Genomic DNA, 115,343 nt, shown 5'->3' with positions numbered 1-115,343 from the left:
AGAGTCGTCACGCAATCGATTAGAATAATATCTTCCTTGTTAAAATAAGCTGCGCTCTCACCAATCGTTTGCGACTGTTCAATCGTTCGCCAACGAGACTTACCAGATTCCCGGTCATTCTGGTGTTTTACGATTCGTTCCCTCATTTCTGGGTCCGAAGCAACACCGGTCGCTAAATAGTTTAATTGCCCGCCATTTTCCTTTGCGTATTCTACAGCTATTTTTTCGGCAAAGCTGCTCTTCCCGCTCCTTACTCCGCCCGTTATAAAAATTAATGAAGCTGCCGCCATTCCCACAATACCTCCATTAATTTACTATTTTCTTCCTTACTTTTAATAGCAAAGCGTAACCAATTTCCTTCTAAACCAGGGAAGTTATAGGTATGGCGGGGAATGATTCCCTTCTGCAATAAGAATTCAAATAAGTTATTTTGTTCTTTTTGATTTGAATCGCGTAACAAATAGAAATTAACCTGTGAAGAAGTCATTTCATAATTATGCTTCTTAAAAAATGTAAACAATCTCTCCCGTTCTTCCGAAATATAGACTTGTGTCATTCTAATAAATTCTTCATTTTGTAAAAATAATTCCCCTGCCAATAACGCAATCGTATTGATACTCCAATGAGGCTGGTATTTGCTGATTTCTGCCAGTAAGGCTGGACCTGCAGCCAAATATCCTAAACGAATTCCCGGAATAGCAAACATTTTTGTCATCGACCGGATAATGATCAAATTTGAGAACTTATTAATATATGGTATAAAAGATTCATAGTTTACTAAAAAATCATAAAAAGCTTCATCCACAATCACAAAGCAATTTTGTCTTTCACATTCTTGTATGATTGAAAGAACCGTTGACACCGGATATTGAATGCCAGTAGGATTGTTTGGATTACATAAAAATAATGCGTCTGCACTGCTTAAACTTGGGAGTAACTCATCTATATGTAACTCAAAATGAGGTCCCCTTAATGGATGGTACTGTATTTCACAATTGTTGGCACGACATGCCTTTTCATATTCAGAAAAAGACGGCTCCGCCACTATAACCCTTTTTCCGGAAAGAAATCTTGCAACAAGAGTAATAAGTTCTGCCCCGCCGTTTCCAATTAGAATAGAATCAGCCGAAATTTGTTCCGTTTCCGCAATCCTATTCCTAAGCTTTTCAGCAAATGGATCTGGATACACGGTAATTTCCTGAAAGAAATCATTCCATTTCTCTTTAAGGGCAGGAGGAGGACCAAGTGGATTAATGTTTGCACTAAAATCAATATACTTCTCTGGGAGCGAAAGTCCCAGCGATTTAAAAAGGTGCTGCGGATTTGAACCATGTGAAGGCAAATTCAACCATCATCCCTCCGATCCATAACAATAGTAAAAACAAAAAGACTGTTTTATCCAAGATTTTATTGGCTGATAAAATATGATCAGCTTGTATGGGGACTAATGGATCTCCCATCTTTGCCCGGTTTGAAACGATTCCTTTGTAATAGTTGATGCCGCCAAGCTGAATCCCCAAAATAGCAGCCACCGCCGCTTCTCCCCAGCCGCTATTGGGACTCGGGTGTTTCTTGGCGTCACGGAATAATATTTTCCACGCCCTTTGATACTCCATTTTCATAGGCTTTGTTCCGATTAACATTAGGACTCCAGTTATCCTGCTAGGGATCCAGTTCATCACATCATCCCATTTAGCTGAAGCCCAGCCGAAGTCTTTAAATCTTTCATTCTTATAACCTGCCATGGAATCACAGGTATTCGTTGCCCGATAGACCATTGCAAGAGGCGCTCCCCCAAATAGTGCCCAAAACAAGGGTGCCGTTACCCCATCACTAGTGTTTTCTGCAACGGTTTCGATTGCACCACGTGCAATTTCACTTTCATTTAATGAATCTGTGTCTCTTCCAACAATGTAAGATAATTTGATTCTAGCTCCTGCCAAGTCCCCCTTCTCTAATGGGGCATGTACTTCGAGAGCAGCTTCTTTTAGACTTTTTTGTGCGATCGTTGATGCAATGATGATACTTTCAATGGCAATGCCAGCGATAGGATGAATTCGATAACTGAATGCAATTACTAAAAGTACAATTGAAAATACGATCAATAAAACAAAAAGGAGCATCAAGACTCCTTTTAATCTTTTATTTTTCCCATGATTTAAGTACTTCTCCAAGAATGAAATCAATGATCCTATCCATCTGACAGGATGCGGCCATTGAGGGGGATCTCCTACAAGCTTATCAATAAAATACGCAAAACTTATGGCAGTTAAATGATAGATCATCATATTACTTTCCTTTTTTGAGATTTCCGAATACCCTCTAACGTGCATTCATATACAGCTTTCCCAATCAATTTACCTAAATTTGTAATCGTCCCTGCATACTCCAGCCTGTCACCAGCCTGGGTAGCCGCAATTAAAATACTATCGGTAGAAGTACCGGTCGCAATGGTTCCTGTCACCGAATCCATTATGTTTAAATCATGGAGCGCTTTTGCTTTTGCTTCCGTAGCAGTCATAATACTTTGGATAAACGCTTCCTCGGTTAATTCACCATTAACGAAGATCCACGTATTGATGGTGCCTGGCACCTGTTCAAAGGTATGAAGTTCACTTTTGGAAGCATCGATCGCGTTTCCAACACCTGCAGTTACCACAACAAATAGAGAGAATCCATTCCCTTCAAGATGCTTACATGTAACATCCTTAAGGAAGACTGCGGTCATCATTCCTACTGTTTCAGAAGGTTCGAAGCCGTTTGCTTTTAAAAAGGTGGCCATTTCCTTTCGATGATCGCTGCAGTTATAGTCCTTTCCAACATGTCGATTAACAAACGTATGGTGCCATCCTGTTCCTGATCCAACAACTCCTGACGACATCGTCCTTAATGGGACAGGTGATTTTAACTCAATAAACTCATTTGTTACGCGTAACAAACTTTCATCAATTTGAATGATCTCCTTTTCTTGCCTCTCATTTGGTATTAACACCATTTGTGGTGCTGGTACTCTTGGATGTGGATGCTTCTGAATGTCGGTATGATAAACATCACGTATTCTTTCTTCTCTCAGCACTTCGTTCGGGATATGGTTGATATTAATCGTGCCGTTTTCGAGCAAAAGCAATCGATCACAATATAAGCCTGCAAGATTTAAATCATGAAATATAGATACGACAGTTAAACCTGTTTCTGCCGTCCAATTTTTTAATAAATCGAGTAATTCTTTTTGATAAGATAAATCCAAATGGTTCGTTGGTTCATCTAATAGGAGAATTTCGGGTTCTTGGGCGAGTGCCTGCGCTAAAAATACTCTTTGTTTTTCCCCGCCGGATAACTCTTGAATCGCTTTATTTTTTAAGGAAGTGATGCCTGTTTGCTTCATCACCCGTTGTACAATCTTTTCATCCTTTTCTTCCCAAGTCTGAAACCAGCCTGTTTGATGAGCATAGCGGCCAAGCGAGACCGTTTCTTTTACGGTATAGGAAAACGATTGCGAAGAATGCTGAGATAAAACCGCTACGATTTGAGCCAGCTGTTTTGAATTATATTCCTGCAGTCTTTTTCCTGATATGAAAATATCACCTTTTACAATTGGCAGGATTCCGCTTATCATTTTTAATAAGGTGGTCTTACCGCTTCCATTCGGTCCCAAGATCCCGAATAATTCACCTTTTTGCACTTCAAAAGAAATATCCTTCAATATATGTTCATTTGAATACCCGCCTGCAACATGTTGAACGTTAAGCATCCCTTTATCCACTTCTTTCCATTCTTCTTCTCTGTAATAGAATTAATGCAAATACCGGGGCACCGATTAATGCAGTTATGACTCCAATCGGTAACTCAGTTGGAGAAATAATCGTTCTTGAGATTAAATCTGCTAAAATTAAAAATCCACTTCCAGTAAGGATCGATAGTGGGAGCAGGTGCCTATGGTCTGGTCCCCATAATAATCTTGAAAGGTGCGGTATAACCAGCCCAACAAAACCAATCGTTCCTGAAACGGCAACGGCCGCACCAGTTAAAATTGATCCTGCAGTTAAGATGATTAGTTTTCTTTTTTGAACGTTTACCCCTAAATGGTGGGCACGTTCTTCGCCAAAGGACATGGCATTTAATTCTTTGGCATTCAAAATAAGTATGATGGAACCTAGTATAAAGAAAGGTAAAATAATTCTTATGTATTCCCAGCCTCTCATTGATACACTTCCCAACAGCCAGCCAATAATTTGTCTAAGCTCATCGCCAGTTAAAGCAATCATGAGTGAAATGAATGCACCGAGAAAAGAACTAAAAATGATTCCCGTTAAAATTATCGTCTCCACTCTCATGGAGCGTTCAATTTTTCGGGCGAATGCCAGCACGAAGAAAATCGTAGCCCAAGAAAACAAAATGCTAAGTAATGGAAGGGTAAAGCTGCCGATGACGGGGATTGATAATTGGAAAAATAAAGTGAGTACTGCCCCAACAGATGCACCGGATGATACGCCTAACGTATATGGATCTGATAAAGGATTCCTTAATAATCCTTGAAAGGCTGCACCTGCAATCGCAAGAGAAGCACCTACTATACCAGCCAATATAACCCGCGGAAGCCGGATATTTAAAACGATACTCGAAAACATGGGGTCAATTTGATCCATTGAAATAGATCCAAAGAGCTTCGAAATTATAATTTCAATAATGGTAAAGATAGGAACCGAAACGGTTCCTATCGAAATTCCTACTAACACTGAAAAGAGAAGGAAACTTCCCGCAAGTAAGTAGGCTGCTATTTTATTATTTAAAAACTTCTGGATAGACAGCCTTTGCAAGATCCTCTACTCCTTCAACAATCCTTGGGCCAGAGCGGGTCACACGATCAGAATCCACATCGATGACTTGCTTATTCTTAATGGCATTGACATTTTCCCAGCCTTGTCTTGATAACACTTGTTCAACAGCATTATCTGTATAAAAACCATATGTAGTAATGATTACATCGGGATTTCGTTTAATCATCTCTTCTTGATCGATCTTAATCCAGCCTTCTTGGTCACTTGCAATATTTTCAGCATTGATCACACTAATCATATCATCCATAAATGTGTTTTTTCCTGTTGTGAACACTTCAGGAGCAGGAGATACCTCTACAAATACTTTTTTCTTTTCTTTAATTTCTCCAGCCTTGGCTTTAATTTCTGCTAGTTTATCCTGCATACTCTTAATTAGTTCTTCAGCCTTCTTGTTTTCACCTGTGGCCTTTCCTATCATCGCAATCGAATCATAAACCTGCTCAAAATTTTGGGCATCATTTATAACTAAAACTGTCAGCCCAGCATCCCTTAATTGCTGCAGGCCTTCTGTCCCATTCATGGCAGAAGCATGTGCTAACACTAAATTTGGCTGCAATGATATGATTTTTTCGATATTAATTTCCATCCCGCCGATTTTCTCTTTTTCTGCTGCTTCATCAGGATAATTATCATAATCAGATACACCTACAATTTGTTCCCCTAGTCCGAGTGCAAAAGCAATCTCTGTATTACTAGGAATCAATGAAACGATTTTCTCTGGCTTTTCCTTAATCGTAACATCATTGTCTAATGCGTCTTTAATGGTTACAGGATATGCCGTTTCCTCGCCTTTTTGCTCTGTGCTGCTGTTTCCTTCATCCTTTACCGTTTCTTTTTGTTCCCCACATGCTGCAAGCGCACCTATTGTTAACAAAAGAATTAATAATAACGCTGATAATTTTTTCATTTTTCTTCCCCCTATGACTTGCGCCAAAATACATCACAAAAAACTGCACCCTCTAAAAAAATTCAAACAAAAAAACATCTCCACGTAATGTAGAGATGTTGGTTTGATTAAATGCCATTAATAAATGACTCTAGTCGTCCACACCTCCCTATCCTCGTAGGTTCTTTTGGGGCACTAGAATAAGGCAGGTTTCCTGGCTCATGGTCATCGCTTTCTGCGTCTTCCCATCGATTTGACAGTGACATTTTGCAGGTTGCTCCCATATACAGTGGCGGGACCGCGTTGGATTTTAACCAACTTCCCTTTTAAGCTAAAAACCATTAAGATCTTCAGCACCTTTTCTTCAATAATTTTTTTATGATAGATTTATTATATAGTAAATAAAAATGAAAGCTATATTTTTAAGCAAATTTCACCAAAAAACTTTATATTATTCGAAAGTTCGCAATAAGTTTGCCATCTCAATAGCACCCGTTGCAACATCCCAGCCTTTATTTCCAGCCTTTGTTCCTGCACGCTCAATTGCCTGCTCAATTGATTCTGTTGTTAATACTCCAAAAATAACCGGAATGCCGCTATCTAGATTAATTCTTGAAACACCCTTCGCCACTTCATTACATACATAGTCGAAATGTGGTGTAGACCCGCGAATTACGGTTCCAAGTGTAATAACAGCATCATATTTTTTACTAATTGCCATTTTTTGAGCCACTAACGGAATTTCAAATGCACCTGGGACCCAAGCAATATCAACATCTTCTTCGCTTACACCATGTCTTTTAAGGGCATCCTGTGCACCGCTCAATAATTTACTGGTAATAAACTCGTTAAAACGTCCTACCACGATTCCTATCTTTAAACCTGAGCCTACTAAATTACCTTCATAAATATGTCCCATTTTAATACCTCCAAATGATTGTGTAGTTTTTATTTTACCTTTTCTTCGTTGATCTCCATTTGCAAAGGAACGGTTTCAACGACCTCAAGATCAAATCCCTTAATTCCTTTTATTTTTCGCGGGTTATTGGTTAACAATTTCATTTTGCTAATCCCTAAATCCTTTAAAATCTGAGCACCAATACCAAATTCACGCAAATCAGATTCAATACTGTTGTGTCCATCCTCTTGCTGCTCGTGTGCCCGCAATTTATTGACTAAACCACTGCTCTGACGCATATAAAGGAGAACTCCGTTTCCTGCTCTTTCAATTTGACTTAATGCCGCATGGAGCTGAGACCTGCATTCACAGCGATAAGAACCGAAAACATCACCGGTTAAACATTCGGAATGAACACGAACAAGAATAGGATCCTCAGGATTAATTTCCCCTTTAATTAACGCTAAATGTTCTTTCCCATCGATGACGTTTGAGTATCCTGCAGCCTTAAATTCACCAAATTCCGTAGGCAAATTGATTTCAACTTCACGTTTGACCAGCTTGTCTTTTTTGTTGCGATACTCAATTAAATCTTTAATGGTAATCATCTTAACGTCAAGTTCATCAGCAATTTTTCGCAGCTGGGGAACACGTGCCATCGTTCCATCCTCATTCATAATTTCACAGATGACTCCAGCAGGTTTAGAGCCGCATAGTCTTGCTAAATCCACTGCCGCTTCGGTGTGTCCAGTTCTCCGTAGTACTCCTCCTTTTTTGGCAATCAAAGGGAAAATATGCCCTGGACGCTTAAAATCAGAAGGCTTTGATTCTGGATCGAGCATACTGAGTACCGTTGCAGAGCGCTCGAATGCAGATATCCCTGTCGTTGTAAATTTATGGTCAATACTGACGGTAAATGCCGTACCATGTGAATCCGTATTATTTACGACCATTGGAAAAAGTTCTAATTTCAGTGCTAATTCCTCGTCAATCGGAACACAGATTAAGCCTCTGCCATGTGTAGCCATTAAGTTGATAACCTCAGGCGTGGTTTTTTCTGCTAAGGAGACAAAGTCACCTTCGTTTTCTCGATCCTCGTCATCACAAACAATGATAACTTTTCCGTTTTGTAAATCAATCAGAGCTTCTTCAATTTTATCAAACACGTGTCATCTCTCCTTTCTATGTAATTAAGCAAATCCATGCTCTTCTAAAAAACTCGTACTAATACCGGATGAACTTTTTTTGTTACCAGTATTTTGTCCTCTCGTTAAAAAATGCCCCACATACTTACCAATCATGTCGCATTCTAGATTGACAATATCCCCGGACTCCTTAAGACCAATAATACTTTCAGATAATGTATGGGGAATGAGTGATAAAGTAAATGTTTCGTCAGTGACTCCAAATACTGTCAGGCTTGTCCCGTCTACGGCAATCGAACCTCTTTCAATGACATACCTTAATATTTCCGGCGAGGTCTCAATTTCGAAATAAACCGCGTTTTCTACCTGTTTTTTACTTTTAATTACCCCAGTACCATCAATATGCCCTGAAACGAAATGACCTCCAAATCGACCTCCTGCTGCCATGGCTCTTTCGAGATTCACTTTCACGCCACGTTTCAAAGATTGTAAACTTGATGCTTTCACGGTTTCAGGCATTACATCTACCGTAAACTGGCTGCTAGTAAAGCTAGTAACAGTAAGACAAACACCGTTTACCGAGATACTGTCGCCAAGATGGACATCCTTGAGAATTGTTTTTGCGTCAATTGTCAAAACAAAAGATTCTCCGCTTCGCTTGATATTCGCTACTACTCCTAATTCTTCAATAATGCCGGTAAACATAGCTTTTGTTCTCCCTCCCTATCTTTTGCAAGTTCATGCAATTTTTTTCCTCACTTACGATCATAAAAGAAGAAAAAAGGACCCTGAAGATATGAAACTCTTCAGGGTCCTTGGAAAAGGCAATTAGAAAATAGGGCTTAAAAAAGGGTAGACTGCTCCCTTGGTTAAACCGGATTTTTTTCCTTCTCCCATCCAGACTTTAACTGTCGGCTCTGGAGTTTCACCAGATCCACCGCTTAACGATTGTTAAACGGGTCACGGACTAAGAAGCTATGCTTCATCACCGCCGGTTAGGAATTTCACCTGACCCCGAAGGAATTATTCAACTATATGATTAGTACTAGTATACCTTATAGTTGTGAGAATTGCTAAAAAAAGAAAAAGAAGTCGAAATCTACTCCTTCACATCATACTAATATTCGCTTCCATACGTTTTTACAGGCAGATAAAGTTCAAATTGAATATTTCCATCGTTATCAAGATCTTTTTGTTTAAACACTTCTAAACTCAGGGCATTGTTATCCAAATCATAACCATACTCCTGCATCCAAACTAATGTCTGCCGATATGTATTTTCTACTTCTTCCAGACTCCCTTTATGCGAAGTACAAACATAATTTTTACGAGGAATTGTGAACCCTACCATACCCTCTGGGACATTTTCCAGCTTTTCCACAGGTGTTGTTACATAATAGGTCAATTCGGTTTCTCTGCTATGAAAGGGAGCAATTAAGATTGAAGTATTCGTTTGATTAGATACCTCATCAATCCGCTCTTTCATCACATCAAAAAATTCTGGAATGGTATTCAATTGTGAATAGGTGCCGCTCCAGGAAATTCCAACTACCTTCATTTCTTCTTTTTCAAGCACTTGGATGTCCAAACATATCCCTCCTCTAAGGTTGTTTATTTATCTATTATTCTCACTGTATCCTTGAAATTCCTTCCTAAAATCGACAACTTCATGAATACTTTACAAAGGACGCTGCTTTACTAATACTATTTTTTGAACAGTTTACTTATGATGATTTTTTCCCATATTCTCCATGGTAATAAATTCTTCACTAATATAGTAGCCTTAACTCCGCGACCAATTGGGTACCTAATGTCAGGTGTATCCATTGATGTAATCTGTGCTATTTTTTTTGCTACATCCAGCGGGTCTCCGAAGCTATTTTCTCCATTTGCAATATATCTTTCTATGCTTTCCATATATTCTTGATACGGAGAATCTGACTCCAAAGATTTAACTGCAACCTGTTTACCACTTGACCAAATATTCGTTTTGTAGGACCCAGGTTCAATTAAAATCACCTTTACCCCAAATGGCTGCATTTCTAAACGAAGGCTTTCACTCCAACCCTCAAGGGCATATTTTGACGCAATATACGGTGACAGTCCGGGGAATGCAACCTTACCGCTTATACTGCTAACATTTATAATACATCCATGCTATTTTTCCTCATCACAGGTAAAAAGGCCTTGGTGACGGCTATAACCCCAAAAACATTTGTTTCAAATTGTCTTCGGTATTCATCCATTGAAATTTCTTCAACGAAGCCAGCACCGGCATAACCAGCATTATTAATCAAAACATCCACTTTTCCAAACTCATCGAGTACTCGCGTTCGGAACGCGAGGACAGAGTTTTCATCCGTAACATCTAATTCAAAAACAATAATTCGGGATTGTACCCCATGCTTTCTTGCCTCTTCCAACAGGCCGCTACTTTTATGTCTGTTCCTCATAGCACCAATAACGGTAAAACCCTTTCGTGCTAATTCAATAGAGGTACTCAATCCAAATCCACTTGATGTACCGGTCACTATAGCTGTTTTGTGATTCATGTAATAATCTCCCTTTCACTTCTGCAAGAGTTAGTTTAATATGGGAATTCTACATGTGCAATTTTTAACCAATTTGTACTTTTCTTAAAAAGAATATTCTGTGAATTAAACCTCTAGTATCTATCCGGATTAGATTGTTAATTTAAGTGTAAATAGATTATACTGAGGATATGAAAGTACATTTTTTCAGGAGGATTTCCTAATGTCAGAAAACAATCAAACAAACCAAAATGAAGAACCAAAAAAGAAAATGAGTTTACAGGAAGCGATGAAGCAGCAGCTAGCAAATAAAAAGAACAAAGCTGCAGCAGCGAATAACACCCAGGGTGGTCTTCAAAATGGCCAAAAAATGAAAAGCCAGCAGACCAAAAAAGTGAGTAACACACGCAGGAAAATGGGTGTTTAATGAACGGTCAAAATAGAAAAGACATCACTGCCGGTACAGAGGTTAAAATTGTACTCAAGGCTGATCAAAGAACCGGAAAACTCACAAGTGGTGTCGTGAAGGATATATTAACAAACTCGAAGAACCATCCTCATGGGATAAAGGTAAGGTTAATGGATGGTCAAGTTGGCAGAGTGCAGGAAATAGTGAATTCAAAATCTACCTAACGGTAATATGAACTACCCTTAGGTATGAATTTCGTGAATTAACCCTATACTATAAATAACCATTTTACTTATCACATATTGAACCTCCACTTTTCGTGGAGGTTTTTTTATCTAGGGAGTTTACTGGCTACTAGATGAATGACCTTTCTGTCTTCTTTTTGCCGTTCACAGGCTCTCATTTCCTTTATGAGTGACCGTTCTGTCTTCTTTTTGCCGTCCTCGGGCTCTCATCGCCTTTATGAGTGACCTTTCTGTCTTCTTTTTGCCGTCCTCGGGCTCTCATCACCTTTATGAGTGACCGTTCTGTCTTCTTTTTGCCGTCCACGGGCTCTCATCGCCTTTATGAGTGACCGCTCTCTCTCCTTTTTACAGTTCTCGGGCTCTCATGGTTTTCATGAGTGACCTCTTTCTCTTCGTTTTAGGTTTTCCGGCTCTCATTACCGACTTTTACAGAAAAATAAAAAACAGACTCCCAATTGGAGTCTGTTTGATTTAGAAGGTTTATTACGCTTTACGAACGTTAACCGCTTGTGGACCACGTTGTCCATTTTCGATTTCAAACGTTACTTCTTGACCTTCATCTAGCGTTTTGTAGCCTTCGCCTTGGATTGCTGAGAAGTGTACGAATACGTCATCTCCACCGTCACGCTCGATAAATCCAAAGCCTTTTTCACCGTTAAACCATTTTACTTTACCATGTTCCATTTTTGTAGCTCCTCCTAGCATGTAACAATTACATGAAATTGCAATATAGTCTTGCCCGATTATTATACCCAAGAGAAAATCATTTTAAACAAAATCCTCTTGTATAGAAAGTATTTCCCATTCAAATGGAATTTATTTTTAAAAAAAGAAATATCTTTTCCGTATATTGTCACTGCTTTCGTAACAGATATCCCTAAAGTACCCATTTACGAATAGCCACAGCTACACCATCTTCATTATTGTTAGCCGTAATCCAGTCAGCAGCCTTTTTTACTGTTTCCTGAGCATTTCCCATAGCCACACCTAATCCGGCTGCATTAATCATCGCTAAATCGTTTAGGCTGTCACCTACTGCCATAACATTTTTCATATCAATTCCGAGGCGTTCACATACAAGTGAAAGACCCTTCGCTTTATTAATTCCTACTGGATTTACCTCAATATTGGTTGGAGTTGAGTTACTTAATTCAAATTCCCCTCTTGCCTCCAATTCTTTTTGAATCATATCTCTTGTTGGTACATCCTTTATATTAAAACCGAATTTCAACCATTCCTCAGCGTGAATATCGTCCGGCATTTCATCAAAATAGTTTCGATTGGTGCTGATGGCCCAATATCGAATTTTATGCTTTTGAGTTAACTCCAGCATCCACTGTATCGACTCCGAAGTTACAAGATTTCTTTCTACTAATCCTCTTTGATCATCATAAATTTCACTGCCATTCACCGTTACTAAATATGAAGTTAACGCTAGTGAATCAGCATGCTTTTGGCAGTTTCTTAGTGAACGCCCCGTGCTTAGGACTACAAATACGCCTTTTTCCTGTGCTTCTTTTATCGCTTTTCGATTTTCCTCCGAGACCTCATGCTCATCGTTTAGCAGAGTTCCATCCATATCAAGTGCAATCAGTTTAATTTCAACATCACTTTTGAAATTCTCCATATGTATTTCAACTCCTTTCAACAATTCTTCTTTAGAGTAACATCAATTGTAGTGATCTCAAAATCAGAGTATATAAAAATATCCCTGCGACTATAACAGGGATACTTCCTTTCTACTGCTGATATTGTACCCGGTGAAGGCTTGCAAAAATACCGCCATGTTCGATTAACTCGTCATGACCGCCTTCCTCAGCAATTCCATCTTCGGTTACGACAATGATCCGGTCAGCATTCCGAATGGTAGCAAGCCTATGTGCGATAATCAAGGTTGTTCGGTTTTTAGCCAACTCGTTCAAAGCTTCTTGAATGACCATTTCTGTTTCGGTATCAAGTGCAGATGTCGCTTCATCTAAAATTAATATCGGTGGATTTTTCAAAAACATCCTTGCAATCGCAAGTCTTTGTTTTTGACCGCCTGAAAGCTTTAATCCACGTTCTCCAATTTCAGTTTCGTAACCATCAGGCAATGATTGAATAAATTTCTCAAGATGAGCGCTCTTCGCTGCTTTTACAATTTCCTCATCGGTAGCATTTCGCTTTCCGTATGTAATATTCTCTCTAATGGTCCCAGTAAAAAGAAAGACATCTTGTTGAACAATACCTATTTGAGAGCGCAGTGATTTTTTAGTGATATTACGAATATCGAATCCATCAATTGTTATGCAGCCATTGCTGACATTATAAAACCTAGGAATTAAGGAACAAATGGTTGTTTTACCTGCCCCAGATGGTCCGACAAACGCGATCGTTTCGCCTGCACGAATGTCCAAGTTAATATCTTCAAGTACTGATTTTTGCTGGTCATAACTAAAGGAAACATCTTTAAAGACAATATCACCGCTTAGTGAAGCGACTTCGATAGCATCATCCGTATCCTTTACTTCTGGCTCAGAGTCTATAATTTCCATAAAACGTTTAAATCCAGCCATACCTTTAGGATACAATTCCATAATCGCGCTAATTTTATCAATTGGTTTAAACAGAACATTTACATAAAGGACAAATCCTACGAGCTCCCCATAAGAAAGCTGCCCTGTAAAACTTAGCCATGCTCCATACACTAGAACAATAATTGTAATAAGTCTTGTCATCATATAAATACCAGATAAACTGAAAGACATCACACGATATCCAACTAGTTTTGCATTTCTATATTTATGGTTATTTTTCCGAAATCTCGCAATCTCAAAATCTTCATTTGTAAATGATTGAACAACACGGCTCCCTGAAACACTATCTTCCACTCGAGCATTTACATCTGCAATGCTTGTGTACATTTGACTCCAGGCCTTATTCATCTTTAGATTGCAGACTACAACTAATAATGCCAATAACGGTAAAATTAAAACAGCAACTAGCGCTAGTTTCACATTGATCGTCAGCATAATCCAAAATGCACCGATAAAAGTCATCACTGCAATAAATACATCTTCAGGTCCATGGTGAGCAAGTTCACCAAGGTCAAAAAGATCATTTGTAATCCTGCTCATAATATGCCCGGTCTTCGTATTATCGAAAAAGCGAAAGGACTGTTTTTGCACGTGTTCAAAAAGCTCTTGTCTCATATCTGTTTCAATATTGATACCAAGTTTATGCCCCCAGTAATTCACCACAAATTGTAATAAGGTACTTAAAACATAAACTGTAAACAGTCCAAGACTTACGAGCACGATTGCTTGCCAGTCGCCGCTTGGCAATAGCTTATCTATAAACCACGATACCGCGATTGGAAAAGCTAATTCTAAAACAGCAACCACAACTGCGCTGCTAAAATCAAGAAGGAAAAGCTTTTTATGAGGTTTATAATAGGAAAAGAAACGTCGAATCATCGCAGATCTCCTTTTTAGTTAAGTACTTGGATTATATGAAAATATTTTGAAAATTACAATCAAAAAACCACCTGAAAACCTTCAGGTGGAAGTCTTTATTTTTTATTTATTAATGATGGTGGTGATGACCGCCCTTTGTTGGGTTGGTAATCAGCCATTCTTCTTTTGGGACATGAAACAGTTGAATCCATACTCCATCTAGATATTCCTCACGAGCATCAAGAATGATATCAATGTCCTTATCAGTTTTTACCACTTCATCATGTTCTGTTGGAGTATCTAGCATTAAATCATAATGAGCATGGTCGCCATGCATATTGGTTACATACACACGGAACATTTTCCCTTCTGCTTCTGGACCTTCCAACATTTTCTTCAATGCCTTCGCTGCATGGCGATTAATTTTGACTTTCATGTTTGTCTCTCCTATTCCATTAGTATACATATTCATTATCCCATTATTATGCAAAAATAGACAATTATTTTAGTATTTCAACTTCCACTCCGATTTTCATTGGAATTTAAAACCTTAACAAATTTGTCACAAATTCTTCAAAAAACGTATATAAACATCACACCTTTGTTGTTAATATTGTGGTACGGGATAATAACACTAATTATATAGTTATTATTAGGAAGTAATTATTTTAGATAAATCTCCAAATAAGTTTGTGAATGAATTCACGAATAACCACAGTGATTATCAATGAGAGGAGTTATAAAAACATGCACAAAAAGGGTATTAAAGTGGCTTTATTTTCAGTGTTTTTAACAATCATCACCTTATTAGCTGGATGTGAGCCATTACTAGTCTTGGATCCTAAAGGTCCTCAAGCAAAAAGACAGGCAAGTGACATCCTATTATCGATAGGAGTAATGTCTGTCATTGTCTTGGTCGTTTTTGCATTGTTAGTCTACATGTTAGTAAAATATCGCGCTTCTAAACAAAGAGCAGACTATGAACCACCTCATATTGAAGGAAACCTTTGGGTTGAGGTCGTTATGGTTGGAATTCCTGTATTAATCGTTGCCTTCCTATCTTATGTATCCGTCCAAAGTAACTATATTGTTGAGGCAAAACCAAAAGGATACGAAGATAAGGAACCATTAGTCGTTTATGCTTCATCTTCAAACTGGAAGTGGCACTTTAGTTACCCAGAAGAAGGCATTGAAACAGTAAATTACTTATATATCCCAACAGACCGACCACTGGAATTTAAACTGTATTCATACGGACCAATTACCAGTTTTTGGATTCCTCAACTTGGGGGACAAAAATATGCAATGGGTGACCATGTAACAACTTTACACTTAGCTGCAGATGTCCCTGGTGAATTTATGGGGCGAAACGCAAACTTCTCGGGTAAAGGATTTGCTGAAAATACCTTTAATGTAACTGCTATGTCCCAAGAGGATTTTGACGACTGGGTAAAAGAAGTGAAGGAAACTGCTAAGCCGATTACAGAGAAAAAATTTGAAGAATTATTAGAACCAGGTCATCTTGGGCAGCAAACATACACTGGGACTCACCTAGAATTTTCACCGCCGCCAGCTGGTCATGATCATAGTGAAGAAGCTTCAGAAACACCTGAAACAGAGACTCACACAGAATCCCATACCGGACATGAAGGTATGAGTCATTAATAATAAAAAAGTAATCTTCCCTTGAAAGGAGATATAATAAATGGATTTCTTTGATCGATTTGCCGTTCCACATCCAAGTCTTGCGATTTATGCCTCAATGGCGGCAATTGGACTGACCATCATCGCAGTAATTGCCGGATTAACTTATTTTAAAAAATGGGGCTACCTATGGCGTGAGTGGTTAACAACTGTTGACCACAAACGAATTGGTATTATGTATCTACTTTCTGCCCTCCTCATGCTATTCCGAGGCGGAGTTGACGCTATCATGATGCGTGCTCAGCTGGCAGTACCAGAAAACACGCTCCTTGACGCACAGCATTATAATGAAATTTTCACAACACATGGGATTGTTATGATCCTGTTTATGGCAATGCCATTCATAATGTTCTTTATGAACTTTGTTGTTCCATTACAAATTGGAGCTCGTGACGTAGCATTCCCACGCTTGAACGCATTAAGCTTCTGGCTATTCTTTATGGGTGCGATGTTATTCAACATTTCATTCGTTGTCGGCGGTTCACCTGATGCAGGCTGGACATCTTATTTCCCGCTTGCAGGTACCGAATTTAGTGAATCTGTTGGTAACAATTATTATATGATTGCGATTCAAATCGCAGGTATTGGTACATTAATGACAGGTATCAACTTTATTACTACTATTCTCAAAATGAGAGCACCTGGTATGACATTAATGAAAATGCCAATGTTTACTTGGTCTGCTTTAATCGCGAACGTGATCATCGTTTTCGCATTCCCTGTTTTAGCTGTGTTACTAGCTATGGGAACGCTGGATCGTCAATTTGGAACAAATTTCTTCACCATGGATAATGGCGGTATGGATATGCTTTGGGCCAACATTTTCTGGGTTTGGGGACACCCTGAAGTATATATCTTAATATTGCCGGCATTTGGTATTTACAGTGAAGTTATCTCAACCTTTGCTCGTCGTAACCTATATGGCTATAAATCTATGGTAGGATCGATGGTTATTATCTCCCTTCTATCCTTCTTAGTATGGGCTCACCATTTCTTCACCATGGGTCAAGGCGCTTTTACAAATAGTATCTTCTCGATTACAACTATGGCGATTGCCGTACCGACGGGAGTCAAGATCTTCAACTGGCTTCTAACGCTGAGAAAAGGAAAAATTGTTTTTACTACGCCAATGCTTTATAGCATGCTATTCATTCCGCTGTTTACACTTGGCGGAGTTACCGGGGTAATGCTTGCGATGTCTGCAGCGGACTATCAATATCATAATACGATGTTCTTAGTTGCTCACTTCCATAACGTTATTATTCCTGGTGTTGTCTATGCAATGCTTGCAGGGCTTCATTATTATTGGCCAAAAATGTTTGGCTTTATGTTAAATGAGAAAATTGGTAAATGGACAGCATGGCTACTTTCAATCGGCTTCATCTTAGCCTTCATGCCTATGTATGTTTCCGGCTTAGATGGTCAGGCACGCCGTATGTACACATACTCTGAAGCTGCTGGATTTGGCTTAATGAATATGATTTCCTTCGTCGGAGCAGCAATCATGGCGATTGGTTTTGTATTAATCGTCTACAATATTTACTATAGTACTCGATATGAATCAAGAGATATCAGTAATGATCCTTGGGATGCTCGTACGTTAGAGTGGTCCACACATACACCAGTACCAGAATACAATTTTGCGATTTTACCAGATGTACGCTCTAATGAAGCATTATGGGACGCAAAAAAGAATGGGCATGTATTATTTAAAGGCGAATACCAAAAAATCCACATGCCAAATAATAGCGGTATCCCGTTCATCATGAGCTGTATCTTCTTTGTTTGGGGATTTTCCTTTGTTTTCAGCTTGTGGATTCCTGTAATCCTTACAACCATTGGAATTTTTGTTTGTATGGCTCTACGTTCATTTGAACAAGACCATGGCCGCTATATTTCAGTTAAAGAAATTGAAGAAACAGAAACAAATTTGCGAGGTGCTTAAAAAATGAAAATAGATAACTCGCTTCCATTAGAATACAGTACCGAAGAAAACAGTTTAAAAATCTTAGGATTTTGGATCTTCCTTGGTGCCGAAATTATGCTTTTCGCTACCCTTTTCGCCACCTATTTCACGTTAGAGAATAGAACTGGCAGCGGTCCAACTGGAGCAGAGATATTCCAAATCACCCCTGTTCTATTCGAAACAATCATACTTTTAACGAGTAGTTTTACTGTTGGACTTGGTATTCATGCGATGCGTATTGGAAAACAAAAAGCGATGGTTACCTTCTTTTCCATCACACTTCTTCTCGGTCTAGCATTTTTAGGAGTGGAAATATTTGAGTTTGTTACGTATGTACATGAAGGTGCTGGTATACAAACTAGCGCATTTACAAGTGCACTCTTAACAACCCTTGGAACACATGGAGCACACGTTACACTTGGATTTTTCTGGGGATTGTTCATTATCCTTCAGATCAAAAAACGTGGATTAACCCCACAAACAACCAATAAAGCATTCATCTTTTCGCTTTATTGGCATTTCCTAGATGTCGTTTGGATTTTCATCTTCAGCTTCATCTATTTGAAAGGAATGATGTAATATGAGCCAATTATTTCCGATGAAACAAGTACTTGGTTTTGTATTCTCGTTACTCCTGACAACCGTTGCATTAGCGGTTTACTTCCTTGATATGTCCTTTGCTGCAGGCATGACAATCCTTCTTGTCACAGCATTTATTCAAGCGGGACTTCAGTTAGTTGTCTTTATGCACGCCGGAGAAACAAAAGATAAAAGTGCAATTTATACAAATGTATTCTACGGTCTGATCATTGCACTCGTTACAGTATTCGGAACCTTACTCGCGATGGTTTGGGATATGTAAATAAAGAAAGGAGTACCTATTGAATAGGTGCTCCTTTTTTTGATTTCAATGGAACCACTTTCGTTCCGATATATGATTTTTCTAACATCTCATCTGTTACGACTAAAAACACGCCAATCAGAAAAATAAAAACTGCACCAACGGATGTTCCAATACCGACTGGAACCAAAATGCTGAAACCGTTTACAATTAAACCTGCCATAAAAGTTAAAATTCCAAGTGTTAGAACAATCAGCCCAACATAGGTTACCGCATTCAGTAATCTCTCTCTTCCCTTCATAACAACATATCCCCTTTCTATATATTATTAATTATTGCTCGTGTTCACAAAATTGTCAAACTTTTTTTGATAAATCGTTCACCCATTCTTGACAAATTAAAACAAGCAATTCCTAAATCAGGCGGAATTGCTTGTTTATGTTTTTTCTTCTGCAGTAAATACTTTTTTTGCTTCTATTAATAGAATATGATGTCCTTGAATTTCTTTTACAGTGAAAATAATTCCTTCTTCCTCGATCTGGTCGCCCTTTTTTGCATCAAAGTTACGAGTCAGGAACCAACCGCCAATCGTATCTACTTCCTCAGCAGATAAATTTGTACCCAAAACATCATTTACTTCTCCCACTAATACTTTGGCATTAAACAGGTAGTGGTCAGGGTTAATTTTTCGAATTTCAGCAACTTCATCTGTGTCGTACTCATCACGGATTTCGCCGACAATTTCCTCTAAAATATCCTCAACGGTTACTAATCCAGAAGTCCCTCCATATTCATCAAGAAGAATGGCCATGTGAGATCGTTCCTTTTGCATTTTCACCAGCAAGTCGTGAATTGGAATGGATTCAATAACACGAATAACGGGTCTCAACATTGACTGCAAGGTGGTATCCTTTAGGATTTCTTCCCTCCTAATTTCCTCCGTTAAAATTTCTTTTATATTTATAAGACCTAATATATTGTCCTTATCACCATCGACCACAACGGGGTAACGTGTATATTTTTCTCTTTTTATAACCTCCCTGACTGTTTCAAAACTGTCATTCATATTTAAGGTAACCATTTCCGTTCTTGGAACCATAATCTCTTTTGCAATTCTTTCATCAAATTCAAAAATATTGTTCACGTACTCCAGTTCGCTTTTATTGATTTCTCCACTTTCATAGCTTTCTGACAATAGAATTCGCAGTTCTTCCTCAGACAATCCCAATTCATTTTCTGAAACAGATTTGAATCCAAACCATCCTACTATTACCCGTGCAGAATGATTTAATATCCAAATAAAGGGGTACATAATTTTATAAAACCAAATCAATGGTTTGGAGGTCGCAAGAGTAATTTCCTCTGCTTTTTGTATGGCAACAGTTTTGGGAGCGAGCTCGCCAATCACCACGTGTAAAAACGTAACGGACGCAAATGCCAAACCAAACGATAGAACATGGGATATCGCCTCATTTAACTCCATCCGTTTAAATAGCGGGAACAATAGGCTTTCAACCGTTGGTTCACCCAGCCAGCCAAGACCTAAAGCGGTAACCGTTATTCCAAGCTGACAGGCTGATAAGTATTCATCGAGGTGGGTTGTCACATGTTTAGCCGCTTCTGCCCCTTTTTTACCTTCTGCGATTAATTGTTCAATTCTGGATCCCCGTACCTTCACGATTGCAAATTCAGTCGCCACGAAGTATCCAGTTAACGCAATTAATAAAGCAATTAATAGAAGATTTATAATTGTCAATGGCTCACCTTACATGATGTAAGGCTTACACCTCCATAAAAATATATGTATACATTATTCATACCCATAATCAGTATTTTTTACTGAAAAAAAAGCTGCAATCGATTTGAATGCAGCTTCCTTTCGAATCTTATTCTTTTAAGTTTTCCTCTATCGCGAGTAAATTATGAGGCTTTTGTATCTAATTTTGCCTTCTCTGCGACTTGATCCTTTGAAAAGAACCAGCCAGCTGCTGCAATTCCCACTAACACGGCATAAAACGTTAATTTCCATTCTGTAGAATGGGCGAATTCTTCACTTAAAACTGCAAGTGATGGATGCGAAAGTGTGTAAACTGCTAGCTTAACACCTACCCAGCCAACGATACCAAATGCCGCTATTTCAAGACCAGGTCTTCTCTCTAATAGCTTTACAAATTGATTTGCTGCAAATCGCATAATTACAAGACCAATGATTCCACCGGCAAAAATAACTAAGAATTTACCACCGTCCAAACCGCCAATGTTAGGAAGCGGCGTGTCTGGAAGTACGACTGCGAGTGCAACCGCCGCTAAGATGGAGTCCACCGCAAAGGCAATATCTGCTAATTCAACCTTAAAAACAGTTAACCAAAATCCACTTTTCTTAACAGCCTTTTCTCCTTGGGTACCCTCCGATTTTCCTTTGACAGCGATTTTTCGGATAATATGATTAACTGCCATAAACAAAAGATAAAGTGCACCGATTGCTTGAACCTGCCATACATCGACGAGAAAAGAAATAATAAACAATGAAGCAAATCGAAACACGAACGCTCCCGCTAACCCATAAAATAATGCTTTCTTCCGATCTTCTTCCGGTAAATGCTTTACCATGATGGCAAGCACCAAGGCATTGTCTGCTGCTAATAATCCTTCCAGTGCCACTAACACCAATAACACCCATCCATATTCCAGCAATAGAGAAAAGTCCATCAATAAGTCCTCCTGTAAAGTAAGTTTTTTTCTAAAATATCCCTCTTGCTGCAATAAAAAAGCCTTTACCAAGGAAAAAGTTGAACTTTTTCCAACGGTAAAGGCCTCAATAAACACAAAAAGACCTTTACCGTTTTGCAGTAAAGGTCTTGCTAACAACATCACGTTGCCAATAAAGCCGGAGAAATTACTTCTCGGAATGACGACTTTATTGTCCAGCTACTCCCCTTTAAAAGGAAATATTTTATTACTAATACTATATGATAAATCCACTATAGAGTCAATACCAAATTTTTTCTACAACCCATAAACCTCGGAATATTTCTTCTCAAGGTACTCAACAAGGTAATTGGCGTTTAACTGTTCACCTGTTATTTTAATAATTAACTCATTAGGCGTATACAGTTTTCCATATTGATGGATATTTTCACGCAGCCATTCCTGAATAACCTCGAAACGGCCATTTTCAATATGGGCATAGAAATCTGGGATCTCCTTTTGTATGGTACGAAGGATTTGAGCGGCATAGAGATTTCCTAATGAATAGGATGGGAAATAACCAAACCCGCCAAACGACCAATGCACATCCTGAAGTACGCCCTCACTATCAGTAGGTGGTGTAATTCCAAGGTAGTCCTGCATTTTTTGATTCCATACTGCAGGTAAATCCTTCACTTCGATTACACCGCCAATTAACGCTTTTTCAATTTCATATCGAAGCATAATGTGAAGATTATACGTTAATTCATCCGCTTCGACACGAATAAAGGATGGCTTTACACTATTAACTGCTTTGTAAAAATCATCAACTGAAACATTTTTAAGCTGTGCTGGAAAATATTTAACCAGATGAGGGTAAAAATAATACCAAAATTCATTACTGCGTCCAACCATATTTTCTAAAAATCTTGATTGCGATTCATGGATACCAAATGAAGCGCCGCTTTGAAGGACGCTTTCTTCATACTCTGGATTTACATGCTGCTCATATATACCGTGGCCTGCTTCATGAATCGTACCAAAAAGTGCAGAACGGACATTTTTTTCTACATAGCGGGTAGTTAAACGAACATCGCCAATCGTAACCGTTTGTGCAAATGGATGAACGGTTTCATCAAGACGGCCTGCTTCCATATCAAAACCAATAATAGGTAAAATAAAACGATTAAATTCTTTCTGTTTATCAATCTCAAATGCCTGTTCGAACACTTCCTCAGGTGTAGTTTTTCCTGACTTTTTAATCCGGTCTAAAAGATTTACACTTGATTCTCTAAGTTTCGCGAATAAAGGATCTAACCTTTTTACTGTTAAACCTGGTTCAAATTCATCTAATAAAGCGTCATATGGATGATCTTCATAGCCGTATATTTCAGCAAACTTTCTCTTGTAATCTACGATTTTTTCTAAATACGGAAGGAAAATAGCAAACTCATTTTTCTCTCTAGCTTCTTCCCATGCGTTATTTGCCTGGGCCGTTAAAATAGAATACTCCTGAAAAAGGTCAGCTGGAATACTTTTTGATTTTTGATAAAACTCATTGTACTCTCTTACCTTTGCTTTTGTCACTTGATCCAATACTTCTGAGTTTTCTGCTGAAGTTAAAACTGCCAGCAAGTCTCCCATTTCCTCCGATACCTGGAGCTTAAACACTTCCGTCCTTAATGTTCCAGTTGCTTTGGCAAACACATTTCTGCCTTTTTTCGGTGCCATCACTTTTGAGTCCCAATCAGTCAGACCAATGATACTTGAAAAATGAGTGATTTTCTGATCTAAAGCATGAAATTTTTCTAAAGCAGCCTGTAACGATTGATCCACTACTTTTTCCAATATGTAACCTCCTAAAATTCTCTATTTGTGAGGATTGCCATATCATTATAAATGATGTTTTCGAAAATGGCTAAAATTTCAAGTCCTCTAACAAATGGTAACATCTAAATAGAACACGAAAAATTTACGCAAAGGTTACAATTGAAGAGGAAATCCTTTACATTTTTTCAAATGTAAACGTAAAATAAATAATAATTACCAATTCTCTTATGAGGACATACTAACCAAAAAGTATCAAGGATGTGAAAACACTTGGAGAAAAAGAAAAAGAAGAAATCTCATTTTCCAATCCGCCTTAATCTGCTATTTTTTAGTGTATTTTTGTTATTTTCCATCCTAATTTTGCGCCTGGGATTTGTTCAAATCGTATACGGAGAAAATTTCAAACGTGAATTGGAGCGAAAAGAAGATATTACGATAAACAACCCTGTACCAAGGGGAAAAATGTTTGATAGTAATTACCGAGTCATCGTTGACAATATTCCAAAACGCGCCATTACATACACAAATATGGGAGCCAGCCAGAAAGAGATGCTGGATACGGCTGAAAAATTAGCGAAATTAATTTTTAAAAATTATGATAAGATGACGCAACGAGAAAAAAAGGATCTTTGGATCCTCAAATATCCCAAAAAAGCGGATGCAAAAGTCACAAAAAAAGAATTAGATTTAGTGAAAGCAAAAAAATTAAAGGATAATGATATATATAAATTAAAGATTGAACGGATCACTGAGGAAGAAATAAGTCAGTTAACGCCAGAAGATTTAGAAGTTTGGTCCATATATCTTGAATTTTCGAGCGGTTATAAATTCACCCCACAAATTGTCAAAAATGAAGATGTCACACCTGAGGAATTTGCGATTGTAAGTGAGAATCTACAATCTCTCCCTGGAATTGATACTACTACAGACTGGGATAGATCTTACACTTTTGACCAAACTTTAAAATCAATCCTAGGAAACGTTACGAAAACAGAGGAGGGTCTGCCCGCAGACCGACTGGATTATTTTTTATCGTTAGGGTACAACCGGAATGACAGAGTTGGAAAAAGCCAACTTGAACTGCAATACGAAGATGTTCTCCATGGTCACAAATCAAAGGTTAAAACAGTTACAGATAAGCAAGGTAATGTTATTGAAACCGAAGTAGTTACAGATGGAAAAAGAGGCAAGGACCTCGTCCTCACTGTTGATATGGAATTACAAAAAGCAGTAGAAAAAATCATTGAGGAAGAGCTTTGGGGATTGAAAAAAACACCTAATACCTCCCTGTTGGATCGCGCCTATGTCGTGTTAATGGATCCAAATAATGGAGCGGTTTTAACTATGGCAGGAAAAAGAATCGTTAAAAATCCAGAAACTGGCCAATTAGAAATGCAAGATGACGCATTGGGTACAATTACGACTACCTATAATGTAGGTTCAGCTGTAAAAGGTGCTACGGTTCTAACAGGTTTCAAGACAGGCGTGATTAAACCAGGAACCCGTATAAATGATACAGGTATTAAAATCAAGGACACTCCATTGAAAAAGTCCTATTCCTACCTTGGGACGCTGAATGATGTCGAAGCGTTAAAATTATCGTCAAACGTTTATATGTTCCATACTGCTATTCGAATTGGTAAAGGGAATTACCAATTTGATCAGCCTTTAAGTCTTGCACCAAATACAGTTGACATCATACGTAATTCCTTTGCAAGCTTTGGGCTTGGTTCTAGAACGGGAATTGACTTGCCAAATGAATCCAGTGGTCTAAAGGGGTCTAGCCGCCTCCCAGGTCATATCATGGACTTAGTTATTGGACAATATGACACCTATTCGCCTATGCAATTAGCACAATACATTTCAACGATTGCAAATGGCGGAAAAAGGATGAAACCTCACATTGTAAAGGAAATACGTGAGCCGATTGATAATAATACAGACGAAATCGGACCTGTTTTCCAAGAAATTAAACCAACTGTCCTGAATACAATTGATGCCGAACCTGCATGGATGGACCGAGTTCAACTAGGCTTCAAAAAAGTATTCCAGGAGCCAGGGGGAACAGCATTTAGACGGTTTACAGGCGTCTCCTACTCTCCTGCAGGGAAAACTGGGACCGCGGAGGCGTTTTATGATGGACCCGAACGCGCTAAATTCGGGAAAGAACCGCCTCCTGTAATGAATTTAAGCTTAGTTACTTACGCACCAAGCACCAACCCTGAAGTGGCAATGGCTGTGATTGTCCCTTGGGCGTACCAAGGTACTACCGATAATGGAGCAAACTTTCTTATCGGCCGAAGAGTGATGGATACCTACTTTGCAATGAAGAAAAATTAAATTGAAAAAGGCGTCTGATACTTTTAGGAGGGTTCCGTTTTGGTGCACCCATATTAATAGACACAAGAATTGACGTATGAACAGGCATACGTCTTTTTCTTTATTTTTGGGGATACAGCTAAGCCCCGATCTGATAAATAGACGGAAGAATTCCGCTTAATAAGTAAATATCATTAGAAAAAGCATAAAATAGACGGAAAGATTCCGCCTAATGGCTAGAAAAATTCGAAAATGGGAGATTTTTCTTTGCATAAGCGGAAAACCTCCGCTTATTTACCCCGAAACGAGCCCCTTTCTGCAGTTAGCCGGAAATTCTCCGCTTATTTTACTTTAGCTGGTTACTCGATTAGGACAAGACATTACATTCAAACGAGAGAAGCACCTCAAAACGGCACCTTTTGTACTTATATTCAGACGCCTTTTTGGATTTACACTATTAAATGGGTAATACATAAAACAAGACGCAGAAAAAATGAAGCACAGTTCCGGCGATTACGAATAAATGCCAAATTGCATGGTGATAGCGAAACCCGCGCCATACATAAAAAATTGCCCCAAATGTGTAAAGGAGACCGCCAATCATTAAATAGGTCATCCCTTCAGAAGGCAGTCTAGCTGCTAATGGATTCCACGCGAAAACCATCATCCAACCCATTACCACGTAGAGAATCGTCGAGGTAAATAAATATTTTTTTGCAAAAAAACACTTAAAAATCGTACCAGCGATCGCGAGTCCCCAAACTACCCCGAACAACGACCAGCCTAAAGGACCTCTAATCACAACCAGCAAGAATGGTGTATAGGTTCCTGCAATAAAAAAGTAGATCGAGGAATGGTCAAAGATTTCAAATATATCTTTGGCTTTACCTTCTGGAAAACTATGTACCAATGTAGAGGACATATACAAGATGAACATGGATGCTCCATAGATTGTAAAGCTTACAATGTGCCATGCCGTTCCATACAGGGAGGAAAAAACGATTAAAATAACCAAAGCAGCAATACTAAGAATGGCCCCAATACCGTGCGTAATCGAATTAGCAACCTCCTCATTTCGTGAAAAAATGTGTGTGTTTGCCATTGCATTCAAAACTCCTTTATTAACTCTTCTTCAATTTCTCCATTAACTCTATTATGCTCTTTTTTGGAGTCCAGCAGTTAAATTTATAATGAGTTTTCGTTTCATATCCTAAACGACTGCAGTAATAAACCATTCCATTTGATTTTCTCTCCGCTTTAAAATGTCTGCAGGTAGCACAGTAATGAAAGTCCTTCATTATTATCTCCTCCACAAAATTACCAATCTATTAATTATTCATTCATAGTTTGTTCATATTTGTCCTCTATTATAGTAATAGGTTCCTTAACAAGAACCGATCCTCCCCCCCTTTTATTATATAGATTCTTTTCCAATACCCGGCAATTCGCCGGGTACATTTTTTATAACGAAAACACTAGGTACACCGCAGTTCCCCACATAATAACAGCAGATATTTTATTTAACGTGTGAATGAATTTGCCACTTTGATCAAGTTTTCCTACCAATCTGCCAACTATCGATAATCCAAAAAACCATAACCAAGAAACGAAAATACAGACAATCATAAAAACTCCCTTTTCTATTCCTGTGTACGTTAATGAGCTCGTTCCAATTACACCAATGGTATCCATAATGGCATGAGGATTTAACAATGAAACAGACGCCGCGAAGGTGATTTGTTTCCCTGCTGAAAATAATTGAACACTATTCTCCTCTGTACTAGGTTTACTTTTCCATGTTACATAGCCCATATAAAGTAAAAATGCAATCCCAATCACACTTAAGGCTATTTTTAAAAAGCTAATTTCTATTACAACTGCGGAAATTCCTAAAACTGCCAACGAAATTAAGAGTGTATCACAAAGTGCAGCTGTGATTACCACTGGTAATGCTTTAGGCCAATGTGGCTGTAAAGCACCCTGATTAAATACAAAAACATTTTGTACCCCTAAAGGTAAAATTAGCCCGAAGGCTAAGATAAATCCGTGAATTGCAGCACTAATCATCTTTTCTCTCCTAAACATAATAATACTGGCTGTCTACTAATTAGCAGACAGCCTTTATAAGAAGAACTATATTTTTCGTTGCATAAAAATCTCGGGGTCATCGAGTGTCTGAAAACCATATTGTTCATATAAACCATGTGCGTCATAGGTACATAACATCATTTTCCGAACGTCTTTTAGTTCGGATTGCTCGACCATCGTTTCGATCATCCATTTCGATAAGCCTCTTCCCCTATATTCAGGAAGGACAAATACATCCATAATCCAAGCGAATCTTACAAAATCAGTTACCGCTCGGACAAAACCTATTTGCCTTGCTTCCCCTATTGCAGGATTTCCCTCATACATACCAAAGCAAATCGAGGATTTCTCAATCGATTTCTGCACTTTATCCATGGTAATACCTTTGGCCCAGTAAGAATCAACACATAAAAAATGGTGAATCACATCAGTATCAAGATATTGTTTATCTGTACTAATCGTAAAACCATCCTTTTTCCAACTTGACATGTTCCATCACCTTCCAAAATTTAGGAATAAACTACTATCTTGTTTCACTTGAAGTATACTTCCTTCCATCCCTGTCAATAACAATACCAAACGCTAGTAGAAAGAGGTGTCATGGTATGAAGGGAATCTACTTTATCAATGATCGGATCAGTTTAAATGGGCTTTCGAAGGAAGAAAGCTTTAAACTTCAAGAACAATCCATATTACCTTACATTCAACAACATAATATTGAAGTCGTAAAGTTAAATCCTTACCAAATTTATGACTACTACACCATTCCGCATGCCCTATTACATGATCTAAAAAAGCATAGAAACTACCTTGATTGTTTGATTCAATACTCGCCTTTTGTTATGGAAGACTTTATTAATACCTATCCGGCACGATGGTTTATTTTAAAAAGCTTCTTTAAAGAAGTCATAACAATTGAAGAAAAAGAACTTCCAGTAAAATACATTGTTTAGTCGACAGTTTCCTTTGCCATTTTACGGTAGATGACAATGGAGTAAATGATGAAAACAACCAGAATATAACTGCCATATAAACCAAAAGAAAATAACTTATTGCTGGTAAAAGAAGCACCTGCGTACGATAAAATTAAGATGTTCGGGATTTTCCCAATCGTTGTGGAAGTAAAAAACGTTAGCCAATTCACCTTGCTTAAACCGCAGATGATGTTGACAACAGGCGCTGGGATGATAGGAATCAAACGGCAGGTTAAGATGGCAACAAATGAATTTCGATTAAGAAACTCTTCGTATTCTTGAACTTTCGGATATTTCATTAACTTAGATTGTGCATAATCCCAGAAACCGTATCTGCTTAAAAAGAAGAATGCCATTGTTCCAGCCATGGCCCCCGTCAAGGAAACGAATACTCCTTGAGTCGTTCCAAAAACACCGCCGATGACGCCTGCAAGGACAGGGAAAGGAATGACAGGAAAAAACACGCAAATGGCTACAAACAGCATACTGATAAGTATAGAAAGGATTCCTCCTTCCTTAATTAATAAAATCAATTCATCTTTTTGCAAAAAGCCAATGGCAATAACAATTACTAATAGTGATATGCTTAGGATTCTTTTATACATCAATTTCTCCTAATCTAAATTACTCTTCCTATTAAGTATAAGGGTTTATACCCCGTTCATAAATATATATTTTCAGATTTATCCGGAACAAACAAAGACCTTTATCGGTATGATAAAGGTCTTTCTTTATTGTTTTAAAATGCGGTTCTAGCGCCAAGGTATCTTGGCTTCCAATATGGATTATTCATATCGGTAATGGTAACACCTGTTGATGAACCAGCATGAATGAATTTGTTATCGCCAATAAAAATTCCCAGATGAGACGGACCAGGTGCATAAGTGGTAAAGAACACTAGGTCACCAGGGCTTGGATTGCTAACAGCCTTAAGACCAGAAAACTGTGTTGCTGCTGTTCTCGGAAGTGAGATTCCTACTTTTTCAAAAACGTATTTTGAGAAGCCGCTGCAGTCAAAACCAGCTGGAGTATTACCACCCCATAGGTAAGGAGTGCCGATATATTTCTTCGCTTCTGTAATCACCATTTGCGCTTTTGAAACAGTAGAAATGGGTGCTGGAGTCGGTGTTGCAGCCGTACCAGAAACGGTAAGAACTTGTCCACCATAAATGGTATCCGCAGTCATGTTATTAAGAGATTTCAGCTGTGCAACAGTTAGATTATGCCGCGAGGAAATCCCCCATAGTGTATCCCCTTTTTGAACAGTGTAAGTGGAAACATGCGAGTGAGGTGCCAATAATGATAGTTTTTGATTTACATAGATGCTATCGCTGGAAAGATTATTCCACGCTTTTAAATTTGTAACTGAAACATTATTATTCTGCGAGATTCTCCAAAGCGTATCTCCTGATTTAACCGTATAGACATTCTCATGTGCACTTACAGATCCACTAAAACTTGTAAACAAAATGCCGGCAGCTGCCGCGACTGTCAGTAAATGTTTTTTCATGGTTGCTCTCCTCTATTCGTTGATAAATCTATGATAAAGGAGAGCACCTATTTATTTGTATCCTCAACATATGGGTATTTAGGAAGTATATCCCTGCAAAGGTAATGAAAGCCCTCTAGTAACAAACCCTAGAAATGCCTCCAACCCATATACACCAAGGTTTTCCCTTCACCTTCTCTAGTGACAACATGAACCATATTAGTAGTTTGGTACTTTTTTGAAATAGAATTGTAGAAATTTTGTAACAAACCTTATGAAATATTGTAACAATCCTTTCATGCATAACGAAGAGACAAATTTATAATAAACCTATAGAAACATTTTTAATGGTTTTTAATTGGTTTAAAAAATACTATGAATCTTGGTGATAAGTATGCAAGGAATAAGTAAAGGACATCCACATACTATGGGACATCCGCATGGAATGAAAAAAATTGATTATGACGTTAACCCGTTTATTGTTATTTGGGAAGTAACACGTGCATGTCAGCTAAAATGTGTACACTGCCGTGCTGATGCGCAACTGACTCCAGATCCTCGCGAATTAACGCATGAAGAGGGCATTAACTTAATCGATCAAATCTATGAAATGGATAATCCGATGCTTGTATTCTCAGGCGGAGATTGTATGATGCGAGAAGACCTTTTTGAACTTGCTGACTATGCAGTTAAAAAAGGGATGCGCGTTAGTATGACTCCTAGTGCAACACCGAATGTTACAAAGGAAAAAATGCAGCGTGCCAAGGAAGTCGGTCTTTCACGCTGGGGCTTAAGTCTTGATGCACCGACAGCAGAGATTCATGACAAGTTCCGTGGCGTGCCAGGTTCCTTCGATTTGACAATTGAAAAAATTAAATATTTAAATGACTTAGGAATGCCTTTGCAAATTAATACAGTTATCTCCCGTTATAATTATGATCATCTTGAACAAATGTCTAAGCTAGTAGAGGAACTTGGTGCGGTTATGTGGTACATCTTCTTACTCGTGCCAACAGGACGCGGTCAAATGGATGCGTGTATCACACCTGCAGAGCACGAAAAAGTTTTCCGTTGGTTATATCAGCTAAGCAAAACTGCTCCGTATGATATTAAAACAACAGCTGCTCAACATTATCGTCGTGTTGTTTTACAAGAAAAAGCACGTGACCATTTAATCGAAAAAGGTGAAATTCGCTACGAAGATTCCATTACAACCGATTTTGCTTCGATGCATGATGGCTTAAAACGCGCACCGAAGGGTGTAAATGACGGAAATGGCTTTGTTTTTGTTAACCATATTGGAGATGTGATGCCTAGCGGCTTGCTTCCTATTGTTGGTGGTAATATCCGTGAAACTCCTTTAGCTGAAATTTACCGTGAGGCAAAGGTATTTAAGGATCTTCGTCAGCCTGACAACTATAAAGGTAAATGCGGAGTCTGCGAATTCAACAAAATCTGCGGCGGTTCCCGTTCTAGAACCTATGCAGTAACCGGTGACTATATGGAAAGTGAACCATTCTGCGTGTATATCCCTCAATCCATGCGTAATAAAGCTGAACAGACAGTATAGAACTACTCAGGCATTCCAGCCTTGGAATGCCTATTTTATTCCACTAAACCTGTATCTGAAATATTAATATCGGCATTTACTTTAAATTTTATTGTTGGATATAATTGCTGCCAAGTTTTCCAATCATCATTCCCCATATGTCTGCTCCGATAGCGCAAACCAAATCCGATAGGATCAACATTTTCTTTTTGCATTTTTACTAGTACTGCTTTGACTTGTTTACTTACATAACCCTTTGCCGCTTTTTCATATTTATCCAAGTCTTTATTACTCACATTAAACCGAGCTTCTTCTATTCTTCCATCTACACTCAAGTCCACTTTAATATAAGGTTGTTTTTGATTTTCTGTGATTAACTTATATTTTGTTTTTACCGCTTGCGTATCAATCACGAATGAATCTTCACCACCATTGATTTTCAAAGCTGTTTTTTGGTTTTGAGTTAAAAACAAATTCAAAATCATCGTTTCCTTCGATTGTAACTTCAACTTCAATTTATTCTTATCTAAGAGTGCAACACTGTTGATTTCAAAATTATCCTTTTTTGCAAAAATAATAGGCAGCAGAGGGTCAAGTCCTTTTTCACCGAATCGCTTTTTAAAATCAAATAGAAACTCGGGGATAATATAAGCCGTTTCTGTTCCATCTCTTCCTAACGCAAGGAATAGTGCATTAGAAGGCAGACGTTCTGATTTAGGCTTCCCCTTCAGCACCGCTAATGCAGAAGGTTTTCCTATCGCTACCCATGACATCTCCTGGAAATCCAGCCTTCTGATAAACCAATAGTAAAGATTTGGATCCAGTCCAGCCTTCATAACCTCTTCATTGTAAACAATCAGTTTTGCATGACTAAAATCAATTTCTTTGTCCACTTTTGATTTCATTATTCTAACCGATTCGGCGATGGTATCCCCTTCTTGAGAGATAATTAAGAATTCATTTGATATTTTTTCACCAGTTGGAAGGGCAAACTTTAGACTAACAAGAAATTTCTTCGAATTATTTTTTGCAGGATCTATTCCTACACTTACAACAAAGAGACGTTTATCAATGTCTTTAAATCCACATCCTGATAGGAAACACGCCATGAGCAAGACGATAAGTAAACCGCTCAACATTTTTACATTTTGATTCATGCCTTCCTCCTCCTAAGGAAAAAGAAAAAACCAAAGACTGCAAGAACTTCAAAAAACAATCTGGCAACGAGCCAGTACATGGATAACTTTTCTGGGTGCATATAATCGATCCTAATAACAGCAAGGATCGAGAATGCAAAAAACAGCGTCAATACTAGTCTATTTTTCTTTTCTGTATTTTTCTCTGAAAAAGTTCCTTTGATCAATTCGAACGCCACATGCCAATGGACTGCCACACTAATTAATGAAATGTTGACATATAACATTAAAAAGATAAACAGTGCACGTTCAATTGGACTATAAGGAAGGCGGATAGTATCTACCATAATAATCCATGGATACATGTATTCACCTACAGAATCAATACCATGCATACCTATAGGAATCATAACGGAAGTAAACAAAGTTAATAGCGAAATCTCAAAAATCACCAATAAATTAATTCGTTTAATTTTTACTTTAAACAGACGATTAAAAATAATAATATTAGCGTAGCCAGAAAAAATATAGCTTGCCACTGCCACTGCACTAATTTTAGGCATGCTATAAAAATGGTTCCCCGCCTCAAAAATAGAATCCCAACTTAATAATCACTAGTAACAGCTTTTATAAAAATGAACGCAATAAACGGAACATTAATATACAGAATGATTTCAAGCAGGTACATCACTTTTTTTGTTGGAAATTGAATGACAAAACAGAGAATAAGTAAAAAAAACGTTAAAAGTAACACCTTTGACAGCTCGGGGTTAATAAACCGATGAAGGATATCTATGTACCCTAAAAGGGTTAACAATCCAGCAAAAAACCAAAAAACCGCAAAAGTTATTAGTATCAATATACGTAACGGTTTATTTAGTCTGTTTTTGATAATTTCGGGGAAACCCTGTCCAGGAAACCTAGCATAGATAACAGTATCTGCATACATTAAAGCCATCCCAGCAACAATGGCTATCACAATACTAATTAACATTCCGTCAAATCGGTATTGAATTAGAAATCTGGGTACAAAAATAATGACATTCGTCAGCATATTTAATAAAACTAAATATAAAAAATAGCGATCCATACCCACCATCCGATTCCGAGTAAAGCCTTAATTATATTTTTTCTTCTCTAAAGGTTAAGTATGGTTTTCCAAAACTATCAAGACTAACCATGTAGGCGAGAAGGAGAAACAAACCCAAAATCACACCAACTAACCCATAAAAAATAGACAATAATAAAATAAAATACTTAGATACTCTAATTGCAAAACTAAAGGTACTAATCGGGATAACAAAATTGGATATCGCCCCTAAAGAGACAATAATGATCATAATTGTACTAACAAGTCCTGCCTCTGTTGCAGCCTGTCCTAAAATTAATCCGCCTACCGTTGTTGCGGTTGGTCCGATAGCTTTTGGAAGACGAATGCTTGCTTCCATCAATAACTCCATCATGATTAACATCAGAATGACCTCAACAAAAGATGGGTATGGGACAGCATGCCTGCTGCCAGCTACAGAAAGTGCCAACTGGACTCGAAAAACCTCTGGATTATAGCTTACAAGTGCTACATACAATGCTGGCAATGTGATCGTAGTAAATAAACCAATATAACGCAGAAGTAATAAAAATTTCCCAATCCAATAGGTTTGGTAAATATCAGCCATAGACGCCATTTGATCTTTAAGTACTGTAGGCATTAAAACGGCAAAAGGCGATCCTTGAACAAGTAAAATTATTTTCCCTGCCGCTATGTTTATAACTGTCCTGTCAGGTCTTTCCGTTACCATGATCGTAGGAAACAGAACATGTTGTGACTTTTTTGTAAAATCTAACAATTGCTCACCTGATTGAAACATTTCTATTTCAACGGCAGAAAGAAAATCCTTTACTTGCTTCAATACGTCTTTATCCACTTTCTTTGAATCATAAATAATGTTAACTACTGTTTTTGAGATAGAACCTATATTCGTTGATTCAATCATTAATGTTTCCTCTGGATAACGCTGTGCGGATAAGCCCAATATTAGTTGGAAGACTTTCGCTAAAACCTGATTGCGGACCAAGAATCGTAATTTCAGCTGATGTATCACTTACAGCATTGTTTTTTTCCAGTTTTACATCTAATAAAAATACGTTTTCTTGAAAGAAAAGTATGCTAATTCCTCTGATAAGCTCTTCCGGTACTTTTTCTTCACTTTCGATGGATTTCACTTTCGGATGTGATTGAAGATACGCTAAAAACTGATCTGGAGTAGATATTTCATAAAAAGGTTTGATTAGATAGGTTTGTAATTATGCCTCATCACTTAAGGTTTTATAATACATCACTTCTAGATGTTTTCCTGTGGCTTGCAATTCCTTCATAACCAGGTCTTCAGCCTTTGGGATTTTTGCTTTTAATAATTCTTTAACATGTTGAATGGACATTTTTATCCCTCATAAAAAGTAATATCCTTACCTTTCCTTAGTATATGGCATTTTATTCCGCAAAAAAGACCAACCCTTTAAAAATGCTGACAGTAAATTTTTGAAAAAAGCGTTGGTTATCGTTATGATTATGTATATTGATTTATTTTAACGAAGGATGTTTTATTATGATGAGCCTAATAGGTATTACAAAAGACAATAAAATAGAAAAACAAGTTTCTATTAATGATTTGAATCTCGATAAATATAAATGGTTCTGGGTAGATTTTAGTGAACCTACGAATGAAGAGGTTCAGCATTTAACAGAAACTTTTCAATTCCATCCGCTGGCTATTGAAGATTGTTTATACAAATCACCGCAAAGACCAAAGCTGGATTATTATGATGACTACACATTTTTTATAACCCATATTGTTCGTGAAGTCGAAAAAGAAATTATCAAAGAGGAGCTGGACTTTTTTGTAAGAGAAGACTTTATCGTTACATTTCACCTCATTCCCTCTATTGAGGTCTCTCAAGTGATGGGAAGACTAACCACCCAAAAAGACATCAAGAATTTCACTACCCATCATGTGTTTTATGAAATTCTTGATAAAATAGTAGATAATTACTTTCCCATTATTTATAAAATTGAGGATATATTGGATGAAATTGAAGATAACACGCTAAATAATCCAATGAACAATCTCCTCAAAAGTTTATTTGAAACACGGTATATGTTATTGAACCTCACGCATACCATTAATCCAATGCGTGATCTCCTCTACCGGATGTTAAACTCGCAGCATTTGGTAACCATTATTAAACGTAAAGAATATTTTTCAGACATTTACGACCATTTATTAAAATTATCGGAAATGACAATGGCAAACAGAGAAATCACGGCAGACATTAGAGATAACTATCTATCTTTAAATTCACATCAGACAAATAATGTCATGAAGGTTCTAACCATTATGACTTCTATATTTGCTCCGTTAACCTTTATTGCTGGAATTTTTGGAATGAATTTTAAGAATATGCCCGAATTATCATGGAAGTACGGCTACCCTTTTTCTCTTATGTTGATGGGCATTATTGGATTTTCTCTGTTTCTTTGGTTTAAGAAAAAAGGATGGTTTTAGCAGTATCTACGTGAAAAACAGCAAAAAGACTAGGACCCCCCTAGTCTTTTTACCGTTCATTCCCAATTTTCATACGTAACCGTTCCTCCTGTTAAATCAATCGTGTTCCGCTCACCCTTATAGTAAGTTCTTCCGTCCTTTTCAAAAATATAATTTTCATAAGTAAATACCTCTTTTCCATCTGGAAGATGGACCACCACTTTGGAACCTAATTTTTCTTCCGGCGATTCAATTTTTATCGAACTTTGATAATAATATCGAAACAAGAAGAAGCCGACTGCCACTATGAAAAAAGTTAGAATCAAAAAAATTGGTCCCTTCCAAGAAAATTGCTTCGTCTTTTTGTGATATAGTTCAAGCCTGCTCATTTTTCTCCTCCACAAACCTTTAGTTATTTGATCATATGGATTTATCCCTCTTATAGCTAGTTCTATCGGTTTATAACTGTATTTCCAAGGATTAGTCCATCACTTTCAAAACTATGCAGAACCAACGCAAAAGTTGCCAGGTTTTGTTTTTAGATTGATTTTTAAATATGATGTTATAATAGGAAAGAGTGTTAATCAGAAAGGGGATTTAGCTTTGACAAACAAAAACACAGAGGAAACAATGAAATTACTTGTGGATTTAGTATCAATCCCGAGTCCATCAGGAAATACCAATGAAGTGATTTCCTACGTAGAAAAATACCTCGCAGAATTAAAAGTTGAAACAAGAAGAAACCGTAAAGGCGGTCTTATCGCAACACTAGATGGAAAGGATTCAAGTCAGCACCGCATGCTTACTGCACATGTGGATACACTTGGTGCCATGGTCAAGGAAATAAAGTCAAACGGACGACTAAAAATCGACTTAATTGGTGGATTTAAGTTCAACTCAATCGAGGGTGAATACTGCCAAATCGAAACGAGCACCGGTAAAAAATTCACAGGTACAATTCTTATGCACCAGACCTCTGTCCACGTTTATAAAGACGCTGGAAAAGCGGAGCGCAATCAAGAAAATATGGAAATCCGAATTGATGAAAAAGTACATAATGCACAGGATGTTAGAGCCCTTGGAATTGAGGTTGGCAATTTCGTTTCCTTTGACCCACGGGTAGAAGTTACTCCCAGCGGATTTATTAAATCACGTCACTTAGATGATAAAGCCAGCGTGGCGATCCTTTTACAATTAATGAAGCAATTAAAAGAGGAAAATATTCAATTGCCATACACAACACATTTTTTAATCTCAAACAATGAGGAAATTGGATACGGGGGCAACTCCAATATCACCCCTGAAACGGTTGAGTACTTAGCGGTTGATATGGGTGCCATGGGTGATGGCCAGTCAACCGATGAATATACCGTTTCTATCTGTGTGAAGGATGCCAGCGGACCGTACCATTATGCACTTCGTAAAAATCTAGTACGGCTTGCGGAAGAAAACAATATTGAATATAAACTCGATATCTATCCTTTCTATGGGTCCGACGCCTCAGCAGCGATTCGTTCTGGTCATGATATCGTACACGGCTTAATTGGTCCAGGGATCGATTCCTCACATGCCTTTGAACGCACACATGAATCATCGATTGAAAATACAGCTAAGCTTTTATACCACTATGTTCAATCTAATTTAGTTATATAAAAAAGGAGATCACGTTATGCTTTCAAATATTGGTGTACCCGGATTAATCTTAATTCTAGTCCTTGCGTTAATTGTTTTTGGTCCGAATAAACTGCCTGAGGTTGGCCGTGCTGTCGGGAAGTCCATTCGCGAGTTTAAGCGTGCAACGGAAGGAATCACAAATGATATCAAAGAAGAGTTTCAAGATGACCTGAAAGAGGCACAAAAGGAAAGAATCGACCTTAAAAAATAAGTGCAAGCTGCATGGGCAGCTTGCATCTTTTTTATCGCCGTGATTTACCTGTAAATGCCTGAAGTTGATTAACTAACTTCTTCCTCACCTTTTCATTTCTCAGTAAATAAGCTGCCCCTAATGCTGCCGTTGTCAAAAGCATTCGATTTCTTGCCATCTTAATTTCCCTCCTTTTATTACTTTACTACTTAAATGTTCCCTCAAATTAATCTTTTTAACAGCAACAGATTATTTCAATTTACGCCACGAATTATTTATAGTATTCTAAATATAAAGATAATTATAAAAAGAACATCCAGATTCCTCTACCCTTCCATCCCCATAAAAGAAGGTGTTTTTAAATGTATTATCATTTATTTGCTGCCCTCTTATTTTTCGGAATTTCTCTTACAATACCCACCATTCCTGAAACCTATATGGTGGCCGTATTACTCTCCGGCTTTATCGCACTACTTATTTTTTTAAAAAATCTCTATCAACAGGTAAATAACAAATTCCTTATTCAAGCAAGAAAAGCAGAAACTGAAAATAGTATAAACCTCTCCTCATTTACAGGAACGTTTGTCATGATTCGGAATGAAGAGTCACCATTATCGGATGAATTTACTTTTATGATTTTTCATGATGGTTCAATAGAGATTCCCCTTTTTTGCCGAAACCATTGTGTAATACAAAAAGCTGCTCATTCCAAAAATGAGTTAATTGTGTATTATAAGGATTATATCCTTATCAATGTAGAGGAAATTGAAAAGACACCAAATCGTTAAAGGTTTGGTGTCTTACTTATTTACAAGATTATTCCGCTACCATTGCTTTAATTTTCTCGTTATGTTGTTTAGATTGTTCTAGTAATTTATTTAAGAGAACAGCAGCCTGCTTATCATTTTTCGCCTCAACTGCAGCCTTAAGTTCATGGTACGTTTTCCAATGCCCCATAGCCTTACCGCCATGTGCCTTTTGCACAAATTCCTCTTTTGTGATTTTTCCTTCATCTAATTGTTTCTTTAACTCCTGTATTTTTGCCATTTTTTCTTGCTTCCACTTCTCACGCTTTTGTGCATTTTCGGGACTTAGCCACTTCGTTCTGAGTTCTTTCTTCTCCGCTAAAACCTTTGTCCATTCTGCTTTTTTATTGGGAGTATATTGATCCACCCATGCTAGCAGTTTTTGTTCACGCTCAGCCATTTTTGCCTGCCAGTCTTTGTGACTATGCTTTTGTTTTTCACAATCACATTCTTCTGACTCCTTGTCCTCTTCTTTATCCTGAGAGCCTGGAACCGTTCTTTTTTCAGCTCGGTTTTCACTATCATTAGGTGTCTGAACATTCGCAGATGTAAAACCTGGCATGGTAAGTAATAATCCTAGAATCATGATCAACATTCTAAATTTCATTTCAATCTCCTACTTTCTTTCCTATATTCGTTCAAAATTTAACCAATCATTAAATTTGCACGAATTTATCATACCCATTATGTCCAAAAAAAATTTACCAATTTGACAAATTTTAATGTATTAACCTACTTGTTTATTCATATAGGATATCGTATTCTATGAATATAGAAGATATGTGAAACATTTCACAAGACAAATGAGCAGAAAGGCTCTATATTTTTTCAGGCTTCTTGTGAAGTAATGCACAATAGAAATTGTAGATAATTTTGCCTATTGTTGGGAGAGAGATTAATATGAATAAGCCAAAAATTGTAATTTTAGGAGCCGGATACGGTGGTATCATCACAAGTAAGAAGCTTGAGAAGCTTCTAAAATCTGGAGAAGCAGACGTTACTTTAATTAATAAACATGAATACCATTATATTACGACACAACTGCATAAAACTGGAGCGGGTACTGCAGCCGACCGTCAAATTGCGATGGAAATCCCAGAGTTGATTAATGAACAAAAAACAAACTTTATTAAAGGCAGTGTAACGAGTGTTGATGTTAAAAATCAAGCCGTATACCTTGAGGACGGCGTATCTGTAGAATATGACTACCTCTTAATTGCTTTAGGTTTTGATATCGAAACCTTTGGCATCCCTGGAATTAAGGAACATGCCTTTGCTATCCGAAGCTTTAGAAGCACCAAAGCTATTTATAATCAGATTACAAGACAATTAACCCAATATAAAGAGGACAAGGATCCATCCCGTCTTACCTTTGTTGTGGCTGGCGGTGGATTTACAGGAGTTGAAATGCTAGGTGAACTAGCAGAAGGACTTCCAAAGTTTTGTAAAAAGTATGATGTCCCATATGAAGAAGTAAAAATTGTGGCTGTCGAGGCTGCACCTTCTGTCATTCCGTTTTTCCCTAAAGAATCTATTCAATATACAACGGAAATATTAGAAAAGTTTAATATCAACATGTATATGTCTACAAAAATTTTAGAGTGTACACCTGAAAAGGTTGTACTTGAAAATAATATCGAGATTCCAACACGAACATTAATTTGGTCATGTGGTGTAAAGGGCAATCCAATTGTTCAAAACTGCGGGTTACCGGTTGAAAAAGGTAAACTCCCTGTTGACTCATATCTCCGCGTTAAGGATACGAAAAACATCTTTAGTATTGGTGACTGCTCTTTATTCATGAAGGATGAAAAAAATGCATTGCCTCCAACAGCCCAGGTGGCACTTCAGGAAGCTGATGTATGTGCAAAAAATATTGTTGCTGCCCTGCGAGGAGAAACCTTAAATTCGTTTGAATATCATCACAAAGGTTCTGTGGCGTCTATTGGAAACTTTGCTGCCGTAGGGAAGGTTGGTAATTTTAGACTTTCTGGATTATTTGGTTCCTTTATGAAACAAGTAATTGAAGCTCGCTATTTACTTAACCTTGGAGGTCCTTCCCTCATCATTAAACAACACTTTGGATTTAGTAAAGAACCAGTTAAAGTGACTGCAAATCAGTAATTCAGTTTAACCAATGGAGTAAGGCTCCCTCCCTTTCTTCCCATTGATTAGAATATCCCTAATAAATACGTTGCCTATATCCCCCAATGTCAGGCAACAAAACCACCTTTCGACCTGAAGGTGGTTTTTTTGTACAAGATTATTTTTCTTAATAGGACTTCTGCCCTCCATTTTAAGAATCACCTGAATAGTATAATAAGAAAGCTACATTTAAGGGGAATGATCCATGGTGAGAGTCATAAATGAAAAATTCAGCACGTATTCCCACTTAATATCAGATAAAAGGATTGCTCCACACTTACCAGAAACAGCATTACTAAATGAGAGCTGTTGTTTTGAATATGTAAATAAGTACTATCAAGTATACTTACATCCTTGTCATGACAATAAAATCTCGATTTTAGTTACTTCTTTAGATGACGAACACTTTCAAATCGAATAGGGAAGCTTTTCTGAAATCATTCAAGGAAAAACCAAAGTGTATCAGTTTATTGAAAATAACCTGCTTGATGGTAAAAGGTTTATTATTCAACAGGCATTTCCCCGTTTAACACTCGAAGAAAATCAATTTGATATTAGAGTGTACGCAGGAAAACGATGTTAAATAGAATTAAAGAATACCTGAGAGAAGCAAGAAAAAAATCAGATGACCAATAAAAAAAAGAGTTATTCATATTCCAGGAATAACTCTTTTACTTTTATTAATAGACATCCTTTTTTGTAAATACATAAAAGGAAACAAATAATCCCGCAGCCCACCAAATGAGAAGGACCATCATTGAAAAAGACAATGTCATCCCTTCGATTGGCGGTGGATTTCCATTCATGTAATTTGTTAACTTTAAATTCACCATGAAGAAGTATTTAGCTGATTCCCAGGAAGAAACCATGTTACTTAGGATCGCACCAGCAATGAGTGCAGCTAACATTACACCCATGCCGGCAGCTGTACTGCGAATGAGTACGGATAACATGAAGGAAAGTGTTCCCACTACAATGGCCACCAGCCAAACAAGTCCAAAATCCATTAATAAAAACTGCCATTGATCGATTAACTTCACGCTGGCAGTATTTAGACCCGCGTCCGTTACACTAAACCCTGTCAATACCGGAGCTCCCCAGCCTTTATACCCAAAAACCAATCCTGAAATACTGTAGGACAGCAGTCCGGCAATGGCAACAATTAAAGAGATGGCAAGTATGAGCGTTATGTACTTACTTAGAAGGACCTTCCATCTCTTAACCGGTCTCGTCAACAGCAGCTTAATCGAGCCTTGACTGTGTTCAGAAGACACGATATCACTGGCAATCACCATAACCATTAAAGGAATGAACAATTCAATGGAGTTCTCTAAAAAAATCCTCATAAACGTAGGAGCTCCTGGCTCTGATGGGTTTATGTCATGATCAAGATAATATTGATTTTGCTGTAAGGCTATTTGGAGCTGTTGTTTCCATTCATCTGATATCCGAGGGCTGCTAATACGGTTTTGCTGATCAATAATCGTTTGTTGAATGATGGTCCGCCAATCATCTGTTCCCAATTTTTCTCTTTGCCGTTCATTCTCTTTAAATTGTGCATAGGTGAATAAAGCAACCAATATACCTATGATGATTGCGATTACCACTAATCTTTTTTTAGCAATCAGTTTCATCATTTCATTCTGAATAAGCTTATTCAATCGAATCACCCCCGGTTAGTTCGAGGAACAAATCTTCTAATACTGGCATTTTTCGATACATTTCAGTCACGGATACCTCTGCTTCTACCAGCTTTTTATTCCATTCAGCAGTCTTGATTTCATCGTATTCCGTCGTGATGGTACCATCTTCCCTTTCTTCAATGGCAGTGAGGGAACCTAACACCTCTTTCCCCTTTTCAAGCGGATGGAAACGCCATACTACGCGTTCACGATTGGATAACAAGTTATCAACTGTGTCGGTTGTAATTACAGTTCCTCTGGAAATGATTGCCACACGGTCACATAATAATTGGATCTCACTTAATAAATGGCTGGAAACAAGAACGCTTAGTCCTTCTTCTTCGGCAAGAAAGCGGATAAATTCCCGCATTTCCCTAATTCCAGCAGGATCTAGTCCATTCGTTGGTTCATCAAGTATTAAAACCTTAGGTCTTCCTAAAAGGGCTTGTGCAATCCCAAGTCTCTGTCTCATCCCTAAGGAATAGGTTTTAACTTTATCATGAATGCGATCTCTTAGACCTACAAGTTCCGTTACCTCACTGATCCGCTGTTCCCCTATTCCATCCAGCATTCGTGCGAAATGGAGCAGGTTGTCATAACCAGACAAATACGGATATAATTCGGGATTCTCAACAATACAGCCAAGATGCTTCATGGCTTCCTCAAAGTGGTCGACAATATTATAACCGCCAATATGAATACTTCCGGATGTGGGTTTAATTAATCCGACCAGCATTCGGATGGTTGTCGTTTTCCCTGCACCATTAGGACCTAAGAAACCGAATACCTCGCCTTCCCTTAACTCAAAACTAATTCCTTTAATGATTTCTTTTTTTCCAATTACCTTTTTTAAATTATGTACAGATAACGTAATATTCTCCATATGTCTGGTCTCCTTACCAGGTTAGCAATGAGGCCACTCGTTCAGCTATTAAACGGTACCCTTTGGTATTCGGATGGAACTTGTCAGTATACAGATAATCATTAACCTTCAACTCGAAGAGATCAAATGTTGGTACAAACACCATTTTTGGAAATGCTGCACTTAGTTCTGCACTTTGATAGTTCCAGTGACGAACAACTGCAGACATTTCTTTCCCCTGCTCTAAATCACTAAAGGGATTATATAAACCGATAAAGAAGACATTAGCTTCACTATTGCTTGCACGAATCTGTTGAAAAATAAAGTTCATATTCTCCAGGAACTTTTTCTCAATTTCCTCAATATCAGCATTTTCAAATTCTAGTAAGCCTTGTCCGCCTCTGAACAAATCATTGCCGCCCATTGTTACTAAAATCATATCTGCGCTTTGCAGCTGCCGCTTCACTTCGGTCTGCTGAATCTGCTCTTTAAGTTGGTCAGATTCCTGACCGCTGATGCCAAGATTCGTCAGCCGAACATCCTGCTTTGATTTTTCCTTTATTTCATCCAGAAGAAACCCTACATAACCTTTTCCTGTTTCGTCACCTGTTCCTCTTGTTAGAGAATCACCTATTGCCACAATATGTAAGTCATCTTTTTTCTCTGTTTTCCTTTCTACATTGGTTTTCTCTTGGATCTTATCAGGCTTGCCTGCATAATATTCAGTTACAGCCCATCCAAGTCCAACCAGCCAGAGGAGGCAAAAAATTACTGATATCAAGGTTACAGATTTTATGACTTTTTTATTCACATGGCTTCATCCTTTCTGGCTATTTCTACCTTTTATTTAATCACAATTACTGGATGAATCAAACTTTCAAGACAGAAAAAAACCGATTTCCTAAACGGAAACCGGTTCTTCCTTCACACTTTCTTCTAAACTGCCTTTTGGTCCAAAGAATTCATAGTGAATTCTCTCTTTTGCAACTCCTAAATTCTTTAAAGAAGTATTGATTGATTTCATAAATGGTACAGGACCACAGAAATAGAAGTCTGCATCTAAAGTAGGAATGTTATTGACAAGCCAGTCTTGAGTCACATATCCTTCAACATCGAAGCCATGGTTCTGACGGTCTTCTTCTGTTGGTGAATCATAAAAGAAAAATGAATTTACATTGTCTAGAGCAGATAGTGAGTCAACTTCCCCTCTTAATGCATGAACATTACCATTAGCTGCTGCGTGAATAAACGTTACGTTTCTTTCCGGCTGAACTTCAACCACTGTTTTTAACATACTTAACATTGGCGTTAATCCAACACCACCACTTAATAACACAACAGGTGTATTTTTTTCAGTATCAAGAACAAAATCTCCTGCTGGAGCACTTACCTTTAGGATTTCTCCCTCGGTAACAGTATTATGAAGATAATTTGAAACCATTCCGTCGGGGTTTGCCGTACCTGCTTCACGTTTTACGCTAATACGGTAATAATCTTTACCGGGTACATCGGATAGACTATATTGACGAATATGTGTAAATTCCTCACCCTGGATTTCAAGTTTAATACTAATATACTGACCTGGAAGGAAATGAGCAATTTCTTTATTGTCCTCAGGCTTTAGGTAGAACGATGTAATTACATCGCTTTCTTTCACTTTCCTGTCGACAATAAAGTTTCGGAAACCATCCCAGCCGCCTTGTTGTGAGGAAGCTTCTTCATACATTTCTGCCTCAACACCGATAAAGGCATCAGCAATAACGTTATATGCCTTTCCCCATGCGTCAATGATTTCATCCGTTGCCGCGTCACCTAGAACATCCTTAATAGCTAATAACAAGTGCTTTCCTACGATCGGATAATGTTCGGCTTTAATTCCAAGACTTCTGTGCTTATGAGCAATTTGTTTCACCACTGGTAGGATCGCTTCAAGATTATCAATATATTGTGCTGCGGCATAAACCGTACCAGCAAGTGCTTTTTGTTGTCTTCCTTGTTTTTGGTTTGCATGGTTAAAGATATTTAATAGTTCTGGATGGTTACCAAACATCATTTGGTAAAAACGTGTTGTAATGGCTTGACCGTGTTTTTCCAAAACGGGAACCGTTGATTTAATGATTTCAATTGTGTTGCGATCTAACAAAACTATCACTCCTTATGTAGTTATCACTGTTTATATAGTGATTATATGAGAAAACACACTTGGAGTAAGTGATGCAAATCACACACTATTAAATTTGGTTAATTAGAACTAGAACTTCATTAACACAGCCACAAAAACTCACTCTCTTTTAGTTAATATGACTTGTCCTAAATCGAGTATCTGGCAAAAGAAAAAATAAACGGAAATTTTCCGGTTAAATGCAAAATGGGGCTTGTTTCGGGGGATATAAGCGGAGGTTTTCCGCTTAATCAAAGCAAAATCCCCTATTTTAGAATTTACCGAGCCAATAAGCGGAATCTCTCCGTCTATTTAAGCTTCTTTTAATACTAATTACGAATTAAGCGGAATTTCTCCGCTTATTTATCAACTCAGATGCTTAACCTGATTCCTCAACCGGTAAGCGCGGACCCTATTGAACCCTAGATACTAGAATGTTGGTACTCTGACTGATTATTTGACTAAATTGTTTTGGAATAAACACATTCATCTACTAGTTCTTTTCCATCGGCCGATATAGCATAGTTTTTTAAAATGCCATCTAATGTGAATCCTAATCTTTCTGGGATAGCCTTACTTCTTACGTTATTAAAGTCACATCGGATTTCAACTCGCTTAGCGTTTAGTTCCTTAAAAGCAAAATTGGTTATTGCCTCGGCTGCTTCGGTCATATACCCGTTGCCTTGATGGCGTGTATCAATCCAATAACCGATTTCAAACCTTGGAATGTCCCATTTAATTCTATGTAAGCCGGAAGATCCGATAAATTCACCTGTATCTTTCTTGTAGAGGTGCAATCGTAGGTCTTCTCGGGTTAGAAACTTAGCATGTGCATCACGCATGTTTGCTTCCATATCTTCAACCGTTTGAGTTTTATGAGCCCAAGACATCCATTGTTTTAATTCATTCAATGAAGCTTGAACTGCGTCATAGACTGCTATGCCATCGCCTGGTAACGGTTTACGGATAAATAATCTTTCTGTCTCGAATTCTTCCGGAAACTCTAGTAAAATCGGATTCATTTTTTCTCCTCCTTAAAAAAATATTTCAACTAACTAATTGTATAGCAAATTAAAGTATACCCTTGGTTTTAGCTTCGGTTAGCCACGCTGGAAATTCATTTAGGAGATTGTTATACAATTCTTCATCTGAAACTTTTTCAATATCTTTAATATGAAAGAAATTAGCGTTGTCTATGAAGCGCACTTCCATAATTATACTATATTGGATAAATATAAGTAATAATTGGTTATGTAGTTTCCTATAATACTTTAATAAAAAACAAAAAAGAGTTTTCAAGAACATAAACTCCCGGAAAACTCTCTAATTTAATAGTATTATTTCGTCTTTGCAAAAACGCAGATATCTCTCGGTTCCTTACTTTCGACAGATATACCTTCATTTTTTAAGATTCCCTCAAGGGTAAAACCTAATTTTTCTGGAATGGCTCGACTTTTGGTATTTCGTGGATCACAACGAATCTCAACACGTTTAGCGTTAAGTTCGGTAAAGGCAAATTTCGTAATGGCTTCAGTCGATTCCGTTATATATCCTCTCCCAGAAAAACGAGTATCAATCCAATAGCCGATCTCAAACTTTGGTATATCCCAATTAATTCTATGAAGACCTGATGAACCAATAAATTCACCAGTTTCCTTATTGAATAGATGTAATCTTAAATCTTCACGGGTTATAAACTTCGCAATACTATCTCTTATATTCGCTTCTACATCTTGTTCTGTTTGATTCATATGAGCAAATGCCATCCACGGCTTTAGTTCATTCAATGACGCTTGTATTGCTTCATATACAAATTTCCCATCACCAGGCAAAGGCTTGCGGATTATTAATCTTTCAGTAGTAAACTCCTCTGGAAATTCTAGTAATAATGGTTTCACGTTATCTCCCCCTTTATTGGTTATCATGAGGACCGTTTTCAGTTTTCAATTTCGACTTTGGGCTTCATGAGTCCTCCATGAAGACCACTTTTTCGATTTCCCTTGAATTTTGGGCCTCATGAACCCTTCATGACAACCACTTTTTTATTTTCCCTTTCACTTTGTGCCTCATGAACCCTTCATGACAACCACTTTTCCGATTTCCCCTACATTTTGGGCTTCACAAAGGTCTCCATTAATAAAGACTCTTCCAAAAAGAAAGAGTCTCCACGAACTTATTAATATGCTTTTGCCCAATAAACCATTTTATCTGCTTCTTTCCCGCAGCATACACAAGTTTCAGAAACCTGTTCTTGTTCAAAAGGAATACATCTTGAAGTGGCTGTTGTTTCTTCTTTGATTTTCTCTTCACAAGAAAGTTCACCGCACCACATTGCTTTAATGAAGCCTGGTTTCGCTTCAAGCTTTTCCTTTAATTCAGGAAGTGTTACTGCTACAGATGTTCTTTCTTCACGGTGATTCAAAGCTTTATTATATAAATTAGATTGAATATCATCGAGTAATTCTACAAGCTCAGTTTCTAATTGATCTAAAGGAACAAATACCTTTTCTAAAGTATCCCTTCTTACCAACACAACCTGTTTGTTTTCAATGTCTTTTGGTCCAACTTCTAAACGAACTGGAATTCCCTTCATTTCGTATTCATTGAATTTCCAGCCTGGCTTTTTATCGCTGGCGTCGATATCCACACGAGCAACACCGGATAATGACTTCTTCAAATCATAAGCGAAATCAAGAACTCCTTCTTTGTGCTGAGCGATTGGCACAATCATCACTTGAGTTGGCGCAGCTTTTGGAGGAATCACAAGACCGCGGTCGTCACCATGAACCATGATTAACGCTCCAATGATTCTTGTTGTAAAGCCCCATGATGTTTGGTGGACATACTGAAGCTTTCCTTCTTTATCGGTATATTGGATATTGAATGCTTTCGCGAAACCTGTTCCAAAGTGGTGAGATGTTCCGGATTGAAGGGCTTTACCATCATGCATTAAGCTTTCGATTGTAAAAGTAGCTTTTGCACCAGCAAATTTTTCTTTTTCTGTTTTTTGACCTTTTACTACTGGAATCGCAAGAATCTCTTCACAAATCGCTGCATATACATTCAGCATTTTGATCGTTTCTTCCATCGCTTCTTCATCAGTCGCATGTGCAGTGTGACCTTCCTGCCATAAAAACTCTAATGTACGTAAGAATGGACGAGTCGTTTTTTCCCAGCGGACTACGTTTGCCCATTGATTATAAAGCTTTGGTAAATCCCTGTATGAATGAATAATATTGCTGTAATGCTCACAGAAAAGTACTTCAGATGTCGGGCGTACAACTAAACGTTCAGCAAGTTCCTCAGAACCGCCGTGTGTAACCCAAGCCACTTCAGGTGCAAAGCCTTCAACATGATCCTTTTCTTTTTGAAGCAAGCTCTCAGGGATAAATAATGGCATGTAGACATTTTCATGTCCTGTTTCTTTGATGCGGCGATCTAATTCATTTTTAATATTATCCCAAAGTGCATACCCATAAGGGCGGATGATCATCGATCCGCGTACACTTGAATAATCAATTAAGTCTGCTTTTGTTACGACATCGGTATACCATTGGGCGAAATCCTCGTCCATACTGGTAACATCTTTTACAAATTCCTTAGCCATGTTGACACCTCATTATTTTTTTAAATATCGCTGTGTTAGACTGGACTGTTGATTTGCGCTCCAGGCACTTCGCTTTCCGCAGGCGGTTCGGGAAGCCTCCTCGACGCTAAAGCGTCTGCGGGGTCTCCCCTGTCCCGTCCTCCTGCAGGAGTCTTCGTGCCTTCCGCGCAAATCAACAGGTGCCAAAATCAATATTACGTTTTAACACAGCCTAAAATATAAAAAGGCCTTGGCCCCAAAAAGGGACCAAGACCTGGCGATACCACCCTAAATTCATAAAGCAAATGCTTTATACTCTCGACATGATAACGGATTTTATCCGCATGTATCTTCAAAAAAGAATCCGATACAGAACTCCGAGGCAGGTTCAAATGTCTGTCTTAAGAAACCTTCCACCAATGGTTTCCTCTCTTTGTAAGACACCTTACATTTTACTAATCCTCATCACAGTTTCAAATAGTATTTTTGAAGAAATTATATATTTCAAATACGCAAATGTCAAATATTATTATGGAAAAATATTCTGATTACATTCCTGCATACTTTATTTCCAGCTTGGATTTCGGTTACAATTAGGAGGAATGAGGTGATATCCTTGAAAAAGGAAGAAACAAATGAGATTGATCAGGAAGAAGAAGAAAAACGATACTTACTAGACCTTATGAAAATGCAAAATGAAGCTTTAAAAAGAATCTATAAAAACACCATAGATAATGAAAAAAATATTAATCCTAAAGGACGTTAATCACGTCTTTTTTTATTTCCGCAAGAGTTTTCATTAAACGTTCATAAACTACACCGAAATGACAATCTTTATTTTAATTATTGCATTTATAATGTACATATATTGTTTATTAATAGTTAGAGGAGATAGTTACATGTATATATTATCGATTTTCACAATAGTTTTGATGGCTTTATTGACTGGATATTCAATTTTCCTGTTACATCGGAAGAAATATAAACTTGCCAAACTTTCAGGTACGATGGTCGTCACCGTCCTGACAATGATGGGTGGCCTTTTATCCGGTTACATCAGTGGAATACTTTCGGGAGAATTATTTTTTCCAGTTGGCTTAGCCGTCTTAATCGGTTTTGTCCTAGGTTTTATAGCAGGTCAGCCTGTTGGGATTTTGGCGATATTAAGCGGATCGGTTTCCGGTATCATAAGTGGAATTATCGGTGCCCTACTAGGTGCAATTCTTCAGTTCGATAACCCAACCATCATGCTTGGGATATTGCTAGGCTTGTATGTTATTATTCTTAGTCTAGTTATTTTATTTATCATCGTTGATACAAATGGTAAGCTTTCACTTGATACGCAAGGGATTTCACCGTTTAATATTTTTTCAGCAGGACTTGTTCTCATTGCATTATTTTTATTTTTATACAGTAGCGATCTTGTTAAAATTCCTGGTGAGGCCGAAGCAGCTCAAAAACAGGAGACAAATAATACTCCAGCAAAAACGGAACTGGATATAACAGTTGAAACTAACCCTAAAATAGACATGATGGTAACGCCCACTGGCTATTCGCCAAATGTAATAAAAGTTAAAAAAGGGGTACCAGTGGAATTAAACATTACAAATCCAGGTGACAATAGCTGTTTTTCCACCTTTATGATGCCGGATTTCAATTTAAATAATGTAAATCTAAAAGCTGGTACAACAAAATTAACCTTTACCCCTAACAAAGAAGGGGAATATACCTTTACGTGTGGGATGAATATGTATAAAGGAACTGTCATTGTTGAGTAGAAAGAAAGCACGCTGAGATTCTTCAGCGTGCTCTTTTGTTACATATGTGTGGAATGATCATGAACAACAGTATCGGTATTCTTTTTAAACGGCCAATAGTTTGCCTCGCCAAAGGTTTTAACCATGACTGGAACAAACAATGGTAAAATCACTAAAGCATAGAGTGATAGTCCGATTAATAGAATGGCCGCAATTTGAAGTAATGATAAAACACCAGCCGGCATCATTGCCGCGAAGGTACCGCCCAAAATGACTGCCGCTGAGATAATAACCGTTCCCATTTTCTTCATTGAAATGAGAATTGCTTGTTCTACTGGCAGATGTTTAAACTCATTAAATCGGTCCATTAAGAAAATACTGTAGTCAATTCCTAGTGCGATTAAAATTACAAATGCAAAGAACGGAACGGCCCAGCTAATACCTGAATAGCCTAAAATATTTACAAATAATACTTCAGCAAGTGCCATAGAAGTAAAATACGTTAAGATTAATGAGCCAATCAAGTATAAAGGCATAATGATCGAACGGAATAGGATGATTAGAATGATGGTAATCCCAATTAGCATAAGTACTACTGTTCGAGAATAGTCAGCCTGTGAAATATTATCGAGGTCATGGTGCATACTTGATACACCGCCTACCGCTATTTCTGCATTTTCAAGCTTCGTATCCTTTACAACCCGTTCCACTGTTTGCTTAATTTCAGGAACTGTATTAAGAGCTGCATTAGAGTAAGGGTTCTTGTTAAAGACTACATCAATTGTCATAACTTTCCGGTCCTTTGACATATAGGTGTCTAATACCTGCTTAAAGTCTTTGCCATCGAGTACTTCTTGTGGAATAAAGAAACCATTTTGCTCTTGTTCCGACACCCCAGCTAGATACTCCTGTGCAGACTCCAACCCATCCGAGACCTGATTTAAGCCATCTGCGCTTTCTGTTAACCCATCTGAAAGCTGAGTAATTTGACCGCTCATATCCTTAAAGCCTGTTAAAATCTGTTGCTGGCCGCTATTCAATCCATTCAGGCCATTTGAAAATTGAGGCAGGCTGTCAACTATTTGTCCTTGGCCATTTCCCATGGTGTAAAGTCCAGATTCAATCTCTGTCAGACCTTTTATGAGATCTTCCATTCCTTTTACAAGTGCTTCCTGACCTGCAATGGCTTCTGAGAATTTACCATTCGCAAAGCTAATTCCTTCCTGAGCACCTTTTAATCCCGCGTTCAATTGATTTAAGCTTCCTGCTAATTCTGCTGTTGCCACTTGAGATCCCTGAATGGTCATTTTAATGGCTTTATAATTATCATTTTCCTCAATACCACTATATTGATTTTCTAAATTAGTAAAATATTGATTCGCTGCCATTAGGGACGTATTTAAATCACTTACGCCCTTCGCAGCCTTTTCATAGTTTCCTTCGAGTGTAGTTAATCCCTCTGCTGCCTGCTTATATCCCTCTTGCAGCTGTTTACTGCCCGCCAAAACTTCGGCAGATTTTGTCTTGATCACCGCTAGACCTTCTTTTACCTGAGTGGTTCCAGCAGCACCTTTATTTAATCCATCTTCTATTTTTGCAAGGTTTTCCTGAATGGTTCCCATGCCTGTTTGCAGCTGGGTTGTGCCGGAAATCAATTGATTGATTCCATCAGCAGCCTCTTCCATTTTCGGCTGGTTGGCTGCGAGCTGACTGCCTGCATCGGCAAGACCGCTGCTAATCTGTTCAAGTCCTTCATTCCCTTGACCCAAACCGTCCTCCAGGCTTTTTACTTGCTCCGAAATATATAAATCATCAATCGTTTCACCAGTAGGTCGTGTTACCGAACGGACTGTGTCAACTCCACTGATTTTATTGAGCTCTTGGCTGATCTTTTCCGTCAGAGCAATGTATTCAGACGAATTCAGCTCGTCATCATTTTTAATGACAATTTGTGTCGGCATGGATTCACCAGGACCGAATCCATCAGAAATAATATTAAATCCCTGTATAGAATTGAACTCATCACCAATTTCTTCTAATGAGTTAAACGACAAATCTCCATCATATGTGAATAACGCCGGAACTGAAATGGCCGCTACAATGAGGAGCGCAATTAAAGGACGTGCTAAAGCAAAGCTACCAACAAAGCCCCAAAATTTACTTTCACCATGTTCAAGCTTACCCTTAGATGGCCAGAATAATTTCTTACCTAACACAGCCATAAAAAACGGAACAATGGTAAACAGAGCTACTAGCAATAATGCAACACCGATTGCTACAGCAGCTGCTGACTGATAAAGTACAAAGGTTGAAAAACCAATCGATGCAAAACCAATCATCACGGCTAAACCACTAAAGAATACCGTTTTTCCGGCATTACGATACGTAATAACAATTGCTTCTACAACACTATCATTCTTAGACATTTCTTCTTTAAAACGACTAAGCAGCAAAATACAATAATCAGTCCCAATACCAAACAATACAGCTACCAAGAATATCTGCGTAAAGGTGGATAATGGGAAATCCACTTTATCTACTAAAATAGCAACGATCGATTGAGCGGCTAAATAGCTGAATCCGACGGTTACTAAAGGTATAATTGGAGCAATTGCTGATCTGAACACAAGCAATAGCACAATTAAAATAAATACAACGGTAATTCCTTCGGTCTTCTTTAGACCTTCTTGCGAATTTGTTACAAGATCCTCAGATATTAACCAGTTGCCTGTATAATAATGGTCTAATTCCACATTTTCCAGAGCATTATATAGCGCTTTTGTAATTTCCTTTGCTTCACGGTCATTTGCTGTTACGTTCAATGAAACAAGGATCGTTTTTCCGTCCGCTGATACAAGCTGTTCCTTCAATTCTTCTTGATTGAAATGAGTTAGAATCGAAGTTATCCCTAATTTACTCTTGTTTTTTTCTAGCTGTTGAATCGCTTTTTCTGCCTTTGAAAAGTCTTCTTCTGTTAACTTTTTATCACTATGGAATACTAATGCTGTTTGTAATTCATTCCCGCTATTTTCATTAGACTGAACGTCGTTTAAAATCTCCTCCGCTAATGTAGAAGAATAGCCTTCGGGAACGCTAATTTGCCCTTTATCACGGACAAGTTGTTCCATATTTGGCGCAGACATAAAAAGAACAGCAATGACTGCGATCCAAGACAAAAGGACAAACCATTTTCCTTTTATTATAGCTCTCACGCTCTACTCCCCCACTTCTTCCTTTTTCATGTTGGTTAATATTAGGGCCAATTTTTCAAACGTATTAATAAAATTGGTGATCTCGGCCTCATCAAATTGGGTGATAAAAGACTCCACTAAAAGGTGCACCTTTTCTTGCGTTTTTTGGATCAGCTCTTTTCCTTTTTCACTTAAGGTAAGATAAACAACTCTTCGATCGTTTTCATCACGGGTTCTTTCAATTAGACCTCTGTCCGCTAATCGATTGATGATTGCGGTAATTGCACTTTTATTGACCTCAAAGGCCTCTGCCAGTTCCGATGACGTGCACTCTTCAGACTTCTGTATGTATCCGATAATGTAGTGCTGATCAATCGTTAGATCTTCTTCTATCTGGCTTTTGATTAAAGCCTCTGCTTTCTTATTGACCTCAAAAGAAACGGACACATAGCGGTCGATTAATTCCTGAATCACTTTTTTATCCATCGCCCATTTCTCACCTCGCTTCTATTTATTAAAATAATAGTTAAACTGTTAAACTATTCACCTATTTAACTATATGACACGTTACAAAAGGTGTCAATAAAAAAAAGGCCAGCAATGTTTTTTGTAAGAATATCCTTTTTGAGGTACTCAAAAGGGATATTCTTACAATTTCCGCTAACCTTTACTTGTTATTTTGCGTTTTATTTTCTTACTTATTCATACTTTTGGATAAAGTATCTCATCGATAATTCCATATTCCTTAGCTTCTTCTGCACTCATAAAATAGTCGCGATCGGTATCTTTGGCGACTTTTTCAACAGTTTGCCCTGTTCGTTCAGCAATAATTTGATTTATGTGTTCTCTTAATTTAAGGATGCGCCTTGCAGAGATTTCTATTTCTGTTGCCTGCCCCCTGACGCCTCCAAGTGGCTGATGGATCATGATTTCACTATTTGGGAGCGCATACCGTTTCCCTTTTGTTCCTGCAAGCAGCAGCATCGCCCCAAATGAGGCAGCCATCCCAGTACAGATCGTCCGGACATCAGGCTTAATGTATTGCATTGTATCAAAGATGGCAAACCCTGCTGAGGTCGAACCTCCGGGACTATTTATATAGAGAGAGATTTCTTTATCAGGGGCGTCTGCTGCTAAAAATAATAATTGCGCTACCACACTATTCGCCACATGATCATTAATTTCATCACCGATTATGATAATGCGATCTTTTAACAGTCTTGAATAGATATCGTAGGAACGTTCACCACGATTGGATTGTTCTATAACATAAGGAATGGTACTCATTGATTTTTCCTCCTTGAAAGCAGATATTGGCTACGCAGCCATACAGAGAGTGCTTGAAGGAGTGTTAAATGGACGTATTTTCCTTGTAACCATTTGTGGAGTGTCATCGACACTTTTTATAAGTGGTATCGATTGAATTAGGATTGAGGGATCTTGAATCTTTAGGGCTTGATAAAAAAGGTCTGCTACTAATTCTCGTTCTTCTTCGTCCCAGTATAATTCCATAGGAAAGGTCTTCTCATCTTCACTTATTTTCTCAAGTCTTTTCTTTGCGCGATATAAATTCGACTTTACGGCTTCTTCTGTCGTCCTAAGAATTGCCGCTATTTCTTTTGATTGATATTGAAAGGCCTCTTTCAACATAAAGATGATTGCTTGCTTTGGTGTAAAATGCTTTATTAGCAATTCTACAGAATACATTAAATCAATAGCTTGATTTTCTTCCTTCAGATTTCCTATTTCATCAGCTAATTCGATGGTCTCCTTTTTCCTTTTTCGAACCTGATCAATCCAATGATGATAAGCAATTTTATTTAATAAGGCTGAGGTAAATGATTGCTGATTCGTATAATATTTCATTGTTTTCAGATAAACCTCTTGTGCAATATCATCAGCATCCCATTTATTTTGGGTAAGAAAGTGACAATATTGATGAAGTTTTGGATAATACTCCCGCCATAAAGCCTCCTCAGTCCTAGTTTCCTCCTGTAAGACTTCTGTGTTGTGCAAGCTCAGCTTGTTAGTCATTTGGTTCACTCCTTTAACACTCTCTACCTACTAAACGTTTCAAGGATGATAAAAAGATACGGGGTAAAAATTTATTTTTATTATCATATACAAAAACTGACTAAGGATTACCCCAAGTCAGTCTGAGTTCTAATGAAAAAGTCAGAAATATGTTTCCCTATTTTCCTGATGGTTTGTTTTGCATTTTCTTGGTCATTAAGACGGTCGGTTAAAACAGCAATATAACCTTTTCTTCCCTGACATTCGAATATTGCACAATCGTGTTCAACATTTGATAATTCCCCGGTTTTGTTAAAAACGGTGATCTGATTTTCGTCAACAAGTGCCGGGAGCTTATCTCTAATTTGCTGATGATTCAACATTTCCTTGGCGATATTTTGGCCATCGATTTCAAATAACTCATTAAAATCATTCACTAATTTGAGGCAATGAACGATTTCTTCCGGAGTTGTCTGGTTGTCCTTCCCTTGCTTCATTGCGGCAAAGTCCATCATCTTCCTATTAAGCTTCGTATGTTTAAGACCTAATTCTTGAAATTTGGTGTTAATCCTCTCAATTCCCAATAAATCAATTAGAATATTGGTAGCAGTATTATCTGATACGATGATCATCAAGGTCATTAAATCTTTAACGGATAGTGTCAATCCATTTGACAGCGCTTGTAAAACCCCAGACCCTCCTACTATATTTTCGTTTGAGATCGTTACCGGATGCTGGATATTAATTTCATCTTTATTATGTGCAAGCAGGACGGATAGTAAAATGGGAATCTTAATTAGGCTTGCGGATTGAAAGACTTCCTGGCTATTTAGGTAGCAAGGTTTGGTGTCTTCCAATTCTATCGCTAATCCGACGCGTCCATGAAAACCGTACAGTTCTTCTTGAATCTTCTCTTTTAATATCTCCATATCTACCTAGTAACCGCAACCTGTGAATAATCATGGTCTCCTGTTTTGTTTTTATCATATAAATGACACGCGATGAAATGACCATTCTCCACTTCCTGCCAGCTCGGTTTTTCAGAGGAGCAAACTTCCATCGCAACCGGGCAGCGAGTTCTGAATACGCAGCCGCTTGGTGGATTTATTGGGCTTGGCAACTCTCCTTTTAAAATAATCCGTTCACGCTGATCCTCAATGTCTGGATCTGGAATGGGTATCGCAGATAGCAGCGCCTGGGTGTATGGATGCAGCGGTTTTTTATATAACTCACTGCTTTCTGTTAATTCAACTAATTGCCCTAAATACATAACCCCAATTCGGTCACTAATTTGTTTCACCATCGAGAGGTCATGTGCGATAAATAAGTATGTTAACCCTTTTTCTTTCTGAAGTCGTTTTAACAGATTTACCACTTGAGCCTGGACCGACACATCAAGAGCAGAAATGGGTTCGTCGGCGATAATAAACTCCGGATCTAATGCTAGCGCGCGGGCGATGCCAATCCTTTGACGCTGCCCGCCGCTGAATTCATGCGGATAGCGATTGGCATGACTTCTATTTAACCCAACATCCTCTAATAATTGATAGACCCGATTAAGCCGCTCTTGTTTATTTGCGTACAAGCCATGGACTTCCATGGGCTCGGATATTATTTCAGCTACTGTGGATCTTGGATTTAATGAAGCATATGGATCTTGAAAGATCATTTGCATTTGCCGGTGAAATGTATGTCTTTCCTTGGAATTTAATGTATGAATGTTTTTACCATTAAAAATAACTTCTCCATCGGTTTGGTCATAGAGCCCGATTATCGTTCTTCCAGCTGTAGATTTCCCACAACCTGATTCACCGACAATCCCAAAGGTCTCCCCTTTGTTAATATGGAAGGAAACACCGTCCACCGCTTTTAAGATTTCATTTTTACCTAAATGAAAATGTTTCTTTAAATTGTTTACTTGTAATAATTTCCCCATTCTATGCCTCCGACTCAACCCAATATCGCCTTGCTGCACAAAGTTCTCGTTCATAGATTGTTCCTGCTAATGGAATAATTTCAACGGTTTTTCCTGTATTGGGAGAATGGAGTAATTTTCCGTCACCATAACAAATTCCAACATGATGAATTCTGCCCTTTCCTTCTTCGTAGGCAAAAAAGAGCAAATCACCTGGTTTTATATCCTCTAGACTGATCTCAACCCCTTCATTTGCCTGGTCATGTGCATCGCGGGGAATAATATACCCATTAGCTTTACACATGGAATAGCTGAAACCTGAGCAGTCATATCCGTAACTGCTCATTCCACCCCATAAATAGGGAAGATTAAGAAATATTTCTCCGTCAGCAACAATATCGTTTCCATTTCCCTTATAGCGATTTGCTAGAGATTCAAAAATCGTAACATCGTCTGATTTCAGCAAACCTGTTCCATTAGGAGTTTTTACTAGTACCTTCCCTTCACCTTCTTTAATTAGAGGCAGGATGGTTTGATAAGAGAGTTCTATGTTTGAATCAATTAACAATGTTTTAGGTTTTTTGACAACAACAACTTGACCTTCTTTACTATTCCAGTCTAATGGACATTCTGCCAGTTGAGATGACGGAACCCAGCCAGGGTAGCCGTTTTTATTTTTTGATGTCGGTTGGTCCGGGATGATTACATGAACCCAATTATCTTTCTCTTCGATTACAATGACTTCTTCACCATATAGAAGCTGAGTTTGCACAAGATTTTGTTCACACAATCCAAGTCGTGTTTCAAACGTTAACCCTTCTAACCATGTATTGATATCCACCGGGTTGCTTATTGCTGCAACATCCAAATCTCTTGCAGAGTTATAGGACGTCCAGACTGTAGCTACCGGGACGTTTACAAGTCGTTTATCCAACCGTAACCCCTCCTTCTATTGTTACATTCTTAATTCCGAGGCCAGGACAATCTGGAAATGTAATGAATCTATTATTATATTGAATACCTCCAGCAACAATATCCCTCGCCAGCATAAGTGGTGCATCAAAGTCGAATCGAGTAATATTTGCTTTGCTTGCCGCAAAATGAGCCGCAGCCGTTATCCCCAGTCGTGTTTCTATCATGCTTCCAACCATGCACTCTACTCCGCACGTTTCAGCGAGCTGATTAATAATTTGAGCTTGATAGATTCCGCCCGCTTTCATCAGCTTAATATTAATTAAATCAGCGCTTCTGGTCTTTAAAACTTGGAATGCCTGCTTAGGTGTGAAAACACTTTCATCAGCCATAATAAGGGTTTCAACAGAATCTGTAACCTGTTTAAGGCCCTCTAGATCATCTGCTTTCACTGGCTGTTCCACTAATTCGATTCGTAAATCACTATCCTCCATTTTACGAATGGTTTTAATCGCATCTTTTGCGGTCCAGCCTTGATTGGCATCCAATCTGATTTTTATAGTATTGCCTACTCTTTTTCTTATCTCTTTAATTCGCTCTAAGTCCTTGGAGATATCATCTTTCCCTACCTTAACCTTTAAGACATTGAAGCCTTTCTGTATATAAGATACCGCATCGTCACCCATTTCCTCAGGACTATTCACACTAACGGTAAAATCCGTCTCGAGCTCTTTTTTATAACCGCCAAGGAACTGGTAAAGCGGAAGTCCGCAAAATTGGGATAAACAATCATATAAGGCCATATCAATTGCGGCTTTTGCACTTGTATTTCCTATCAAACTCGTTTTTAACCCTTGAAAAATTAATTCATAGTTTAGAAGACTTTTGTTTATTAAAAAAGGTTTAATGACGTGGAGAATCGCTGATTCAATGCCCAACAAACTATCACCGGTAATAACAACAGTTGGAGGTGCTTCTCCCAAGCCAGTAATTCCATTGTCACACGTTACTTTCACAAAAATAGCTTCTGCTGTTGTTACGGTTCTTAATGCCGTTTTAAAAGGTTTGATGAGCGGAACTGCTGCACGAAATGTTTCAATGTCCTTAATTATCAAGTTTCTCCCCCCTTTACACGATACCACTTTCAACTATTAGACTTTTATTATTTGTATTTAAGACAGCTTGTGCTCCCAAGGGCATGGAAATATGCGGGTTACAATGTCCCATCATGAATCCTCTTATGGCCGGTTTATTGGCCCACAAAACATAATGGTTAATAACTTCTTCAAGTGTTAAAGTCAGTTCCCTGTTTGGTGTACAATCACAAAAATCTCCAATAACGATGCCATTTACATCATTTAGTTTCCCGGCCATTTTAAGTTGATTCAGCATCCGATCGACTGATCTTGGTTCTTCATTTACATCTTCAACAAATAGTATTTTGTCGATCGTATCGATTTCAAATGGTGTGCCCAGGGTGCTGACTATGAGGGATAAATTTCCGCCAACCAGTTCACCACTCGCAACACCCTCAACCAGTGTCTCCAAAGGAGAAAAACGCTCTGTATAACTTACTTCCGTTGGCTCAAATAATTGCTGAAAACCTTGTTTTGATAATGTATGCGTATCCTCCTTTCCGACATCCGAACCAAGCATGGGTCCATGAAAGGTAATCAGACCTGTTTCTTGCCTGATTGCAGTATGTAAAAAAGTGATATCACTATAGCCCCAGAGTATTTTCGGGTTTGCTTTTATTATTTCGTAATCTATATTTGCTGCCAGTCTCGCGGTTCCATAGCCTCCACATGCACAAAAAATAGCCTTTACTTTAGAGTCGAGAAACATAGCATGTAAATCCTCTAACCTTTCTTCATCGGATCCTGCTAGATAGCCATATATTTTATCAACACTCCTGCCAACCTTTACCCGCAATCCTAATCCCTTCAAAAACTCTATTCCTTTTCTGAGAATTTTTTGATTTGGCGGGCTAGCGGGAGCGATTACGCCAACTGTATCCCCTATGTGCAAACGGTTTGGTTTTAGTAAACTCATTAGAACACCCTTTCTCACACCTATCAGTCTAGTATTTTAGGACAAAAGGGATGTTCAGCGAACATCCCTTTCCTAATTTACTTTTTATCAGCGGACTTTAATTCTAAATATCCTACTGGATGACGGACAATGCCTGTTACACTTTCATTCTGTAAATAGACTTGGTTATAGAAGTGGATTGGAATGATCGGTGCCTCTTCAAAGAGAATCTTTTCGGCTTTGTACATCAAGTCAAAACGTTTCTTTTCATCTGATTCATTTTTTGCATTCTTCACCAATTGATCAAATTCAGCATTGCTCCAGCCGGTACGATTCATCGAATGTCCAGTTTGGAAGTTTTCCACAAAGTTGATTGGATCTGCATAGTCTGCAAGGAATGAGCTGCGGGACAGCTGGAATTTTAATGCTTTTTGATCTGTTGCAAATACATTCGATTCCATATTCGCAAGTTTTACGTCAACACCTAAATTTTCTTTAAACATTTGCTGCAGGGCTTCAGCAATTTTCTTGTGTGAATCTAATGTATTATACGTCAGAGTAACTTCAGGAAGTGTTGAGTATCCCTCTTCTTCCATTCCCTTTTTTAACAGCTCTTTCGCTTCTGCTACATTCGTTTTAAGCAAATCACCATTCGCTTCACGGAAGTCCTTACCGGCTGCATCCTTAAAGCCATATGAAACAAAACCATAAGCAGGCTTTTCTTTATTTTTGGTAACAAGTTCTACAATTTGCTTTTGGTCAACCGCCATCGCAAATGCTTTACGGATATTAACATTTTGGAAAGGTTCCATCGTTACATTAAAACGATAGAAATATTCACCTGCTTGGTCCTCTACTTTCACGTCGCCTTCTTTAAACAATGATTCTGCTAAATCCGCAGGAACATCAGAGCTATCAAGCTCACCAGTCTTGAACATTTGATATTCCGTATTGGTATCATCAACCATAGCCCAATGGATTTTATCCAATTTTACATTTTTGGCATCCCAGTATTTGTCATTCTTCACCATTGTGAAATCACTGTCATGGTTCCATTCTGATAAGGTAAATGGACCATTACCAACGAAAGAATCTGCTTCAGAAAACCATTCTGGATTCTCAGTTGCTACTTTTTCGTTGATTGGAAAAAACGCTGGGTTTGCAATAACGCTTAAGAAATAAGCCTGAGGACTAGTAAGTGTGACTTCAAATGTCTTCTTATCTACTGCCTTTACTTTCACATCGTCTGCTGTTCCTTTTTCTGTATTAAAGGCTTCTCCGCCTTCAATAAAATAGCCTAAAAAAGCTGCGCCAGAACCTGTTTTTGGATCCAATAGCCGTTTCCAGGCAAATACAAAGTCATCTGCTGTTAAATCATCACCATTAGACCACTTTGCATCTTCACGGATGTGGAAGGTATAGGTTTTGCCATCCTCTGATACATCCCATTTTTCGGCTGTAGCAGCTTTTGGCTGGTGATTTTCGTCTAAACGGGTTAATCCTTCCATGATATTGTTTAAAGCATTCCATGATACTGCATCAAAACCGATTGGCGGGTCAAAGGAGGTAGGTTCTTGTCCGTTATTAAGATAGAGGACTTTTTCGGTCTTTTCCTTCGAATCACCATTTCCATCATCCTTTGGTTCGCTACCAGCATCGCTATTTGCTGTACATGCTGCTAAAGCAAATAACAACATGAAAGAGACCAACATCGTAATAAATTTCTTCATCTTCTTCCCCCTAAATAAGTGTTTTATATTTTTACAAACGTTGAAACCAATTTTTTTGCGCGTTCGTCCTGCAGCCAGCAATCCACATGGTGGATATTGCTTAGTGAGGATTGAACCGGATACACTCGTTCACACACTTCCATTGAATACTTACAGCGTGCAGCAAACGCACAGCCTACCGGTGGTGAAAATAAGTCAGGTGGTGTTCCTGATATTGGGACCAGCTCAGCCTTTTCAATATCCAATCGTGGTACAGATTGAAGCAGTCCAATCGTGTAAGGATGCTGAGGGCGATAGAAGATTTCCCTCCGGCTTCCTATTTCCACAATCTTACCTGCATACATAACTGCCACTCGATCGGCAACTTGGGCCACTACTCCTAAATCATGCGTGATTAAAATAATGGAGACACCTGTTTTTTTCTGTATATCACGGAACAATTCCAATATTTGTGCCTGTATCGTTACATCTAGAGCAGTCGTTGGTTCATCTGCAATTAACACGTCAGGACTGCACACAAGCGCCATCGCAATCACAATCCGCTGGCGCATCCCGCCGCTAAACTGATGAGGGTACTGTTTTAAACGTGCTTCAGGGCTTGGAATACCAACGAGCTGGAGCATTTCAACCGCGGCCATTTTGGCCTCGGCCCTTGATATCTTTTCATGTTCCATAATTCCTTCCATAATTTGCTCACCAATGGTAAGGGTTGGATTTAAAGCAGTCATGGGGTCCTGAAAAATCATGGATATATTTGCACCACGAATTTTCCGCAGTTCAGGCTCTTTTAACTTAATTAAATCCATATTATTAAAAAGAATTTCTCCACCTACAATTCTTCCTGGCGGTTCAGGAATCAATCTCATGATACTTTGGGAGGTTACACTTTTCCCACAGCCGGATTCACCGACAATGGCCAGCGTCTCCCCTTTATGTAGATCAAAGCTGACCCCGCGAACGGCTTGGACCTCACCGCCGTACGTGGAAAAGGCCACTTGAAGGTCTTTAACCTGAAGAATTTTTTCCATGATGTTACCTCCTTAGCTTCGGATCAAGAGCATCCTGCAGCCCATCACCCAAAACATTAAATGCAAACATTGTTAAAGAAATAAAAAGGGTTGGAAAAAACAATCGCCACCAGTATCCTGATAGAATGGTAGACAAACCATCATTGGCCATGACTCCCCAGCTTGCATGCGGTGCTTGAATACCAAGGCCGATAAAACTTAAAAACGCTTCTGCAAATATAGCTGATGGAATCGTAAGTGTCATTTGGACAATGATGGGTCCCATTGTATTTGGTAAAAGATTCTTGCGAATAATCCTTCCTGTTTTCGTTCCAAACGTTTTGGATGCCAATACAAATTCATAGTTTTTAATTTGTAAGACTTGTCCGCGGACAATTCTCGCCATACCAACCCATCCGGTTATCGACAGAGCTAGGATGATCGTTGTTAGCCCTGGACCAATCACTACCATGACTAAAATAACAACCAGTAAATAAGGGAGACCATACAAAATCTCCACGAACCTCATCATCAGATTATCGGTTTTTCCACCTTTGTAACCAGCAAACCCTCCATAAACAACACCAATAATAAAGTCAATTAGCGCGGCAACTAAACCAACAAATAGAGAGATACGGGCACCATATGCTGTTCGTGTAAATACATCTCTTCCTAAATCATCTGTTCCAAACCAATATTCACCCGATGGCGGCAAATTTTGAGAGGTTAACTTTTGTGTTTCTACCGAGTGAGGTGAAATAATTGGACCAAAAATGGCGAATAGTGCTAACAATATCAAAAACGCCATCCCTGCTATGGCAAGTTTATTTTTTAATAGCCGGTACCACGAATCTTTCCAATACGACAAGCTTGGTCTTACGACAGCTTCTGCTTCTGATTGATTTTGTACCTTGGGGACAAACCATTCATCAGGAATACCAGGCGAAATATTCTGTTCTTCCTGTTTACGCAGTTCCATTTACTTCGCCTCCTTTTTGTGGAGCTTGATCCTAGGGTCTAATACTCCGTATGCAGAATCAACCAAAAAAAGCATCAGAATCAAGATAGCACTATAAAAAACGGTGGTACCCATTATGACCGGAAAATCACGGTTATTGATACTATCAACAAAATATTTGCCCATCCCTGGAATTGCAAAAATTTTCTCAATGACAAACGTCCCCGTTAAAATACTTGCTGCCAATGAACCTAAGACAGTCACTACAGGGAGAAGAGCATTTCTTAAAGCATGTTTAAAAACAATTTTAACTGGTGATAACCCTTTAGATTTTGCAGTCCTTATATAATCCTGTGTTAAAACTTCAAGCATACTTGAACGTGTTAACCTCGCTATAATCGCCATTGGACCTGTGGCCAAAGCTAAAATTGGCAATACCATATGTTTTGGGCTTGTCCAGGTTGCAACCGGAAATAGTGGAAAATTAACAGCTAATTGTTCAATCAAAAATGTTGCCATTACAAAGTTTGGAATCGATATCCCTAGGACAGCAATACTCATCGAAAGATAATCAATTATTCTATTATGTCGAAGTGCGGCAATAATACCGAGTGTAAGGCCAGAAATGACCGCGAGGATAAGAGTATAAAATCCTAGTTCAAAACTAACCGGAAATCCCCTTCCCAGCATTTCATTAACAGTCTGTGATGATTTTTTGATTGATGGACCAAGGTCTAGGTGTAGTAGAGCTGATAAGTAGTTTCCATATTGGACTAAGAGAGGTTCGTCTAGATGATAATAAGCTTCGAGGTTTTTTTGAATGGCTTCATTCGTTGTTCTTTCTTCATTAAATGGTGATCCCGGCACCGAGTGCATTAAGAAGAATGTCCCGCTAATAATGAGCCAAAGAGTAATAATCATGGCGATAAATCGTTTGATAAAGTATGTATTCATGCTTTGTCCTCTCTTAACAGAATGTAGTTCTCATCGCTAATTCAGTCATGACAAGCATTGCTTGATACGCTTCCAATATATTTTTTGCCTGAAAACGTACAATCGTTGTTCCAGGTACGATTTCTGTTCCTGGCATTAAATTTGCCCACTCTGCTTGGCCATAGTTAGCAAATTCAATTCCAAGCATTGGACGGTCAGGAGGCGTAAGTGGTTTTACAGTTTCTTTATTTTTCAATGCAAAAGCTGTTTTTTCGCGGAGAAGTTGTCCTGCCTTTACAGGTGTTAAAGATTTTGCAGCGGACCGTGAAATCGTCTCTTTTACGATAGCGGTTGTAACATTTGGAATAAGCTTCTCTGCCTCAATTGCCGCGCCATCATCACCAGCTACCATTAACACCGGTACATCAAAATATCCAGCAACATAGGCATTAAACCCTAATTCTCCAACAGTGACATCATTAATGTACATATTCCGTACTCCAAAAATCATTGAATGAGACATGACTCCTTTTAAAGAAGCACGGGCATGGTAACCTACAAAGATTGCCCCATCATACGTATCATCCAAGCCTTGAACCATCGAAAAGGGCTTCACGTCACCAGTAATAAGTTGTGTTTCAGGATGCAGCCTTTCAATTAACAGGTTATTCATTTTTGAGTGGCTGTCGTTCACAACTACCTCCTTCCACTTTTGCTCAAAAGCTGTCGTTACCACATGGTTAGCCTCATCAGTCATGATGATTCGGCTCCGTTCATAATTATGCTTGTTGGAATCAACATGGGTATGGTCAACAAGACCTGTTATTCCTTCCATATCTACGGATACATATAACTTCATCTTAGACCTCCTATTTAAAATACTTAATTTTCTTAAAATTATAAATTATTATTCTATTTTTTTCAAATTTTTTATAAAATATTATTTCAAAATCGTTCTTGCCGAAGATAACGTTCAATTCTTGGTGCTCTTTTTAGGACTTGAAATATAAATAAAGGAAAAATGATAAATTTGAAACTTTATCTCCCCTTACCTCGTAGTGTTATAGTAAGTGATAGAATTGAAAGTAAGTTCACTTTTCTACATAATTAGATTTATAAATGAATATAGGATACTAAACTTGATAAGGAGTGGAACGATTTGGGAGTTACGCTTAGTAAAGGTCAAAAAGTTGATTTAACAAAGTCACATCCTGGTCTGCAAAATGTGGTCGTGGGTTTAGGTTGGGATATTGCACATAATGGTTCTAACTTTGATTTAGATGCCTCCACCTTTTTATTAGGAGCTTCTGGAAAGGTTCAAAGCGACCAGGATTTTATTTTTTATAATAATCCATCTGGCGGTAATGGCTCGATTAATTACAGCGGTGATAACCGAAGTGGCGCTGGCGAACGGGATGACGAACAAATCAGAATTGATTTACAAAGAGTGCCAAGCCATATCCATCGAATTGCATTTACCATTACGATTCATGACGCTCAAATGAAGCAGCAGGATTTTGGACAAATCTCTAATTCATACGTACGTATTTTCAATGAACAAACAAATGAGGAACTACTTCGTTTTAACCTTGGCAGAGATTTTACTGTAGAAACGGCAATTGTTGCTGCGGAACTATACCGCCATAACGGAGAATGGAAATTTAATGCGATTGCGAGCGGTTTTCAAGGTGGACTAGCTGCCTTATGCCGCAATTTCGGGGTAAGTGTGGATGACCCTACACCAGCAAACACACCGCCCGATCAACAAAATTTATTTAACAACAATCAAAATCAATATAATAATCAGAACCAATACAATAACCAAAATTCATACAATCAAAATCAATTTAACAATCAAAACTCATACGGTTCTAACCCATATCAGCAAAACCAACAGCACGAGCGAATCCATTTACAGCCGGAATCATCCTATTCACAACAGCCGGCTTTTGGATATCCAACCCAAACCTCACACGGTAGCACCCATCGTACATATGGAGACGATATTCATTGTCCACGCTGTAGTTCAACTAATGTTCGTACTGGACAAAAGGGATTTGGTTTGGGCAAAGCAGCGATTGGCGGTTTAATTCTCGGACCTGTTGGATTACTTGGTGGATTTATTGGAAAGAATCAGTTGAAATTTACTTGTAATAGTTGCGGCAACTCATGGTCACCGAATCAAACGGACTATGCAGAATGGGCAAATCAATCAAAAAGAAAAGCGCAGGAATTATTTAATCGTTACAAAAGTCAGGATGTATTAGAAGCAGTCGTTGCGGCTTGTGCATTGGTTTCCATGGCAGACGGTTACTTGGACGCAACAGAACGACAAAAAATGGTTGAATTTATTCATTCTAGCGAAGAATTACGAGTTTTTGACAGCAATAAAGTCCTTCAGAGATTTAATTACTTTGTATCCCGGATAGAAGCCGATCGTATGATTGGAAGAGCGGAAGCTTTTCGTGCTCTTGGTAAAATAAGATCGAAGCCTGAAATTGCCCGTTTAGTGGCTCGTTACTGTATTGCAATTGGCTATGCAGACGGCAATTTTGACCACAATGAAATGCAAATGGTCAGCGATATTTGCCGCGAACTCGGATTAAATCCTGGTGAGTTTCTTTCATAATATTGGGCTGTGTTAAAATAGGCTGTTGATTTACGCTCCAGGCGCGAGCGGTTCGCGGGCTCGCCCGTGAGCCTCCTCGGTCGTCCCGACATGCGGGGTCTCACTCAGCTCGTACACCCGCAGGAGTCGAGCGCCCTCCGCTCCAATCAACAGGTTCTAAAATCAATAGTTTTCTTTAACACAGCCAAAAAGTAAAACCTCAATCCGCGAATTCGGATTGAGGTTTTTCAAATTTATTCTTGCCAGACTCGTTTGTTTTCTACTCGTTTTGTCAGACCCTTTGAATCCAATCTTTCTAAAAATGGAATCATATACTTGCGTGAAAGGTCTAGGATTTCTTTCGCATTGCCCACTTCAAACTCGTCACCTGTACCACTTCGAAGTTTTTCGACTGCTTCTGTAAAGACGTCCCCGTGATAAGCAAATTGCTCGTCCAAATGAACCACTAACTCCTGTTCTTCCAGAAAACGTCTTAAATCTGCCTCTAGAGAGTCAGGTATTCCAGAATCTGAAAAATAATCCTTATAATAACGAACTTTTAGCCCATCCTTCTTAATCTCATTCAGCATGTTTTCAGTACGCCTTTGCCAGCTTTTTGGTACATGCGGTACAAAGTCTGTTAACGAAACAAACTGTCCTTTTCGATTAAATGTGCCATTTGCAATCCCGTTTTCAATCACAAAATCAAGCAGCGATTTTGGGAATCGTTTTTGCATGGACTGCAGAAGCTCAGCCTTATTCAAACCAAGTTTCATCGAATGCGTTTGATGGAATTCTTGCAGGGTGTCATAGATGTCTTCCTCAATCGAATTGATTAACATCTTGAGTGTATACTCTTTACCGTTGTATAAAACAAAATCATCATCTTCTAGAAACTCATTCATTGTTTCTTCATCCAGCGCGGTACGCTTTATTAATTCCCCTAGAGTTAAGCTTTTTGCTTCAAATATGGCAGCCGTAATCCGTTCCTTTGGAGATCCTACTTTTTTCTTCTCCAACTCTTCAATCGTTTGATTTCCGAATCTGTATTTATTTCCTCTTGGATCAATCACCCAGCCGCCGCCAATCGTTTCTTGCGGACTTGGACGTCGTAAAATAAAGCGGTCACCACGCTTCGTAAGAATTTCCTCCTCCAAACGAAGCTGACATAATATTTCACCATTTTCTTGTTTAAGCTCATTCCTGTCAAAAAAGACAATACGTCCCATTGCCTCTGTCGTGCCGATATGGAGCTTGATTGGCATTCTCTGTTTCACCATATGTTCAAGGTCCTCAACCACACGTATCGCTACATCGACTGTCTTTGTAACGATAAAATGCTCTGACGAAACCAAAACATCACCACGTTCTAAATCCTCTTTTGAAACCCCTGAAAGATTGATAGCCGTGCGCTGCCCGGCATATGCCTTTTGTGCTTGCTTATGATGGACCTGAATCTGCCTTGCTTTTACTTCCAGACCTTCTGGCATGATTTTAAGCGTTTGTCCCTCTTCTACACTTCCTTCATAGACCGTTCCACGAACAACAGTCCCCTGGCCCTTTACCGTAAACACCTGGTCAATCGGCAGGCGAAATGCCCCTTTTGCATCTCTCATTTGTTGCTTTTTAAGCGTTGTAATGATTAAATCTTTTAATTCCTCAATACCCTTTTTCGATAGGCTGTCTACTAACACAAATGGGGCACCCTCAAAGACGCTCCCTTTTAGTTCTTCTAAAATGTCATCTTTCACAAGCTCAATAAATTCTTCATCAACCCGGTCAATTTTTGAGATCGCAACCAGTCCATTTTTCACGCCTAAGAATTTCAAAATATCCAAATGTTCACGTGTTTGCGGCATTACACCTTCGTCTGCTGCTACTACCAATACAACTAGGTCAATTCCTGCAACCCCTGCGATCATTTGCCGAATAAAGCGCTCATGTCCTGGAACGTCAATCACCGAAATTTGAATTTCCTGATCCTCATATAATGGTGCAAATCCGAGTTCAATCGAGATTTGTCGTTCTTTTTCTTCTTTTAATCGGTCCGTATCCACATTGGTCAAGGCTTTTGTCAATGAAGTTTTACCATGATCTATATGTCCTGCCATGCCAATTGTAAAATATCGTTTTTCCAAAGTTGCCACCTGCTTTTTTAGGTCTTCCTTTTTACTTTATCTTTAACGAACTAATAGTTCAAGAGAACATTTTTAGACAGATAGATGAGCGCCAATTGCACCGCAGTATTCTCCTTTTTCTAAAAACACCGGTGTTACTCTTACCATACCCAAATAAGACTCAAGAGCATGTCTTAATGGTTTATTACCAGCAGTGGCACTTCCAATGATGACAGCGCTTTTAATCTGATGAATAGTTGCTGCCTGCGAAGTTAACAACACGATGGTTTCTGCTATCATATTGGAGAGCGAAGCCATTCGGTCTGCTTCTGAAGGATTCATTCGAATACCCTTTGCAAAATTTGCTGCTGTTAATTCACCGTTAACGGGACTTTCAGCTGATTCATATATGTCTTTTACCATTAAATCTACATTATTTTTATTTCCTTCTTCCGAGAGGCATGTGAGTTGACGATAGCCCCGTACTTTTGTTAATAGTGATCCAAGACCCGTAAACGTCCCCCCGCCAATTCCACTGCCAAGAATCCGCTCTACCTTGTCACCTTTCACTACATGCCAAGAGGTTCCGGTTCCAATGTTTACGATTAAATAGTTATCTCCAATACTCTTATTTTCAGCCTCTAATAAAAAACGTGTACCCTCACAGGTTGCTTGGAACTCAGGTATGATCACACTCTCGGGAAAATACTTTTTTTGTATGATACTCGATTTTCCACCAGTTAATGAAACTGTTAAGGATGGAACAGACAATTTTAGCCATGAAATCGCTGAATCATGCTCGTTTATGGGGAATTTTTTAAAGTGCATTCTTCCATTTTCCTGATAAACCATTTTGATCAATGAACCGCCAGCATCAATTCCTGCAGTGTTCCGCAGCATCCTTCCCACTCCTTTAAAACGACTAGTTTACTTACATATTTGACAATCATCCGCAATTTCCTGCTTTTCATTTCACCAATCCTCAACATTCATTTCGCTCCATGAGGCTAGTAATGTGCTATGGTTCAAAATAAAAAACCAGAATTTTTTTCTGGTTTTTTAATGCTTTAATTCAACTATTCGATAATACACAATCAGAATGGTTTGAGTGATAAGATAAAAACAAATTGAGTAAATGATTTGATATCCATGCTTATAATGGAATATCCCAATCTTATGATTTAGCCATTCAAAGCAAAAGGAAACGAGTGTTGCAACGGATATAAAAAGGACAATATATTTATCGCTTTTACAGAGCTTTTTATAAAAATAAAGAAAAATATAGCCATATGGTGGATAAAGGAGATATAAAACTAGATCCATACCTGTATATTGTGGACCATCCATAATATCATAATAATCAAATGGGGCAATTCCGAACGAGTTATCAATAATACTAGGAACAATTAAACTATACAGAAAGATTAGTACTGTAAATTGTTTAGAAAATACTTTTGGAAGAAAGAAAAAAACACCCCAAGCGATGATAATAAAACCGAGTAGACAATAATCATTAAAACCAAATCCAGACTCAGTCCACGACATTTTTTTCACCCCTTGAACATGGATCGAGACCTCTATACCATTTCAAGGTTAATAATAGAACCAACAAAAATATTGAAAAGTATAAAAAAGTATAAAAAATATTCCATTGTTTAAAGGTGTACATACCTTTGTATTCGTTTATTAAATCACTCGATACTGTAATAAAGCTAAATAGTGAAAAGAATTGTATTTTTTTATTCCAAGGGCTTCGATAAATTAGTAAGGTGAAGCAACACATTAATAATGGAACAAATACATTCTTAAAAATAAGAGTGGCAATATATAAATCTGTATCCGTTGTGGTTTTCATCCACTTAAACGTATCGAACAATCCAATATAGGTATTAGTATTAATAAGACAGCATAGTAAAAAAAGAAGTGTGACCTCTTTAACAGAGGCATGCCGGTGAATTCTGTTAAATAAAAACAGCCCAATAAGGACCCAGCTAATGAAAAAATAAAAGGTTACAATCATGGGTATATCTCTCCTAATTTACCATAGCCTCTTTTATCTATATAATTAGCTTTAACCTAATAAGCTAAATCATTCATACACCTCCATAAATTAATCTTTTTAGTAATATTTAGGATATATTGACGACAATACTTATTTACGGTTATCATCATAATGACTATCAAATTTAGGAGGCTATATCATGTCTGCGTTAGTTTTTATGGCTTTGTATCGTCCGAAACCCGGAAAAGAGAATGAATTAAAAGAAATCCTTAAAATACATATCCCGGTCCTTCGTGAGGAGGGCTTGATAACCGAACGTGAATTACTAACGCTGCAAGCTGAGGACGGAACAATTATTGAAATTGCAGAATGGAAGTCTAGTGAGGCAATTGATCAAGCACATCAATCAAATAAAGTAATGGCGATATGGAACCAAATTGGTGCTGTCGCTGAACTTACAAATCTATCTACCCTTGCAGAAGCACAATATCCTTTTCCAAACTTCAAAGCTATTTAGGTTCAAAAAAATGAGTGCCCATCTCCTTTTGGTATAAGGAAAGGGCACTCATTTTTTTAGTAAGAAGCTAATCGATAACAAACTCTGTCCGGCTATAGCCTTCCCTAGTCTTTTTTACTTCTAGTATAGCTGGTATTGCATTTTTCAATTCTTGGACGTGGGAGATAACTCCAATCATACGCCCAGATTGCTGCAGGTCAATTAATGTGTCGATTGCTTTATTCAGTGATTCTTCATCTAATGAACCAAATCCTTCATCGATAAACATCGTATCAATCGAAACTCCACCCTGGAAGCTTTGAATTACATCGGCCATTCCAAGGGCAAGGCATAATGAAGCATTAAACTTCTCTCCCCCTGACAAGGTTTTTACATCTCGCGTTTGACCTGTGTACGCGTCAAACACGTCAAGACCAAGTCCACTTTGTCTCCCGCGAGCTTCTTGACGTTCACTGCGTTCCAAAATAAATTGACCGTTTGACAGCCGCTTTAGCCGCTCGTTGGCTGCTATAATAATTTGCTCCAGATATTCAATTTGCAAGTACCGTTCAAATGATATTTTACTGCCATTTTGTCCTCTAACTACATCAAATAAATCTGTTATCATATTCATTTTCTTTTCTAAGGCCGCTACCGTTACTTCCGTATTTAGTATCTTTCTCCTTAAGTCTAATACCTTATTTTGATAGCCTTCAGAATCACTTAATGCTTTAAGGGCTATGTCGCGTTCAGTTTTCTTACTGGTTAATTCGTTCGTTAACAGGTCCAAATCTGCCTTTGTCTTATCCTTCAATTCCTCTTTAAGCTCGCAGATTTGGGCTTTTAGTGTTTCAATATTTTTATTAAAATCGTCAATAGAATCTTTTAATTGCTTTCGAGCTGAATCCGGCAATTTTGCACTTAAATAATCTTCCTCCGAGACAAATTGAGCCTTTTGCCATTCGGAGATGAATTGGGTTTCTGAGCGTTCCTTTTTCTCTTTACTTTCTTGTAGCTGCGCAAGGGCACTAGCATAATAGGTAAATGCTTGAGTCTCTGCTTCTTTTGAATCTTGTAACTGCCTTTGGGCAGAATTCCAATCTCTCTCAAGCTTTTCTTTTCGATTTTGTGCTTCAATGATTTGCTTTTGTAACGTAGCTAGATTTCGTATTTCATCTGGAATTCGGCCAACCTTTTCGTCATATATAGCTTTTTCCCTAACAAATAACGTTACCTTTTCTTGATGAGCTAAAGAGAGTTTTTCTCTTGTGCCCTCCATTTGTTTTAGCACATTCTCCGTGGTCTCAAGGGACTTCTTCAAAGTTGTTAGCTTTTCCTTTTCCTTTAGTAAACCATCTACTTCTTTCCTAAGTTCTTGTCCCTCTTTAACGATACGATTATATATATTATCGGCATCCTCAACCTGATACCCGATGGTACCAACTTCTTTGGCTTTGCCTTCAAGCTGTTCTTTATTGGTGTTGAATCTGGCAGCTGCGTCGCGATACAAATTATTCGAATGGTCTAAATCCTTCTTCACTGCATCTAGTGCTTCCTTAGTAGGAACCGCGTCCTGTCCATCAGCTTTGTGAGGATGCTCTGGGCTGCCGCAAACAGGGCATGGCTTCCCATCATGCAAGTGCATGGCAAGAATACTTGCTTGCCCGCTAATCCATGATTCTTCAAGTTTTTCGTATTGTTCTTTAATTGCTAAATAACCCTCGCGCTTTACAGTGTAATCATGTTGTAGTTTTATTTGATCTTGGAAGTACTTTAAATAATCTTTGATGACTCCTACTTGTTCTCTCAATTCAAGTAAGGTTACCTGTTTCGTTGGTAATTCATCAATTAGCTTCTCTATCTTTTTAATATCAGTAGAAATCTTTTCTTTTTCTATATTTTTGGCACTTATATAAAGTTTATTAACCTCAAGGTCTTCAGCTAACTTTTGCACCTGAGAATCTATTCTTAATAGCTCCGAGTTTTTAGTATCAATCTCTTGCACAATTGGTAAGTATTCATACAAGCGATCAACAGTGCGGACACTTTCCTCCCGCTCCCCTTTCCGCTGCTCTTCTATATCGTAAACGGTTTGTGCCTTCTCACGATTTACTCTTGCTTTTTCTAATGCAATTTCAGCCTCTTGCAGAGCCTGTTTTTTTGCCCTTTCATCCGTACGCCATTCGTTAACCTGGTTTTCATAGGCTACTATTTTACTAGCTCGTTCTGCTTTTTCAAATTGAATTTCCTTTTCCTTAAAGCTTGGAATCAGTAGAGAGGATTTTTCAAGCTTTGCTTCTTTTTCATCGAGCTCTAAGAACCGCTCATTTAACGATTTTGAATGATGATAGTCCTCAAGTTTTTGGTTATATTCTTCTTCTGCTTTCTCAGAACGTTTCTTATTTATCGTCATTTCCATTAAATAGTAGTCCGTTTCAACATCTAAGCCTTCGACAATTTGATGTGTATTATATTGGGACTGAGAAAACACTTCAGCAAGCTTTGACTGCTCGCGTATCGGTATTGCAGCTTGGATATCTTTTATATAGCGCTCAATCATTGAAGCTTCTCTTTTATACTCATCCTCGGCAGCCTTTTTTTGTTCGCGCAGGCGTTCACTAATCCACTTATAAGGCTCAGTTTTAAAGATTTTCCTAAGAATTTCTTCTTTGTTTTCTGTTTGTGAAGTTAATAACTTTCGGAACTCTCCTTGCGGAAGCATGACAATTTGACTAAACTGATCCTGTGTTAGCCCAACAATCTCTTCTACCTTCTTATTAATCTCCGATACGATTTGTCGATCCACGCATGGGATTTCACCGTCTCCCGTTTTTTCAAAAAACTCATATTGCTCCCCTGTGGCACCCTTGTTGCCTTTTTTAACATGGGGCAGTTGTCTTTTAATCCTATACTGCTTGTTGTGAAGCTCAAACTCTAGCTCTACTGAAGTATGAACATCATCCGAGGCGAAATCACTCCGCATCATCTTCGAATCACTGCGGTCCTCCCCACTAGCTGATCCATAAAGAGCAAAACAAATCGCATCAAAAATTGTTGTCTTACCTGCACCTGTATTACCTGAAACAACAAATAATCGGTTATCTTTTAGTTCTGTAAAATCAATGACTTCACGGTCCCTATATGGTCCAAAAGCGGTAATTGTTATTTTTAGCGGTCTCATCGTTTACTCTCCCTACTCTTTCTGATTGGTTGCGACTGTAACCATTTCTTTCGAAGGTTTAACAGGCTGTTCACTATCCTTTAGTAGAAGCTCCTGAAGGACTCCTAAGAAAATCGTTTCTGCTTCCTCATTTAAAGCTGTTCCTTTTACTTCCTGGTAAAAAGCTTTAAATAGGGATAGATCGTCCATTTTTGTTCTAGCTACTTTTTTCGTACTTGCACCATCAGTTTCGATAGGAGTTTTGATTACACGTTCGACATGCATCGCATTTGGATAAACGGAACGAACTTTCTCCATCGGCATAAGTATTGGGGTTTCATCTAATAACCGAACAAATACATAATCTTCATTCGTAGGTTGCTTTAACAGCTCTTCCATTTTCGCTTCAACCGTTCTCATATCACGAGCGGGTTTTAGTAAACGTTTTTCAAGTGTAACCTTACCAGTACCATCCATTTCCACGACAAAGAATCCTTTCTTATGCTTTTCCTCTGAAATGGAATATTTAAGTGGTGAACCTGCATAATTGATTGTTTCATTCAAAACAAAATGGGCTTGGTGCAGATGACCTAATGCCGTATAGTGAAATTTTTCAAAATGTGCTGCACTAACATGCTCCGCCCCGCCAATCGAGAGTGGACGTTCCGATTGGCTAGTATTGTCCTCTTTTTCTCCCGTTGGGGTTACAAACGCATGTCCCACAAAAACGTGTCGGACATTGGGATCCATTTTCGCTGCAATCTCATCTGTAATTTTTTTCATCGCATCATTATGAGTCTTAATTTCCTCATCTTCAAACACGTATCGAATTACACTTGGGTCTGCATAGGGTATTAAATGAAAATGTACCTCTCCATACTCATCCCTAAGCACAACCGGGTCTAGGTCCTTGGATATCTGACCTACCATATGATATCCGTTCGACTTCATCATCTTGCTGCCAAAATGAAGACGGCTTGGACTATCATGATTCCCTGCAATAGCCAATACAGGTGTGTTCAGTTTCAATACAATCGTCTCAAGAACTTCGTCTAATAAATTCACAGCCTCTGTTGGGGGTACCCCGCGATCATACAAATCACCAGCAATAATCACTGCATCTGGCTTTTCTTCTTCAATAGCTTTGACGAATTCCTGAAGAACATGGCGCTGATCTTCCGTCATATACACATTTTGAACCAACTTACCTAAGTGCCAGTCAGCAGTATGGAAAAACTTCATTAGACTTGTCCCCTTTTTTGTTTAATAGTTTTATTGGCAGAATTGTTTCTCTTCACGAATCTTTTTTCTCAATACTACTATTATAGCAAAATACCATCTTTTGCGAGGTTGGAAATCATAGAAATAACAGGTAATACTGGGCGGAGTTTTTTTGGTTTAAACGCAAAAAACAGCCCGACGCTTTGGTCGGGCTGTTAAATCATTGGCTTCATAAATTACTTTTTAGTTACGTTAGCAGCTTGTGGTCCACGAGCACCTTCAACAACTTCGAAAGATACTTCTTGACCTTCTTCTAAAGTTTTGAAACCTTCTGTTTGGATAGCGGAATAGTGAACGAATACGTCGTTTCCGTCTTCAGCTTCGATAAATCCGAAACCTTTTTCAGAGTTGAACCATTTTACTTTACCGTTTTTCATGTAAAAAAATCCTCCTATTGGCTTAGATTAAGCCATGTGTAAAATTCACCAAATTACAACGTGATAGCTTTACTTCCACTTTCTTATCCAAACTTCAGTTAAAACTTGAACAAGCTTTGTTACATAAATCTAATCTCGTGCAACGGCTGTCTAAAATTTAACATTTTTTCAGGTGAACGTCAATAAAGTACTATAGACAAAAGCCTACAAAATTCGAGGTTTACAAGGCAATCTCACTATATTTTCACCTTACTTTTCATGATGATTTCTGTTCGGATTCGTAACCAAAACCTGGTTTCTATCAATCTTGCCAATTTTACATTTAATATCTTTGAAGACATCTTTAATGAGTAATTCTAAACCTTAAAATTAACATAAAAACGCCGAGAATGTTATTTCTTCGGCGTGGTCATGACTTCTTCATCCTCGTCTCTAAACTTATCTAATATAGTAATCGTGTCAACTAAATGATTATTAAAAATCTGACGAGCTACTGCTAAAAGTTCGACTATCATGGGGTCTTTAAGCGTATATATGACTTTGTTTCCTTCCTTTGTACCAGAGACAATATTCTTTGCTCTTAGTATAGTTAACTGCTGTGAAACAGCAGAACCTTCACTGCCAACCAGGGTTTGAATTTCGTTTACATTTTTGTCCCCTTCTGCTAACAGCTCTAATATGCGGATCCTCAAGGGATGTGCAAGTGCTTTGAAGAATTCCGCTTTAAATTGCTGCATTTCAAGATTCAATCCATCCACTTCCTTAATTTATCTAGTAAGTAGCCGAGAGCTTCTGTTTGCTGCTATCCAAAACTTCGGAAGCTGAAAGCCTCTTACATTCTTTAAATACGAAGTGTTTACAGCCGAGACATTTATTTTGCTCTAACTGCGATAACGCAAATTGAATGGCGTCACCAGTATGTTCAAAGAAATGTTCCTGACCAATCACTTCATATAAGCCGGTACTTACCAAAACATTTTTAGGCTGTTCGTTTATTCCCGATATAATAACTATACCATTTTTTGAAAAATGGGACACAATACTAGCCAAATTTGCCTCACCCGTCGTATCCATAAATGGTACCCTGCTCATCCGTAATAACAAAATCTTTGGTCGATAGTTAATCGTATTCATAATCGATGTTTCAAACGTCTGTGCTGCGCCAAAGAATAATGGACCTTCTACATTATAGATACTGATTTGAGGACAATCGTGTGACTCTGATACCATTTCCGACACGACCTTTGCATGTTTATGCATAGGGTTTGGTAAAGCCTTTGCGGTAATCATCAAATCACTCATTCTCTTCGTGAATAATACCGCCGCCATAATCAAACCAACTTCGACTGCCGTTGTTAAATTCACAAAAACCGTTAATAAAAAGGTCACCACTAAAACAAGCGAATCTGTAGATTTTGTTTTTAATATATGTGCAAATACCTTCCGTTCACTCATATTCCATGCCACAACCATTAAGATTGGTGCCATGCTGGCAAGCGGAATATAAGATGCAAACGGAGCAAAAAATAGTAACACAAGTAAAACTACAACCCCGTGTATAATACCAGATAACGGTGAAACGGCACCATTTTTTATATTCGTCGCTGTTCTGGCAATGGCTCCTGTCGCAGGAATACCTCCAAAAAGCGGAGTAATCATATTAGCAATCCCCTGCCCTATAAGTTCCTTGTTGCTATTATGCTTGCTATTGGTCATGCCATCAGCAACCACCGCTGAGAGCAATGATTCAATCCCGCCGAGCATCGCAATAACAAACGATGGTTTTAAGAGAGTTATAATCATCTCAAAGTTTAAATCAGGTATTTGCAGCTTTGGCAATGTACTAGGAATCTCCCCATAAGCTGTGCCGATTGTTGCAACCTGATTGGGAAAGAACAAGGTTGCAATTATAGTTGAAACCATTAACCCAATTAATGGTCCAGGAACCTTTGGAGCGATTTTAGGAGTCAAAAGAATCACAGCTAAGCAAATAACTGCAATTAAAATGCTGTAAAAGTTAATACTATTCATGTTGATAACAATTTCTTTTACATTATTAATAAATTCCTCATGTTTCTTAATACCCGTCAACCCTAGGAAACTAGCAATCTGTCCGGTAAAAATAGTGATCGCTATCCCTGTTGTAAATCCAATCGTTACTGGCCTTGGAATGAATTTAATCAATGATCCAAGTTTAAAGATTCCCATTAAGAGCAGCATGATTCCAGCTAAAAAGCCTGCAATCAACAGATTTTCATACCCGTATGTCATAACGATTCCAAATAGAATCGGAATGAACGCACCTGTTGGACCGCCAATTTGATACTTCGATCCTCCTAAAAGAGAAATGAGAATCCCGGCAACAATTGTTGTGTAGATTCCATATTCCGGCTTCACCCCTGAAGCAATTGCGAAGGCCATTCCAAGTGGTATGGCAATAACACCGACAATTAGTCCTGAAAGGACATCTTTTGGTACATTACGTAAGGAATATTGTTGGAATCTCTTGTCACTAAACATATGAACGAACCCTTCTTATCTTATAAATTTGTATATCTGATTATTTGAATATAGTGTAATACAGATTAATAATCAAGACATTTGTTAAAAAAAAAATTTCCAGTTGTGTTATCGACCCTTCCTGTGTTATATTAATTGAGCGATGAGCTGAGTTGTGTAAGTCGAGAAACATTCCTTTATGGAGCGCACTATGTGGAGTGTGGTTTTTCGCCTCAATACGCAAAAAGACGTCTTGCTATATGCAGACGTCTTTTTTTATGTATAGGATTGTTATTCGGTCACTCATGATCTTCATGAGTGACCGTTTTTTTATTTCTAATAAGATTTCGGGCTCTCATCGTCTTCATGAGTGACCGTTTTTTCATATCTAACAAGATTTCGGGCTCTCATCGCCTTCATGAGTGACCGTTTTTTCATATCTAACAAGATTTAGGGGCTCTCATCGCCTTCATGTGTGACCGTTTTTTCATATCTAACAAGATTTCGGGCTCTCATCGTCTTCATGAGTGACCGTTTTTTCATATCTAACAAGATTTCGGGCTCTCATCGCCTTTATAAGTGACCTCTTTTTTATTTTTAACCTGATATCGGGCTCTCATTCCCTTCTAAGTGACCAGACGAGTTATTGTATACATAAAGTTATGTGATGGGCCCTACCAAAATTGGCACTTTTTTCCTATTTCTATTAAAATAGATTTATAAAGGATTAGGAGGGATATTATCATGAATAACCATGAAATTGATTACAAAATTTATGGGGATGATATGCAATTTGTTGAAGTGGAACTTGATCCGCAAGAAACAGTTATTGCTGAAGCAGGAAGCTTTATGATGATGGAAGATGAAATACATATGGAAACGATATTTGGGGATGGGCCTGGTACTTCTGGCGGCGGCCTGATGGGGAAATTCTTTAGTGCCGGTAAACGGGTTATTACCGGAGAAAGCTTATTCATGACTGCCTTTACAAATCAAGGTCATGGCAAGAAACATGTTTCCTTTGCATCACCTTATCCTGGTAAAATCATCCCAATGGACTTAAGTGAACTCGGAGGAAAAATTATCTGCCAAAAGGACGCTTTCCTTGCGGCAGCCAAAGGAGTTTCTGTTGGAATTGAATTTCAGCGAAAAATTGGTGCTGGATTCTTCGGAGGCGAAGGCTTCATCATGCAAAAGCTTGAAGGAGATGGACTTGCTTTTGTTCATGCAGGTGGGACCATTACAAAAAAGGAACTACTTCCAGGTCAGACCTTAAGAGTGGATACCGGATGTTTAGTAGCTATGACAAGTGGAGTCGAATATAATATCGAAATGGTTAAGGGAGTAAAAACAGCGCTTTTCGGCGGCGAGGGTTTATTTTTTGCGACACTAAGAGGTCCTGGTTCGGTTTGGATTCAGTCCCTGCCATTTAGTCGACTTGCCAGCCGCGTCTTTGCAGCTGCACCTCACCGCGGCGGAGGAAAAGATGAAGGCAGCATCGCAAGAGGAATTTTTGATATGTTCAATGGCGATTAACATTGGTTACCGGAAAAGGGCAGAATCCATTCTGCCCTTTTTATTTTAGAGCCTATGTTCCCCTAGGTAATCAGATAGCGCCACCTGTAAGGTCCCCTTTAACTCGGCGACGTGCTCAAAAGTAACCCCCGAGTTAATAACAAGCTTAACAATTTCTGGCCGAAGTCCAGTTATAACCGTCTTACACCCCATCATCGAGACACCATTAATAATCCGGATAAGATGCTGAATGACTTCAATCTCCATCACTGCTGCACCGGAAAGATCTAATATTAACGTATGAATATGTGAGTTACCAATTTCCGTGATCAATTTATCTTCAATGGTACTTGCTCTAAAACTATCAATTGCCCCAATCAACGGCAGGATACTGATATCACGTGAGATGGGAATAATGGGTACAGACAAATTCTCCAAAAGTTTTCTCTGTGCATCCAACAATTCATCTTTGTACCGGCTATATTGGATAAAAAATGAATTCAAAAATTGGTCAAATTGACGATTGATGTTTTTTTCCAATGTAAAATAAAACTCTGAAGAATGATCATTATTTTTATTGATATCAAAATTATAGAGAAAATCCCACACAGTTCTTCTGATCGCTTGTATCCATTCCAATTTAAATGCAATGGTTAATGAGTATTTTGCCCAAGCTATCCCTTCCTGTTTTGCAAAAGAAATTAATTCATGTTCACGTTCCTCTACGATCAATAACACGAGTCTATGTGCGTTACTTAATAGATTAATATTTCCAATTCTATGTATCTCATCAATCTTATTTTTCACATTTATGGCTTCTTCAAGTAGTCTATTCTCAAAAATATCCTTATTTGCTAAGAAATATTCCTTGATGGATAACGTTTCTTCATAGGTCAAATTCAACTGTTTTACACCTCTATTTTTCGAGTCATTACGAACAGGTATTCTTAAGGTAAATTTTGTTCCTTTATTCACTTCACTCTCGACATTTATTCTGCCGCCATGCTGATAAACGGTAGAAAACACTTGGGTTAATCCCATCCCCGTACCGAGGTCCTTAGTTGAAAAAAACGGTGTACCCAGTAATGATAATTTTTCATTAGGAATTCCGACTCCCGTATCTTCAATACATACCACTACTTCATTTCCTTCAGCAAAATGCCTGATCGTTAATGAACCAGATTCATTCATTGACTCCAATGCATTTTTAATTAGATTAAAAAATGCCTTTTTAAACTGATTTTTTTTACCATATATCGGTGTATTTGTATCATAGTGACTTGTATTTATTTGAATATCATATATTTTATCTTGAAATAAATTCAAGATTGATTCTAGCTCGACTGCTATAAGAAACGTTTGGGGTTCCTCATTCTCTTGATCGGGTTTAGAAACCTGAAGAAGATCATTCAATGTTGTTAATGCATTCTCCAATTCTAATTGAGCAATATTAATATACTCAGGATTACTATCATGCTCAAGCAATTGCAAAAACCCTTTAACAGCCGTTAATGGATTACGAACTTCATGAGCAATACCTGCGGCAATTTGACCAACTGATGCCAGTTGCGTTAGATGCTTTTCACTTTGACATTGTATGGGATTTGATACTTTCAACGTAACAATTCCTCTCTCTTAATAGATTTTCTAGCAGCTTGCTAGTTGAAATTATTATTTTGTCTCTCTAATCAAAAATATTAACAAAATATTCGAAAAATAGACAGGTCATAAATCACTAGAATATTACCTGAAAAAGGAAATAGCCATATACTTTGGAGATACAAAGAACTATTTTGCAAAAACTTAACAATAAAAAAGTACAGCCGGTTTGGCTGCACTAAATTAACTTACTCCTTGTTCCTTGCTCCAAGAACCTTGCATTTTTCGAATCGTAACAATTTGCCCGATATGATAAGCGTTATGAAGGGTGATACTAGATAATGATTCTAACCATGTTTCCTTCGATTGCTCGCTAATATATTCATCAAACTTCGAATCTTCACTTTTCAGAACCGTTTCTATCCAATCTGTCATTACCTGATTAAATTTTTGTAAAACCTGCTCCCATTCATACTCTTTTAAATAGGTAAAAGTGCTATCATTATTACCTTCCAATTTAGGGTTTTCACCGTTTTTAAAACGGTTCAAGAACCGTTGATTCCAAAAAACCAAATGACTAATAATTTCCCAAATAGAATTCTCACAATCAGATTTTTTCCATAAGGCCTGCTCAGGCGTTAATCCGGCCACTGCTTTTTCAAACGATACAAACCAATGGCTCTTTTTATGACAACAAAGGAATTGTTCGAGTAATACATCTTTGCGATTCATCATGCATTTCTCCTCAATAATTTTTTATACCTTTTATTTCGACCAAATCTGTCAATAACCTTTATTCCAAATGTAGTTTTTTTAGTTCCTCATTTGCTTGAATTCTTTTTAGGTTATAGGATTGCCATGGGGTCGTGTTCAGATTTGCTTCGTTCTGTCTCTCTAGTAAAATATTTCTTAAGTCCGGAAGCTGAGGATTTTTTTCATATAACTCGTTTAACCCCAAGATACCTGTGTAAGATAAACTATTTAAATAATGAACATCAATTTTCCCGCTTTGTTCATAGCGTTCAATGTTCTTTGTTACAATAATCTGCTCAACATTAATGACGTTCATCAGAGTGTAATAAAGCAAGGCACTAATAAAATAAAAGTGGAATAATGAAAGTTTTTCAATCCAAATTTTTATCAATGTATACATGAAAATGACCACAAGAAAAATCATAAACGAGTGCGCCATTACCCGGATAAAAGTAAACCCATAGGCTTCTTCATACATGCTTAACCGCAAGAAAGCTGAACTTAATAACACTGCACTGGCCAAGACAAGTGCCGTGAGCATGACTTGCATAAATCTTTTAATTAAGCCTGCCGCCCGATCAACAAAGGTTAAAACGAGAATCGTAATGGTAAGGTTGATGAGTGTGACAAATAATAATTCAAAGAATCCTTTTCTTGCATATTCTGCATAGGTGAAATCGCCCTGCAATGTTCCGCTAAAAAAGTATTTAAATTGGACAACCGTAAAGAGAACATATACGGCGTTTATTAAAACAAGGACAGTAATCGTGATGATGGCGTCCATTCTGAACCATTGTTTATCAGAATTATGAATAACGGCATTGATTTGTTTTTGGATAAGAGTCTGCAAGAAACTAAAGAATGCAAAGGTAAAGAACAATACAACAAGTATTCTAGCTACTATTTCACCGTCAAGCATGTCAAACCACTGTGGAATATCCCCCATTAGTCTTTCAAATTCTGTATCTGCTGACATCAGTAACATTAAAACGACAAACAAAACTGGGAGGGAAATCAAAATGCCAATCCCTACTTTTTTCCACACTTGAAACCTACTTTCCTCTATTCCTTGTTTAAAAAACTTTCCAATATATGATGCAAAAACGAAATTATATTTTAAAGAAGCCACGAATTTTGAAAACAAGTAAGAAATAAAGGCTAGTTTGTTCCAACGAATATTTTTTTTGCCTGTAATCACGACCAGATGAAATATTACAAGAGCTGGAATCCCAAAGATATTCAAAGCATAAAAGAAAAGATTATCATTAATAAAATAGCCTGCTGCCAAAAGCCAGATACAGATCAGGACGAGATATCCGAACCGCTGGTGAGAGTAAGAAAATCCTCGGAAACGGTAAAAAAACAACGCGTAAAAAGCGGTTAAAAAAACCAGGTAGGATATCCCAATCTCGGCTCGAAAAAACGCTTCCTCCGCGATAATTCCTACAACAATACACATGAATAAAAACAACCAATCATTTTTGCCGAATTTTAATTCCATAAACCATCATACCTCCTCATAGAATTTCTATATACATAGTTTTACTATGTATATAGGTAAAAAAAAGCTGCTTATATCGATGCCTTTCTCCCCCACCGATATCCAAGCCAACTAATTGGATATAAGAGGATGGTCAAAATGATACAAGCAATAATAAATGTTTTCGTTAAAAGCGGTTCGAACCAAGAGTGGGGAATGATTTCAAATACAGTTAAGACCATTAACATCAGATTTGGAATAAGTGACAGTAAAAAAGTCTTCTTTAGCAGTGTTCTTCCTCCGTGGCCAAAGCCTTTCCCTATTTCGTAGCCGAGCAGCGCCCAAAAAAACATGTAGATGAAAGCGATTATTGATGGGATTGCCGTTAAATGCCTCCAAACCATAGAAAGCCAATTCCACTGAAATAAATTATGAAAAAGCGTCAATAGGCTCCCACCGCCAAAAAAGAAAATATTCATTAAGATAAAAAGCCATTTCATATTACTCGGAGTAACAGAAAGTTCCTGTTTCCACAGAGACGCTATTTCCTCAGGGCTGCCTAATCTCGAAATAATTCGTTCCATTAACTCATTTTCATTACTACAGCCATAGGATTCAAGAAGAATTTCTTCAATATGTGTTTCATATTCCAAGAGAATACCCTTTTTATCTTCATGATTACCAAGCCTGTGATCCAGTTCTTCTAAAAACTTATTCTTCGGCCGTTCCATGCTTTGGTCTCCCTATTACCTTGTTCATTACCTTCACAAAATCCTGCCATTCACGGGTTTTTTCATTTAAGACTTCTTTTCCCGCATCCGTAATCGTGTAATATTTACGTGCAGGACCCTTCTCCTGCTCAACCCAATAGCATTCAATATACTCTTGTTTTTCAAGCTTGTGCAGTGCCGGATATAATGTACCCTCTTTAACACTTAGGTCATTATCACTTCGTTGTTCTAATTCCTTTACCAATTCATAACCGTACATATCTCTTTCATTTAGTAATTGAAGCAAGATTAAGGATGTACTACCTTTTACCAATTCACGATTAAACATGTTTTCACCTACCTAGAATTATTAGGTACATAGAAATTCTACACTATCAAAATAAATTTGTAAAATAAAAAAAAGTGACGATTTTATTATCGCCACTATTATCGCTATTTCTTTATCTTTTTTTGTTTTTGGATAAACTCGTCACGTTCACCGCCATCGGATAACTCCTCTGAAAACTCATGATTAACACTTTGATCACGGCGCTCAAAAGGTCTAACAATCCTTGCAGGGATATTATTATTAGGCGCTGCTTGTTCATTCCAATCACTCATTTTTATCACCTCACATATATTTTTTGATTGATGGCAAAAAACATACGAGTCTGCGCCTGCATAAATATTCCATTTTTCGACATACTAATTAAAAACAGCGAGGTGAACGAAATGGGTTTAATTAACTCCTTTAACCAGTGGAGGGAAACAAGATATCAAAATCATGTTTCTCATATGAAAGATCAGGACAAATGCCCTGATTGTTATGGGAGAGGCTTTACTGTTTATCCATATAATGAATTTGCTTATTATAACTCTGTGGAATGCCCGGGCTGCCAAGGCAGTGGAGCTTACCCAGATTGGGATCAATTAAGGTAGCGATAAAATCTCTTCACCGAGGTAAATGGTGGAGGGATTTTTTTTTCTAAACTTATGGTAAGGCAATCGTAACTTTGCTATAATTTCAGAATATTCATTTCGTATGTCGTTGATTGTATAAATAATCATCGTTCATTTTAAGTTTTTTTACTGGAGGTTTTTTATAATATGTCGAATTCACTTTCTACAAAACAAGGTTACTCGTCAAAATTAGATTTATTACAAACGGAAGTAGCCATAAAACAAACGAAAGATTTCTTTGAAAGTTCCTTAGCAGGTGCGTTAAATTTAACAAGAGTATCTGCCCCTATCCTTTTAAAATCTGGAAAAGGTTTAAATGATGATTTAAATGGTGTGGAAAGAATGGTTTCTTTTGAAGCTATTGATATTAAGAATGCTAATATAGAAATCGTTCAATCATTAGCAAAATGGAAAAGGATGGCTTTAGCACGGTATGGCTTTGCCTTAGGTGCTGGCCTTTATACCGATATGAATGCCATTAGAAGAGATGAAGTTTTAGATCACTTGCATTCCATTTATGTCGATCAATGGGATTGGGAGAAAATCATTTCAAAAGAACAACGCAACATTGAGACGTTAAAATCAGAAGTTCAAAAAATATATCAAGTTTTTAAAAACACAGAAAAACACTTACACGAGCTTTATCCTGTCCTTACGCCTGTCCTGCCTGAAGAGATTCATTTTATTACCACACAGGAACTGGAAACCATGTACTCTGAGCTTACACCAAAAGAACGAGAAGACAGGATTGCCAAAGAATTTGGTGCCGTGTTTATCATGCAGATTGGCGGTCAGTTACTGTCTGGGGAAAAACATGATGGACGTTCTCCAGATTATGATGATTGGTCCCTAAACGGTGATATTATTTTCTGGTATCCTGAATTAGAACAAGCAATCGAAGTTTCTTCGATGGGGATCCGTGTAGATGAAGATGCGCTGAAAAAGCAATTAAAGATCTCTAACAATGAAGACAGAATGTCCTTAGAATACCATCAAGCTGTTTTAAACCGTGAGCTGCCTTATACCATTGGCGGAGGAATTGGACAATCAAGAATATGTATGTTTTTCCTGAAAAAGGTTCATATCGGCGAGGTTCAGGTTTCTGTATGGAATGATCAAATTTTGGAGGATTGTTCAAAAGCGAACATTACTTTATTGTAAATTTGCTTATCTCGAATAATAAACAGACCTTCTGGAGATTTATAAAGATAGTATGCTTGTATATTTCTCTGGGGGTGCTTTAATGTCTGTTTTTGTTTATCAGACGTTTATTATTAAGCAAGAAAAGTTTAAAGAAGCGATAGAAAATTTAAGAGAGATAAAAAAATTCAGAAATGAAAATTATAACCATCATGTTGAAATTCTTACACCGATTTCTGGTGAAGATCATACGTACGCACTACTATCTACCTATGATGGATTAGGTGAAATGGAATTAGAAAATAAAAGGCTATTTGATGATGAAGAATATTTAGAACTTATTGGTCCATTTTTCCTTGAAAACATCAAAGAAGGAAGCATGTATACGCAGATATACCGAGGATTAAGTGATAAAAAGAGTGACAAACAGGACGATAAAAAGAAAAGCGAGAAATAACATATATAACCGCATGGTGAAAATCACTGTGCGGTTATTTTATTTTTTATTATCCCGTGTCATCTGCCTAACTTTTTTCATATGTTATAGTTAAAGCAGATATAAATACCTATTACTTTATTCCCCCTATTCTAATCCATTTGAAGCTGCCTTCACTAATGATTCTACACTTGAATTCAGCTCCCTAATTAGGTTAAAAAGGGGGAATTTTAATGACTGGAATACTAATGATTTTAACTGTTTTGTTATTTTCATTATTTTTTGGATTAGGAATCGTTTCGCATTTCCAAAAGTCTCGCGGGAAGTGGATATACCTTACATTATCAGCAATAACTTTTTTTCCATTGGTTTTTATGCTCTTTTTTCTTGATTGGAACATATCGGAGCCAGGGAATAAAAATCCCAATTCACCCCAAACTGAGACTCCCGTAAAAAATGATGGTGGAAGTCCTGATAAAGAAAATCCTCCATCAGATGAAGATCCTAAGGTTGAAGAACCTGCTAGTGAAGACCCCGATGCTGACGAGCCAAATGTCGAGAATCCAATTGATCAACCGCCTGCAGAACCAGAAAAAATCATTGTCCCTGACAATGGTACGGTAGAATATAAGGTAGTAAAAGGTGACACCTTATTCTCGATTGCACAGCGTGCGAATTTGACGGTTGAAAAAATCAAACAATGGAATACGTTAACAAGTGACAAAATTATTGTCGGCCAAATCTTGAAGTTATATGGTAAAAATGTGGAACCTCCTCCACCTGCTGACCCGCCAAAGGAAGAAACGCCTCAAAGTACAGCACCATCTGTTATCGTCTCAAATGGCAGCCTTCAGCAAAAAGAAATTGCCCTGACCTTTGACGCTGGAAGTGACGCGATTGGAATCGGAATCTTGGATGTACTGAAAAAACATAATGTTAAAGCAACTTTTTTCCTCACTGGCAGCTGGGCAGATAAATTTCCAAGTTATGCAAAAAGATATAGCAGATGAAGGACATGATATTGGAAACCATACGTACTCCCACCCCGACGCAGTAAAAACGAATTCTAATGTGTTTGTACAGGATATCATCAAAGCAGAGGAAGCGATTAAAAGGGCTACAGGGGTGACGCCAAAGCCTTATTTCCGCTTTCCTTTTGGTTCCTACAATGCAGATGCACTAAAAGCTGTTGGGGGTGCGGGATATCCATACAGCATCCAATGGACCATTGATACAATTGATTGGCAGCAGCCTGCTGTTGAGGTGATTGTTTCGAGAATTCAAACAGGAGCTAGTAACGGAGACATCATTCTTATGCATATTGGCGGAATTAATACTCCTGAGGCCGTTGATAGGTCATACCGATTTTAAAATCAATGGGTTATAACTTGGTTACCTTAACAGAATTACTGGACTTATAAAAAAAATAAGGGTACCCCAACGCAATGGGTACCCTTTCTCACGTTTATTCTTTATCTCATATAACTCTTAATCCCTATCTAGTAGTTCTTCGCCAGCAATCCCTGGCTCAGTCATTTCATAGACATTTAAAATAATATCTAATTCCTCTTCTGTTAAGACATCATATTGCAAACATAATTCACGTACAGATTTCCCGGTAATGACAGCTTCACGTGCAATTCGTGCTGCCACCTCATAACCAAGGTGTGGATTCACTGCAGTAATAATCCCTACACTCTTGTCCACATATTCCTTTAAACGCTCTTCATTTGCTTCAATGCCGACTAAGCAATGATCAGTAAAGACACGGAATCCATTGTTCATAATACTAATTGATTGAAGCAGGTTAAAAACTAAAACAGGCTCCATTACATTTAGCTCTAATTGACCAGCCTCGGAAGCAAGACAAATGGTGTGGTCATTCCCAATTACCTGAAAGGCAATCTGATTGATTAATTCAGGCATAACTGGATTTACTTTTCCAGGCATAATCGACGAACCTGGCTGACGAGCAGGCAAACGAATTTCTCCGAGACCTGCGCGTGGGCCTGATGCCATTAAACGAAGGTCATTTGCTATTTTTGACATATTCATCATGCAAACTTTAAGTGCAGCTGAAACTTCTGTATAGGCGTCTGTATTTTGAGTGGCATCCACGAGATGCTCCGCATTTACAAGTGGGAAACCGCTAATTTCAGCAAGCTGTTTAACCACATCTTTAATATATTTAGGGTCTGCATTTAATCCTGTTCCTACTGCAGTAGCTCCCATATTCACTTCCAATAAATGCTCCCGTGTATGCTTAATCCGATTAATATCACGAGTCAGCACCCGAGAGTATGCTTCAAATTCTTGTCCAAGACGGATTGGAACTGCATCTTGAAGATGAGTACGTCCCATCTTAATGACCTTCTCAAACTGGACTGCTTTTTGTTTAAAGACTTTTTGCATATTATCCATTGTAATCAGTAAGTTTTCTAATAACGTTAGTGTAGAAATATGTATTGCAGTTGGGAATACATCATTAGTAGATTGTGACATATTTACATGTGTGTTTGGACTCAAATGAAAATAATCACCTTTTGCGTGACCAAGTAATTCAAGTCCTCGGTTAGCAATGACTTCATTCATATTCATGTTCATCGATGTACCCGCCCCGCCTTGAATCGGATCCACGATAAATTGATCATTCCACTTTCCTGCAATAATTTCATCCGCTGCCTTGATGATAACAATTGCCAGGTCTTTGTACAACCTTGTTGTGTTCATATTAGCGATGGCTGCTGCCTTTTTTACCATTGCAAGCGCTTTAATCAGAGACTCATGAATGCGATATCCGGTGATAGGGAAATTCTCTACCGCCCTAATCGTTTGTATCCCATAATACGCATCGACCGGTATTTCTTTTTGTCCTAGGAAATCCTTCTCGATTCTTGTCTTGTTTGTTGACATCCCAATTCATCCTTTTCTCGTAAACTATCGGTTACATATCAACTGTAACATAAAAACTATTGGAAGAGGACAAAAAAATCTCAGGAACTCCGCCCTGAGATTTTCTAAATCGTATGAAACTAATGGATATCCCTCTTCTTAAAACGCCCGCCACGAACTTCGGATATGTCTGCTATTGCCAAGAAGGCATTTGGATCAATTTCCTCAACAATCGTTGTCAGTTTCGATTCTTCTAGTCGAGTGATGATACTGAAAATGACCTTCTTATGGTCACCCGTATAGGCTCCCTCGCCCTTAAGGTATGTTACACCACGGCCTAAACGAGCATTTACGGCATTTCCAATTTCTTCAGCTAAATCGCTGATAATCCAAACTGATTTGGACTCTTCCAAACCTTCAACCACTGTATCAATGGCTTTTGCAGCAATTACGTATGCTAATAAGGAGTACATCGCACGATCAAAACTAAACACAAACCCTGCTGCACCTAAAATAAAGAGGTTGATAAACATAATAATTTGACCAACGGAAAATGGAACCTTTTTGGTTATGACGAGTGATAGAATTTCTGTCCCATCTAAAGCACCGCCAAAGCGAATAACAATTCCAACACCAATTCCTAATATCATACCTCCAAAAATGGTTGCGAGAAGAATATCATCGGTAAAGGCAGGTACTGGGTGAAATAATGTTGTAAACACAGATAAAACGATAATCCCATAGACAGTAGAAATAGCGAAGGTTTTACCCATCTGCTTGTATCCTAAATAAACAAATGGCAGGTTTAAGAGGAATAGAAAGATACCGAGTTCGAGGCCGGTTAGATGAGATAACATAATCGATATACCTGTTACCCCGCCATCAATTACTTTGTTAGGAACTAAAAAGATCTCTAGACCGGTAGCCATTAAAATTGCTCCAAGCGTAATGGCTATCGCTCGAAAGATTTTTTTACTAAGAGGGAGTTTTCGATGTTGTACTATTCCGTTTACTTGTTCTGTCACAAAATCACACCTTATAAAAAATTTATTAATAAAAACCGAATTGGAGAATGAACTTCACTTCTAATTCTCTGACTAGGTTATTATTACCAACTTATGTAGCCTTCATGAATCAAATATAATTACTATGATTATACCATAAATCTATTAAAAAATGAATTCAAGTTCATATTACTAGATATCACCGTGTTAATCTGTATAAAGATTTCAGCCTGTTTCTACTATCAATTAGAAGGTCTTGGGCATTTTGCAGGGAAATCTCCTTGAATCTTACCTTGGTTCCCGGCTGTGCTTGAGCAAGAAGAGGAATATCTACAGAAATCACAGTCCCTATTCTTGAATAACCTCCCGTTGTTTGGTGTTCAGCCATAAGTATGATAGGCTGCCCGCTTGCAGGGACTTGAATTCCACCTAAAGGAATGGCGTCAGATATAATATCTGCCGTACTGCTATGTTCAATTTTGGGACCCGTTAATTGATGTCCCATTCGATTGGATTGAGAAGTAATGGAATATTCTTCATTTAGAAATGTTTTCAGTCCTGCAGTAGTAAATTTTCTAGTATGCGGGCCAACGATCACTCTTACTGTTAGTTTGTTCGTATACTTTGGAATTAGCTGGGTTTGCAAAAATCTATTTCTTCTAGTAAAGGGATTTCCAAAAAGAATATCCCCTTCTTTTAAAGCTCTCCCTTCAAAACCTCCGAATTTTCCCGTTATATACGTTGATTTACTGTTAAGTACAAATGGAACATCAATACCACCTGCAATGCTTATATACGTTCTTACGCCCTCTTTTAGCTCTCCAAACGAAAGGATTTGCCCTTTTTTGATCACAATGCTTTTCCAAAGCGGAACCTCCTGCCCATTTATTTTGGGTGTTAGATTCCCGCCGCAAATCGCAATAGAGACATCATGTAAAGCCATTAAAACTGGTCCAATAAACGGCGCTTCAAGTGCAGCCTCCCCTAAATCGTTACCAACTAATAAATTCCCCATCTGCAAAGAATACGAATCCATGGCCCCTGAAGGGCTGACCCCAAATTCACGGAATCCATACCTTCCAAGGTCTTGTACAGTTGTTTGTAATCCGGATTTCATCACCTTAAAGATTGGGGTCCTCATCTTTCAGACCAGCTCTTTCTTATTGTTATATTTTCATTCGCTAAAGCATGTTTTAATTCTAAAATAAAGTCTAATGCAGCAGGTTCATCACCATGGATACACACTGTATCTGCCGTTATAGCCACTTCAGTTCCATCTGTCGCAGTAACTTTTTTTTCTTTTATCATTCGGATGACTCGCTCTGCAGCGAATTTCAGATCATGAATGATGCTGTTATTTTCATTCCTTGAAGTTAACGTTCCATCTGGCTGATAGGTCCGGTCGGCAAATACTTCCTGAACCGTTACTAAACCCTTTTCTTTTCCTGCATGAATTAATTCACTTCCCGCCAGTCCAAATAGGATTAAGCTAGAATCAAAATCTGCAACTGCCTGTGCAAAAGCGTCTGCAATCAGTCGTGATTTAGCAGCCATATTATACATAGCTCCATGGGGTTTAACATGGACGAGTTTTACTCCTTCAGCCACCGTAAATGCATTCAATGCGCCGATTTGATAAAGTGTGAGATTGTAAATTTCTCTAGGGGCTACGTTCATTCCCCTCCGCCCAAACCCCAATATATCTGGTAATCCTGGATGTGCACCAATATTAACTTGATGTTTCTTGGCCATTTGTATGGTTTCCATCATTACATTATGATCCCCCGCATGGTACCCACAGGCAATATTTGCTGATGAAATATGCTTCAAGATCTCTTTATCATTACCAATTTTAAATACCCCATAACTTTCTCCAAGATCACAATTAAGGTCAATGTAATTCACGTTATTTGCTCTCCCTTCTTGTAAGTCATAACTTCATACTTTTTTAATTCAGACCGTTCTTTAATAGCAAGAAACTCTTCATATCCGACAGGAAAAAAGGTTACATAATTTCCTGCGGACAATAGCGAGGGTTTGACATTCTCGATGTCAAATAGTGTTAATGGGGTGATCCCAATTATTCTCCATCCCGAAGGAACCTCAGCAGGATAAATTCCTGTTTGGTCGCCGCCAATTCCCACCGAACCTGCCGCTATCTTCGCTCTGGGTTTTTCTAAACGAGGAGTTGAAATTATTTTATTTAAACCGCCGAGGTACGGAAAACCCGGTACAAAACCAATCATATGTACTAAATATTCTTTGTTCGAATGTATGCTAATAACTTCTTGTTCACTAATGTTATGGTACGCTGCAACAATTGGTAAATCAGGTCCAGTCTTTCCCCCATAATAAACCGGTATCCTGTAAACGATAGGGTTTAGCGGTATCGAGTTCACGGCTAATTCCATCAAGGAATAAACCATTTTTTCTAATTGGCTGTACCTTATTTTTATTGGGTCATAAAAAATAGTAATAGAAGTATAAGTTGGAACACACTCGATAACCCCATCAATTTTTAGACGTCTAAGATTTTGTGAAAAGTGATTGATTTGGTGATGAGTACTCTCATTAATTTCATTATCAAATGAAATACTGATTGCTGAATCACCTAATGGTACAATTTCGATACTCAATTTCATCACCTATTTTCGAACTATCGGTTAAATTACTATCTACTTTATTGAATGTATTCGAATAAAGCAATAAAAAACTCTGGTCATCAAAAGACCAGAGCGACATTGATTGCAGAGTTAATTTACTTGTTTCCTAGTTTTCTGTTTTTTCCTAATACGATAAAAGACAACCAATCCTACCAGGACTAGTGCAATCCCGAGGAGGATATTTTGTTCCATATTCCCTTCCATTAATCCAGCAGGGATCAATGATAACACAAAGAAAAATATGAGATTTCCAAACATGGTCCCAACCAAGAAATGCTTAAACTTAATGGAACTTAGGCCACTGAGAATATTAATTAAGCTTGTTGGTACGAATGGAATAATTCGGGCTTGGAAAACAAAGAGCAGCCCATTTTGCTCCATTTTTGATAAAAGTTCCTGATTTGTCTTTTTCTGTACCCAATCATTAAAAAAATATCGGCTTCCAAAAAACCAAATTCCAGCAGCTATAATACTTGTTAACCAACTCCAGAGGAGACCATTAAAAAACCCGAACAACGCGTAGTTTATTGTGATGATGATGATGAGAGGAATAATCGTAAATGAATTTTGGATCACCATAATGATGAAAGTAAAGAAGAATTTCGAAAACGTGGTATCTTTTAATGACATGATGATTGAATCCAAGTCCCCGATTCTAAGCAGCCTGAAGGTTTCGGAATTATGAATGACTAAAAAAATGATCAATATTATCCCAATAAAGGAAATGATTTTTCTCCAAATATTAATCACCTATTTTCTTTTTTAGGTAATCTCGTATGAGTAAATATATTCCTATACCTATCATACCATGCAAAAATAATGGGTGATAAAAAAAGATGCCACAAATATCTGCGACATCTTTTTTATGATTCACGGCTGTGACTAGACTGTTGATTAGCGCTCCATTAAGGAATGCTGCTTGGAATAATCACCGCAGGGACAGGCGGTCTTTGCCTGTCCGAGGCGCTACGCTTTCCGCGGGCTCGCCCATGAGCCTCCTCGGTCGTTCCGACCTGCGGGGTCTCACTCAGCTCGTGCATCCCGCAGGACTTTGAATTTACTTCATCGAATAATCACCGCACGAAGGAAATGCGATAGCATTTTCGAGGATCGAGCGCCTTCCGCGCCAATCAACAGGTTCTAAAATCACAGGTTCTATTAACACAGCCATTATTATAGAACTGAAAATTCTTCTACCAGTTCACTAAACTTTTTCATGGCGTTTTCGATTGGCTCTGGTGTGGTTAAATCGACTCCTGTTTTCTTTAACAGCTCAAGAGGATAATCGCTGCTTCCGCTCCTTAAGAAGGTTAGATAGGATTGTAATGTTTCTGAATCACCATCCAGTATTCTTGTGGCAAGATGTATGGCTGAGGCGAAACCTGTTGCGTACTTATAGACGTAAAATGGACGATAGAAATGAGGAATTCTTGACCAGCCAAATTTAACTTCTTCATCAAACACTACTGTATCCCCATTGTATTCCCTGAACAATGCTTCATAGGTTTGATTAAATACCTCAACATTTAATGGTGTACCCTTCTCTGCGAGTTCGTGAGTGATTTTCTCAAATTCCGCAAACATTACCTGTGTAAAGAAAGTACCCTTAAATTGGTCAATGAAATGATTCAATAAATGTTTTCTTATCTCAAGTTTTTTTTCCGTATTTAACAAATAATTAATCAATAAAACTTCATTGACTGTAGAAGCTACTTCAGCAACAAAGATACTGTAACGAGCTGTAATTTGGGGTTGATGCTGCGAGCTCAATTTACTATGGACTCCATGCCCACACTCGTGTGCGAGGGTAAACAAACTGTCTAGATCGTCTTGATGATTTAGTAATATAAATGGGTGAACACCATAAATCCCCAAGTTATAGGCGCCAGACCGTTTGCCAGGAGTCTCTCGGACATCGATATAACGCGCGTCCTTGAATTCTTTTAGAATTGATACATATTCCTCCCCAAGTGGAGCTAATGCCTTTATCATGGTTTTATATGCTTCCTCATACGGTATTACCTGTTTCACACCCTGTACTAAAGGAACAGACATATCATACTGGCGCAGTTCATTTAGCTGCAGTTTTGCCTTCCGAATTTCAGAGTACCTATGAAGAGGTGCGATATTTTCTTTGGTCGCTTTAATAAGGTTCTCATAAACTTCTTTAGGCACCATATCGCCGAATAATCCTTTTTCTAATGCCGAAGGGTATTTTCTGATTCTTGCCATCGTTACGTTATTTTTTATTGCTGCAGACAGTGTACTCGCAATCGAATTTTTCAATTCAACATATGGTTTATAATAGGCTTTATAAGCCTCTCTTCGCTTATCACGGTCTTCATCCTCGATTAATTTCGAGTACATTCCTCTTGTCAGCTGAACCTTTTCACCGTTATGATCGGTAACATCACCGAACTTAATATCTGCATTATTAATCATTCCAAAGGTTGTACTTGGAGCTGACAGAGCTTCCCCTAACTGAGATAATACTTCTTCCTGGTCTTTACTAAGGACATGCGTTTTGTAGCGAAAGGATTCATATAAATCCTCCTCAAAGTACTTAAGACCCTCTTCTTCTGCAATATATCTGCTTAATGTTTCTTTGTCTAACCCTAGTAAGTAAGGCATAAAAAAAGAGGTTGAAGCACTTACCTTCACACTTAATCCTTTTGCACGATCCAATAGTGATTGTGAACTTGCATCTCTTGTATCCTCATCTACTCTTAGCATGCTGTAGGCATATACATGATTAAAAGTATAGGATAATTCTTCTCTTTGTTTTAAGTATTGATATAGACTTTTACCGTCGGTTATTGCTCCATCAAATTGCCTAAGCTTTTCCGCCATGTTTTCAACGAGCTGAAGATCGTTTTCCCATTTGGCTAAATCAGAATAGATGTCCTCAAGGTTCCATTTTTCATTACTAGGTACATCTTGTCGGGAAGTATATGTAGTCATAATCGTCCTCCTATATTGGCTAGCTTTTATTAGTAAATATTCAGATACCTCTAGTTCTAGACCTTTCAAATCAAACAACTTACTAATGGTAAAAGCACCTTGTTAGGTGCTTTCTACTTTATCTTATTCATCCCTAATTTTCCAATTTATGAAACTGTCCCTCATTTTCATTCGACATTCAAAGGAGCGTTTCCTTCTATATTTCTTGTATTAAAAAAATTCATATTTTGGACATAAATTAAAAAAAGGCTAAAAAAGGGCTGTTTAGGAATCACCTAAACAGCCCTGAAGGTTAAAGCTTATTCTTCACTATCTTCAGTTTTATTATAATTGTATTGTGTTCGGTCAATGGGTGTAAAGGTATCAGGAGTATAGAAACGTAATAAATCTCCATTTACGACTTTATCAGAAAGAGCAAGCTTATTTTCCACGATATTCTGAAGGTTCACTGCCTCTTCCATCCTTGTTTCATCAATTTCCAATCCAGTAGTGGAATCATAGAACTTACCACCTACTGATGAAATAGTCGGACTCATAAAGCTGCCATCACGGAAAGGTACAAGATCATCATGCTGTTCGGATAATAGGTCCGTACCGAACTGAACATAATCTTTTGAATCAATTCCTAACAAGTGAAGAAGTGTAGGTAGGATGTCAATTTGTCCACCGTATTCGTGGCTAACTCCACCCTCCATTCCAGGTACACGGATAAAGAAAGGTACACGTTGTAATCCTGCACTATCAAAGTCGGTAATTTCTTTGCCTAGAACTTTTTCCATGGCCTTATTATGATTTTCAGAAATACCATAATGGTCACCATACATAACAATTATTGAGTGATCATAAAGACCAGATGCCTTTAAATAATCGAAGAATTGCTTTAATGCCTCATCCGCATAGCGAGCTGTTTGGAAGTAGGTATCTACCGATTTATCACCCGTAGTATGTGGTGCAATCGTTGCTTCTTCTTCAGCAAGCGGATAAGGATAGTGATTAGATACAGTAATAAACTTTGTATAAAAAGGCTGTGGTAATGATTCCAACATTGGAATAGATTCCTCAAAGAATGGTTTATCCATAAGACCATACTCTGCTAGGTCTTCTGGATTCATACTGTAGTATTTTTCATCAAAAAAGTTTTGATATCCAAAAGACTTATAAATTTCATCACGATTCCAAAAGCTTCCAGAATTCCCGTGGAATACTGCAGAAGAATAGCCTTGCTGACCTAAAATTGCAGGTGCAGCTTGGAACGTATTTAAACCTTTTGTTGTAAAAGCTGAACCTTGTGGTAAACCATATAATGAATTTTCTAGGATAAATTCCGCATCAGACGTTTTACCTTGAGCTGTTTGATGGAAGAAATTATCAAAATAAAGTGTGTTTTGATCCTTTGTTAAGGAATTTAAAAATGGTGTTACTTCCTCCCCATTCAATTTGTAATTAATAAGGAAGTTTTGCATCGATTCAAGGTGTAAATAAATCACGTTCATACCTTTTCCGGCACCAAAGTATGCAGGATTTGGCTCAGCATAGTTAGATTTTGTATAGTTAATGACTTCGGTCATATCGTCACTGTTTGCCATAACTCTCTGTGCTGAAGCTTTTGTACTTTTAACTGCATCATAAATCGTGTAGTTGTACATACCTAAATATTTGACGATATAATTACGGTCAAATCCTCTTGTTAACAGCTGAGGACGATCACTTTCAGCTAGTCCAAGATTTCCACATGAAATCGCCAATGCTAATGAAAATACAGCAGCAACTTTTCTGCGATTCATATCTCTAAGCTCAATCTTCACAATTCTAAAAGCAAGTAAAACGACTAAAAGAATGATGTCTGTAAAGAATAAGAAATCATAAGGTCGTAAAAGTGTAACCACACTTCCGCTTACATCCCCAAAGTTTTGGGTCTGAGTTAAAGTTGGTAATGTAATAAAGTCATTAAAAAATCTGTAATAGACCACATTTGCGAATAAAAGAAAAGATAAAAAGAAATCAATTACAAGTAATGCAATGTATTTCTTTCGTCCTTTGAATAGTGAAGCTAACCCTAGAAATAGTAAAGATGATCCTAGCGGATTAACAAATAGCAACATTTTTTGTAATGTATTCTCGATTCCTAAATCAAATTGAGTTAATTGAGCTAAGTATGTTTTCATCCAAAGAAAGAAAACAGCCAAAAAGAAAAAGCCAATATATTTATTAAAAATACCCTGACCTTTATGAGCTAAGTTATTCATTTTGTTGCACCTACCTTTTAACAAAAATATCATTTGCGTTTCTATAGAATCCATTAATCTATCATTTATAATAGCAGTTAAATATGAACAATATATGAACAAGAATATAAAATAATCAACACAAATGAGTATTATACGCATTTTTTAATAAAAGTCAAGTTAGCCTTCAATTGCAGAAAAGACAAGTGGTCCCACATGTCTTTGATAAGAAAGGTATCATTATTTCTAGAGCGCATTAATCCCTTGATATCCAAAATAAAGACCAAACACTATGAGGGAAGCACCTGAAATGATTGAGATCGCTATTAAACTTTTTACAGTCAGTAGTTTTCGAAATCCAGTAGTGAGTGCTGCTACGAACACATCCCATATAGTCAATCCAAGAAAAATCATACTGCTATAAATTAAAAGAGATTCTGTACCAGTTGTTTGGGCGGTTTTCGCTAAGACTGATCCATATATTCCCAACCAAAATAAAACCGATAATGGACTTGTTATCGACATAATAAACCCTGTAAAGAAACACTTCATTAATGATTCTTTCTCTCTGCCATACGTTAAGGTAATGGTATTTGCATTTTTAATACTATCGACTCCTGAATATATCAATATAAATCCGCCAAAAAGCCAAAGAAATATTTGAATAATTGGAATCCCCAAAAATTGAACCATCCCTAAATAAACAAGCAGCATAAAGAATCCATCTGCCACCATTGAGCCAGCACCAACCACCCACGCATGCCAAAAACCATTTTTTATCCCCTTATCTAATCGTGCAGAATTTACTGGACCTATTGGAGCTGCCAACGTAAAACCCAAAATGATGTAACTCATTAAAATGCTGATACTCAAAAAAAACCACTCCACTCCGCCTTTTTCCAACTTGTACATTTTATGTAAATTTTCCAGACACATGTCCAAAAATTTCTAAATGTTTTAGGAAGTCCTTTTTGACTCATTAGGCATTAGCTGATGGCAAACGGAGAAATAAATCATACTGTAAAAATAGTTCATTACCTAACAAGTAATAAATCAAGAAAATAGACGAATTCTTATTCTGGAGGTATTTCAACTATGGGAAAACCGATTTTTATCCCAAAAGTATACAAATCAATCCTAGATGTTATCGAAACTGAGCAAGCGATTAAAAAGATTAAAGACCATTTTGAAAGAGGATTAGCCGATGCTTTAAACTTAACGCGCATATCGGCCCCACTTATGTTAAGAGCTGGGCAAGGAATCAATGATGATCTTAATGGTGTAGAAAGAATGGTTACATTTGATGCAATAGATATCAGTAACTCACCTATTGAAATTGTACAATCTTTGGCAAAGTGGAAAAGGGTTGCCTTAGCAAGGTATGGATTCACGATTGGTGAAGGAATTTATACAGATATGAATGCTATACGCAGGGATGAAGAGTTAGACAACTTGCATTCTATTTACGTTGACCAGTGGGATTAGGAGAAGGTTATCACAATGAAACAACGGAATGTCAGAACATTAAAGAAAGAAGTCCACAAGATTTATCGGGCCCTGAAGAATTCAGAAAATTATTTATACAAGTTATTTCCTTCACTCGTGCCAATCCTTCCCGAAGAGATTTATTTTATCACTACTCAAGAGCTTGAGAACCGGTTTCCGGAATTAACACCGAAACAGCGCGAAGATAGGATTGCAAAAGAATTTGGAGCTGTTTTTATTATGCAAATTGGCGGGAGTTTAGATTCTGGTGAAAAACATGACGGGCGTTCGCCTGATTATGATGATTGGTTCCTAAATGGTGATATTCTTTTATGGTATCCTATATTAGAAAGAGCCGTAGAAATATCCTCAATGGGGATACGATTCGATGAAAAATCGTTGCTAAAACTATTAAAACTAGCAAATGCTGAACATCGAATGGCACTGGATTTTCATCAATCTGTCCTTAATAAGGAACTTCCGTTGACGATAGGCGGGGGAATTGGTCAGTCCCGATTGTGCATGTTTTTACTTAAGAAAGCACATATTGGTGAGGTCCAAGTTTCTGTATGGAATGACCATATTATTAAAGAATGTAGAAAAGGGAATATCACTCTTTTGTAGTCTCCTCGTTATTGAATGGAAGAAAGCCGATCACCAGAATCGGCATTTTTCATTTCCCTTCCAGCAATCCAAGGGTTATTCTACTCCAATATCCCTTTTAAACCGGTTACCTTCCCCTTTTTCTTTTCGGATTTCTTCCATTTTTTATTCATGATCATCGTGACAATTCCAATAATCGCCACAAGGATTACACTTACAAAAAAGCCAAATCGAATGGTCTCTTCAAATATAGTCCCAGTGATGGCTGATAATAATAGGAGTAAACCAATAGAGGATAATACTTTATCACCTCGTCTTATTTCCAGTATTTTAAGGGCAGAAATAATAATAATAAATGCCCAATTATACATCTGCAAAATTCCAGCTGCTGTGGTTATATATCCATAAATTTCCCCCGGGAGCAGCAGTGCAGTAATAATGGATCCCAATAAACCTAGGGTCGCAAGCGCTAAAGATGGCAAGGGAAGGTTCTTTAGTTTTTTAAGTTCTTTCCCAAAAATCTTCGGGGCATCTCCGTCTTTAGCTAATGTTACAAGTAAATTTGTAACTGCAAATAGTGAAGCCGTCATCGTGGAAAACCCGGCAATAATAATCTCCCCATTAAATACATGTGGAAAAAATGCAAGGTTATATGACGACATCGCTGTAACAAATGGGCTTTCCTTTTGATTAATCGATTGATACGAAACCATGCTAATCGCCAGGATTATCGAAATAACATAAATAATCGTTAGAACAATCAGCATTACCTTTCCTGATTTAGGTGCGTCTTCTTTTTTCTTTAGCTGCATAGATAAGAGTCCGATGGTCTCAATTCCACCATATGCATAAAACGCATATATAAGAGAAGACCAAAACGCTTGGTACCCTTCAGGAAAAATGGTATCAATCGTTGTTGGTATTCCAGGTTGACCCGCCGTTTTACCATGGATGAATCCAATCAACGCGGCACAGGCAAGAATAATAAACATGAGGATTTCTGCAGTTTTGGTAATTGCCAGGATATTTTCCACCTTGTTAAATCCTTGACTGCCTAATAAAACGACAATTATAGCTAAAACAACATAGCCAGAAGCAAATATCCATAAGGGAACATTAGGGAACCAAAAACGGGAAAGAATCGATAAAGCAGTTAATTGGCTTCCCATAATCAGAATTTTAGAACTCCAATAATTCCAGCCGCAGCTAAATCCTGCCCATCGGCCATACGCTTTTCCAGCGCAATAACAAAATGAGCCTTCTTGCGGGTCCTCTGAGGTCATCTTTGCTAGAAAATGAAACACAATATAGGTCCCTAATGCGGCTAATATAAACGAAAAGACCATCGACGGCCCTGTGATCTTAATTCCTATTCCTGATCCAAGGAAATACCCTGTTCCGATTGTACAGCCAATTCCAATCAGTGATAACTGCCACCATAATAACTGTCCCTTACTATCCCCTTTTGATGATTGATCGCCAAAACCTGAAGTACAAGTGAAATAATCCATGTTCACCATCCTACTACTGTTAGTATCGCGAAATATAAGATAATCATGTGCAATTTAATTGAAAGAAATAAAGTATAGGCGCATTAAATCCGAAGAAATGAAAAAAATTAATGAGAGGGTCTCGAATTGGAAACCCTATGGATGTGCTTGTAAGAAAGGTGGCACTGCAATGAATAAATTTTCATACACACTAAGGAGGGCAACGATGGGAATTTTAAGTGGCAACCCTAAAGAAGAACCTTTACACTATGGCGAGGTATTTGATTTATGGTCTTCTCTTTTGGCAGGGAATGCAAAAATTGCTGGATATCAAACCGCTTTAAACCATGCTGGTGATGATGATTTAAAGAAATTATTAGTAGAAGCAATTGAAAATAGCCAACAGGAAAAAAAGCAAGTAGAAGAACTATTAAAAGAAAACGGCATTGGCTTACCGCCTGCATCACCGGAACCCCCTGAAGCTTGTTTAGAGGATATTCCTGTAGGTGCTCGTATCCTTGACCCTGCTATAGCTGCTGGTCTTTCTGCAGATATTGCTGCTGGTCTCGTTTTATGCAGTCAAGTTATCGGTAAATCTATCAGGGAAGACGTAGCTATGATGTATGCACAATTCCATGCTCAAAAGGTCGTGCTCGGGGGAAAAGTACTCCGTTTAAACAAGGAAAAAGGATGGCTAATTCCTCCTCCATTACATCTTAATAAGCATGGCGATTGTTAAGGGCTCTTCAAGATAAAACACGAAAAGAAAAAAGGATGAACACAAATTGTGTCTCATCCTTTTTACATTATCGATTTAAATCACTAATACCAGGACTATGCTCATTCGGCATTTCAGGCATTACTGGAACAGGATAACCTTGTGGTGGTGGTACCACTTGTAATGTTCCAGAATCCCTGCTTGGTGATTCACCTTGGAATATTGTTCCGATCAGTGTTTCATCTAATCTAAAATTAAATTGAGCATTATGGAAGCCCATTTCTACATATTTACGGCATTCCGGATACTTATTTATGTCATAGTTTGGTACTGGGAAAATTTTACCCCAATCCACACCCAACGTTTCTAGCGCTTTAGCAAATGCATTTTGGTGTGCATTATCACGGACAATTAAGAAGGCTAACGTTTCTCTAAAGGCTTTATTTGTGCTCATTTCATAAATCCGTGTCTTTTGCAGGACACCTGTCGATTCTAATACCACATTATCCAATAAATCGCTGATTAAATTACCGTGGCTATAAACATAGTTACCATTCCAAGGATTTCCTGCAGCGTCTACTGGAAGTGAACTTTGCGCCCCCATAATATAGTGATGAGGGTTGGCGTGTTCTTTAACGGCTTCTTCTAGAGGAGCACCCATCGTTCCACCTGCTCCAACTGCCTCTTCTCCCGATCCATTCAGGAGCTGATTGATAGTCGTTTGAACAAGTTCAACATGGCTGATTTCCTCTAGGAAAACCCCTCTTATTAAATCACGGTATTGCTTTTGGTTACCTCTAAAATTTGAGCTTTGAAAGAAAAACTGCATCATGGTACGCATTTCACCAAATCTGCCGCCCAATGTTTCCTGAAGAACTTTTGCTGCAGCCGGATCAGGTTTGTCTGGAACAATCATATTGATTAGGTCTTCTCTATAGAAATACAAAATATTACCTCCTAGGATTGAAATAGTACCAAGTTAGCTTTACCAGAATGACATCCTACTATTCGAACTCGTCTTCTTTAGGATCCTCTTGATAATGTTCATTTAAATAGGGATTTTCAGTGGTAGCAAAACTGACTGATAGTAAACTCATTTCTGGATCTAATCCATACAATCCTTTAAAAGACTTGTTAACATTCTCACCACTTTGAAATTGCGGTTCTCTATCATGGTCCTTCATATAATCACCTTTTTCTTTATTCACTTAATGCTTGCTCTAAGTCATCTATTAATGAATTAGCATTTTCTAGCCCTACTGCAAGGCGGATCGTACCTGGGCTAATATGTTCTTTTACTAATTTCCCTTCATTATTCCCAAGGTTAGGCGAGATTATTAGACTTTCAAAAGACCCCCACGAGACACCTATTTTAAATATCCTCATCTTGTTTATTACTGTTTTTACGTGATTAAAATCAGCCTGTTTTAGCTCGATACTCATTAATCCGCTGTACCCTGATAATTGGTTTGTCCCCAAATGATAATCTGGGTGTGTTTCAAGACCGGGAAAGTTCACCTTTTGAACAGCAGGATGATTATGTGAAAATTTAGACACTTTTAAAGCATTTTCTTGGTGTCCTTGCATTCGAAATGGTAATGTTCTAAGTCCGCGGAGCAACAGAGATGCTTCATTGTGAGGCATAGCTGCACCCATAAGCAAATATTCCTTCCTAAAAATGGTTTTCATGATTTCTTTACTTGTAACGACTGCACCACCTAAGACATCACTATGCCCCCCAAGATACTTTGAGGCAGAATGAACGACGACATCTATCCCCTTTGTAAGGGGTTTTTGGAAAAGCGGGGTTGCCCATGTGTTATCAATGATGGTGCGAATTCCGTTTTTCCTTGCAAGGTCTGCAATTTCATCTAGATTAACCAATCTGAATGTCATATCCGTTGGACTTTCTAAAAAAATCACCCTAGTGTTCGATTGTAAGGCGGCCTTAATATCATCGGTTTTTGTCGAATAAATAACGGAATGGCTGATATTAAATTTCCCAAGATATTTCAAAAGTTCCATGGTTGAATAATAAAGATTTCTGACACATAGAACATGATCGCCGCTTTTTACACTATTGATTACCGCAGCACTTATGGCAGCCATTCCAGTAGAAAAAAGTTTACATACATCGCCTCTTTCTAATGCGGCAAGCTTCTTTTCTACAATTTCAACTGTAGGATTTGTTCCCCTCCCATAAACATAATAGGAATGTTCACTTTGGAGAGCGTCCGTAATCATTTCAAATGTCTGGTAGGTGATTAACGTATTTTGGAAAATGGGCGGAACAACTGCACCCTCAAAACGGTCCCTGTCATCCTCATAATGCATGCATATCTTTTTATCTTTCTCGAAAGAATCAAGGTTTTCCATTGTTTTTCTCCTCACAGCTCAATAAGATTAATAGTAATCTGAAAAATAAGGGGTCTGCCTTTCGATGATATTCTCCAAAATGTCTACAGCAGCTTCGTCACCCTTCAACCGAGAGATAGCAGCCAAGTATGATGGTCTTTTATAACTAAGCAGCATCGTTGTTAGTGTCTGAATATCTAGTGAAACAGCAGGGTTATCCTCGCTTTGTATGAATTTTCCTTGGCCATTACCTGAAACAAGAAGTGTGAATATCCCTTGGTTCCATTCCAGCATGGGATCTTCCAGCAAAAGTGTTACTTTCCTTTCGGTTCCTGTAGCTCTAAAAGGATACTGTTCAATAAATTGTTTCGCATCAACAATACGGGCCATAAAATAAGGGGAAATAGTTTCTTTGATATCTCCGTCTTCCAACCAAAAGGCTAATGGCTCATTCATAAAAATATTGCCAACCACCTTTGAAACCATAGAAAAATGAGCCCCAATGAAATTCCAAAGGCCAATTCGTGCCTCTTCATCCATATAGACTATTTCTTTAATATGGAGAACATCCTCAGAGATCCAGTACAGCAAGTACCCATGTGGCTTGTGTGTGTGATCATAATAAACAGCTGCCGTTAGCTCATCTACATCCCATCTCCAATATTCATCCCAGGCTAACTCATTGCGTATCATCGCTGCATGCATTTTACTAGAAAAAAGTTTATAAACAGTTCTGACATCAGAATGCTCGATATTTAATCTTTCTACATAACCAGGAACTTTCCTTATCTTTGGTAATTGGACGTCTCTCACTTCAAAGGTCATTTTATCCGATATGATTTCCCATCCTCTTCGGCGATAATATGGAATAGAATAAGGAAATAAATAAGAAATTGATTGTTTTCTTGCCTGCATATCCGAAAGTCCCTGTCGCAATAATTTATACATTAGTCCCATGTTAGCGTATTCCGGATAGGTTCCGACTCCGGTCAAACCGCCCATTTCAAATGTTCGTCCAAAAATATTTACTTGAAAAGGGTAGACCGCCAGCTGTGAGACAAGTTTCTCTCCATCAAACCAGCCAATCACATCCGCCTGATCCAAAACTGGTTTTTTTGCTAAGGCAATCTCTCGTTCCTCCCAGCCCACCATTTGTAAATCTTTCTTGGTGACTTGAAACACATACCTCAATAACTCATTAAACTGTTGGAAGTGCTTTGTTTCCACTTTCCCCATTTTGAGCCTGTCTAGTCGACTCATACCTATACCTCCAAAAATTCACTTAATATATTTAAATTTTAGTGTTTACTTAACAGTGGATTAGGATTCCAAAAAAGAGGCAGCACATCTTTTTTTAACAATCGAATAAATCTTCTGGAAGTTTCAGTTAATACCAACTTGACACATCGGAATTATAGGTATATTGTAAAGATACTTACTATTAATTCGCCGATTTGACAGCAAAAGGCACCTCTTGTTTTAAAAGGAGGTGTTTTTTTAATACTTACTTCTATTACATATAAAAGGAAGGAGCTTTACAAATGATTGAACAATATCCCGTGTTACGTGGAGCTGAATCTTTTTTCTTTAAAGGAAATGAAATTGGGATTTTAATTTCTCATGGTTTTGTTGGAACACCACAGAGTGTCAGTTATTTAGGTGAATACCTTGCATCTGAAGGTTTCACAGTCTATGGAGTTAGATTAAAAGGACATGGGACACATTATGAGGATATGGAAAGGTGCAGTTACCAAGATTGGATAAAAAGTATAGAAGATGGGTTCCAATTTCTACAACAACATTGCTCTGACATCTTTGTCATTGGCCAATCAATGGGTGGGACTTTAACATTAAATCTAGCTCAAAAGTATAAAAATATTAAGGGAATCATGTTAATTAATGCAGCAATCAACTCCATTCCTCCGATGGAAATGTATAAAAATAAAGAAACTCCCCGTTATGTTCATGAAGGAGAACCAGATATCAAAGCAAAAAATGTTCATGAAATTACGTATTCAAAAGTACCATTACGATCTATGCATCAACTATTTTCTCTAATGGATGAAACAAGGGATAAGCTATCTCGTGTTGTTTGTCCTATTCTGGCATTTCGTTCAGAAGAAGACCACGTGGTTCCACCTGAAAACACTACTTATTTTTTGTCGGCTATTCAATCAGAAATAAAAGAAGTTGTTCCGTTATATAATTCTTATCACGTGGCCAGCATGGACAATGATAAAGAGTTAATCGCTGAACACTGCAGTTTATTTATTAATAAGCTTGTAAGTAATGTTTTTAAAACGATATGAAATATAACAACCTCGCCAGTAAACTAGGCGAGGTTTAACTTTGCTATTATTTTATTAAGTTTGGCGGTGTTTCTCCTTGTAACCCTTTTATTAAATTAGCTGCTGCTGTCATGGCCATCTTGAAACGAGTTTCGTAGGTGGCCGAACCAATATGAGGCAGCGTAACTACATTCTTCATGGAAAGAAGCGGATTATTTTTTTCAACTGGCTCTTGAACAAATACATCTAATCCTGCACCATATATTTGTCCTTTTTGAAGTGCTTCAATTAATGCTTCTTCATCGACAGTTTTCCCTCTTGAAGCATTAATAAAGATGGCTGACTCTTTCATAAGTTCGAATTCTCTTTTACCTATCAAATTTACGGTATCTGGAGTCAAAGGTGTCATTAAGCAGACAAAATCTGATTTCTTTAACAAATCTTCCATTGAACAGTATACAGCCCCGTATTTGTCTTCCGCCTCTTCGTTCCGCGAACGATTATGATAGATAATCTCCATATCAAATCCAAAATGTGCTCTTTTAGCCACAGCGGATCCAATGCCGCCCATTCCAATAATCCCAAACACTTTATGATGGACATCGACGCCAAACCACTTTTCTGCAAGACCAGATTCCCACTGTCCCGTTTTAACCCATTGATCTAATTCTGGAATTCTTCTAGCAGAAGAAAGAATCAATCCCATAATCGTATCAGCTACCGTGTCGTTAAGAACATCGGGGGTATTGGTGGCAATAATCCCCCTCTCGGCCAAAGCGGTCAAATCAAGATTATCGTAACCTACAGATATATTACAGACTATATTCAATTGTGGTGCTTGATCTAATAACTCTTTGTCTACTTTTAGTCCCGAACCTAAAAGACCTTGTGCCCCCTCGAGCTCGTTAAGAAAGACAGGATAGGTTTCTGAATCCAAGTTCTCAAAATAAATAACCTCACAGGTTTCTGCAATTAGTTCCAATACTTTTTTATCTACTTTTTTATAAACAATTACTTTTGGCTTCATGATTAAAATCCCCATTTCGTTTGTATATCATCATTAATTATAAAGTAATAAAACCTTGTGAAAAACAAATAATGAAATATATTCACCATTTTAACACTGATTTAAAAGGAATAATTGTATAGTTATACAGAAAATTTGAATGTTACATAATACCATGTTATAATAATATTATGTAACATGGATGAAGGAGATCATTTATGGAGTATGTTGAAGCTCTAAGGGACATCAAACAGATTAATTCAATTAAAAAGGTTTTAAAAAAACATTCTGAACGTGATTATCTTCTTTTTGTTTTTGGAATTAACACAGGATTGAAAATTACCGAAATGCTTGATATCAAGGTTGGCGACGTAATGGAGAAGGAAGATAATGTAAAAAATTTTTATACCTATCCACATCATGAAACGATGAAGGAAATATATCTGAATTCTAAAGTAAAGCAAGCTATCCTCCACTACATCCAAAATGAACAATTAACGTTCGACAATTATTTGTTCAAGTCTGCTAAAACTGACAAACCCATCACTCGCCAGCAAGCCTATCGGATCATCCATCAAGCCGCAGAAGCCATTGGAATCGAGGGTAAAATCGGGACGAATTCCATGCGTAAAACCTTCGGCTATCATGCCTATAAACGTGGAATCGCCATTTCTATTCTGCAAAAGCATTTCAACCATTCAACCCCATCCGAAACGCTTAAGTATCTTGGAATTTCAAAAGAGGAAAAGATTAAAACAGAAATTGATGTCAATCTATAGAGAGACAAACCTTATCCATGTGCAAATTATTTGAGGAGGAAATAAAAAAATGAATATTCGCGAAATCGAACTCCCAGGTATTGGGAAGAAATTTGAGGCCATCACAAATAACAAGGATAAGTTGGTTATTATCATTCATGATGATGGAAGAAGAGACATTTATCATTTCGATCAGGAGGATTATGAGGAAGCAATTGCAAGCACTACCTTTAATGATCAGGAAGCAAGACAATTTGCAGCAATAATTGGTGGAATGACCTACGCACCCAAAGCATTAGAAACGATAGAAATGGCATTTGATGATTTAGTGATTGAATGGTTTAATGTCGAACCTAATGCAGCAGCTGTTAATCAAACCATTGGACAGTTAAATATCCGTCAATCGTATGAGGTAAACATTATTGCGATTATTAAACGTCAAAATCATAAAAAAATTCATACTCCAGGTCCGGAAACTCTTCTAGAAGAAGGCGATACAGTGATCGTGTCTGGGGAGCGCAACCAAGTAAAAAGGATCGTTAAAGAAGTACTCTCAAGAAGGGATGGGTGATACGATGACGAATCATTTAGTTTTTGAAGTCGGTACCGCATTAGTCTTAGTTGCTCTTACAGCAGTATTAGCAGGAAAGTTGAAGTTTTCAATCATCCCGTTTCTTATCCTCTTAGGGATGGCAGTTGGTCCGCATGCCCCTCAAATCGGTATTATTGATCTTACCTTCATTGAAAGCTCAGAAATCATTGAGTTTTTCGGCCGGATTGGCGTATTATTTTTACTATTTTATTTAGGTCTTGAATTCTCAGTTGGAAAATTGGTCCGTTCGGGACGTTCGATTGTAATAGGCGGTTCCATTTATGTAGCACTAAATTTCACTTTAGGTTTAGCTTACGGCTTCGCTACTGGCTTTCCTATTATGGAAACCTTAATCATTGCAGGTCTCCTAAGTGTTTCTTCTAGTGCCATTGTCGCAAAAGTTCTCGTCGATTTAAAAAGAACGGCCAATTCTGAAACAGAATTAATCTTAGGAATTATCCTATTTGATGATATTTTCCTAGCTCTATTTCTCTCCATCATGTCTGGTCTATTGCTAGGCGGATCGACGACTCTTGGTGGAACAATCCTTTCCGTCCTCATTTCACTTGGATATATGCTTCTCTTTTTTGTTATTGCTCGAAAAGGGGCACCTATTCTCAATAAACTATTAAACATTAAATCTAATGAAATATTTATCCTGGTTATTTTTGCTTCACTGTTTTTTATCGCAGGATTTTCAGAAAAACTACATGTTGCCGAGGCTATTGGTGCATTATTATTAGGTTTAGTTTTCTCTGAAACGGAACACCGCGAGCGCATAGAACATTTAGTCATTCCTTTTAGAGATTTCTTTGGAGCGATGTTTTTCTTTAGCTTTGGATTAAGCATTGACCCCTTCAGTTTAGGTGGAGCTGTTTGGCTTGCAGTCGGTGCAGTCATATTAACAATTATTAGTAACTTTGTAGCTGGAATGATTTCCGGGAGAAAAGCTGGATTGTCTTATAAAGCTTCCTCCAATATCGGATTAACAATCGTTTCTAGAGGTGAATTTTCGATCATTGTTGCTAACTTAGGACTTGCCGGAGGATTACTTCCTATTCTCAAATCTTTTACGGCTGTTTATGTATTGATATTAGCTATTATTGGGCCGCTTTTAACAAAAGAATCAAAAAATATCTTTCTATTTTTTAATAATATTTTCAAATGGGAAAAAGGTAAATCAACAAAAAAGAAAATCGCGATTCCTGCACATCAACATGAAAAAAAGAAAAGTCCTGGTCTTTAAACATGTGAAAAAGCTAACGAAATGGACTAAATCTTCATTTTGTTAGCTTTTTCAAGTATATTTTATTTCAACCAAAACAAGAGTTAAGGAGGATTTCCATTGACTATTGAGTTGGCTATCATTCTGTTAACCTATCTTTTATTATTGGTCATGTCCTATCAGATCATTTTTCTTATCAATACAAAAGAAGTTAAGCGTGGCTGCATAATCATTAACACTTCATATAAACATGCATATATCATACTATTGTTTGGAATTCTTATTGTTTACACATTAATAAAACTTCCTCATATTCATTTGGCGTCTCAAACAATTAGTTATCTGATTCTTGTAAGTAAGTTAATTTCTGTCATTACATTGGCTGTAAGTATTTTTCTATTAAGCAAAAAATTATAGTCCTTTTATCCAGCGTCCTGCCATATCAATCCAATTCGTTACTTCAGGCTGTAGGTGAAGTTCATTATCCACTCGTTTCGTTTCATCGGTTCCCAAGGACAATCCATGGACCCCTTTAGGGTAAATATGCATTTCCAAAGGTACTTTATTGTTTAAAAGCGCTTCTGCAAACATAAAGCTATTTTCAACAGGAACGGCTATATCCTCAAACGTATGCCATAAGAAAGTTGGCGGAGTATTAGTCGTAACCTGTTTCTCTAATGATACCAAGTCTAAACTTTCATCATCTAGGCACTTATCTCCTAATAATGCTTCAAAACTGCCACGATGTGCATTTTGTCCTGATGTAATGACTGGATAACATAGGACTAAACCGTTTGGAGTAATGTGTTCTTTCGAGTATTCAAGGTCTTCGGATAAAAATTCCTTGTCCCAGAATACACCAAGACTTGCTGCCAAATGACCTCCAGCTGAAAAGCCGAGAACAATTATTTTATTGGTATCTACATTCCACTCGTTTGCATGGTCTCGCACTTTACCGACTGTTTTCGCCAATTGACATAGTGCGGTTGGGAATACTGCAGGTTTAACACTGTATTTTAAGACACATGTATGAAAACCCATACCGTTTAAGCGAATCGCCACTGGTTCGGCCTCTCGTTCAGATGTATGTTGATACCCTCCTCCTGGACATATGACAATCATTGGTCTCTTTCGATTCGGATCAATTTCTGGAGAATTATCTAGTATGTATGTGTACAAAGTTGCGGTATCCTGTTCATATTTTATCTCTATTTTTTCATGAAGCATATTATCTCACCTTTTTCTTAGAATGATATAATTCATTTTATCTGAATTCATTGTAAATTTGTATAATTAATAAAAAATCCACCATTAAATGGTGGATTCAGATTGTCGAGGAAGGGGGTCTTTCTCGGCAATTTTTTTGTAGGAACAACCGTTTTCCTTTATATATTGTAAATTCTTTTTTAGGGCTGATGCACACACGCCGCCAGGAGGATTCATCCTTAATAGGGTGTCTTGAGGACAAATCGTACGCCCTGCCGGAAGGATTTGTCCTTAATAAGGGGGCTTGAGGACAAATCGTACGCCCTGCCGGAAGGATTTGTCCTTAATAAGGGGGCTTGAGGACAAATCGCACGCCCTGCCGGAAGGATTTGTCCTTAATAAGGGGGCTTGAGGACAAATCGTACGCCCTGCCGGAAGGATTTGTCCTTAATAAGGGGGCTTGAGGACAAATCGCACGCCCTGCCGGAAGGATTTGTCCTTAATAAGGGGGCTTGTGGACAAATCGTACGCCCTGCCGGAAGGATTTGTCCTTAATAAGGGGGCTTGAGGACAAATCGCACGCCCTGCCGGAAGGATTTGTCCTTAATAAGGGGGCTTGAGGACAAATCGTACGCCCTGCCGGAAGGGTTTGTCCTTAATAAGGGGGCTTGAGG

At 38.0% G+C, this 115,343-nt stretch carries 116 protein-coding genes, 3 pseudogenes, 2 riboswitches and 1 other annotated feature (1 of these 122 running past the window's edge); of the genes and pseudogenes, 33 read left to right on the top strand and 86 right to left on the bottom strand.

Translation table 11 applies throughout. The features are described 5' to 3' along the window. From F4694_RS16680 to F4694_RS16630, 11 genes and pseudogenes are all read right to left on the bottom strand, one after another. Positions 1-290: the 5' portion of a bifunctional adenosylcobinamide kinase/adenosylcobinamide-phosphate guanylyltransferase gene (locus F4694_RS16680; protein ID WP_179599983.1), read on the bottom strand. 280 nt of this gene lie to the left of the window's left edge; 290 of the gene's 570 nt are visible here — the first part of the coding sequence; its start codon is at positions 288-290; its stop codon lies beyond the left edge, outside the window. Beyond that, complete coding sequence (cobD, locus tag F4694_RS16675; protein WP_179599981.1) at positions 272-1,348, bottom strand: threonine-phosphate decarboxylase CobD; 1,077 nt, start codon at positions 1,346-1,348, stop codon at positions 272-274. The genes F4694_RS16680 and cobD overlap by 19 nt, the downstream gene beginning before the upstream one ends. Continuing rightward, entirely contained in the window at positions 1,305-2,288 is a 984-nt protein-coding gene (gene cbiB / locus F4694_RS16670) for an adenosylcobinamide-phosphate synthase CbiB (protein WP_179599979.1), read from the bottom strand. Before cbiB ends, cobD begins: the two co-directional genes overlap by 44 nt. Next, positions 2,285-3,751, bottom strand: a complete 1,467-nt coding sequence (locus F4694_RS16665; protein ID WP_179599977.1) for an adenosylcobinamide amidohydrolase — start codon at positions 3,749-3,751, stop codon at positions 2,285-2,287. Before F4694_RS16665 ends, cbiB begins: the two co-directional genes overlap by 4 nt. Before the next feature lie 4 nt (positions 3,752-3,755). Next, the gene (locus F4694_RS16660) at positions 3,756-4,817 is read right to left on the bottom strand and encodes a FecCD family ABC transporter permease (protein ID WP_179599975.1); all 1,062 of its coding nucleotides are present in this window, start codon (positions 4,815-4,817) and stop codon (positions 3,756-3,758) included. Next, a complete protein-coding gene (locus F4694_RS16655; RefSeq protein ID WP_179599972.1) occupies positions 4,783-5,745 on the bottom strand; it encodes an ABC transporter substrate-binding protein in 963 nt (320 codons plus the stop codon). Before F4694_RS16655 ends, F4694_RS16660 begins: the two co-directional genes overlap by 35 nt. Before the next feature lie 166 nt (positions 5,746-5,911). Then, a riboswitch (cobalamin riboswitch) is annotated at positions 5,912-6,100 on the bottom strand. A 75-nt stretch (positions 6,101-6,175) separates the two neighbouring features. Continuing rightward, positions 6,176-6,643 carry a 6,7-dimethyl-8-ribityllumazine synthase gene (gene ribH / locus F4694_RS16650; protein WP_179599970.1) on the bottom strand — a complete coding sequence of 156 codons (468 nt, stop codon included), beginning with the start codon at positions 6,641-6,643 and terminating at the stop codon, positions 6,176-6,178. A gap of 29 nt (positions 6,644-6,672) precedes the next feature. Then, on the bottom strand, positions 6,673-7,788 hold the full coding sequence (gene ribB, locus F4694_RS16645) for a 3,4-dihydroxy-2-butanone-4-phosphate synthase (RefSeq protein WP_179599968.1): 1,116 nt from the start codon (positions 7,786-7,788) through the stop codon (positions 6,673-6,675). 24 nt (positions 7,789-7,812) lie between these two features. After that, positions 7,813-8,472, bottom strand: coding sequence for a riboflavin synthase (ribE, locus tag F4694_RS16640; RefSeq protein WP_179599966.1), 660 nt, complete (start codon positions 8,470-8,472; stop codon positions 7,813-7,815). A 176-nt stretch (positions 8,473-8,648) separates the two neighbouring features. Beyond that, a riboswitch (FMN riboswitch) is annotated at positions 8,649-8,793 on the bottom strand. Positions 8,794-8,884: 91 nt separating this feature from the next. Then, positions 8,885-9,355 (bottom strand): GyrI-like domain-containing protein, encoded by a 471-nt coding sequence (locus F4694_RS16635; RefSeq protein WP_179599964.1) that lies wholly within the window; start codon positions 9,353-9,355, stop codon positions 8,885-8,887. A gap of 116 nt (positions 9,356-9,471) precedes the next feature. Then, positions 9,472-10,319 (bottom strand): annotated as a pseudogene (locus tag F4694_RS16630) (SDR family oxidoreductase). Between the two features lie 202 nt (positions 10,320-10,521). Here F4694_RS16630 and F4694_RS16625 point away from each other — a divergent pair. Beyond that, a complete protein-coding gene (locus F4694_RS16625; RefSeq protein ID WP_179599962.1) occupies positions 10,522-10,725 on the top strand; it encodes a hypothetical protein in 204 nt (67 codons plus the stop codon). Then, positions 10,725-10,931, top strand: a complete 207-nt coding sequence (locus F4694_RS16620) for a YwbE family protein (RefSeq protein ID WP_179599960.1) — start codon at positions 10,725-10,727, stop codon at positions 10,929-10,931. Before F4694_RS16625 ends, F4694_RS16620 begins: the two co-directional genes overlap by 1 nt. A gap of 504 nt (positions 10,932-11,435) precedes the next feature. Here the strand turns inward: F4694_RS16620 and F4694_RS16615 are convergent. The 4 genes from F4694_RS16615 to F4694_RS16600 all read right to left on the bottom strand — a co-directional run bounded on the left by F4694_RS16615 (position 11,436) and on the right by F4694_RS16600 (position 14,822). Further along, positions 11,436-11,636, bottom strand: a complete 201-nt coding sequence (locus F4694_RS16615) for a cold-shock protein (RefSeq protein WP_045515670.1) — start codon at positions 11,634-11,636, stop codon at positions 11,436-11,438. A 193-nt stretch (positions 11,637-11,829) separates the two neighbouring features. Then, on the bottom strand, positions 11,830-12,579 hold the full coding sequence (locus F4694_RS16610; protein ID WP_179599958.1) for a Cof-type HAD-IIB family hydrolase: 750 nt from the start codon (positions 12,577-12,579) through the stop codon (positions 11,830-11,832). Positions 12,580-12,691: 112 nt separating this feature from the next. After that, a complete protein-coding gene (locus F4694_RS16605) occupies positions 12,692-14,407 on the bottom strand; it encodes an ABC transporter ATP-binding protein (protein ID WP_179599956.1) in 1,716 nt (571 codons plus the stop codon). A 109-nt stretch (positions 14,408-14,516) separates the two neighbouring features. After that, on the bottom strand, positions 14,517-14,822 hold the full coding sequence (locus F4694_RS16600) for an iron-sulfur cluster assembly accessory protein (RefSeq protein WP_179599954.1): 306 nt from the start codon (positions 14,820-14,822) through the stop codon (positions 14,517-14,519). 311 nt (positions 14,823-15,133) lie between these two features. On the opposite strand from F4694_RS16600, the gene qoxA reads away from it, so the two are divergent. The 4 genes from qoxA to qoxD are packed head-to-tail and all read left to right on the top strand — an operon-like array spanning position 15,134 to position 18,918. Beyond that, positions 15,134-16,051, top strand: coding sequence for a cytochrome aa3 quinol oxidase subunit II (qoxA, locus tag F4694_RS16595; RefSeq protein WP_179599952.1), 918 nt, complete (start codon positions 15,134-15,136; stop codon positions 16,049-16,051). A gap of 40 nt (positions 16,052-16,091) precedes the next feature. Then, positions 16,092-18,035 (top strand): cytochrome aa3 quinol oxidase subunit I, encoded by a 1,944-nt coding sequence (qoxB, locus tag F4694_RS16590; protein ID WP_179599950.1) that lies wholly within the window; start codon positions 16,092-16,094, stop codon positions 18,033-18,035. Positions 18,036-18,038: 3 nt separating this feature from the next. Beyond that, positions 18,039-18,635 carry a cytochrome aa3 quinol oxidase subunit III gene (qoxC, locus tag F4694_RS16585; RefSeq protein WP_179599948.1) on the top strand — a complete coding sequence of 199 codons (597 nt, stop codon included), beginning with the start codon at positions 18,039-18,041 and terminating at the stop codon, positions 18,633-18,635. Position 18,636: 1 nt separating this feature from the next. Then, a complete protein-coding gene (gene qoxD, locus F4694_RS16580) occupies positions 18,637-18,918 on the top strand; it encodes a cytochrome aa3 quinol oxidase subunit IV (RefSeq protein WP_179599946.1) in 282 nt (93 codons plus the stop codon). 16 nt (positions 18,919-18,934) lie between these two features. Here the strand turns inward: qoxD and F4694_RS16575 are convergent, their stop codons facing one another. The 4 genes from F4694_RS16575 to F4694_RS16560 form a co-directional block, all read right to left on the bottom strand. Beyond that, complete coding sequence (locus F4694_RS16575; protein WP_179599944.1) at positions 18,935-19,198, bottom strand: hypothetical protein; 264 nt, start codon at positions 19,196-19,198, stop codon at positions 18,935-18,937. 135 nt (positions 19,199-19,333) lie between these two features. Further along, positions 19,334-20,653, bottom strand: coding sequence for a hemolysin family protein (locus tag F4694_RS16570; protein WP_179599942.1), 1,320 nt, complete (start codon positions 20,651-20,653; stop codon positions 19,334-19,336). Positions 20,654-20,817: 164 nt separating this feature from the next. Continuing rightward, positions 20,818-21,606, bottom strand: a complete 789-nt coding sequence (locus tag F4694_RS16565) for a TerC family protein (RefSeq protein ID WP_179599939.1) — start codon at positions 21,604-21,606, stop codon at positions 20,818-20,820. A gap of 297 nt (positions 21,607-21,903) precedes the next feature. Continuing rightward, entirely contained in the window at positions 21,904-23,433 is a 1,530-nt protein-coding gene (locus tag F4694_RS16560) for a carboxypeptidase M32 (protein ID WP_218895701.1), read from the bottom strand. A 252-nt stretch (positions 23,434-23,685) separates the two neighbouring features. Here F4694_RS16560 and F4694_RS16555 point away from each other — a divergent pair, with 252 nt between their 5' ends. Continuing rightward, on the top strand, positions 23,686-25,755 hold the full coding sequence (locus F4694_RS16555; protein ID WP_179599937.1) for a peptidoglycan D,D-transpeptidase FtsI family protein: 2,070 nt from the start codon (positions 23,686-23,688) through the stop codon (positions 25,753-25,755). A gap of 436 nt (positions 25,756-26,191) precedes the next feature. Here the strand turns inward: F4694_RS16555 and trhA are convergent, their stop codons facing one another. From trhA to F4694_RS16540, 3 genes are all read right to left on the bottom strand, one after another. Then, positions 26,192-26,836 (bottom strand): PAQR family membrane homeostasis protein TrhA, encoded by a 645-nt coding sequence (trhA, locus tag F4694_RS16550; protein ID WP_179599934.1) that lies wholly within the window; start codon positions 26,834-26,836, stop codon positions 26,192-26,194. A gap of 359 nt (positions 26,837-27,195) precedes the next feature. Continuing rightward, positions 27,196-27,801 (bottom strand): LysE/ArgO family amino acid transporter, encoded by a 606-nt coding sequence (locus tag F4694_RS16545; RefSeq protein WP_179599932.1) that lies wholly within the window; start codon positions 27,799-27,801, stop codon positions 27,196-27,198. 66 nt (positions 27,802-27,867) lie between these two features. Further along, positions 27,868-28,311 carry a GNAT family N-acetyltransferase gene (locus F4694_RS16540; protein ID WP_179599929.1) on the bottom strand — a complete coding sequence of 148 codons (444 nt, stop codon included), beginning with the start codon at positions 28,309-28,311 and terminating at the stop codon, positions 27,868-27,870. A 116-nt stretch (positions 28,312-28,427) separates the two neighbouring features. On the opposite strand from F4694_RS16540, the gene F4694_RS16535 reads away from it, so the two are divergent. Continuing rightward, positions 28,428-28,775 carry a hypothetical protein gene (locus F4694_RS16535; protein WP_179599927.1) on the top strand — a complete coding sequence of 116 codons (348 nt, stop codon included), beginning with the start codon at positions 28,428-28,430 and terminating at the stop codon, positions 28,773-28,775. Here F4694_RS16535 and F4694_RS16530 read toward each other — a convergent pair. Then, positions 28,772-29,401, bottom strand: a complete 630-nt coding sequence (locus F4694_RS16530) for a TVP38/TMEM64 family protein (RefSeq protein ID WP_179599924.1) — start codon at positions 29,399-29,401, stop codon at positions 28,772-28,774. The two genes, F4694_RS16535 and F4694_RS16530, sit on opposite strands and share 4 nt — an antisense overlap. A gap of 134 nt (positions 29,402-29,535) precedes the next feature. Next, positions 29,536-30,306, bottom strand: a complete 771-nt coding sequence (locus F4694_RS16525) for a C40 family peptidase (protein WP_179599921.1) — start codon at positions 30,304-30,306, stop codon at positions 29,536-29,538. Positions 30,307-30,712: 406 nt separating this feature from the next. Here F4694_RS16525 and F4694_RS16520 point away from each other — a divergent pair, with 406 nt between their 5' ends. Then, positions 30,713-31,855, top strand: a complete 1,143-nt coding sequence (locus F4694_RS16520; RefSeq protein WP_374757434.1) for a TIGR04053 family radical SAM/SPASM domain-containing protein — start codon at positions 30,713-30,715, stop codon at positions 31,853-31,855. A gap of 35 nt (positions 31,856-31,890) precedes the next feature. On the opposite strand, the gene F4694_RS16515 is transcribed toward F4694_RS16520, so the two are convergent. The 6 genes from F4694_RS16515 to F4694_RS32250 all read right to left on the bottom strand — a co-directional run bounded on the left by F4694_RS16515 (position 31,891) and on the right by F4694_RS32250 (position 35,409). Continuing rightward, the gene (locus tag F4694_RS16515; RefSeq protein ID WP_179599916.1) at positions 31,891-32,991 is read right to left on the bottom strand and encodes a Ger(x)C family spore germination protein; all 1,101 of its coding nucleotides are present in this window, start codon (positions 32,989-32,991) and stop codon (positions 31,891-31,893) included. Then, positions 32,988-33,533 (bottom strand): hypothetical protein, encoded by a 546-nt coding sequence (locus tag F4694_RS16510; protein WP_179599914.1) that lies wholly within the window; start codon positions 33,531-33,533, stop codon positions 32,988-32,990. The genes F4694_RS16515 and F4694_RS16510 overlap by 4 nt, the downstream gene beginning before the upstream one ends. Positions 33,534-33,574: 41 nt before the next feature. Continuing rightward, positions 33,575-34,060 (bottom strand): hypothetical protein, encoded by a 486-nt coding sequence (locus F4694_RS16505; protein WP_179599912.1) that lies wholly within the window; start codon positions 34,058-34,060, stop codon positions 33,575-33,577. Between the two features lie 31 nt (positions 34,061-34,091). Further along, a complete protein-coding gene (locus F4694_RS16500; protein ID WP_257029275.1) occupies positions 34,092-34,964 on the bottom strand; it encodes a spore germination protein in 873 nt (290 codons plus the stop codon). Continuing rightward, the gene (locus F4694_RS32255; protein WP_308806360.1) at positions 34,957-35,193 is read right to left on the bottom strand and encodes a spore germination protein; all 237 of its coding nucleotides are present in this window, start codon (positions 35,191-35,193) and stop codon (positions 34,957-34,959) included. Before F4694_RS32255 ends, F4694_RS16500 begins: the two co-directional genes overlap by 8 nt. 81 nt (positions 35,194-35,274) lie before the next feature. Next, the gene (locus tag F4694_RS32250; protein ID WP_257029274.1) at positions 35,275-35,409 is read right to left on the bottom strand and encodes a hypothetical protein; all 135 of its coding nucleotides are present in this window, start codon (positions 35,407-35,409) and stop codon (positions 35,275-35,277) included. Positions 35,410-35,576: 167 nt separating this feature from the next. Here F4694_RS32250 and corA point away from each other — a divergent pair, with 167 nt between their 5' ends. Next, positions 35,577-36,533: a magnesium/cobalt transporter CorA gene (gene corA, locus F4694_RS16495; RefSeq protein WP_179599910.1), complete on the top strand. Its 957-nt coding sequence runs from the start codon at positions 35,577-35,579 to the stop codon at positions 36,531-36,533. A gap of 56 nt (positions 36,534-36,589) precedes the next feature. Here the strand turns inward: corA and F4694_RS16490 are convergent, their stop codons facing one another. After that, the gene (locus F4694_RS16490) at positions 36,590-36,901 is read right to left on the bottom strand and encodes a hypothetical protein (RefSeq protein ID WP_179599908.1); all 312 of its coding nucleotides are present in this window, start codon (positions 36,899-36,901) and stop codon (positions 36,590-36,592) included. Positions 36,902-37,142: 241 nt separating this feature from the next. On the opposite strand from F4694_RS16490, the gene F4694_RS16485 reads away from it, so the two are divergent. Beyond that, positions 37,143-38,165, top strand: coding sequence for a M42 family metallopeptidase (locus F4694_RS16485; protein WP_179600465.1), 1,023 nt, complete (start codon positions 37,143-37,145; stop codon positions 38,163-38,165). 16 nt (positions 38,166-38,181) lie between these two features. Beyond that, the gene (tatA, locus tag F4694_RS16480) at positions 38,182-38,397 is read left to right on the top strand and encodes a twin-arginine translocase TatA/TatE family subunit (protein ID WP_179599906.1); all 216 of its coding nucleotides are present in this window, start codon (positions 38,182-38,184) and stop codon (positions 38,395-38,397) included. Between the two features lie 31 nt (positions 38,398-38,428). Here the strand turns inward: tatA and F4694_RS32245 are convergent, their stop codons facing one another. Continuing rightward, positions 38,429-38,554, bottom strand: a complete 126-nt coding sequence (locus tag F4694_RS32245; RefSeq protein WP_257029272.1) for a hypothetical protein — start codon at positions 38,552-38,554, stop codon at positions 38,429-38,431. Between the two features lie 184 nt (positions 38,555-38,738). Between F4694_RS32245 and F4694_RS16475 the strand changes: the two genes are divergently transcribed. Beyond that, a complete protein-coding gene (locus tag F4694_RS16475; protein WP_179599904.1) occupies positions 38,739-39,164 on the top strand; it encodes a hypothetical protein in 426 nt (141 codons plus the stop codon). Positions 39,165-39,192: 28 nt separating this feature from the next. On the opposite strand, the gene F4694_RS16470 is transcribed toward F4694_RS16475, so the two are convergent. Continuing rightward, on the bottom strand, positions 39,193-39,789 hold the full coding sequence (locus F4694_RS16470; RefSeq protein WP_179599902.1) for a hypothetical protein: 597 nt from the start codon (positions 39,787-39,789) through the stop codon (positions 39,193-39,195). A gap of 293 nt (positions 39,790-40,082) precedes the next feature. Between F4694_RS16470 and F4694_RS16465 the strand changes: the two genes are divergently transcribed. From F4694_RS16465 to F4694_RS31780, 3 genes are all read left to right on the top strand, one after another. Beyond that, a complete protein-coding gene (locus F4694_RS16465) occupies positions 40,083-41,306 on the top strand; it encodes an NAD(P)/FAD-dependent oxidoreductase (RefSeq protein WP_179599900.1) in 1,224 nt (407 codons plus the stop codon). 226 nt (positions 41,307-41,532) lie between these two features. Next, positions 41,533-41,748, top strand: a complete 216-nt coding sequence (locus F4694_RS16460; RefSeq protein ID WP_179599898.1) for a YheC/YheD family protein — start codon at positions 41,533-41,535, stop codon at positions 41,746-41,748. 36 nt (positions 41,749-41,784) lie between these two features. After that, a complete protein-coding gene (locus tag F4694_RS31780; RefSeq protein WP_218895700.1) occupies positions 41,785-41,910 on the top strand; it encodes a YheC/YheD family protein in 126 nt (41 codons plus the stop codon). Between the two features lie 97 nt (positions 41,911-42,007). Here F4694_RS31780 and F4694_RS16455 read toward each other — a convergent pair whose 3' ends face one another. The 8 genes and pseudogenes from F4694_RS16455 to proS all read right to left on the bottom strand — a co-directional run bounded on the left by F4694_RS16455 (position 42,008) and on the right by proS (position 49,639). Beyond that, positions 42,008-42,988: an ABC transporter permease gene (locus F4694_RS16455; protein ID WP_179599896.1), complete on the bottom strand. Its 981-nt coding sequence runs from the start codon at positions 42,986-42,988 to the stop codon at positions 42,008-42,010. After that, entirely contained in the window at positions 42,981-43,892 is a 912-nt protein-coding gene (locus F4694_RS16450; RefSeq protein ID WP_179599894.1) for an ABC transporter ATP-binding protein, read from the bottom strand. The genes F4694_RS16455 and F4694_RS16450 overlap by 8 nt, the downstream gene beginning before the upstream one ends. A 13-nt stretch (positions 43,893-43,905) precedes the next feature. After that, entirely contained in the window at positions 43,906-44,682 is a 777-nt protein-coding gene (locus tag F4694_RS16445; RefSeq protein WP_179599892.1) for an SGNH/GDSL hydrolase family protein, read from the bottom strand. A gap of 90 nt (positions 44,683-44,772) precedes the next feature. Then, positions 44,773-46,014 (bottom strand): NO-inducible flavohemoprotein, encoded by a 1,242-nt coding sequence (gene hmpA, locus F4694_RS16440; RefSeq protein ID WP_179599890.1) that lies wholly within the window; start codon positions 46,012-46,014, stop codon positions 44,773-44,775. A gap of 479 nt (positions 46,015-46,493) precedes the next feature. After that, positions 46,494-47,054, bottom strand: coding sequence for a GNAT family N-acetyltransferase (locus F4694_RS16435; RefSeq protein WP_179599888.1), 561 nt, complete (start codon positions 47,052-47,054; stop codon positions 46,494-46,496). Positions 47,055-47,103: 49 nt separating this feature from the next. After that, a pseudogene (locus tag F4694_RS32240) lies at positions 47,104-47,244 on the bottom strand (VWA domain-containing protein); the annotation flags it as partial. Between the two features lie 125 nt (positions 47,245-47,369). Further along, a complete protein-coding gene (locus F4694_RS16425) occupies positions 47,370-47,930 on the bottom strand; it encodes a GNAT family N-acetyltransferase (RefSeq protein ID WP_179599883.1) in 561 nt (186 codons plus the stop codon). A 278-nt stretch (positions 47,931-48,208) separates the two neighbouring features. Next, positions 48,209-49,639: a proline--tRNA ligase gene (proS, locus tag F4694_RS16420; RefSeq protein WP_179599881.1), complete on the bottom strand. Its 1,431-nt coding sequence runs from the start codon at positions 49,637-49,639 to the stop codon at positions 48,209-48,211. Positions 49,640-49,877: 238 nt separating this feature from the next. Further along, positions 49,878-50,096, bottom strand: a binding site (T-box leader). A gap of 129 nt (positions 50,097-50,225) precedes the next feature. Here proS and F4694_RS16415 point away from each other — a divergent pair. Together F4694_RS16415 and F4694_RS16410 are read left to right on the top strand one after the other, a co-directional pair. Further along, positions 50,226-50,384, top strand: a complete 159-nt coding sequence (locus tag F4694_RS16415; protein WP_179599879.1) for a hypothetical protein — start codon at positions 50,226-50,228, stop codon at positions 50,382-50,384. 133 nt (positions 50,385-50,517) lie between these two features. Beyond that, entirely contained in the window at positions 50,518-51,396 is an 879-nt protein-coding gene (locus F4694_RS16410) for a cupredoxin domain-containing protein (RefSeq protein ID WP_179599877.1), read from the top strand. 38 nt (positions 51,397-51,434) lie between these two features. Here the strand turns inward: F4694_RS16410 and F4694_RS16405 are convergent, their stop codons facing one another. The 14 genes from F4694_RS16405 to F4694_RS16340 form a co-directional block, all read right to left on the bottom strand. Next, complete coding sequence (locus F4694_RS16405) at positions 51,435-54,587, bottom strand: MMPL family transporter (RefSeq protein WP_179599875.1); 3,153 nt, start codon at positions 54,585-54,587, stop codon at positions 51,435-51,437. A 3-nt stretch (positions 54,588-54,590) separates the two neighbouring features. Continuing rightward, positions 54,591-55,052: a MarR family winged helix-turn-helix transcriptional regulator gene (locus tag F4694_RS16400; RefSeq protein ID WP_179599873.1), complete on the bottom strand. Its 462-nt coding sequence runs from the start codon at positions 55,050-55,052 to the stop codon at positions 54,591-54,593. A gap of 216 nt (positions 55,053-55,268) precedes the next feature. After that, on the bottom strand, positions 55,269-55,880 hold the full coding sequence (gene clpP / locus F4694_RS16395; protein ID WP_308806367.1) for an ATP-dependent Clp endopeptidase proteolytic subunit ClpP: 612 nt from the start codon (positions 55,878-55,880) through the stop codon (positions 55,269-55,271). A 3-nt stretch (positions 55,881-55,883) separates the two neighbouring features. Further along, positions 55,884-56,600: an RNA polymerase sigma factor gene (locus tag F4694_RS16390; protein WP_179599869.1), complete on the bottom strand. Its 717-nt coding sequence runs from the start codon at positions 56,598-56,600 to the stop codon at positions 55,884-55,886. Between the two features lie 107 nt (positions 56,601-56,707). Beyond that, positions 56,708-57,508, bottom strand: coding sequence for a serine hydrolase (locus F4694_RS16385; RefSeq protein WP_179599867.1), 801 nt, complete (start codon positions 57,506-57,508; stop codon positions 56,708-56,710). Positions 57,509-57,510: 2 nt separating this feature from the next. Continuing rightward, on the bottom strand, positions 57,511-58,515 hold the full coding sequence (locus tag F4694_RS16380) for an ABC transporter ATP-binding protein (protein WP_179599865.1): 1,005 nt from the start codon (positions 58,513-58,515) through the stop codon (positions 57,511-57,513). Between the two features lies 1 nt (position 58,516). Then, positions 58,517-59,428, bottom strand: a complete 912-nt coding sequence (locus F4694_RS16375) for a C40 family peptidase (RefSeq protein ID WP_179599863.1) — start codon at positions 59,426-59,428, stop codon at positions 58,517-58,519. Then, the gene (locus tag F4694_RS16370; protein ID WP_179599861.1) at positions 59,421-60,521 is read right to left on the bottom strand and encodes a mandelate racemase/muconate lactonizing enzyme family protein; all 1,101 of its coding nucleotides are present in this window, start codon (positions 60,519-60,521) and stop codon (positions 59,421-59,423) included. The genes F4694_RS16375 and F4694_RS16370 overlap by 8 nt, the downstream gene beginning before the upstream one ends. A gap of 13 nt (positions 60,522-60,534) precedes the next feature. Beyond that, a complete protein-coding gene (locus tag F4694_RS16365) occupies positions 60,535-61,458 on the bottom strand; it encodes a S66 peptidase family protein (RefSeq protein ID WP_179599859.1) in 924 nt (307 codons plus the stop codon). A gap of 77 nt (positions 61,459-61,535) precedes the next feature. Then, a complete protein-coding gene (locus F4694_RS16360) occupies positions 61,536-63,167 on the bottom strand; it encodes a peptide ABC transporter substrate-binding protein (RefSeq protein ID WP_218895698.1) in 1,632 nt (543 codons plus the stop codon). A gap of 23 nt (positions 63,168-63,190) precedes the next feature. After that, the gene (locus F4694_RS16355; RefSeq protein WP_179599857.1) at positions 63,191-64,195 is read right to left on the bottom strand and encodes an ABC transporter ATP-binding protein; all 1,005 of its coding nucleotides are present in this window, start codon (positions 64,193-64,195) and stop codon (positions 63,191-63,193) included. A gap of 4 nt (positions 64,196-64,199) precedes the next feature. Beyond that, positions 64,200-65,153, bottom strand: coding sequence for an ABC transporter permease (locus tag F4694_RS16350; RefSeq protein WP_179599855.1), 954 nt, complete (start codon positions 65,151-65,153; stop codon positions 64,200-64,202). Next, positions 65,154-66,086, bottom strand: coding sequence for an ABC transporter permease (locus F4694_RS16345; RefSeq protein ID WP_179599853.1), 933 nt, complete (start codon positions 66,084-66,086; stop codon positions 65,154-65,156). It abuts the gene before it with no gap. Between the two features lie 13 nt (positions 66,087-66,099). Next, positions 66,100-66,924: a M55 family metallopeptidase gene (locus F4694_RS16340; protein WP_179599851.1), complete on the bottom strand. Its 825-nt coding sequence runs from the start codon at positions 66,922-66,924 to the stop codon at positions 66,100-66,102. A gap of 300 nt (positions 66,925-67,224) precedes the next feature. Here F4694_RS16340 and F4694_RS32690 point away from each other — a divergent pair, with 300 nt between their 5' ends. After that, positions 67,225-68,694: a TerD family protein gene (locus F4694_RS32690; protein WP_179599849.1), complete on the top strand. Its 1,470-nt coding sequence runs from the start codon at positions 67,225-67,227 to the stop codon at positions 68,692-68,694. A gap of 233 nt (positions 68,695-68,927) precedes the next feature. Here F4694_RS32690 and selB read toward each other — a convergent pair whose 3' ends face one another. The 4 genes from selB to F4694_RS16320 form a co-directional block, all read right to left on the bottom strand. Then, positions 68,928-70,811: a selenocysteine-specific translation elongation factor gene (selB, locus tag F4694_RS16330; RefSeq protein WP_179599847.1), complete on the bottom strand. Its 1,884-nt coding sequence runs from the start codon at positions 70,809-70,811 to the stop codon at positions 68,928-68,930. Between the two features lie 72 nt (positions 70,812-70,883). Further along, positions 70,884-71,690 (bottom strand): type II pantothenate kinase, encoded by an 807-nt coding sequence (gene coaW, locus F4694_RS16325; RefSeq protein WP_179599845.1) that lies wholly within the window; start codon positions 71,688-71,690, stop codon positions 70,884-70,886. Continuing rightward, complete coding sequence (locus F4694_RS32225) at positions 71,648-71,779, bottom strand: hypothetical protein (RefSeq protein ID WP_257029271.1); 132 nt, start codon at positions 71,777-71,779, stop codon at positions 71,648-71,650. The genes coaW and F4694_RS32225 overlap by 43 nt, the downstream gene beginning before the upstream one ends. A 70-nt stretch (positions 71,780-71,849) precedes the next feature. Beyond that, positions 71,850-72,335 carry a hypothetical protein gene (locus tag F4694_RS16320; RefSeq protein ID WP_179599843.1) on the bottom strand — a complete coding sequence of 162 codons (486 nt, stop codon included), beginning with the start codon at positions 72,333-72,335 and terminating at the stop codon, positions 71,850-71,852. Positions 72,336-72,991: 656 nt separating this feature from the next. On the opposite strand from F4694_RS16320, the gene F4694_RS16315 reads away from it, so the two are divergent. Then, positions 72,992-73,309: an antibiotic biosynthesis monooxygenase gene (locus tag F4694_RS16315; protein WP_179599841.1), complete on the top strand. Its 318-nt coding sequence runs from the start codon at positions 72,992-72,994 to the stop codon at positions 73,307-73,309. Between the two features lie 67 nt (positions 73,310-73,376). Here the strand turns inward: F4694_RS16315 and F4694_RS16310 are convergent, their stop codons facing one another. The 5 genes from F4694_RS16310 to F4694_RS16290 all read right to left on the bottom strand — a co-directional run bounded on the left by F4694_RS16310 (position 73,377) and on the right by F4694_RS16290 (position 80,626). Beyond that, positions 73,377-76,469, bottom strand: a complete 3,093-nt coding sequence (locus F4694_RS16310; protein WP_179599839.1) for an AAA family ATPase — start codon at positions 76,467-76,469, stop codon at positions 73,377-73,379. Positions 76,470-76,481: 12 nt separating this feature from the next. After that, a complete protein-coding gene (locus F4694_RS16305; protein WP_179599837.1) occupies positions 76,482-77,690 on the bottom strand; it encodes an exonuclease SbcCD subunit D in 1,209 nt (402 codons plus the stop codon). 215 nt (positions 77,691-77,905) lie between these two features. Beyond that, entirely contained in the window at positions 77,906-78,106 is a 201-nt protein-coding gene (locus tag F4694_RS16300) for a cold-shock protein (protein ID WP_007083969.1), read from the bottom strand. Between the two features lie 392 nt (positions 78,107-78,498). Next, a complete protein-coding gene (locus F4694_RS16295) occupies positions 78,499-78,855 on the bottom strand; it encodes an ArsR/SmtB family transcription factor (RefSeq protein ID WP_179599835.1) in 357 nt (118 codons plus the stop codon). A 22-nt stretch (positions 78,856-78,877) separates the two neighbouring features. Next, entirely contained in the window at positions 78,878-80,626 is a 1,749-nt protein-coding gene (locus F4694_RS16290) for a SulP family inorganic anion transporter (protein ID WP_179599833.1), read from the bottom strand. Positions 80,627-81,349: 723 nt separating this feature from the next. On the opposite strand from F4694_RS16290, the gene F4694_RS16285 reads away from it, so the two are divergent. Continuing rightward, positions 81,350-82,141 (top strand): TIGR00266 family protein, encoded by a 792-nt coding sequence (locus F4694_RS16285; RefSeq protein ID WP_179599831.1) that lies wholly within the window; start codon positions 81,350-81,352, stop codon positions 82,139-82,141. 45 nt (positions 82,142-82,186) lie between these two features. Here the strand turns inward: F4694_RS16285 and F4694_RS16280 are convergent, their stop codons facing one another. The 6 genes from F4694_RS16280 to F4694_RS16255 all read right to left on the bottom strand — a co-directional run bounded on the left by F4694_RS16280 (position 82,187) and on the right by F4694_RS16255 (position 87,283). Beyond that, positions 82,187-83,737, bottom strand: coding sequence for an ATP-binding protein (locus F4694_RS16280; RefSeq protein ID WP_218895697.1), 1,551 nt, complete (start codon positions 83,735-83,737; stop codon positions 82,187-82,189). A 225-nt stretch (positions 83,738-83,962) separates the two neighbouring features. Next, positions 83,963-84,454: a DinB family protein gene (locus F4694_RS16275; RefSeq protein WP_179599829.1), complete on the bottom strand. Its 492-nt coding sequence runs from the start codon at positions 84,452-84,454 to the stop codon at positions 83,963-83,965. Between the two features lie 58 nt (positions 84,455-84,512). Continuing rightward, on the bottom strand, positions 84,513-85,973 hold the full coding sequence (locus F4694_RS16270; protein WP_179599827.1) for a DUF4153 domain-containing protein: 1,461 nt from the start codon (positions 85,971-85,973) through the stop codon (positions 84,513-84,515). A gap of 71 nt (positions 85,974-86,044) precedes the next feature. Continuing rightward, positions 86,045-86,683, bottom strand: coding sequence for an HAAS signaling domain-containing protein (locus F4694_RS16265; protein WP_179599825.1), 639 nt, complete (start codon positions 86,681-86,683; stop codon positions 86,045-86,047). Next, positions 86,664-87,011, bottom strand: a complete 348-nt coding sequence (locus F4694_RS16260) for a PadR family transcriptional regulator (RefSeq protein ID WP_179599823.1) — start codon at positions 87,009-87,011, stop codon at positions 86,664-86,666. Before F4694_RS16260 ends, F4694_RS16265 begins: the two co-directional genes overlap by 20 nt. A gap of 104 nt (positions 87,012-87,115) precedes the next feature. Further along, the gene (locus tag F4694_RS16255) at positions 87,116-87,283 is read right to left on the bottom strand and encodes a hypothetical protein (RefSeq protein WP_179599821.1); all 168 of its coding nucleotides are present in this window, start codon (positions 87,281-87,283) and stop codon (positions 87,116-87,118) included. 111 nt (positions 87,284-87,394) lie between these two features. On the opposite strand from F4694_RS16255, the gene F4694_RS16250 reads away from it, so the two are divergent. From F4694_RS16250 to F4694_RS16230, 5 genes are all read left to right on the top strand, one after another. After that, positions 87,395-87,601, top strand: coding sequence for a methionine aminopeptidase (locus F4694_RS16250; RefSeq protein WP_179599819.1), 207 nt, complete (start codon positions 87,395-87,397; stop codon positions 87,599-87,601). A gap of 168 nt (positions 87,602-87,769) precedes the next feature. Further along, positions 87,770-88,783: an aspartate--ammonia ligase gene (gene asnA, locus F4694_RS16245; RefSeq protein WP_179599817.1), complete on the top strand. Its 1,014-nt coding sequence runs from the start codon at positions 87,770-87,772 to the stop codon at positions 88,781-88,783. 82 nt (positions 88,784-88,865) lie between these two features. After that, complete coding sequence (locus F4694_RS16240) at positions 88,866-89,219, top strand: hypothetical protein (RefSeq protein WP_179599815.1); 354 nt, start codon at positions 88,866-88,868, stop codon at positions 89,217-89,219. A gap of 212 nt (positions 89,220-89,431) precedes the next feature. Beyond that, entirely contained in the window at positions 89,432-90,208 is a 777-nt protein-coding gene (locus F4694_RS16235; RefSeq protein WP_179599813.1) for a LysM peptidoglycan-binding domain-containing protein, read from the top strand. Next, positions 90,186-90,569, top strand: a complete 384-nt coding sequence (locus tag F4694_RS16230) for a polysaccharide deacetylase family protein (protein WP_179599811.1) — start codon at positions 90,186-90,188, stop codon at positions 90,567-90,569. The genes F4694_RS16235 and F4694_RS16230 overlap by 23 nt, the downstream gene beginning before the upstream one ends. A 117-nt stretch (positions 90,570-90,686) precedes the next feature. Here F4694_RS16230 and aspA read toward each other — a convergent pair whose 3' ends face one another. The 9 genes from aspA to F4694_RS16185 all read right to left on the bottom strand — a co-directional run bounded on the left by aspA (position 90,687) and on the right by F4694_RS16185 (position 101,816). Next, complete coding sequence (gene aspA / locus F4694_RS16225; RefSeq protein WP_179599809.1) at positions 90,687-92,111, bottom strand: aspartate ammonia-lyase; 1,425 nt, start codon at positions 92,109-92,111, stop codon at positions 90,687-90,689. A gap of 119 nt (positions 92,112-92,230) precedes the next feature. Next, positions 92,231-93,115 (bottom strand): YitT family protein, encoded by an 885-nt coding sequence (locus F4694_RS16220; protein WP_179599807.1) that lies wholly within the window; start codon positions 93,113-93,115, stop codon positions 92,231-92,233. A gap of 178 nt (positions 93,116-93,293) precedes the next feature. Continuing rightward, complete coding sequence (locus F4694_RS16215; protein WP_257029270.1) at positions 93,294-94,211, bottom strand: 5-oxoprolinase subunit C family protein; 918 nt, start codon at positions 94,209-94,211, stop codon at positions 93,294-93,296. A gap of 20 nt (positions 94,212-94,231) precedes the next feature. Further along, positions 94,232-94,999 carry a LamB/YcsF family protein gene (locus tag F4694_RS16210; RefSeq protein WP_179599803.1) on the bottom strand — a complete coding sequence of 256 codons (768 nt, stop codon included), beginning with the start codon at positions 94,997-94,999 and terminating at the stop codon, positions 94,232-94,234. Then, positions 94,996-95,730: a 5-oxoprolinase subunit PxpB gene (gene pxpB, locus F4694_RS16205; RefSeq protein ID WP_257029269.1), complete on the bottom strand. Its 735-nt coding sequence runs from the start codon at positions 95,728-95,730 to the stop codon at positions 94,996-94,998. Before pxpB ends, F4694_RS16210 begins: the two co-directional genes overlap by 4 nt. Before the next feature lie 117 nt (positions 95,731-95,847). Next, a complete protein-coding gene (locus tag F4694_RS16200; protein ID WP_218895696.1) occupies positions 95,848-96,462 on the bottom strand; it encodes a TVP38/TMEM64 family protein in 615 nt (204 codons plus the stop codon). A 468-nt stretch (positions 96,463-96,930) separates the two neighbouring features. After that, positions 96,931-98,718: an oligoendopeptidase F gene (pepF, locus tag F4694_RS16195; RefSeq protein ID WP_179599799.1), complete on the bottom strand. Its 1,788-nt coding sequence runs from the start codon at positions 98,716-98,718 to the stop codon at positions 96,931-96,933. Between the two features lie 299 nt (positions 98,719-99,017). Next, entirely contained in the window at positions 99,018-100,964 is a 1,947-nt protein-coding gene (locus F4694_RS16190) for an LTA synthase family protein (RefSeq protein ID WP_179599796.1), read from the bottom strand. 225 nt (positions 100,965-101,189) lie between these two features. Further along, a complete protein-coding gene (locus tag F4694_RS16185; protein WP_179599794.1) occupies positions 101,190-101,816 on the bottom strand; it encodes a LysE family transporter in 627 nt (208 codons plus the stop codon). A 222-nt stretch (positions 101,817-102,038) separates the two neighbouring features. Between F4694_RS16185 and asnA (F4694_RS16180) the strand changes: the two are divergent. Further along, positions 102,039-103,052: pseudogene (gene asnA / locus F4694_RS16180) on the top strand (aspartate--ammonia ligase). A gap of 80 nt (positions 103,053-103,132) precedes the next feature. Here the strand turns inward: asnA (F4694_RS16180) and F4694_RS16175 are convergent. Next, complete coding sequence (locus tag F4694_RS16175) at positions 103,133-104,542, bottom strand: amino acid permease (protein ID WP_179599792.1); 1,410 nt, start codon at positions 104,540-104,542, stop codon at positions 103,133-103,135. 205 nt (positions 104,543-104,747) lie between these two features. On the opposite strand from F4694_RS16175, the gene F4694_RS16170 reads away from it, so the two are divergent. Then, the gene (locus F4694_RS16170; RefSeq protein WP_179599790.1) at positions 104,748-105,260 is read left to right on the top strand and encodes a DUF3231 family protein; all 513 of its coding nucleotides are present in this window, start codon (positions 104,748-104,750) and stop codon (positions 105,258-105,260) included. A gap of 67 nt (positions 105,261-105,327) precedes the next feature. Here F4694_RS16170 and F4694_RS16165 read toward each other — a convergent pair whose 3' ends face one another. The 4 genes from F4694_RS16165 to F4694_RS16150 are packed head-to-tail and all read right to left on the bottom strand — an operon-like array spanning position 105,328 to position 108,854. After that, positions 105,328-106,185, bottom strand: a complete 858-nt coding sequence (locus F4694_RS16165; RefSeq protein ID WP_179599788.1) for a manganese catalase family protein — start codon at positions 106,183-106,185, stop codon at positions 105,328-105,330. A gap of 58 nt (positions 106,186-106,243) precedes the next feature. Continuing rightward, complete coding sequence (locus tag F4694_RS16160; protein ID WP_308806356.1) at positions 106,244-106,447, bottom strand: hypothetical protein; 204 nt, start codon at positions 106,445-106,447, stop codon at positions 106,244-106,246. After that, positions 106,440-107,615, bottom strand: a complete 1,176-nt coding sequence (locus F4694_RS16155) for a trans-sulfuration enzyme family protein (RefSeq protein WP_179599786.1) — start codon at positions 107,613-107,615, stop codon at positions 106,440-106,442. The genes F4694_RS16160 and F4694_RS16155 overlap by 8 nt, the downstream gene beginning before the upstream one ends. A 27-nt stretch (positions 107,616-107,642) precedes the next feature. Further along, the gene (locus F4694_RS16150) at positions 107,643-108,854 is read right to left on the bottom strand and encodes a GNAT family N-acetyltransferase (RefSeq protein ID WP_179599784.1); all 1,212 of its coding nucleotides are present in this window, start codon (positions 108,852-108,854) and stop codon (positions 107,643-107,645) included. A gap of 281 nt (positions 108,855-109,135) precedes the next feature. Here F4694_RS16150 and F4694_RS16145 point away from each other — a divergent pair, with 281 nt between their 5' ends. After that, entirely contained in the window at positions 109,136-109,903 is a 768-nt protein-coding gene (locus F4694_RS16145; protein ID WP_179599782.1) for an alpha/beta hydrolase, read from the top strand. 46 nt (positions 109,904-109,949) lie between these two features. Here F4694_RS16145 and F4694_RS16140 read toward each other — a convergent pair whose 3' ends face one another. After that, positions 109,950-110,909: a 2-hydroxyacid dehydrogenase gene (locus F4694_RS16140; RefSeq protein WP_179599780.1), complete on the bottom strand. Its 960-nt coding sequence runs from the start codon at positions 110,907-110,909 to the stop codon at positions 109,950-109,952. A 197-nt stretch (positions 110,910-111,106) separates the two neighbouring features. On the opposite strand from F4694_RS16140, the gene F4694_RS16135 reads away from it, so the two are divergent. The 4 genes from F4694_RS16135 to F4694_RS16120 all read left to right on the top strand — a co-directional run bounded on the left by F4694_RS16135 (position 111,107) and on the right by F4694_RS16120 (position 113,880). Then, positions 111,107-111,667 (top strand): tyrosine-type recombinase/integrase, encoded by a 561-nt coding sequence (locus tag F4694_RS16135; protein ID WP_179599778.1) that lies wholly within the window; start codon positions 111,107-111,109, stop codon positions 111,665-111,667. A gap of 49 nt (positions 111,668-111,716) precedes the next feature. Continuing rightward, the gene (locus F4694_RS16130; protein ID WP_179599776.1) at positions 111,717-112,217 is read left to right on the top strand and encodes a cation:proton antiporter regulatory subunit; all 501 of its coding nucleotides are present in this window, start codon (positions 111,717-111,719) and stop codon (positions 112,215-112,217) included. A 4-nt stretch (positions 112,218-112,221) separates the two neighbouring features. Next, positions 112,222-113,484: a cation:proton antiporter gene (locus tag F4694_RS16125; RefSeq protein ID WP_179599774.1), complete on the top strand. Its 1,263-nt coding sequence runs from the start codon at positions 112,222-112,224 to the stop codon at positions 113,482-113,484. Between the two features lie 99 nt (positions 113,485-113,583). Further along, positions 113,584-113,880 carry a hypothetical protein gene (locus F4694_RS16120; RefSeq protein WP_179599772.1) on the top strand — a complete coding sequence of 99 codons (297 nt, stop codon included), beginning with the start codon at positions 113,584-113,586 and terminating at the stop codon, positions 113,878-113,880. Here F4694_RS16120 and F4694_RS16115 read toward each other — a convergent pair. Next, positions 113,875-114,690: an alpha/beta hydrolase gene (locus tag F4694_RS16115; RefSeq protein WP_179599770.1), complete on the bottom strand. Its 816-nt coding sequence runs from the start codon at positions 114,688-114,690 to the stop codon at positions 113,875-113,877. The genes F4694_RS16120 and F4694_RS16115 overlap by 6 nt on opposite strands. Positions 114,691-115,343 lie beyond the last annotated feature (653 nt).

Source organism: Neobacillus driksii, from assembly GCF_013409995.1.
Lineage (GTDB): Bacteria > Bacillota > Bacilli > Bacillales > Cytobacillaceae > Neobacillus > Neobacillus driksii.
This window is presented reverse-complemented; position numbering and strand designations above follow the sequence as displayed.

What these genes read in the sequence shown, in the direction of transcription:
- F4694_RS16600 (WP_179599954.1), bottom strand. Translation starts at nt 14,822, where the DNA reads ATGAAAGTCAAAATTAATCGCCATGCAGCGAAGGCATTGAAGAAAATG.
- F4694_RS16605 (WP_179599956.1), bottom strand. Translation starts at nt 14,407, where the DNA reads ATGATTCGACGTTTCTTTTCCTATTATAAACCTCATAAAAAGCTTTTC.
- F4694_RS16285 (WP_179599831.1), top strand. Translation starts at nt 81,350, where the DNA reads ATGAATAACCATGAAATTGATTACAAAATTTATGGGGATGATATGCAA.
- qoxA (WP_179599952.1), top strand. Translation starts at nt 15,134, where the DNA reads ATGCACAAAAAGGGTATTAAAGTGGCTTTATTTTCAGTGTTTTTAACA.
- F4694_RS16400 (WP_179599873.1), bottom strand. Translation starts at nt 55,052, where the DNA reads ATGGATAAAAAAGTGATTCAGGAATTAATCGACCGCTATGTGTCCGTT.
- F4694_RS16320 (WP_179599843.1), bottom strand. Translation starts at nt 72,335, where the DNA reads ATGTCGTGGACTGAGTCTGGATTTGGTTTTAATGATTATTGTCTACTC.
- cbiB (WP_179599979.1), bottom strand. Translation starts at nt 2,288, where the DNA reads ATGATGATCTATCATTTAACTGCCATAAGTTTTGCGTATTTTATTGAT.
- F4694_RS16255 (WP_179599821.1), bottom strand. Translation starts at nt 87,283, where the DNA reads ATGAGTGATTGGAATGAACAAGCAGCGCCTAATAATAATATCCCTGCA.
- F4694_RS16230 (WP_179599811.1), top strand. Translation starts at nt 90,186, where the DNA reads ATGCAAAAAGATATAGCAGATGAAGGACATGATATTGGAAACCATACG.
- F4694_RS16300 (WP_007083969.1), bottom strand. Translation starts at nt 78,106, where the DNA reads ATGAAAAACGGTAAAGTAAAATGGTTCAACTCTGAAAAAGGTTTCGGA.
- F4694_RS16535 (WP_179599927.1), top strand. Translation starts at nt 28,428, where the DNA reads ATGAAGGGAATCTACTTTATCAATGATCGGATCAGTTTAAATGGGCTT.
- F4694_RS16315 (WP_179599841.1), top strand. Translation starts at nt 72,992, where the DNA reads ATGTCTGCGTTAGTTTTTATGGCTTTGTATCGTCCGAAACCCGGAAAA.
- F4694_RS16575 (WP_179599944.1), bottom strand. Translation starts at nt 19,198, where the DNA reads ATGAAGGGAAGAGAGAGATTACTGAATGCGGTAACCTATGTTGGGCTG.
- qoxC (WP_179599948.1), top strand. Translation starts at nt 18,039, where the DNA reads ATGAAAATAGATAACTCGCTTCCATTAGAATACAGTACCGAAGAAAAC.
- F4694_RS16190 (WP_179599796.1), bottom strand. Translation starts at nt 100,964, where the DNA reads ATGAATAACTTAGCTCATAAAGGTCAGGGTATTTTTAATAAATATATT.
- F4694_RS16125 (WP_179599774.1), top strand. Translation starts at nt 112,222, where the DNA reads ATGACGAATCATTTAGTTTTTGAAGTCGGTACCGCATTAGTCTTAGTT.
- F4694_RS16155 (WP_179599786.1), bottom strand. Translation starts at nt 107,615, where the DNA reads ATGGAAAACCTTGATTCTTTCGAGAAAGATAAAAAGATATGCATGCAT.
- F4694_RS32250 (WP_257029274.1), bottom strand. Translation starts at nt 35,409, where the DNA reads ATGTCCATTCAACATGTTAAAGAATTATTAAAAGCAAAAATCCCAAAG.
- F4694_RS16520 (WP_374757434.1), top strand. Translation starts at nt 30,713, where the DNA reads ATGGGACATCCGCATGGAATGAAAAAAATTGATTATGACGTTAACCCG.
- F4694_RS16135 (WP_179599778.1), top strand. Translation starts at nt 111,107, where the DNA reads ATGGAGTATGTTGAAGCTCTAAGGGACATCAAACAGATTAATTCAATT.
- F4694_RS16525 (WP_179599921.1), bottom strand. Translation starts at nt 30,306, where the DNA reads ATGAAAAAACATTTACTGACAGTCGCGGCAGCTGCCGGCATTTTGTTT.
- F4694_RS16150 (WP_179599784.1), bottom strand. Translation starts at nt 108,854, where the DNA reads ATGAGTCGACTAGACAGGCTCAAAATGGGGAAAGTGGAAACAAAGCAC.
- F4694_RS16505 (WP_179599912.1), bottom strand. Translation starts at nt 34,060, where the DNA reads ATGGATCGCTATTTTTTATATTTAGTTTTATTAAATATGCTGACGAAT.
- F4694_RS16275 (WP_179599829.1), bottom strand. Translation starts at nt 84,454, where the DNA reads ATGATGAATCGCAAAGATGTATTACTCGAACAATTCCTTTGTTGTCAT.
- corA (WP_179599910.1), top strand. Translation starts at nt 35,577, where the DNA reads ATGATGAGCCTAATAGGTATTACAAAAGACAATAAAATAGAAAAACAA.
- F4694_RS16260 (WP_179599823.1), bottom strand. Translation starts at nt 87,011, where the DNA reads ATGTTTAATCGTGAATTGGTAAAAGGTAGTACATCCTTAATCTTGCTT.
- F4694_RS16250 (WP_179599819.1), top strand. Translation starts at nt 87,395, where the DNA reads ATGGGTTTAATTAACTCCTTTAACCAGTGGAGGGAAACAAGATATCAA.
- F4694_RS16545 (WP_179599932.1), bottom strand. Translation starts at nt 27,801, where the DNA reads ATGATTAGTGCTGCAATTCACGGATTTATCTTAGCCTTCGGGCTAATT.
- F4694_RS16385 (WP_179599867.1), bottom strand. Translation starts at nt 57,508, where the DNA reads ATGGAGATATTAAAAGAGAAGATTCAAGAAGAACTGTACGGTTTTCAT.
- F4694_RS16470 (WP_179599902.1), bottom strand. Translation starts at nt 39,789, where the DNA reads ATGAAATTTAGAATGTTGATCATGATTCTAGGATTATTACTTACCATG.
- F4694_RS16410 (WP_179599877.1), top strand. Translation starts at nt 50,518, where the DNA reads ATGTATATATTATCGATTTTCACAATAGTTTTGATGGCTTTATTGACT.
- F4694_RS16310 (WP_179599839.1), bottom strand. Translation starts at nt 76,469, where the DNA reads ATGAGACCGCTAAAAATAACAATTACCGCTTTTGGACCATATAGGGAC.
- F4694_RS16215 (WP_257029270.1), bottom strand. Translation starts at nt 94,211, where the DNA reads ATGAAATCCGGATTACAAACAACTGTACAAGACCTTGGAAGGTATGGA.
- F4694_RS16390 (WP_179599869.1), bottom strand. Translation starts at nt 56,600, where the DNA reads ATGACTAACAAGCTGAGCTTGCACAACACAGAAGTCTTACAGGAGGAA.
- trhA (WP_179599934.1), bottom strand. Translation starts at nt 26,836, where the DNA reads ATGGCAAACACACACATTTTTTCACGAAATGAGGAGGTTGCTAATTCG.
- F4694_RS16345 (WP_179599853.1), bottom strand. Translation starts at nt 66,086, where the DNA reads ATGAATACATACTTTATCAAACGATTTATCGCCATGATTATTACTCTT.
- F4694_RS16485 (WP_179600465.1), top strand. Translation starts at nt 37,143, where the DNA reads ATGAAATTACTTGTGGATTTAGTATCAATCCCGAGTCCATCAGGAAAT.
- F4694_RS16170 (WP_179599790.1), top strand. Translation starts at nt 104,748, where the DNA reads ATGGGAATTTTAAGTGGCAACCCTAAAGAAGAACCTTTACACTATGGC.
- F4694_RS16515 (WP_179599916.1), bottom strand. Translation starts at nt 32,991, where the DNA reads ATGAATCAAAATGTAAAAATGTTGAGCGGTTTACTTATCGTCTTGCTC.
- F4694_RS16340 (WP_179599851.1), bottom strand. Translation starts at nt 66,924, where the DNA reads ATGAAGTTATATGTATCCGTAGATATGGAAGGAATAACAGGTCTTGTT.
- qoxD (WP_179599946.1), top strand. Translation starts at nt 18,637, where the DNA reads ATGAGCCAATTATTTCCGATGAAACAAGTACTTGGTTTTGTATTCTCG.
- ribH (WP_179599970.1), bottom strand. Translation starts at nt 6,643, where the DNA reads ATGGGACATATTTATGAAGGTAATTTAGTAGGCTCAGGTTTAAAGATA.
- F4694_RS32225 (WP_257029271.1), bottom strand. Translation starts at nt 71,779, where the DNA reads ATGTTGAGGATTGGTGAAATGAAAAGCAGGAAATTGCGGATGATTGTC.
- F4694_RS16130 (WP_179599776.1), top strand. Translation starts at nt 111,717, where the DNA reads ATGAATATTCGCGAAATCGAACTCCCAGGTATTGGGAAGAAATTTGAG.
- F4694_RS16270 (WP_179599827.1), bottom strand. Translation starts at nt 85,973, where the DNA reads ATGGAATTAAAATTCGGCAAAAATGATTGGTTGTTTTTATTCATGTGT.
- coaW (WP_179599845.1), bottom strand. Translation starts at nt 71,690, where the DNA reads ATGCTGCGGAACACTGCAGGAATTGATGCTGGCGGTTCATTGATCAAA.
- F4694_RS16565 (WP_179599939.1), bottom strand. Translation starts at nt 21,606, where the DNA reads ATGGACTTTTCTCTATTGCTGGAATATGGATGGGTGTTATTGGTGTTA.
- F4694_RS16305 (WP_179599837.1), bottom strand. Translation starts at nt 77,690, where the DNA reads ATGAAGTTTTTCCATACTGCTGACTGGCACTTAGGTAAGTTGGTTCAA.
- F4694_RS16615 (WP_045515670.1), bottom strand. Translation starts at nt 11,636, where the DNA reads ATGGAACATGGTAAAGTAAAATGGTTTAACGGTGAAAAAGGCTTTGGA.
- F4694_RS16355 (WP_179599857.1), bottom strand. Translation starts at nt 64,195, where the DNA reads ATGGAAAAAATTCTTCAGGTTAAAGACCTTCAAGTGGCCTTTTCCACG.
- F4694_RS16620 (WP_179599960.1), top strand. Translation starts at nt 10,725, where the DNA reads ATGAACGGTCAAAATAGAAAAGACATCACTGCCGGTACAGAGGTTAAA.
- F4694_RS16360 (WP_218895698.1), bottom strand. Translation starts at nt 63,167, where the DNA reads ATGAAGAAATTTATTACGATGTTGGTCTCTTTCATGTTGTTATTTGCT.
- F4694_RS16665 (WP_179599977.1), bottom strand. Translation starts at nt 3,751, where the DNA reads ATGCTTAACGTTCAACATGTTGCAGGCGGGTATTCAAATGAACATATA.
- F4694_RS16500 (WP_257029275.1), bottom strand. Translation starts at nt 34,964, where the DNA reads ATGATTGAATCAACGAATATAGGTTCTATCTCAAAAACAGTAGTTAAC.
- F4694_RS16530 (WP_179599924.1), bottom strand. Translation starts at nt 29,401, where the DNA reads ATGTATAAAAGAATCCTAAGCATATCACTATTAGTAATTGTTATTGCC.
- qoxB (WP_179599950.1), top strand. Translation starts at nt 16,092, where the DNA reads ATGGATTTCTTTGATCGATTTGCCGTTCCACATCCAAGTCTTGCGATT.
- F4694_RS32245 (WP_257029272.1), bottom strand. Translation starts at nt 38,554, where the DNA reads ATGGCAAGAAATCGAATGCTTTTGACAACGGCAGCATTAGGGGCAGCT.
- F4694_RS16115 (WP_179599770.1), bottom strand. Translation starts at nt 114,690, where the DNA reads ATGCTTCATGAAAAAATAGAGATAAAATATGAACAGGATACCGCAACT.
- F4694_RS16610 (WP_179599958.1), bottom strand. Translation starts at nt 12,579, where the DNA reads ATGGAGAATTTCAAAAGTGATGTTGAAATTAAACTGATTGCACTTGAT.
- aspA (WP_179599809.1), bottom strand. Translation starts at nt 92,111, where the DNA reads ATGTCAACAAACAAGACAAGAATCGAGAAGGATTTCCTAGGACAAAAA.
- F4694_RS16350 (WP_179599855.1), bottom strand. Translation starts at nt 65,153, where the DNA reads ATGGAACTGCGTAAACAGGAAGAACAGAATATTTCGCCTGGTATTCCT.
- F4694_RS16475 (WP_179599904.1), top strand. Translation starts at nt 38,739, where the DNA reads ATGTATTATCATTTATTTGCTGCCCTCTTATTTTTCGGAATTTCTCTT.
- F4694_RS16625 (WP_179599962.1), top strand. Translation starts at nt 10,522, where the DNA reads ATGTCAGAAAACAATCAAACAAACCAAAATGAAGAACCAAAAAAGAAA.
- F4694_RS16540 (WP_179599929.1), bottom strand. Translation starts at nt 28,311, where the DNA reads ATGTCAAGTTGGAAAAAGGATGGTTTTACGATTAGTACAGATAAACAA.
- asnA (WP_179599817.1), top strand. Translation starts at nt 87,770, where the DNA reads ATGTCGAATTCACTTTCTACAAAACAAGGTTACTCGTCAAAATTAGAT.
- F4694_RS16175 (WP_179599792.1), bottom strand. Translation starts at nt 104,542, where the DNA reads ATGGATTATTTCACTTGTACTTCAGGTTTTGGCGATCAATCATCAAAA.
- F4694_RS16435 (WP_179599888.1), bottom strand. Translation starts at nt 47,054, where the DNA reads ATGAATCCGATTTTACTAGAGTTTCCGGAAGAATTCGAGACAGAAAGA.
- tatA (WP_179599906.1), top strand. Translation starts at nt 38,182, where the DNA reads ATGCTTTCAAATATTGGTGTACCCGGATTAATCTTAATTCTAGTCCTT.
- F4694_RS16465 (WP_179599900.1), top strand. Translation starts at nt 40,083, where the DNA reads ATGAATAAGCCAAAAATTGTAATTTTAGGAGCCGGATACGGTGGTATC.
- F4694_RS16380 (WP_179599865.1), bottom strand. Translation starts at nt 58,515, where the DNA reads ATGGGGAAATTATTACAAGTAAACAATTTAAAGAAACATTTTCATTTA.
- F4694_RS16140 (WP_179599780.1), bottom strand. Translation starts at nt 110,909, where the DNA reads ATGAAGCCAAAAGTAATTGTTTATAAAAAAGTAGATAAAAAAGTATTG.
- F4694_RS16235 (WP_179599813.1), top strand. Translation starts at nt 89,432, where the DNA reads ATGACTGGAATACTAATGATTTTAACTGTTTTGTTATTTTCATTATTT.
- F4694_RS16450 (WP_179599894.1), bottom strand. Translation starts at nt 43,892, where the DNA reads ATGGAGAATATTACGTTATCTGTACATAATTTAAAAAAGGTAATTGGA.
- F4694_RS16510 (WP_179599914.1), bottom strand. Translation starts at nt 33,533, where the DNA reads ATGCCTAAAATTAGTGCAGTGGCAGTGGCAAGCTATATTTTTTCTGGC.
- F4694_RS16265 (WP_179599825.1), bottom strand. Translation starts at nt 86,683, where the DNA reads ATGGAACGGCCGAAGAATAAGTTTTTAGAAGAACTGGATCACAGGCTT.
- F4694_RS16365 (WP_179599859.1), bottom strand. Translation starts at nt 61,458, where the DNA reads ATGAGTTTACTAAAACCAAACCGTTTGCACATAGGGGATACAGTTGGC.
- F4694_RS16240 (WP_179599815.1), top strand. Translation starts at nt 88,866, where the DNA reads ATGTCTGTTTTTGTTTATCAGACGTTTATTATTAAGCAAGAAAAGTTT.
- F4694_RS16490 (WP_179599908.1), bottom strand. Translation starts at nt 36,901, where the DNA reads ATGAGCAGGCTTGAACTATATCACAAAAAGACGAAGCAATTTTCTTGG.
- pepF (WP_179599799.1), bottom strand. Translation starts at nt 98,718, where the DNA reads ATGACTACATATACTTCCCGACAAGATGTACCTAGTAATGAAAAATGG.
- ribE (WP_179599966.1), bottom strand. Translation starts at nt 8,472, where the DNA reads ATGTTTACCGGCATTATTGAAGAATTAGGAGTAGTAGCGAATATCAAG.
- F4694_RS16460 (WP_179599898.1), top strand. Translation starts at nt 41,533, where the DNA reads ATGGTGAGAGTCATAAATGAAAAATTCAGCACGTATTCCCACTTAATA.
- proS (WP_179599881.1), bottom strand. Translation starts at nt 49,639, where the DNA reads ATGGCTAAGGAATTTGTAAAAGATGTTACCAGTATGGACGAGGATTTC.
- F4694_RS16145 (WP_179599782.1), top strand. Translation starts at nt 109,136, where the DNA reads ATGATTGAACAATATCCCGTGTTACGTGGAGCTGAATCTTTTTTCTTT.
- F4694_RS16655 (WP_179599972.1), bottom strand. Translation starts at nt 5,745, where the DNA reads ATGAAAAAATTATCAGCGTTATTATTAATTCTTTTGTTAACAATAGGT.
- F4694_RS16290 (WP_179599833.1), bottom strand. Translation starts at nt 80,626, where the DNA reads ATGTTTAGTGACAAGAGATTCCAACAATATTCCTTACGTAATGTACCA.